The sequence below is a fragment of the Streptomyces sp. NPDC028305 genome (assembly GCF_055569495.1).
Map to the genome: position 1 here is coordinate 1 of NZ_JBVHTN010000016.1, position 112,597 is coordinate 112,597.

Annotated in this window: 102 protein-coding genes, 1 tRNA gene and 1 riboswitch (1 of these 104 cut by a window edge); of the genes, 55 read left to right on the plus strand and 48 right to left on the minus strand. The window is 71.6% G+C overall.

Going from position 1 to position 112,597, the window contains the following annotated elements:
- The coding region (locus ACZ4WQ_RS46035) for a biotin carboxylase N-terminal domain-containing protein (RefSeq protein WP_158786612.1) at positions 1–101 on the minus strand (101 nt) is incomplete at its 3' end.
- 426 nt (positions 102–527) lie between these two features.
- On the opposite strand from ACZ4WQ_RS46035, the gene ACZ4WQ_RS46040 reads away from it, so the two are divergent.
- The gene (locus ACZ4WQ_RS46040; protein ID WP_398374878.1) at positions 528–941 is read left to right on the plus strand and encodes a hypothetical protein; all 414 of its coding nucleotides are present in this window, start codon (positions 528–530) and stop codon (positions 939–941) included.
- Between the two features lie 69 nt (positions 942–1,010).
- Here ACZ4WQ_RS46040 and ACZ4WQ_RS46045 read toward each other — a convergent pair whose 3' ends face one another.
- The 4 genes from ACZ4WQ_RS46045 to ACZ4WQ_RS46060 all read right to left on the minus strand — a co-directional run bounded on the left by ACZ4WQ_RS46045 (position 1,011) and on the right by ACZ4WQ_RS46060 (position 3,795).
- A complete protein-coding gene (locus tag ACZ4WQ_RS46045; RefSeq protein WP_311724187.1) occupies positions 1,011–1,628 on the minus strand; it encodes a Maf family protein in 618 nt (205 codons plus the stop codon).
- A 51-nt stretch (positions 1,629–1,679) separates the two neighbouring features.
- A complete protein-coding gene (gene mmpB, locus ACZ4WQ_RS46050; RefSeq protein WP_311724186.1) occupies positions 1,680–1,811 on the minus strand; it encodes a morphogenic membrane protein MmpB in 132 nt (43 codons plus the stop codon).
- A gap of 125 nt (positions 1,812–1,936) precedes the next feature.
- On the minus strand, positions 1,937–2,143 hold the full coding sequence (locus ACZ4WQ_RS46055) for an acyl-CoA carboxylase epsilon subunit (RefSeq protein ID WP_398374533.1): 207 nt from the start codon (positions 2,141–2,143) through the stop codon (positions 1,937–1,939).
- A gap of 56 nt (positions 2,144–2,199) precedes the next feature.
- Positions 2,200–3,795, minus strand: coding sequence for an acyl-CoA carboxylase subunit beta (locus ACZ4WQ_RS46060; protein ID WP_385349636.1), 1,596 nt, complete (start codon positions 3,793–3,795; stop codon positions 2,200–2,202).
- 175 nt (positions 3,796–3,970) lie between these two features.
- Between ACZ4WQ_RS46060 and ACZ4WQ_RS46065 the strand changes: the two genes are divergently transcribed.
- From ACZ4WQ_RS46065 to hutH, 6 genes are all read left to right on the plus strand, one after another.
- Positions 3,971–4,840, plus strand: a complete 870-nt coding sequence (locus ACZ4WQ_RS46065) for a biotin--[acetyl-CoA-carboxylase] ligase (RefSeq protein ID WP_311729342.1) — start codon at positions 3,971–3,973, stop codon at positions 4,838–4,840.
- A 224-nt stretch (positions 4,841–5,064) separates the two neighbouring features.
- Positions 5,065–6,234 carry an adenylate/guanylate cyclase domain-containing protein gene (locus ACZ4WQ_RS46070; protein WP_385349640.1) on the plus strand — a complete coding sequence of 390 codons (1,170 nt, stop codon included), beginning with the start codon at positions 5,065–5,067 and terminating at the stop codon, positions 6,232–6,234.
- A gap of 233 nt (positions 6,235–6,467) precedes the next feature.
- Positions 6,468–7,985: a cytochrome P450 gene (locus tag ACZ4WQ_RS46075; protein ID WP_398374532.1), complete on the plus strand. Its 1,518-nt coding sequence runs from the start codon at positions 6,468–6,470 to the stop codon at positions 7,983–7,985.
- Positions 7,986–8,082: 97 nt separating this feature from the next.
- A complete protein-coding gene (locus tag ACZ4WQ_RS46080) occupies positions 8,083–8,877 on the plus strand; it encodes an enoyl-CoA hydratase/isomerase family protein (protein WP_311729345.1) in 795 nt (264 codons plus the stop codon).
- A gap of 136 nt (positions 8,878–9,013) precedes the next feature.
- A complete protein-coding gene (locus tag ACZ4WQ_RS46085; protein ID WP_358847594.1) occupies positions 9,014–10,165 on the plus strand; it encodes a GGDEF domain-containing protein in 1,152 nt (383 codons plus the stop codon).
- A 96-nt stretch (positions 10,166–10,261) separates the two neighbouring features.
- A complete protein-coding gene (hutH, locus tag ACZ4WQ_RS46090) occupies positions 10,262–11,800 on the plus strand; it encodes a histidine ammonia-lyase (RefSeq protein WP_398374531.1) in 1,539 nt (512 codons plus the stop codon).
- A gap of 18 nt (positions 11,801–11,818) precedes the next feature.
- Here hutH and ACZ4WQ_RS46095 read toward each other — a convergent pair whose 3' ends face one another.
- Complete coding sequence (locus tag ACZ4WQ_RS46095) at positions 11,819–12,097, minus strand: hypothetical protein (protein WP_311729347.1); 279 nt, start codon at positions 12,095–12,097, stop codon at positions 11,819–11,821.
- 423 nt (positions 12,098–12,520) lie between these two features.
- Between ACZ4WQ_RS46095 and ACZ4WQ_RS46100 the strand changes: the two genes are divergently transcribed.
- The 3 genes from ACZ4WQ_RS46100 to ACZ4WQ_RS46110 all read left to right on the plus strand — a co-directional run bounded on the left by ACZ4WQ_RS46100 (position 12,521) and on the right by ACZ4WQ_RS46110 (position 16,161).
- On the plus strand, positions 12,521–13,792 hold the full coding sequence (locus ACZ4WQ_RS46100; RefSeq protein WP_385349651.1) for a L,D-transpeptidase: 1,272 nt from the start codon (positions 12,521–12,523) through the stop codon (positions 13,790–13,792).
- Between the two features lie 129 nt (positions 13,793–13,921).
- Positions 13,922–15,418: an ABC transporter permease gene (locus ACZ4WQ_RS46105; protein WP_398374529.1), complete on the plus strand. Its 1,497-nt coding sequence runs from the start codon at positions 13,922–13,924 to the stop codon at positions 15,416–15,418.
- 62 nt (positions 15,419–15,480) lie between these two features.
- Positions 15,481–16,161 (plus strand): ABC transporter ATP-binding protein, encoded by a 681-nt coding sequence (locus ACZ4WQ_RS46110; RefSeq protein ID WP_311729350.1) that lies wholly within the window; start codon positions 15,481–15,483, stop codon positions 16,159–16,161.
- A 28-nt stretch (positions 16,162–16,189) separates the two neighbouring features.
- On the opposite strand, the gene ACZ4WQ_RS46115 is transcribed toward ACZ4WQ_RS46110, so the two are convergent.
- A complete protein-coding gene (locus tag ACZ4WQ_RS46115) occupies positions 16,190–16,684 on the minus strand; it encodes an RDD family protein (RefSeq protein ID WP_398374527.1) in 495 nt (164 codons plus the stop codon).
- Positions 16,685–16,864: 180 nt separating this feature from the next.
- Here ACZ4WQ_RS46115 and ACZ4WQ_RS46120 point away from each other — a divergent pair, with 180 nt between their 5' ends.
- Entirely contained in the window at positions 16,865–17,653 is a 789-nt protein-coding gene (locus tag ACZ4WQ_RS46120) for a VOC family protein (RefSeq protein WP_398374526.1), read from the plus strand.
- A 13-nt stretch (positions 17,654–17,666) separates the two neighbouring features.
- Here the strand turns inward: ACZ4WQ_RS46120 and ACZ4WQ_RS46125 are convergent, their stop codons facing one another.
- The gene (locus ACZ4WQ_RS46125) at positions 17,667–19,130 is read right to left on the minus strand and encodes a DUF2079 domain-containing protein (RefSeq protein WP_358847583.1); all 1,464 of its coding nucleotides are present in this window, start codon (positions 19,128–19,130) and stop codon (positions 17,667–17,669) included.
- Positions 19,131–19,188: 58 nt separating this feature from the next.
- On the opposite strand from ACZ4WQ_RS46125, the gene ACZ4WQ_RS46130 reads away from it, so the two are divergent.
- On the plus strand, positions 19,189–19,992 hold the full coding sequence (locus ACZ4WQ_RS46130; protein WP_398374525.1) for an HNH endonuclease family protein: 804 nt from the start codon (positions 19,189–19,191) through the stop codon (positions 19,990–19,992).
- A 107-nt stretch (positions 19,993–20,099) separates the two neighbouring features.
- Here the strand turns inward: ACZ4WQ_RS46130 and ACZ4WQ_RS46135 are convergent, their stop codons facing one another.
- Together ACZ4WQ_RS46135 and ACZ4WQ_RS46140 are read right to left on the minus strand one after the other, a co-directional pair.
- The gene (locus ACZ4WQ_RS46135) at positions 20,100–20,879 is read right to left on the minus strand and encodes a hypothetical protein (protein WP_398374524.1); all 780 of its coding nucleotides are present in this window, start codon (positions 20,877–20,879) and stop codon (positions 20,100–20,102) included.
- Positions 20,879–21,610: a hypothetical protein gene (locus tag ACZ4WQ_RS46140; protein WP_398374523.1), complete on the minus strand. Its 732-nt coding sequence runs from the start codon at positions 21,608–21,610 to the stop codon at positions 20,879–20,881. Before ACZ4WQ_RS46140 ends, ACZ4WQ_RS46135 begins: the two co-directional genes overlap by 1 nt.
- 157 nt (positions 21,611–21,767) lie before the next feature.
- Between ACZ4WQ_RS46140 and ACZ4WQ_RS46145 the strand changes: the two genes are divergently transcribed.
- The 5 genes from ACZ4WQ_RS46145 to ACZ4WQ_RS46165 all read left to right on the plus strand — a co-directional run bounded on the left by ACZ4WQ_RS46145 (position 21,768) and on the right by ACZ4WQ_RS46165 (position 28,101).
- Positions 21,768–24,074 carry a class I SAM-dependent DNA methyltransferase gene (locus ACZ4WQ_RS46145; protein ID WP_398374876.1) on the plus strand — a complete coding sequence of 769 codons (2,307 nt, stop codon included), beginning with the start codon at positions 21,768–21,770 and terminating at the stop codon, positions 24,072–24,074.
- 133 nt (positions 24,075–24,207) lie between these two features.
- Positions 24,208–24,798 carry a hypothetical protein gene (locus tag ACZ4WQ_RS46150; protein WP_398374521.1) on the plus strand — a complete coding sequence of 197 codons (591 nt, stop codon included), beginning with the start codon at positions 24,208–24,210 and terminating at the stop codon, positions 24,796–24,798.
- 35 nt (positions 24,799–24,833) lie between these two features.
- Positions 24,834–26,333, plus strand: coding sequence for a serine/threonine-protein kinase (locus ACZ4WQ_RS46155; protein ID WP_352135323.1), 1,500 nt, complete (start codon positions 24,834–24,836; stop codon positions 26,331–26,333).
- Positions 26,334–26,437: 104 nt separating this feature from the next.
- A complete protein-coding gene (locus tag ACZ4WQ_RS46160; protein WP_361187757.1) occupies positions 26,438–27,088 on the plus strand; it encodes a SurA N-terminal domain-containing protein in 651 nt (216 codons plus the stop codon).
- Positions 27,089–27,102: 14 nt separating this feature from the next.
- Positions 27,103–28,101 carry a nucleoside triphosphate pyrophosphohydrolase gene (locus ACZ4WQ_RS46165; protein ID WP_358847576.1) on the plus strand — a complete coding sequence of 333 codons (999 nt, stop codon included), beginning with the start codon at positions 27,103–27,105 and terminating at the stop codon, positions 28,099–28,101.
- A 53-nt stretch (positions 28,102–28,154) separates the two neighbouring features.
- On the opposite strand, the gene ACZ4WQ_RS46170 is transcribed toward ACZ4WQ_RS46165, so the two are convergent.
- The 7 genes from ACZ4WQ_RS46170 to ACZ4WQ_RS46200 all read right to left on the minus strand — a co-directional run bounded on the left by ACZ4WQ_RS46170 (position 28,155) and on the right by ACZ4WQ_RS46200 (position 34,182).
- Positions 28,155–28,949, minus strand: coding sequence for an enoyl-CoA hydratase/isomerase family protein (locus tag ACZ4WQ_RS46170; RefSeq protein WP_385349677.1), 795 nt, complete (start codon positions 28,947–28,949; stop codon positions 28,155–28,157).
- Entirely contained in the window at positions 28,933–30,189 is a 1,257-nt protein-coding gene (locus ACZ4WQ_RS46175; protein WP_311729362.1) for a cytochrome P450, read from the minus strand. Before ACZ4WQ_RS46175 ends, ACZ4WQ_RS46170 begins: the two co-directional genes overlap by 17 nt.
- Positions 30,190–30,341: 152 nt before the next feature.
- Positions 30,342–31,721 carry a cytochrome P450 gene (locus tag ACZ4WQ_RS46180; RefSeq protein ID WP_311729363.1) on the minus strand — a complete coding sequence of 460 codons (1,380 nt, stop codon included), beginning with the start codon at positions 31,719–31,721 and terminating at the stop codon, positions 30,342–30,344.
- Between the two features lie 8 nt (positions 31,722–31,729).
- Positions 31,730–32,320, minus strand: a complete 591-nt coding sequence (locus ACZ4WQ_RS46185; RefSeq protein ID WP_311729364.1) for a GTP-binding protein — start codon at positions 32,318–32,320, stop codon at positions 31,730–31,732.
- Positions 32,295–32,666 (minus strand): DUF742 domain-containing protein, encoded by a 372-nt coding sequence (locus tag ACZ4WQ_RS46190; protein WP_311729365.1) that lies wholly within the window; start codon positions 32,664–32,666, stop codon positions 32,295–32,297. Before ACZ4WQ_RS46190 ends, ACZ4WQ_RS46185 begins: the two co-directional genes overlap by 26 nt.
- Complete coding sequence (locus ACZ4WQ_RS46195) at positions 32,663–33,064, minus strand: roadblock/LC7 domain-containing protein (RefSeq protein ID WP_311729366.1); 402 nt, start codon at positions 33,062–33,064, stop codon at positions 32,663–32,665. Before ACZ4WQ_RS46195 ends, ACZ4WQ_RS46190 begins: the two co-directional genes overlap by 4 nt.
- Entirely contained in the window at positions 33,061–34,182 is a 1,122-nt protein-coding gene (locus ACZ4WQ_RS46200; RefSeq protein ID WP_311729367.1) for a sensor histidine kinase, read from the minus strand. Before ACZ4WQ_RS46200 ends, ACZ4WQ_RS46195 begins: the two co-directional genes overlap by 4 nt.
- A 745-nt stretch (positions 34,183–34,927) precedes the next feature.
- Here ACZ4WQ_RS46200 and ACZ4WQ_RS46205 point away from each other — a divergent pair.
- The 9 genes from ACZ4WQ_RS46205 to ACZ4WQ_RS46245 all read left to right on the plus strand — a co-directional run bounded on the left by ACZ4WQ_RS46205 (position 34,928) and on the right by ACZ4WQ_RS46245 (position 45,521).
- Positions 34,928–36,253, plus strand: coding sequence for a cytochrome P450 family protein (locus tag ACZ4WQ_RS46205; protein WP_311729368.1), 1,326 nt, complete (start codon positions 34,928–34,930; stop codon positions 36,251–36,253).
- A 165-nt stretch (positions 36,254–36,418) separates the two neighbouring features.
- Positions 36,419–37,414 carry a transglycosylase family protein gene (locus ACZ4WQ_RS46210; protein ID WP_398374519.1) on the plus strand — a complete coding sequence of 332 codons (996 nt, stop codon included), beginning with the start codon at positions 36,419–36,421 and terminating at the stop codon, positions 37,412–37,414.
- Between the two features lie 261 nt (positions 37,415–37,675).
- Positions 37,676–37,844, plus strand: a riboswitch (cyclic di-AMP (ydaO/yuaA leader).
- Between the two features lies 1 nt (position 37,845).
- Positions 37,846–38,556, plus strand: coding sequence for a transglycosylase family protein (locus ACZ4WQ_RS46215; protein ID WP_311729370.1), 711 nt, complete (start codon positions 37,846–37,848; stop codon positions 38,554–38,556).
- 182 nt (positions 38,557–38,738) lie between these two features.
- Positions 38,739–40,034: a phosphopyruvate hydratase gene (eno, locus tag ACZ4WQ_RS46220; RefSeq protein ID WP_311729371.1), complete on the plus strand. Its 1,296-nt coding sequence runs from the start codon at positions 38,739–38,741 to the stop codon at positions 40,032–40,034.
- A 91-nt stretch (positions 40,035–40,125) separates the two neighbouring features.
- Positions 40,126–40,638, plus strand: coding sequence for an FtsB family cell division protein (locus tag ACZ4WQ_RS46225; RefSeq protein WP_358847569.1), 513 nt, complete (start codon positions 40,126–40,128; stop codon positions 40,636–40,638).
- A 60-nt stretch (positions 40,639–40,698) separates the two neighbouring features.
- Positions 40,699–41,256, plus strand: coding sequence for a DUF501 domain-containing protein (locus ACZ4WQ_RS46230; protein WP_311729373.1), 558 nt, complete (start codon positions 40,699–40,701; stop codon positions 41,254–41,256).
- Positions 41,253–42,194 (plus strand): Ppx/GppA phosphatase family protein, encoded by a 942-nt coding sequence (locus ACZ4WQ_RS46235; RefSeq protein WP_358847568.1) that lies wholly within the window; start codon positions 41,253–41,255, stop codon positions 42,192–42,194. The genes ACZ4WQ_RS46230 and ACZ4WQ_RS46235 overlap by 4 nt, the downstream gene beginning before the upstream one ends.
- Positions 42,195–42,603: 409 nt before the next feature.
- Positions 42,604–43,974: an NAD(P)/FAD-dependent oxidoreductase gene (locus ACZ4WQ_RS46240; protein WP_311729375.1), complete on the plus strand. Its 1,371-nt coding sequence runs from the start codon at positions 42,604–42,606 to the stop codon at positions 43,972–43,974.
- A gap of 221 nt (positions 43,975–44,195) precedes the next feature.
- Positions 44,196–45,521, plus strand: coding sequence for a class I SAM-dependent methyltransferase (locus ACZ4WQ_RS46245; protein ID WP_398374516.1), 1,326 nt, complete (start codon positions 44,196–44,198; stop codon positions 45,519–45,521).
- Positions 45,522–45,775: 254 nt separating this feature from the next.
- Here ACZ4WQ_RS46245 and ACZ4WQ_RS46250 read toward each other — a convergent pair whose 3' ends face one another.
- The 3 genes from ACZ4WQ_RS46250 to ACZ4WQ_RS46260 form a co-directional block, all read right to left on the minus strand.
- The gene (locus ACZ4WQ_RS46250; RefSeq protein WP_398374514.1) at positions 45,776–48,319 is read right to left on the minus strand and encodes an ABC transporter permease; all 2,544 of its coding nucleotides are present in this window, start codon (positions 48,317–48,319) and stop codon (positions 45,776–45,778) included.
- A 50-nt stretch (positions 48,320–48,369) separates the two neighbouring features.
- Positions 48,370–49,152 (minus strand): ABC transporter ATP-binding protein, encoded by a 783-nt coding sequence (locus tag ACZ4WQ_RS46255; protein ID WP_398374513.1) that lies wholly within the window; start codon positions 49,150–49,152, stop codon positions 48,370–48,372.
- 160 nt (positions 49,153–49,312) lie between these two features.
- Positions 49,313–50,968 (minus strand): IS200/IS605 family accessory protein TnpB-related protein, encoded by a 1,656-nt coding sequence (locus ACZ4WQ_RS46260; protein WP_398374875.1) that lies wholly within the window; start codon positions 50,966–50,968, stop codon positions 49,313–49,315.
- 436 nt (positions 50,969–51,404) lie between these two features.
- On the opposite strand from ACZ4WQ_RS46260, the gene ACZ4WQ_RS46265 reads away from it, so the two are divergent.
- Both ACZ4WQ_RS46265 and ACZ4WQ_RS46270 read left to right on the plus strand, forming a co-directional pair.
- Positions 51,405–51,487, plus strand: a tRNA-Leu gene (locus ACZ4WQ_RS46265).
- Between the two features lie 186 nt (positions 51,488–51,673).
- The gene (locus ACZ4WQ_RS46270) at positions 51,674–52,552 is read left to right on the plus strand and encodes a Bax inhibitor-1/YccA family protein (protein WP_398374511.1); all 879 of its coding nucleotides are present in this window, start codon (positions 51,674–51,676) and stop codon (positions 52,550–52,552) included.
- Positions 52,553–52,665: 113 nt separating this feature from the next.
- Here the strand turns inward: ACZ4WQ_RS46270 and ACZ4WQ_RS46275 are convergent, their stop codons facing one another.
- Positions 52,666–52,896 carry a DUF4287 domain-containing protein gene (locus ACZ4WQ_RS46275; RefSeq protein ID WP_311729380.1) on the minus strand — a complete coding sequence of 77 codons (231 nt, stop codon included), beginning with the start codon at positions 52,894–52,896 and terminating at the stop codon, positions 52,666–52,668.
- 123 nt (positions 52,897–53,019) lie between these two features.
- Here ACZ4WQ_RS46275 and ACZ4WQ_RS46280 point away from each other — a divergent pair, with 123 nt between their 5' ends.
- Positions 53,020–53,367 carry a hypothetical protein gene (locus tag ACZ4WQ_RS46280; protein ID WP_385350057.1) on the plus strand — a complete coding sequence of 116 codons (348 nt, stop codon included), beginning with the start codon at positions 53,020–53,022 and terminating at the stop codon, positions 53,365–53,367.
- A 27-nt stretch (positions 53,368–53,394) separates the two neighbouring features.
- Here ACZ4WQ_RS46280 and ACZ4WQ_RS46285 read toward each other — a convergent pair whose 3' ends face one another.
- The 3 genes from ACZ4WQ_RS46285 to ACZ4WQ_RS46295 form a co-directional block, all read right to left on the minus strand.
- Entirely contained in the window at positions 53,395–54,333 is a 939-nt protein-coding gene (locus ACZ4WQ_RS46285; RefSeq protein WP_385350075.1) for a hypothetical protein, read from the minus strand.
- Between the two features lie 278 nt (positions 54,334–54,611).
- The gene (locus ACZ4WQ_RS46290; protein WP_385350055.1) at positions 54,612–55,832 is read right to left on the minus strand and encodes an acetyl-CoA C-acetyltransferase; all 1,221 of its coding nucleotides are present in this window, start codon (positions 55,830–55,832) and stop codon (positions 54,612–54,614) included.
- 133 nt (positions 55,833–55,965) lie between these two features.
- Entirely contained in the window at positions 55,966–57,000 is a 1,035-nt protein-coding gene (locus ACZ4WQ_RS46295; protein ID WP_385350052.1) for an SGNH/GDSL hydrolase family protein, read from the minus strand.
- A gap of 232 nt (positions 57,001–57,232) precedes the next feature.
- Between ACZ4WQ_RS46295 and ACZ4WQ_RS46300 the strand changes: the two genes are divergently transcribed.
- Positions 57,233–58,633: a cystathionine beta-synthase gene (locus tag ACZ4WQ_RS46300; RefSeq protein ID WP_352134655.1), complete on the plus strand. Its 1,401-nt coding sequence runs from the start codon at positions 57,233–57,235 to the stop codon at positions 58,631–58,633.
- 331 nt (positions 58,634–58,964) lie between these two features.
- Here ACZ4WQ_RS46300 and ACZ4WQ_RS46305 read toward each other — a convergent pair whose 3' ends face one another.
- Complete coding sequence (locus ACZ4WQ_RS46305) at positions 58,965–59,408, minus strand: hypothetical protein (protein WP_311729385.1); 444 nt, start codon at positions 59,406–59,408, stop codon at positions 58,965–58,967.
- A gap of 109 nt (positions 59,409–59,517) precedes the next feature.
- On the opposite strand from ACZ4WQ_RS46305, the gene ACZ4WQ_RS46310 reads away from it, so the two are divergent.
- A complete protein-coding gene (locus ACZ4WQ_RS46310; RefSeq protein ID WP_398374507.1) occupies positions 59,518–60,921 on the plus strand; it encodes an acyl-CoA synthetase in 1,404 nt (467 codons plus the stop codon).
- A gap of 70 nt (positions 60,922–60,991) precedes the next feature.
- Here ACZ4WQ_RS46310 and ACZ4WQ_RS46315 read toward each other — a convergent pair whose 3' ends face one another.
- Genes ACZ4WQ_RS46315 through ACZ4WQ_RS46330 form a run of 4 tightly spaced genes read right to left on the minus strand, consistent with a single transcriptional unit; the run spans position 60,992 to position 64,444 of the window.
- Positions 60,992–61,957: an ABC transporter substrate-binding protein gene (locus tag ACZ4WQ_RS46315; protein WP_398374505.1), complete on the minus strand. Its 966-nt coding sequence runs from the start codon at positions 61,955–61,957 to the stop codon at positions 60,992–60,994.
- 21 nt (positions 61,958–61,978) lie between these two features.
- Entirely contained in the window at positions 61,979–62,662 is a 684-nt protein-coding gene (locus ACZ4WQ_RS46320) for an ABC transporter permease (RefSeq protein WP_398374873.1), read from the minus strand.
- A 1-nt stretch (position 62,663) separates the two neighbouring features.
- Positions 62,664–63,305, minus strand: a complete 642-nt coding sequence (locus tag ACZ4WQ_RS46325; protein WP_311729388.1) for an ABC transporter permease — start codon at positions 63,303–63,305, stop codon at positions 62,664–62,666.
- Positions 63,302–64,444 carry an ABC transporter ATP-binding protein gene (locus tag ACZ4WQ_RS46330; RefSeq protein ID WP_398374504.1) on the minus strand — a complete coding sequence of 381 codons (1,143 nt, stop codon included), beginning with the start codon at positions 64,442–64,444 and terminating at the stop codon, positions 63,302–63,304. Before ACZ4WQ_RS46330 ends, ACZ4WQ_RS46325 begins: the two co-directional genes overlap by 4 nt.
- A 183-nt stretch (positions 64,445–64,627) precedes the next feature.
- On the opposite strand from ACZ4WQ_RS46330, the gene ACZ4WQ_RS46335 reads away from it, so the two are divergent.
- The 3 genes from ACZ4WQ_RS46335 to ACZ4WQ_RS46345 all read left to right on the plus strand — a co-directional run bounded on the left by ACZ4WQ_RS46335 (position 64,628) and on the right by ACZ4WQ_RS46345 (position 67,870).
- Positions 64,628–66,196, plus strand: coding sequence for an aromatic amino acid ammonia-lyase (locus ACZ4WQ_RS46335; RefSeq protein WP_398374503.1), 1,569 nt, complete (start codon positions 64,628–64,630; stop codon positions 66,194–66,196).
- Between the two features lie 47 nt (positions 66,197–66,243).
- A complete protein-coding gene (locus tag ACZ4WQ_RS46340; RefSeq protein ID WP_311729391.1) occupies positions 66,244–67,179 on the plus strand; it encodes a MurR/RpiR family transcriptional regulator in 936 nt (311 codons plus the stop codon).
- A gap of 103 nt (positions 67,180–67,282) precedes the next feature.
- Positions 67,283–67,870 (plus strand): hypothetical protein, encoded by a 588-nt coding sequence (locus ACZ4WQ_RS46345; RefSeq protein ID WP_398374502.1) that lies wholly within the window; start codon positions 67,283–67,285, stop codon positions 67,868–67,870.
- Between the two features lie 104 nt (positions 67,871–67,974).
- On the opposite strand, the gene ACZ4WQ_RS46350 is transcribed toward ACZ4WQ_RS46345, so the two are convergent.
- The 4 genes from ACZ4WQ_RS46350 to ACZ4WQ_RS46365 all read right to left on the minus strand — a co-directional run bounded on the left by ACZ4WQ_RS46350 (position 67,975) and on the right by ACZ4WQ_RS46365 (position 72,731).
- Positions 67,975–69,228 carry a cytochrome P450 gene (locus ACZ4WQ_RS46350; protein ID WP_311729393.1) on the minus strand — a complete coding sequence of 418 codons (1,254 nt, stop codon included), beginning with the start codon at positions 69,226–69,228 and terminating at the stop codon, positions 67,975–67,977.
- 277 nt (positions 69,229–69,505) lie between these two features.
- The gene (locus ACZ4WQ_RS46355) at positions 69,506–70,912 is read right to left on the minus strand and encodes a type III PLP-dependent enzyme domain-containing protein (protein ID WP_311729394.1); all 1,407 of its coding nucleotides are present in this window, start codon (positions 70,910–70,912) and stop codon (positions 69,506–69,508) included.
- A 287-nt stretch (positions 70,913–71,199) separates the two neighbouring features.
- Positions 71,200–71,625: a MerR family transcriptional regulator gene (locus ACZ4WQ_RS46360; RefSeq protein ID WP_398374501.1), complete on the minus strand. Its 426-nt coding sequence runs from the start codon at positions 71,623–71,625 to the stop codon at positions 71,200–71,202.
- A gap of 65 nt (positions 71,626–71,690) precedes the next feature.
- On the minus strand, positions 71,691–72,731 hold the full coding sequence (locus ACZ4WQ_RS46365; protein WP_398374499.1) for an MDR family NADP-dependent oxidoreductase: 1,041 nt from the start codon (positions 72,729–72,731) through the stop codon (positions 71,691–71,693).
- A gap of 183 nt (positions 72,732–72,914) precedes the next feature.
- On the opposite strand from ACZ4WQ_RS46365, the gene hutU reads away from it, so the two are divergent.
- The 4 genes from hutU to hutI all read left to right on the plus strand — a co-directional run bounded on the left by hutU (position 72,915) and on the right by hutI (position 78,560).
- Entirely contained in the window at positions 72,915–74,597 is a 1,683-nt protein-coding gene (gene hutU / locus ACZ4WQ_RS46370; protein WP_311729397.1) for a urocanate hydratase, read from the plus strand.
- A 146-nt stretch (positions 74,598–74,743) separates the two neighbouring features.
- Positions 74,744–75,931 carry an allantoate amidohydrolase gene (locus ACZ4WQ_RS46375; RefSeq protein WP_385350025.1) on the plus strand — a complete coding sequence of 396 codons (1,188 nt, stop codon included), beginning with the start codon at positions 74,744–74,746 and terminating at the stop codon, positions 75,929–75,931.
- On the plus strand, positions 75,922–77,271 hold the full coding sequence (locus ACZ4WQ_RS46380; protein ID WP_398374497.1) for a formimidoylglutamate deiminase: 1,350 nt from the start codon (positions 75,922–75,924) through the stop codon (positions 77,269–77,271). Before ACZ4WQ_RS46375 ends, ACZ4WQ_RS46380 begins: the two co-directional genes overlap by 10 nt.
- A 119-nt stretch (positions 77,272–77,390) precedes the next feature.
- Positions 77,391–78,560, plus strand: a complete 1,170-nt coding sequence (hutI, locus tag ACZ4WQ_RS46385; RefSeq protein ID WP_311729400.1) for an imidazolonepropionase — start codon at positions 77,391–77,393, stop codon at positions 78,558–78,560.
- A gap of 10 nt (positions 78,561–78,570) precedes the next feature.
- On the opposite strand, the gene ACZ4WQ_RS46390 is transcribed toward hutI, so the two are convergent.
- Positions 78,571–79,515: a zinc-binding dehydrogenase gene (locus ACZ4WQ_RS46390; protein WP_398374496.1), complete on the minus strand. Its 945-nt coding sequence runs from the start codon at positions 79,513–79,515 to the stop codon at positions 78,571–78,573.
- A gap of 117 nt (positions 79,516–79,632) precedes the next feature.
- Here ACZ4WQ_RS46390 and ACZ4WQ_RS46395 point away from each other — a divergent pair, with 117 nt between their 5' ends.
- Positions 79,633–80,262: a TetR/AcrR family transcriptional regulator gene (locus ACZ4WQ_RS46395; protein ID WP_398374495.1), complete on the plus strand. Its 630-nt coding sequence runs from the start codon at positions 79,633–79,635 to the stop codon at positions 80,260–80,262.
- A gap of 165 nt (positions 80,263–80,427) precedes the next feature.
- On the opposite strand, the gene ACZ4WQ_RS46400 is transcribed toward ACZ4WQ_RS46395, so the two are convergent.
- Positions 80,428–81,393 (minus strand): RNA polymerase sigma factor SigF, encoded by a 966-nt coding sequence (locus ACZ4WQ_RS46400; RefSeq protein ID WP_311729403.1) that lies wholly within the window; start codon positions 81,391–81,393, stop codon positions 80,428–80,430.
- A gap of 249 nt (positions 81,394–81,642) precedes the next feature.
- Here ACZ4WQ_RS46400 and ACZ4WQ_RS46405 point away from each other — a divergent pair, with 249 nt between their 5' ends.
- From ACZ4WQ_RS46405 to ACZ4WQ_RS46430, 6 genes are all read left to right on the plus strand, one after another.
- The gene (locus tag ACZ4WQ_RS46405; RefSeq protein WP_311729404.1) at positions 81,643–82,011 is read left to right on the plus strand and encodes an STAS domain-containing protein; all 369 of its coding nucleotides are present in this window, start codon (positions 81,643–81,645) and stop codon (positions 82,009–82,011) included.
- 194 nt (positions 82,012–82,205) lie between these two features.
- Positions 82,206–82,715 (plus strand): ATP-binding protein, encoded by a 510-nt coding sequence (locus ACZ4WQ_RS46410; RefSeq protein WP_311729405.1) that lies wholly within the window; start codon positions 82,206–82,208, stop codon positions 82,713–82,715.
- A 196-nt stretch (positions 82,716–82,911) separates the two neighbouring features.
- The gene (locus ACZ4WQ_RS46415; protein ID WP_398374493.1) at positions 82,912–83,682 is read left to right on the plus strand and encodes an LPXTG cell wall anchor domain-containing protein; all 771 of its coding nucleotides are present in this window, start codon (positions 82,912–82,914) and stop codon (positions 83,680–83,682) included.
- A gap of 95 nt (positions 83,683–83,777) precedes the next feature.
- Positions 83,778–84,776 (plus strand): hypothetical protein, encoded by a 999-nt coding sequence (locus ACZ4WQ_RS46420; protein ID WP_398374492.1) that lies wholly within the window; start codon positions 83,778–83,780, stop codon positions 84,774–84,776.
- A complete protein-coding gene (locus ACZ4WQ_RS46425) occupies positions 84,773–85,963 on the plus strand; it encodes a neocarzinostatin apoprotein domain-containing protein (protein ID WP_398374491.1) in 1,191 nt (396 codons plus the stop codon). Before ACZ4WQ_RS46420 ends, ACZ4WQ_RS46425 begins: the two co-directional genes overlap by 4 nt.
- A 14-nt stretch (positions 85,964–85,977) precedes the next feature.
- On the plus strand, positions 85,978–87,351 hold the full coding sequence (locus tag ACZ4WQ_RS46430) for a hypothetical protein (protein WP_398374872.1): 1,374 nt from the start codon (positions 85,978–85,980) through the stop codon (positions 87,349–87,351).
- A 68-nt stretch (positions 87,352–87,419) separates the two neighbouring features.
- On the opposite strand, the gene ACZ4WQ_RS46435 is transcribed toward ACZ4WQ_RS46430, so the two are convergent.
- Positions 87,420–88,949: a peptide MFS transporter gene (locus ACZ4WQ_RS46435; RefSeq protein ID WP_311729409.1), complete on the minus strand. Its 1,530-nt coding sequence runs from the start codon at positions 88,947–88,949 to the stop codon at positions 87,420–87,422.
- A gap of 311 nt (positions 88,950–89,260) precedes the next feature.
- On the opposite strand from ACZ4WQ_RS46435, the gene ACZ4WQ_RS46440 reads away from it, so the two are divergent.
- Positions 89,261–89,941, plus strand: a complete 681-nt coding sequence (locus tag ACZ4WQ_RS46440) for a response regulator transcription factor (RefSeq protein ID WP_014177112.1) — start codon at positions 89,261–89,263, stop codon at positions 89,939–89,941.
- Positions 89,942–89,981: 40 nt separating this feature from the next.
- Positions 89,982–91,241, plus strand: coding sequence for an ATP-binding protein (locus ACZ4WQ_RS46445; protein WP_311729410.1), 1,260 nt, complete (start codon positions 89,982–89,984; stop codon positions 91,239–91,241).
- On the opposite strand, the gene ACZ4WQ_RS46450 is transcribed toward ACZ4WQ_RS46445, so the two are convergent.
- From ACZ4WQ_RS46450 to ACZ4WQ_RS46475, 6 genes are all read right to left on the minus strand, one after another.
- Complete coding sequence (locus tag ACZ4WQ_RS46450; protein ID WP_311729411.1) at positions 91,242–91,751, minus strand: GtrA family protein; 510 nt, start codon at positions 91,749–91,751, stop codon at positions 91,242–91,244. It lies immediately after the preceding gene.
- A 99-nt stretch (positions 91,752–91,850) separates the two neighbouring features.
- Entirely contained in the window at positions 91,851–92,249 is a 399-nt protein-coding gene (locus ACZ4WQ_RS46455) for a hypothetical protein (RefSeq protein ID WP_311729412.1), read from the minus strand.
- Positions 92,246–93,847: a peptidoglycan-binding protein gene (locus ACZ4WQ_RS46460; RefSeq protein ID WP_311729413.1), complete on the minus strand. Its 1,602-nt coding sequence runs from the start codon at positions 93,845–93,847 to the stop codon at positions 92,246–92,248. Before ACZ4WQ_RS46460 ends, ACZ4WQ_RS46455 begins: the two co-directional genes overlap by 4 nt.
- Positions 93,848–93,861: 14 nt before the next feature.
- The gene (locus tag ACZ4WQ_RS46465; RefSeq protein ID WP_311729414.1) at positions 93,862–94,227 is read right to left on the minus strand and encodes a hypothetical protein; all 366 of its coding nucleotides are present in this window, start codon (positions 94,225–94,227) and stop codon (positions 93,862–93,864) included.
- A gap of 117 nt (positions 94,228–94,344) precedes the next feature.
- Positions 94,345–94,881, minus strand: a complete 537-nt coding sequence (locus tag ACZ4WQ_RS46470; RefSeq protein WP_398374490.1) for a protease inhibitor I42 family protein — start codon at positions 94,879–94,881, stop codon at positions 94,345–94,347.
- A 2-nt stretch (positions 94,882–94,883) separates the two neighbouring features.
- A complete protein-coding gene (locus ACZ4WQ_RS46475) occupies positions 94,884–96,440 on the minus strand; it encodes a peptidoglycan-binding protein (protein WP_398374489.1) in 1,557 nt (518 codons plus the stop codon).
- A gap of 179 nt (positions 96,441–96,619) precedes the next feature.
- Between ACZ4WQ_RS46475 and ACZ4WQ_RS46480 the strand changes: the two genes are divergently transcribed.
- The 3 genes from ACZ4WQ_RS46480 to ACZ4WQ_RS46490 all read left to right on the plus strand — a co-directional run bounded on the left by ACZ4WQ_RS46480 (position 96,620) and on the right by ACZ4WQ_RS46490 (position 99,526).
- Positions 96,620–97,738, plus strand: a complete 1,119-nt coding sequence (locus tag ACZ4WQ_RS46480; protein WP_385348559.1) for a 5-(carboxyamino)imidazole ribonucleotide synthase — start codon at positions 96,620–96,622, stop codon at positions 97,736–97,738.
- On the plus strand, positions 97,735–98,268 hold the full coding sequence (gene purE / locus ACZ4WQ_RS46485) for a 5-(carboxyamino)imidazole ribonucleotide mutase (RefSeq protein ID WP_311729418.1): 534 nt from the start codon (positions 97,735–97,737) through the stop codon (positions 98,266–98,268). The genes ACZ4WQ_RS46480 and purE overlap by 4 nt, the downstream gene beginning before the upstream one ends.
- Positions 98,269–98,329: 61 nt before the next feature.
- On the plus strand, positions 98,330–99,526 hold the full coding sequence (locus tag ACZ4WQ_RS46490) for a dipeptidase (protein ID WP_311729419.1): 1,197 nt from the start codon (positions 98,330–98,332) through the stop codon (positions 99,524–99,526).
- 70 nt (positions 99,527–99,596) lie between these two features.
- On the opposite strand, the gene ACZ4WQ_RS46495 is transcribed toward ACZ4WQ_RS46490, so the two are convergent.
- The gene (locus ACZ4WQ_RS46495; RefSeq protein WP_398374487.1) at positions 99,597–100,937 is read right to left on the minus strand and encodes a UDP-glucose dehydrogenase family protein; all 1,341 of its coding nucleotides are present in this window, start codon (positions 100,935–100,937) and stop codon (positions 99,597–99,599) included.
- Between the two features lie 196 nt (positions 100,938–101,133).
- Between ACZ4WQ_RS46495 and ACZ4WQ_RS46500 the strand changes: the two genes are divergently transcribed.
- Positions 101,134–102,306 (plus strand): acyl-CoA dehydrogenase family protein, encoded by a 1,173-nt coding sequence (locus ACZ4WQ_RS46500; RefSeq protein WP_385348490.1) that lies wholly within the window; start codon positions 101,134–101,136, stop codon positions 102,304–102,306.
- Positions 102,307–102,393: 87 nt separating this feature from the next.
- Complete coding sequence (locus ACZ4WQ_RS46505; protein ID WP_398374486.1) at positions 102,394–102,810, plus strand: hypothetical protein; 417 nt, start codon at positions 102,394–102,396, stop codon at positions 102,808–102,810.
- A gap of 104 nt (positions 102,811–102,914) precedes the next feature.
- Here ACZ4WQ_RS46505 and ACZ4WQ_RS46510 read toward each other — a convergent pair whose 3' ends face one another.
- The gene (locus ACZ4WQ_RS46510; RefSeq protein WP_385348495.1) at positions 102,915–104,252 is read right to left on the minus strand and encodes an LCP family protein; all 1,338 of its coding nucleotides are present in this window, start codon (positions 104,250–104,252) and stop codon (positions 102,915–102,917) included.
- A 107-nt stretch (positions 104,253–104,359) separates the two neighbouring features.
- Between ACZ4WQ_RS46510 and ACZ4WQ_RS46515 the strand changes: the two genes are divergently transcribed.
- On the plus strand, positions 104,360–104,908 hold the full coding sequence (locus ACZ4WQ_RS46515) for an acyl-CoA thioesterase (protein ID WP_311729424.1): 549 nt from the start codon (positions 104,360–104,362) through the stop codon (positions 104,906–104,908).
- A 77-nt stretch (positions 104,909–104,985) separates the two neighbouring features.
- Positions 104,986–105,714: a hypothetical protein gene (locus tag ACZ4WQ_RS46520; protein WP_385348498.1), complete on the plus strand. Its 729-nt coding sequence runs from the start codon at positions 104,986–104,988 to the stop codon at positions 105,712–105,714.
- Here ACZ4WQ_RS46520 and ACZ4WQ_RS46525 read toward each other — a convergent pair.
- Positions 105,686–107,113: an LCP family protein gene (locus tag ACZ4WQ_RS46525; RefSeq protein ID WP_398374485.1), complete on the minus strand. Its 1,428-nt coding sequence runs from the start codon at positions 107,111–107,113 to the stop codon at positions 105,686–105,688. The two genes, ACZ4WQ_RS46520 and ACZ4WQ_RS46525, sit on opposite strands and share 29 nt — an antisense overlap.
- A gap of 257 nt (positions 107,114–107,370) precedes the next feature.
- On the opposite strand from ACZ4WQ_RS46525, the gene ACZ4WQ_RS46530 reads away from it, so the two are divergent.
- Positions 107,371–108,387, plus strand: a complete 1,017-nt coding sequence (locus ACZ4WQ_RS46530; protein ID WP_361187682.1) for a glycosyltransferase family 2 protein — start codon at positions 107,371–107,373, stop codon at positions 108,385–108,387.
- 87 nt (positions 108,388–108,474) lie between these two features.
- Here ACZ4WQ_RS46530 and ACZ4WQ_RS46535 read toward each other — a convergent pair whose 3' ends face one another.
- The 3 genes from ACZ4WQ_RS46535 to ACZ4WQ_RS46545 form a co-directional block, all read right to left on the minus strand.
- Positions 108,475–110,217, minus strand: coding sequence for an LCP family protein (locus tag ACZ4WQ_RS46535; RefSeq protein ID WP_398374484.1), 1,743 nt, complete (start codon positions 110,215–110,217; stop codon positions 108,475–108,477).
- Positions 110,218–110,287: 70 nt separating this feature from the next.
- Entirely contained in the window at positions 110,288–111,997 is a 1,710-nt protein-coding gene (locus ACZ4WQ_RS46540; protein WP_311729429.1) for an LCP family protein, read from the minus strand.
- Positions 111,998–112,227: 230 nt separating this feature from the next.
- On the minus strand, positions 112,228–112,597 hold the final stretch of the coding sequence (locus ACZ4WQ_RS46545) for an LCP family protein (protein WP_361187676.1). 770 nt of this gene lie beyond the right edge of the window; the window shows 370 of its 1,140 coding nt (coding positions 771–1,140); its start codon lies off the right edge, out of view — the gene reads right to left on this strand; its stop codon occupies positions 112,228–112,230.

The following is a 112,597-nucleotide window of genomic DNA, read 5'->3' on the forward strand; positions in this document are numbered from 1 at the left end:
GGATCGGCGTAGACCGCAACACTCGCGATCCCCGCGTCCCGACAGGCACGGGCAACCCGGACCGCGATTTCGCCACGATTGGCGATGAGCACCTTGCGCACGATGGCTCCCTCCTTGAAACAAGCCGAGTTTAGGTACAGGTGACACCACACGCCGAGAAGAACTCGGGCGTGAGCTTGACCACACGGAGCGTGAAACTTGCTGTGAAGAGGCAGCCGTCTCCCCCGTCGTTCCACGGTACGCCCGGTTTTTCGGGCCGGACGACGGTTCGCGCGGCGGCCGGGTTCTCCGGTGGTCGGAGCGGTGGTCCGCCGTGTTTCTTTGTGGAATCCCTACGAACGCGGGACGGAAACTTTGCCGCGGCGTTCCGGTCTGACGAGTGCCTCCGCGACCCCTTGTCGCGGGGCTTACCCGTTAGTAGCGTTCGTGATGTCGAACCTCCTCGGGGGGACGGCCCCGAGCCGGTGCAGCGGAAGAGGTGGGGCGGGGTGGCGCGACGCAGACCTGTGGCCGTGGTGACGGCCGTGATGCTGATCGTGGAGGCGGCCGGAATAGCGCTGCTCAACTGGGTCCTGGGCCTGGTGGTCGACCGGCAGCAGATGTCCCTGGGCGGCCTCGACCCGGACGCGATGTCGGTCGGCACATGGGTGGCGGGCGGGGTCTTCGGCCTCTATCTGCTGCTGTGCGGCCTGGTGCTGCTCCGGATGGCCGTACGGGACCGCGCCCCGGGGCGCTTTGCCCGCATCCTGCTCATCACCTGTGCCGTGGTGCACGCGCTGGTGGGCGCCTTCGCGGTCGGCCTCGTCGGCTGGCTCGCCTTCGCGCTCATGATGGTGATGCTCGGCCTGATCGTGCTGAACCTGCTGGCGTACGACGAGACGGAGCGCCCGGCCGAGCCCGCCGGCGCGACCGTGGCCCCGGACGCCCCGCGTCCCGCTTGAGGGGTGCCGCGCGGCCGAGTTGCCGCCCGGCGCCGTAGCCGGGCGACGGGCGGCGACCGCCCGGCCGGTTCACTGCCCGGCGTCGGCCCACAGGTCGGTGATGCTCACGCCCAGCTCGGCCAGGAGCCGGCGCAGCAGCGGCAGGGACAGCCCGATGACGTTGCCCGAGTCGCCCTCGATGCCGTCGACGAAGGGCGCGGAGCGGCCGTCGAGCGTGAACGCGCCCGCCACATGCAGGGGTTCGCCGCTGGCGACGTACGCCGCGATCTCGGCGTCGGTCGGCTCGCCGAAGTGGACCGTGGTGGAGGCGGTGGCGGAGGTGCGGCGGCCGGTCGCCGTGTCGATCAGGCAGTGCCCGGTCCGTAGCACGCCTGAGCGGCCGCGCATGGACTTCCAGCGGGCGGTGGCCTCCTCGGCGTCCGCGGGTTTGCCGAGCGCCTGGCCGTCCAGTTCCAGGACCGAGTCGCAGCCGATGACCAGGGTCCCGGCCGCCTCCGGGAGCGCGGCCACGGCGCCCGCCTTGGCCTCGGCGAGTATCCGCGCCAGCTCGGCGGGGGTGTCGGCGCTCAGCGCGTCCTCGTCCACACCGCTGACGATCACCTCGAAGGCCAGCCCGGCCTGGCGCAGCAGGGCGCGGCGGGCGGGGGAGGCGGAGGCGAGGATGAGTGGGCGCGGCGTGTCAGTCATGCGCCCTAGCGTAGGTGGCCCGCCGGTCGTGGACACCGGCCCGGGCGCAGGTCACGGGTGCATGCTCAGCAGCAGCATCAGGGTCAGGGTCGCGACCGCGAGCACCGTGCTCGCGCGGCGGAGCATGTCCTGGGCCCGCCGCAGTTCGTCGGGCGGCTCGTCGGGCGGATCGGACCACAGCATGCGTTCGATCCTGCGCCGTGGCACGGCGGTGGCGCCTGAGTACGCGTACTCAGGCGCCACGGCGTAAAGGACTATTTTCGCGACAAACGGTGACGGTGCGAGGGCCGGAGGGCCGGGACGCCGCCTCAGCTCGGCCAGTACGTCGTACGCCACGCCCTCGGCCCCGGGTGCGGCATCCGGCGGGCGGGGATGGTGCGGGCCGGGTCGGACCACTCCGGCGGCGCGCCCTCGCCCTGCGCGGCGGCCGCGGCGGCCGCCGCGCGCGCCTGGACCACCGCGAGCGCGGCGGCGAGCTCCTCCGGGGTGGGATTGCCCCGTACTATCTTGATCATGGAAACAGCCCTTCCTGGAGGGGGATGGGGGATGTTGCCTACGGCGGGATCTTCGCCTACAGCGGGATGTTGCCGTGCTTCTTCGGGGGCAGGCTCTCGCGCTTGTTGCGCAGTGAGCGCAGGCCCTTGACGATGTGGCGGCGGGTGTCGGACGGCATGATCACCGCGTCGACGTAGCCGCGCTCGGCGGCGGCGTACGGGTTGAGGAGCGCCTCCTCGTAGTCGGCGATCAGCTCGGCGCGGGTCGCCTCGGGGTCCTCGGCGGCGGCGATCGTCCGCCGGTGGAGGATGTTGACGGCGCCCTGGGCGCCCATGACCGCGATCTGCGCGGTCGGCCAGGCCAGGTTGAGGTCCGCGCCCAGGTGCTTGGAGCCCATGACGTCGTACGCGCCGCCGAAGGCCTTGCGGGTGATGACGGTGATCAGCGGCACGGTGGCCTCGGCGTAGGCGAAGATCAGCTTCGCGCCGCGCCGGATGATGCCGTTGTACTCCTGGTCGGTGCCGGGCAGGAAGCCTGGCACGTCCACGAAGGTCAGGACGGGCACGTTGAAGGCGTCGCAGGTGCGCACGAAGCGGGCGGCCTTCTCCGAGGCGTCGATGTCCAGGCAGCCCGCGAACTGGAGCGGCTGGTTGGCCACGATGCCCACCGGGTGGCCCTCGACCCGGCCGAAGCCGGTGAGGATGTTCGGCGCGAAGAGCGGCTGGGTCTCCAGGAACTCGCCGTCGTCCAGCACGTGCTCGATCGCCTTGTGCATGTCGTAGGGCTGGTTCGCCGAGTCCGGGATGAGGACGTCCAGCTCCTGGTCCTCGTCGCTGACCTGGAGGTCGGCCTCGTCGGGGAAGGCCGGGGGCTCGGAGAGGTTGTTGGACGGGAGGTAGGACAGCAGCGCCTTGACGTACTCGAAGGCGTCCTTCTCGTCGGCCGCCATGTAGTGGGCCACGCCGGAGGTGGTGTTGTGGGTACGGGCGCCGCCGAGGGCCTCGAAGCCCACGTCCTCGCCGGTGACCGTCTTGATCACATCCGGTCCCGTGATGAACATGTGCGAGGTCTGGTCGACCATCACCGTGAAGTCGGTGATCGCGGGGGAGTAGACGGCCCCGCCCGCGCACGGTCCGACGATCAGGCTGATCTGCGGGATGACGCCCGACGCATGAACGTTTCGGCGGAAGATCTCGGCGAACAGGCCGAGGGCGACCACGCCCTCCTGGATCCGGGCGCCACCGCCGTCGTTGATGCCGATGATCGGGCAGCCGGTCTTCAGGGCGAAGTCCATCACCTTGACGATCTTCTCGCCGTAGACCTCGCCGAGCGAGCCGCCGAAGATCGTGAAGTCCTGGGAGTAGACGCAGACCGGGCGGCCGTCCACCGTGCCGTAGCCGGTCACCACGCCGTCGCCGTACGGGCGGTTCTTCTCGATGCCGAAGCTGGTCGAGCGGTGCCGCGCGAACTCGTCGAGTTCGGTGAACGAGCCCTCGTCGAGGAGCAGATTGATGCGCTCTCGCGCGGTCAGCTTGCCCTTGGCGTGCTGCTTCTCCACCGCTCGCGCCGAGCCCGCGTGGGTGGCCTCGTCGATGCGGCGCTGGAGATCCGCGAGCTTGCCCGCGGTGGTGTGACGATGGGGAATCTCGGAGGAGATCTCAGGCTCGGACATCGGGATGCGGCTCCTGCTCGTCCTCGGGGCCTTGCGGAATCAGGCCGTGAAACGGGGGTCGGCGGGCGGGAAAAGGGTGCTTGCGCCGGCTGGGCTACCGGCACGTAGCGTATCGGCGGGACTGTATGCGGGCACTGCGTCGTTGGCCACACCTCCTCACCCTAGGCTGGCGCGTATGACGCCATCTGACACCCCGGGCGGCCGGGGCGGCCGCTGGTCCGACCTGGAACGTCCCCCGCTGGTCGAGGCCGCGCTGCGGCGCGCGCTGGTGCGGCCCGGCGGGCTGTGGACCGAGCTCGACGTGGTGCAGGCGACCGGCTCCACCAACACCGATCTGGTCACCCGGGCGGCCGCGGGCGCCCCGGAGGGCGCGGTGCTCGTGGCCGAGGAGCAGACCGCCGGGCGCGGACGGCTGGACCGCACCTGGACCGCCCCGCCCCGCTCCGGGCTGTTCTTCTCGGTGCTGCTGCGGCCGGGCGCCGCCGGGGTGCCCGGCGAGCGCTGGGGCTGGCTGCCGCTGCTCGCCGGCGTCGCGAGCGCCGGGGCGCTGTCCCGGGCGGCGGGCGTGGACACCGCGCTGAAGTGGCCCAACGACCTGCTGGTGACGGTCGAGGGCCAGGAGCGGAAGTTCGGCGGGATCCTCGCCGAGCGGACCGGTGACGCGGTGGTGATCGGCGTCGGCCTGAACATCTCGCTGCACGCCGACGAGCTGCCGGTGCCGACGGCCGGTTCGCTGGCGCTCGCGGGCGCCGTCTCCACCGACCGGGACCCGCTGCTGCGGGCCGTGCTGCGGTCGATCGAGGAGTGGTACGGGGAGTGGCGCCGGTTCGAGGGCGACCCCGGGGCCTGCGGGCTCCAGGAGACGTACGCGGCGGGGTGCGCGACCCTGGGCCGTAGGGTGCGTGCCGAGCTGCCCGGCGGCGGGGAGCGCGTCGGCGAGGCCGTCGCCATCGACGGCGACGGGCGGCTGGTGCTCGCCACCGAGGGCGGTGTGCAGGAGCCGGTCTCCGCCGGGGACATCGTGCATCTGCGGGCCGTGTCGTAGCTCCGGGTACGGAGTCGGGGCGGTGGTCCGGCAGCGAGCGGGCGGAGATTTTTTGAGCCCTGGGGCAAAGAGTTTTCCCAGCTTCCCCGGGGAGAGTGAGCTAGGGCACACCTGACGTATCGTTGTGGCGGTCCGTCCAGTTCGGGGCGGCCGTGAGCCGGAAACCGAACTACCGGAAGAGGGAACGGAAGGGCAGTGCGCAGGGATCGGACAGGGGGCCGCCGGTGACCGCCGACGACAGGGATTCCGGCGCGGCTCCGGACGCCGGGGCCCGGGGCGCGGCCGCCGATGACGCCGACGCCCCGCCCGTCGACGGGGGTGCGGTCGGCGGCGGTGGCGGCGAGCCCGAAGTGGACCCTCTCTCGCTACGGCTCGAGCAGCTGATCCTCGGGGCGGAGCGGCAGTACACCCCTTTCCAGGCGGCCCGCAGCGCCGGGGTGTCCGTGGAGCTGGCCACCCGCTTCTGGCGGGCGATGGGCTTCGCCGACATCGGCCAGGCCAAGGCGCTCACGGAGGCGGATGTGCTGGCGCTGCGGCGGCTGGCCGGCCTGGTGGAGGCGGGGCTGCTCAGCGAGCCGATGGCCATCCAGGTGGCGCGGTCGACGGGCCAGACCACGGCCCGGCTGGCCGACTGGCAGACCGACTCCTTCCTGGAGGGGCTCACCGAGCCGCACGAGACCGGCATGACGCGGACCGAGATCGCCTACCCGCTGGTGGAGCTGTTGCTTCCGGAGCTGGAGGAGTTCCTGGTCTATGTCTACCGGCGGCAGCTGGCGGCCGCGACGGGCCGGGTGGTGCAGACGGCGGACGACGCGGAGATGGTCGACCGGCGGCTGGCGGTCGGCTTCGCGGACCTGGTGAGCTTCACCCGGCTGACCCGGCGGCTGGAGGAGGAGGAGCTCGGCGAGCTGGTCGAGGCGTTCGAGACCACGGCCGCCGACCTGGTGGCCGCGCACGGCGGCCGGCTGATCAAGACGCTGGGCGACGAGGTGCTGTACGCGGCCGACGACGCGAGCATCGCGGCCGAGATCGGGCTGCGGCTGATCGAGACGCTGACCCATGACGAGACGATGCCCGAGCTGCGGGTCGGGATGGCCTTCGGGACCGTCACGACCAGGATGGGCGATGTCTTCGGCACGACGGTGAACCTGGCCAGCCGGCTGACCTCCATAGCCCCGAAGAACGCGGTCCTGGTGGACGGCGCGTTCGCGGAGGAGCTGGGGCGGCTGAGGGCCGCCCCGGTGTCGGAGGTCCAGGCCGCGGAGGAGGCGGCCGCCGCGGAGAAGGAGGGCGAGGAGCCGCCCTCGTACCGCTTCGCGCTCCAGCCGACGTGGCAGCGGCCGGTGCGTGGGCTGGGGGTCGTGGAGCCGTGGCTGCTGACCCGGCGGGGCTGAGGGGGCAGGGCTGAGGCGCGTACCGCCGAGTGCGCCGTCGAGTTCCCGTACGGGGGTTCTGCGTACTTATGTGCGCAGTTCCTGTGTCTCTTCAGGGAAGCCCGGGGTGCAGGACTGCCGTATCGCGCTAGCCTACCTGCGCGCGAGATGAGTGGATCTTGGCGATCCCGGCGAGCCTCGAGCTCATGCCCTCGCGCTGTCGGCCTGTACCGAAGACAGAAGCCAGGAGCACTGTGAGCCAGCCTTACGAATCGGTCGCCCAGCCGACTGCCGTTCCCCCTCCGGGCTGCCCGGCGCATGCCGGCGGCACCGGAGCCGAGCCGCTTTACACGGCCGAGTTCTTCCAGGACCCGTACGCCGTCTACAAGCGGCTGCGCGAGACCCATGGCCCGCTCGCGCCCGTGGAGCTGGACCCGGGCGTCACGGCCGTGCTGTGCGTCGGTTACGAGACGGCCCTGGAGATCCTTCGGCGCCCCGAGACGTTCTCCAAGGACGCGCGCAACTGGCGGGCGAGAAATGAGGGCCGGGTCCCCGAGGCCACCCACTCCGCCCAGCTCATCAGGCCCCGGGCCCAGGCCGGCTGGGTGGACGGCGAGGCGCACCGGCGGCTGCGCAGCGCCATCGACGACAGCATGAGCCGGATCGACCCGGGGGCGCTGCGCGGCTATGTGGAGCGCATAGCCGACTCGCTGATCGACCAGTTCGCCGCGGCGGGCGAGGCCGATCTGATCCCCGAGTACTGCCAGCTGGTCTCGATGCTGACCGTCGGCGAGCTGTTCGGCTGCCCGAAGGACATCGCGGACCGACTGTTCGGGGCCATGGCGCAGCTGCTGGACGGTCAGGACCCGATGGCCGCGGCCCAGGAGGTCGATGCCACGCTGCTGGCCCTGATCGAGCTCAAGCGGACGGAGCCGGGTCCTGACGTCACCTCCTGGCTGATCGCCCACCCGGCGCGGTTGACCGACGAGGAGCTGATCGAGCAGCTGCTGCTGATGATGGGCATGGGCAGCGAGCCGGTGCCCAGCCTGATCAGCAACGCCCTGCGGGTGCTGCTGACCGACGAGAACTTCGCGGGGGACCTCGCGGGCGGGGGCATGCTCGTCGAGGACGCCCTGGACGAGGTGTTGTGGACCGCACCGCCGCTGGCCAATCTGGCTGTGCACTTCCCGCTGCGGGACGTCACGATCAGCGGGACCCGGCTGCGCGCGGGCGAGCCCGTGGTGATCAGCTTCGCCGGGGGCAACCAGGACGCGCTCGAATCCTCCCAGCACAAGCAGGGAAACCGGGCTCACCTGGCCTTCAGCGCCGGGCAGCACACCTGCTCCGGCCGCAGCCAGGGGCGGCTGATCGCGACCGCGGCCATCGAGAAGCTGCTGGACCGGCTTCCGGACATCGAGCTCGCCGTCGACGCCGAGAAGCTGGAGTGGCGCCCGGGGCTGTACCAACGCGGGCTGACCGCGCTCCCGGTGCGGTTCGCGCGCGTCGGCGAGCCGCCCAAGGCCGCGGAGTGGGACGCCGGGCCCGAGCCGGCGGCCCCCGCTCCTGCTGCTCCGACCTCGGCCCCTGAGGTCACGGTCCAGGGGATCCCCGCCGCCCCGACCGCCCCGCCCGCCCCGTCGGCGCCGCCGGCGGTGCCGGGCGCGGAGGTGGCGGCCGTGGTGGAGCCCGGCGGTGCGCCCGGGGAGGCGGCCAAGCCGAAGCCGACCGGCGTGCTGGCCTTCCTGGCCCGATGGCGACGCTCGCGCAAGTGACCGGTGCCCCGTCGCCCCCGGCGTCCACTGGCCGGGGGCGGCGCGGGCTGCGATGATCCGTCCCGACGTGTTCACGGTCGTTAACCGGGAGGGTCGTGTGAGTGAGCAGCGCTACGGCGAGTGGGTCGCGGTCCGGCGGGAAGACTTCGTGGCCGAGCTGGTACTGGACCGGCCCAAGGCCATGAACGCCGTCTCCACGGGGATGGCGCGGAGTATCGCCGAGGCGTGCGCCGCGCTGGCCCAGGACAGGTCCGTACGGGCCGTGGTGCTGTCCTCCAGCCACGAGCGGGCCTTCTGCGTGGGCGCCGACCTGAAGGAGCGGAACTCCCTGAGCGACGCCGAGCTGGGGCGGCAGCGGCCGCTGGCGCGCGCCGCCTACACGGGGGTGCTGGAGCTGCCGGTGCCGACGGTGGCCGCCGTGCACGGCTACGCGCTGGGCGGCGGCTATGAGCTGGCCCTGGCCTGCGACCTGATCGTCGCGGACGGCACGGCGGTGGTCGGGCTGCCCGAGGTCTCGGTCGGGGTGATCCCTGGCGGCGGCGGCACCCAACTGCTGCCGCGCCGGGTCGGGGCCGCGCGCGCCGCCGAGCTGATCTTCACGGCGCGGCGGGTGGCCGCCGCTGAGGCCCATGAGCTGGGCCTCGTCGACCGGCTGGCCGCGGACGGCGAGGACCGTACCGAGGCGCTGGAGCTGGCCCGGCGGATCGCCGCGAACTCCCCGGTGGGGCTGCGGGCGGCCAAGCGGGCGCTGCGGGTCGGTTACGGACTCGATCTGCGGGCAGGGCTCGAGATCGAGGACGCGGCCTGGCGGTCGGTGGCCTTCTCCGGGGACCGGGCGGAGGGCGTGGCGGCCTTCAACGAAAAGCGCACACCGAACTGGCCCGGCGAATAGCCCGATACGGGACAAGGCAGAATTCGCCGAACATTCCTACGCTGGACTGTGCGGTGTGCGCGGCAGGGGAATGTGAGGCGTGGTGACAGGCGAGGGTGATGCGCGGCTGACGGCCGTGGTGGGACTGGCGCAGGCGATGGCGGCCGCGCACACCCCGCGTGAGGCGGTGCGGTCCGCGGCGGAGGCCGCGCGCCGCGCGCTCGGCGGGAGCTTCGCGGCGGTTTCGGTGTGGGAGCGGGAGCTGGGGCGGCTGCGGGTGCTGGTCAACAGCGGGGAACTGGCCGAGGGGGAGGAGGAGTTCCCCGAGCACGAGTCCTATCCGGTGCACGAGTTCCCCGAGATCACCGAGTTTCTGCATGAGCAGTGGGCGCGGGGCGGGGAGCCGCACGCGTGGGTGGAGGTGGCGGGCGGTCCGGGCGTGGACCCGTACGCGGGCACGGGCGCGGCGGGCGGTCCGCAGGGGGTGCTGCGCGGCGTCAGCCCCGGGCGGGCGGCGGCGCTGCGGCGGCGCGGGCGCGGCAGCTGCGTCGTCGCGCCGATCGTGCTGCACGGCCGGGCGTGGGGCGAGCTGTATGTGGCGCGGCGGGCCGGGGGGCCGGTGTTCGGCCGGGCCGACGCCGACTTCGCGACCGTCCTGGCCGCGGTGACCGCCGCCGGGATCGCGCAGACCGAGCGGCTGGAGGAGGCCCGCAAGCTGGCCTTCACCGACCCGCTGACCGGGCTCGGCAACCGCCGGGCGGTGGACATAAGACTGGACGAGGCGCTGGAGGCGCACCGCCGTGACGACTCGGTGGTGGTGAGCCTGGTGATGTGCGACCTCAACGGGCTCAAGCAGGTGAACGACACGCTGGGGCACGCGCTGGGCGACCGGCTGCTGGAACGGTTCGGCTCGGTGCTCTCGCTGTGCGGCGCGATGCTCCCGGGGGCCCTGGCGGCCCGGCTCGGGGGCGATGAGTTCTGCCTGGTGGAGGTCGGCCCGTCGGCGGACGAGGTGGTGCGGGTGGCCGACGAGCTGTGCCGCCGGGCCGCCGAGCTGGAGCTGGGTGAGGGGGTCGCGTGCGGGGTGGCCTCGACGGGTGACCCGATCGGCCCGGTGCACAGCGCCCGCCGGCTGTTCCGGCTGGCGGACGCGGCCCAGTACCGGGCGAAGGCCGCCCGCTCGGCGAAGCCGGTGGTCGCGGGGCGCGAGGGGGGTCCGGAGGACCCGGTGGTCCGCCTCGCGGACAGCGCCGCCGCGGACAGATCGATCCGCGCCCCCGAACGCCGCCGCTTCCGCGGCCGGCTCTAGCCGCCGCGTGAGCCCGCCGCAGGCGGCGAGAGCGCTGCCGGGTCGGGCGGCGGGTGACAGGCGGGGATTCAGTATCTAGGGTGCCTGAATATGGATATGCATTCTGTAGTGCTGGGTACCTCCGGGACGACCGCGACCGACGTGCTCGCCGTCGCCCGCGGCGGCGCGCGGGTCGAGCTGTCCGAGGACGCCATGGCCGCCGTCGCCGCCTCGCGCCGGATCATCGACGACCTCGCCGCCAAGCCGGAGCCCGTCTACGGCGTCTCCACCGGCTTCGGCGCGCTCGCCGTCCGCCACATCAGCCCGGAGCTGCGCGTTCAGCTACAGCGCAACATCGTGCGCTCGCACGCCGCGGGCATGGGGCCGCGGGTCGAGCGCGAGGTGGTGCGCGCGCTGATGTTCCTGCGGCTGAAGACGCTCGCCTCGGGCCGCACCGGCGTGCGCCCGGTGGTCGTACGGACCATGGCCGCCGTGCTCAACGCGGGGATCACGCCCGTGGTGCACGAGTACGGTTCGCTGGGCTGCTCCGGAGACCTCGCCCCGCTCTCGCACTGCGCGCTGACGCTGATGGGCGAGGGGGAGGCCGAGGGGCCGGACGGGGCGCTGCGCCCGGCCGCCGAGCTGCTGGCCGAGCACGGCATCGAGCCGGTCGAGCTGCGCGAGAAGGAGGGGCTCGCGCTGCTCAACGGCACCGACGGGATGCTGGGCATGCTGCTCATGGCCTGCGAGGACCTGGGGCGGCTGTTCACCGCCGCCGATGTGACGGCCGCGCTGTCGCTGGAGGCGCTGCTGGGCACCGACCGGGTGCTGGCCCCCGAGCTGCACGCCATCCGGCCGCACCCGGGCCAGGCGGCGAGCGCGGACAACATGCTGCGGGTGCTGGCCGGATCCGGTCTCACCGGGCACCACCAGGACGACGCGCCGCGGGTCCAGGACGCCTACTCGGTGCGCTGCGCGCCCCAGGTCGCGGGCGCGGGCCGGGACACGCTCACGCACGCCCGGCTGGTCGCCGACCGCGAGCTGGCCGCCGCCGTGGACAATCCGGTGGTGCTGCCGGACGGCCGGGTGGAGTCCAACGGCAACTTCCACGGGGCGCCCGTCGCCTACGTCCTGGACTTCCTGGCGGTCGCCGCGGCCGACCTCGCCTCGATCGCCGAGCGCCGCACCGACCGGCTGCTCGACAAGAACCGCTCGCACGGCCTGCCGCCGTTCCTGGCGGGGGACGCCGGCGTGGACTCGGGTCTGATGATCGCGCAGTACACCCAGGCGGCGCTGGTGAGCGAGATGAAGCGGCTGGCGGTGCCCGCCTCCGTCGACTCCATCCCCTCCTCGGCGATGCAGGAGGACCATGTCTCGATGGGCTGGTCGGCGGCGCGCAAGCTGCGTACGGCGGTGGACAACCTGACCCGCGTGATCGCGGTGGAGCTGGTCGCGGCCACCCGCGCGATCGAGCTGCGGGAGGGGCTGACGCCGGCCCCCGCGAGCCGGGCGGTGCTGGCGGCGGTGCGCCGGGCGGGCGTCGAGGGCCCGGGGGCGGACCGCTATCTGGCGCCGGACCTGGCGGCCGCGGACGCGTTCGTACGGTCGGGGCAGCTGACCGAGGCGGCGGAACAGGTGACCGGACCCCTGGCCTGAGCGGCCTCCAGCGCCTGGCTAGTACGCCTCGGGGCGCGTGCGGCGTACGGACGCGGTCACCATCGCGACCCCGAGCCCCAGGAAGGCCGTGCCGCCGATCAGGTACGGGGTGACGTCCACGCTGCCCGTGTCGGCGAGGTTCTCACCGGAGGCGGGCTGGGCGGCTCTCGTCTGTGCGGCGGGGGCCTGGCCCTCCCGCTCGACGGTGGCGTTCGCGGAGGGGACGAACCACAGGGCGCACAGCAGCGAACCCGCGGCGGCGGCGGTCATCAGCGGTCGGCGTGCGGACAACTGCATCCTCCTTGAGGCGGCGGTGAATTGGCCTCGTGCGTCCGATCGTAGTGACAACTGCGGGTCGCGCGGAAGCGAGACCCCCCGGAGGCATACCCTCCGTCGTATGGGCAGTCCGAAGACATCATGCTTTGCCCGGCTATGCCGGGTTTGGGTGCGAGTGCCCCCCAGGGATCCTCGAAGATCCGTGTCCCGACGCGCCGGAGTGGAACGGAGTCCTGCGATGTTGCGTCCTGGAGGATAAGAGGGGACGGGACGACTGCGCCGCACGGGTGCCGGTTACCCCGGTCGGGCCACCGGCTTGACCGGCGCCTTTGCTAAGTGGCCTTGCGCACAGTTTTACTGTGCGAGGAACCGGCCAAAAGGTACAGGCGTTCTTGTCAGATAGGTCCGGGGTTTCTGGGGTCCAGATCAATGGAGAAGCGTGTGATGACGGACGGCAAGCGCCGTAGGGGGCTGGTGGCCGCGGCCGCCGTGCTCAGCGGAGTACTGACCCTCGCGGCGTGTGGTGGGGGCGGCGACGGCGGCAGCGACGGCAACAAGAACAACGCCGGCGGCGACAAGTCGCAGTCGCAGGTGGACGAGGCGGCCGCCAAGGACGCGTCGGAAGCCCACATCAAGATCACGCCCAAGGCCGGAGCCACCAACGCGGGCATCAACAGCGACACCAAGGTCACCGTCTCCGGCGGCACACTCAAGGACGTGAGCATGACCGCGGCCGCGACCGGTACCAAGGTCCCCGGCTCCATATCGTCCGACGGGAAGTCCTGGAAGCCGAGCGGGCAGCTGGAGCGGTCCACCCAGTACAAGATCGCCGCGACGGCCGAGGACTCCAAGGGCCGCAAGGCGACCGAGAACTCCTCCTTCACCACCGTCTCGCCGGCGAACAGCTTCATCGGCAACTTCACGCCGGAGAGCGGCGCGACGGTCGGCGTCGGCATGCCCGTGTCGATCAACTTCGACAAGGCGATCAGCGACAAGAAGGCCGTCCAGTCGGGCATCACGGTCAGCTCCAGCAGCGGTCAGCAGGTCGTCGGCCACTGGTTCGGCAGCCAGCGGCTGGACTTCCGGCCGAATGAGTACTGGAAGGCCAACTCGACCGTCACCCTGAAGCTGGACCTCGACGGCGTCGAGGGCTCGCCGGGGGTGAAGGGCGTCCAGGAGAAGACCGTCACCTTCAAGATCGGCCGCTCCCAGGTCTCCACGGTCGACGCCGAGGCCAAGACCATGAAGGTCGTGCGCGACGGCAAGCTGTTCAAGACCATCAAGATCTCGGCCGGCAGCCCGCAGAACACGACCTACAACGGTCAGATGGTGATCTCCGAGAAGTTCAAGGAGACCCGGATGAACGGGGCCACGGTCGGCTTCACGGACAGCGACGGCAAGGGCGAGTACGACATCAAGGACGTGCCGCACGCCATGCGCCTGACCACCTCGGGCACCTTCATCCACGGCAACTACTGGGGCGCCAAGTCCATCTTCGGCGCCGTCAACACCAGCCACGGCTGCGTGGGCCTGTCGGACACCAAGGGCGCGAACGACCCGAACACCGACGGGACCTGGTTCTACAACGAGTCGCAGATCGGTGACGTCGTCATCGTGAAGAACTCGAAGGACCGGACCGTCGCGCCGGACAACGGCCTGAACGGTTGGAACATGAAGTGGAGCGAGTGGGTCGCGGGCAGCGCCACCGGCGCCTGACGCACCCTTAGCACTTCCGCCCCGGGCGGCGGTCGGCCTTCTCGGGCCGGCCGCCGCCCGTCGGCTTTCTCAGCCCGCTCTCATCCTGCCCTTATCCGCTCATCACACGACGCCCCTACCGTCGCGCGCATGTTCTTCACCTACCTCCGGCGCGAGCTGCGCCGCCGTAGAAAGGCGGCGCTCGTCGTCGCCTCGGGTCTGGCACTGGGCATCGCGCTCGTCATCGTCGTCACCTCGGTGTCCTCCGGCATGGAGCGCGCACAGGGCAAGGTGCTGGAGTCGCTGTACGGCCTGGGCACCGACATGACCGTCACCAAGGCCCGCGAGGCGTCCTCGGGCAGCAACCAGAACTCGCGCCCGCGCTTCGAGTTCGACGCCCGCGACAGCGACGACGACAAAGAGCAGAGCAGCGACCGGGTGATGGTGCAGGGCTTCCAGACCCTGTCCGCCGCGACCGTGACCAAGATCGGGAAGCAGGACGGGGTCGCCGACGCGGTCGGCGGGCTGAACCTCCAGGTCCTGAAGGTCAGCGGGCAGTTCAACCGGGGCGAGTTCAAGCAGAACCCGAACGCCGGCGGCAACCGGCAGGGCGGCGGCCCCGGCGGCGAGGGCGGCGGCGCGCCGCAGGGGCAGGTCGAGGGCGGCGGCGCCCAGTTCGACGTCAACTCCTTCTCCGTCTACGGGGTCGACGTCTCCCACCTCGGCCTCGGCCCGCTGACCTCCTCCAGGATCAGCAAGGGCAAGACCTTCACCAGCGCGCAGGGCAACGCCAAGGCGGCGGTCGTCGACAGCGCGTACGCCAAGGAGAAGAAGCTGGCGCTGGGCGACGACGTCACCATCTCCGGCACCAAGTTCGAGATCATCGGGATCGCGACCGCCGACAGCGGCTCGTCCGCCGCGAACGTCTACATCCCGCTCAAGCAGGCGCAGACCCTCTCCGACTCCAAGGACAAGGTCACCACCGTCTACGTCAAGGCGGCCGACTCGCAGCGCATCGACGGCGTCAAGTCGGCCATCCAGAGAAACGTCTCCGGCACCACGGTCACCACCTCCGCCGACCTCGCCAAGACCGTCTCAGGCTCCCTGTCCACCGCCTCCGACCTCGCCTCCAACGTCGGCAAGTGGCTGTCCATCGCCGTCCTGGCCGCCGCCTTCCTGGTCGCCGGGCTGCTCACCTCCTCGGCGGTCAGCCGCCGGGTGCGGGAGTTCGGCACGCTCAAGGCGCTGGGCTGGAAGAGCGGCCGGGTCACCCGCCAGGTGGTGGGCGAGGCCCTGGTCAACGGGCTGCTCGGCGGGGCGCTCGGGATCGCGCTCGGCCTCGCGGGCGCCTACGCGGTGACCGCGATCAGCCCCAGCCTCACCGCCCAGCTGGGCTCCACCGGAGGCGGCGCGGGCGGCGGCATGGGCATGGGCGGCCCGGGCGGCGGCGGGCCCGGCGGCATGGGCGGCGGGCTGCGCCAGGCCGCGACCAAGTCGCTGGACGTGGCGCTCACCGCCCCGGTCAGCGCGGCCACCATCGCGCTCGCGGTCGGCCTCGCCGTCGCGGGCGGGCTCGTGGCGGGCGGCTTCGGCGGCTGGCGCGCCTCGCGGCTGCGCCCGGCGGACGCGCTGCGCCGCGTCGAGTAGCCCGGCGATCCCCACCCTCAGCCCACGCCTGAACGCCTGACCAGGAGTCAAGGAGTCACCCCATGTACCAGCTCAGCGGCGTCACCAAGCGCTACCGGCGCGGCAAGGACACCGTCGACGCCCTCGCCGGCGTGGACCTGACCATCGAGGACGGCGGCCGTCTGGTGATCCAGGGCCCCACCGGCGGCGGCAAGTCCACCCTGCTCCAGATGCTCGGCGGCCTGGACCGCCCCACCTCCGGCGCGGTCGAGCTCGACGGCGTCGATCTGGCCTCGCTCAGCGAGGCCCGGCTCACCAAGGTCAGATCCGAGAACATCGGCTTCGTCTTCCAGAGCTTCAATCTGATCCCCACGCTCACCGCGCAGGAGAACGTGGAGACCGCCCTCGTCCCGCTGGGCGTCAAGGCCGCCGAGCGGCGCGGGCGCGCCGCCGAGGCGCTGGAGTCGGTCGGGCTCGGCGAGCGGCTCGGGCATCTGCCCGGGGAGATGTCCGGCGGCCAGCAGCAGCGCGTGGCGATCGCCCGCGCGCTGGTCAAGCGCCCCAAGGTGCTGCTCGCCGACGAGCCGACCGGCAACCTGGACGAGTCGATGCGCGACGAGATCATGACCCTGCTGGAGGGGCTGTGGGAGGAGCACGGCCTGACCTTCGTCATGGTCACCCACGACAGCGCCATCGCCCGCCGCGCCCCGCGCCTGGCCACGATCGAGAAGGGGAGGGTGAAGGTCACCGAGCGCGCCGCCTGAGCCGCCCGGATCCATCCGGTACGGGGCGTCAGCGTCGGCGCAGGTCCTTGGCGCGTACGTAGCGCAGGCCGCAGGCGTCCTCGTACGGGTCGCCGTCCGCGCCGAACAGGCTCTGAATCGGCTGCATCGGAAGCCAGGTCAGCCCGTATGCCCAGCGCCGGACGGTCTGCCAGAAGCGCGGCCGCCCGCCGTCCGCGTCGCGCACCACCCGGGCGGCGAACAGGAATTTGCCGATCGTCGTCCGGAAGATCCAGGGCCCCAGCACATGGTGGAGGAAGGACAGCCCGAACACCCCGGCCAGGGCGGTGCCCCAGAACGGCTCCGGCCCACCGAGGGCGGGAATGAGCCGCACGGTGATGGCCATGCCGCCGAAGAGGGCGATCAGGCCGTCCGCGGTCGCCGAGAACCACCGCCGGAAATCGCCGATGGCCTCGGGGACGGCGGGCGGCTGTGGCTGGGGCTGAGGATGCGGGGGATGGGCGTACGGGTGCGGGTAGGGCTGCCGGGCCTGGGAGTCGATCATGTGGGGCATCCTGCCGCGCGTCTGTGACGTTCTTTTCTCAAGACGGTGCGCGGCCGGTATCGATGCGGTGAGAGAGGTGTGGCGCGGCGCCGAGTGGCGGCGCCGCCGCACCCCGGGAGAATGGGCCGAGGGGATGATGTCCGGCCGCCGCGACGGCCGGGGCCCGACCCGGAGGCGCCGATGCCCGAAGTCAGCGAGCCCTACCAGCCCGGCACCCCCTGCTGGATCGATGTGGTGGCCCCCGACCAGGCGGCCGCCCTCGGCTTCTACGCCGGGGTCCTCGGCTGGGAGGGCAGCCCCGGCCCGCCCGAGACCGGCGGATACGCGCTGTGCACCCTCAAGGGCAGACCCGTGGCCGGGATCATGTCGGCCGAGTCGATGGGCGACCAGCCCGTGCCGCCGCCCGCCTGGACCACGTACTTCGCCTCCGCCGACGCCGATGCCACCCTTCAGGCGATCACCCGCAACGGGGGGACCGTGTTCACCCCGGCCGTGGAGGTGATGAACCTGGGGCGGATGCTGGTGGCGGCCGATCCGACCGGGGCGGTCTTCGGCGTCTGGGAGCCGCGGGAGTTCCCCGGCGCGGGCATCGTCAACGAACCCGGCGCACTGATCTGGAACGAGCTCAACACCACCGACCACGAGGCGGCCGCCGCCTTTTACGAGGCGGCGCTGGGCATCCGGAGCGCCCCGATGGAGGGCGCCGAGGGCTACTTCGCCCTGTCCGTGGACGGCCGCCCGGTGGGCGGGATGCAGCAGCTGAGCGAGGACGCCGCGGCCGACGTGGGCTCGCAGTGGCTGGTCTACTTCGCGGTCGCGGACACCGACGGGGCCGTGGCGCGGGTGCTCTCGGCCGGCGGAACGGTGGGCCGGGAGCCCTTCGAGATGGTGGCGGGCCGGATGGCCGTGGTCCGCGACTCGCAGGGGGCGGCGTTCGCCCTGATCGCCCCGAAGCCGATGACCACGTGAGGATGACCGCGGTTCAGCCCGCGTCGGCCCGCTTGAGCACGAAGTAGCCCCCGGTGGAGCCGAGATACGCGTAGCGCTGGTTCGGGTGCAGCTGCTTCGCGTACTGCACGAGCTCCCCGGGCGTGCGCTCCGGCTCCTGGAGGGCTATGTAGTCCGGCACGACATCGCGGGTGTTGCCGACCCACAGCACCCGGCAGCGGTTGGTGAGCCGGCTGATCGGCCCCACGTTGGCCTCGACCGACGCCCCGTCCGGGATCCTGGCCAGCAGCCGCTCGACCTCGGTGACTTCCTTGGGCTTTTCGTAGAAGTCCGGGTTGGTGAGGTTCTCCAGGGGCAGCGAGGCGGTCAGCGCCAGCGCCGCGGCCGCGACCATGCCGGGCAGCTGCCGGGCGTACGAGGCCAGCCAGGCGCGGTCGCTGTCGCGGGCGCGGTCTGTGGCGTCGACGAGGGCGAGCGCGACGATCGGCATCAGCACCGCGCTGTAGTGCCAGTCGGTGCCCCAGTAGTGGTCGTCGTGGGAGACCAGGCGCCAGCCGAGGGTGGGCACGGCGGCCAGCAGCAGCGGGGAGCGCAGCGCGAGCAGGCCGCTGGTGGGCAGCAGCACCCACAGCAGGGTGCGCACCGCGGTCTCGAAGGGGATGGTCCCGGTCTGCTCGCCGCCGCTGCCGACCTTGTCCCAGTAGTCGTACGAGCCGCCGCCGTTGAAGCTCGGGATGATCACCCCGAGCGCCAGGGCGGAGGCCAGCACGCCGAAGCCGATGAGGCCGATCGCGAGCGGGACGATCCGCGGCGGGCGCTCCTGCCAGGCGCGGATCACGATCACGGCGCCGATCGCGGCCACCGTGGCCCCCATGTCCTCCTTGACGAAGACGAGCGGGGCGGCCCAGAGCATCGCCGCGTACCAGCGCCGGAGTATCACCGCCTCCAGGGAGAAGGCGAGCAGCGGCATGGCGAAGGCGATCTCGTGGAAGTCGAAGTCGACGGCGCGCTGGACGCCCCAGGACAGCCCGTACGCGACGCCGATCGCCAGCCCCCGGCCCCGCCCCAGCAGGCGCGTCGCCACGCGGGTGACGGGGATGATCGACAGGGCGAAGAGGGCGGCCTGGGCGACCAGCAGGGTGACGGGGGAGGGAAAGACCCGGTAGAACGGGGCGAGCAGGGCGGTGACCGGGCTGAAGTGGTCGCCGAGGATGTTGAAGCCGGGGCCCTTGAGATCGGCGACGGGGGTCCGGAGATGGGCGTAGGAGCGTATCGCCTGCTCGAAGATGCCCAGGTCCCAGGACATGGTCGCCATCCGCCGGTAGCGGGTGATCGACACCGCCGCGAAGGCCACGAAGAAGGCCGAGGCCAGCCAGTACGGGTCGAGGCGCGGGTGCCGTAGCCCGGCGGCCGAGGCACCGCCCGGCCGGGCGCGGTCCAAGGTGGCGGTCGCTCCCTCGGTGGTGGTGCCGGGAGGGAGTGCGGCGGCCGTGTCCATCCAGGGTCCTTATCGTGTGGGCGGTCTGTGCGAAAAGATACCGAAGGAGGCCGGAGGGTTGCAGAAACGGTTTGGGCGGGCGCTGATTCCAGGGCTCGCCGTGCTGCTGGCCGTCGCCGGGTGTTCGTCCGGGTCCGAGAAGGACGACGACGGCCGGAGCGGCGCAAAGCAGAGCAGGGGCGGACAGAGCAGCGGTGGACAGAGCAGCGCTGGACAGGGCGGCGCGGGGCAGGCGGTCATTCCGCTGAAGAACCCGGACGGTACGAAGCCGGGCCTGGCGCCCGTGACGACGAAGACGGACCGGGTCGCGGCCGAACGGCTCATCGACCAGTTGGTCACCAAGGGACGGGGGCCGAGGACGGGCTACGAGCGGGACAAGTTCGGCTACGCGTGGATGGACACGGCCGACGGGGTGCCGCTGGCGCGGAACGGCTGTGACACCCGGAACGACCTGCTGCGCCGCGACGGGCAGGAGCTGCGCTTCCGGTCCGGCTCCGACTGTGTGGTCGTCGCCATGACGCTGCACGACCCGTACACCGGCAAGACCATCGAGTGGCGCAAGGAGAAGGCCGCCGAGGTGCAGATCGACCATGTGGTGCCGCTGTCGTACAGCTGGCAGATGGGCTCCTCGCGCTGGCCGAAGAGCAAGCGCCAACAGCTGGCGAACGACGTGCTCAACCTGATCCCCGTCGACGGCCGGGCCAACTCGTCCAAGGGCGACTCCGGGCCCGCGTCCTGGCTGCCGCCCGACACCTCGATCCGGTGCGCGTACGCGGCCCGCTTCGCCCAGGTCGCGCTCAAGTACGAGATACCGGTGACCGCCGCCGACCAGCGGATGATGCGGCAGCAGTGCGCCGGGTGACCCGCACCACATCGAGCCGCACATGAAGCCGCCCGCGCGCCGGGTCGGCGCGCGGGCAATGTCGGCCTTTTCGACCGGCTTTCGACGGGCTTTCGACCGGCCTTCGATCAGAGGGCGTCGAGGTCGACGATGTCCCCGGTCGGGGCCTTGGCGTCGACCGGCTTGTCGAAGTCGCTGAACGTGACCGTGCCGGGCTCCTTGCCGCCCTTGATGACCATCTTGAGGATGTACGGCTTGCCCTCGGTGGCGACGTAGGTGGTGTACGTCTCGTCGCCGTCGGTCTCGGTGAGGGTGATCGCGGGCTTGCCGTCGACCGTGGTGGTCTCGCCCTTGCGCGCGAGGTTGGGGCCGGCCTCGAAGCCGGCCAGCATCGCGTCGGAGTCGCAGAAGGCGGTGAAGTCCTTGGCATCCGCGCCGCTGGCCTTGGACTTGGTCCAGCGCTCGCCGATCGCCTCGGCCGCCGCCGCGCCGTCCTCGCCGCCCTGTGACTTCCAGAAGGCGCGGTCGAACTTCATGTAGACCAGGCCGCCGGTCTTGATCAGCTCGACACCGCCGTCGGCGCCCATGCTCACCTTGCCCGCGCAATCGCCCTTGTTGTCCGAGGACATGTGGTACTTCATGGAGCCGCCGTCGACGATGCCGTCCAGGTCCGTGGTCAGGGACGTCGCCGACTTCATCGCCTTCATGGCCTTGTTGGCTATCTGCGGACCGGTCAGCTTCTCCAACTCGGAGCCGGGGGCCTTGGTGGACGCCGTGGCCTTCGAACTCGCCGAGACCGACTGCCCGGACTTGCCGGCTTCGCCGCCCTTGTCGCCGTCGGAGCCGCAGGCGGTCAGGGCGAGTGCGGTCACGGCGCACAGCGCCGCCAGGGTCGTGGTGGAGCGCATCAGTTCGTCTTCTTCCAGTTCTTGCAGCCGTTGGTCTTGAAGTATCCGTCGCCGGCGGCGATGGTCACCACGCCGTTTCCGGAGACGTTCTCGTTGGCGATGATCGAGTCGATGCCGTGCAGGGCGTCCTTGTCGCGCTCCCAGTAGCAGGTGTCGTCATCGGCGTTGCCGGTCGACTTGTATGTACCGGGGGCGAGGTCGGCCCCGATCCGGTACATGCCGCCGTTCCCGTCCACCTCGGACTTGGGGGTGCCGGAGGCCTTGGCGGGGACCGCCTCCCAGCCGTGGCAGTCGTTCGACTTGAAGATCTTGTCGGTCGCCTTGATCGTCACATAGGCGGTGCCCATGACGTTGTCGTTGGCGATGAGCGAGTCGGTCTCGCCGCTGGAGTCCTTGGCCCGCTCCCAGTAGCACATGCCGTCGGTGTTGTCCGTGGACATGTAGGTGCCGGGCTTGACGTCGGAGCCGACCTGGAAGGTGCCGTCGCCGCCGATGGCGGCCTCGGCCTTGGGCTTTTCGGCCTTGTCGGCCTTGTCAGCCTTGTCGGCGGAGTTGTCCTTCGAGCCCCCGCCGGACGAGGTCCCCTGGGCCGAGGTGCCCTTGTCCTTGTCCTTGTTGTCGTCTCCGCCTCCCGCCAAGGCGCCGCCGATGGCGATCACCACGACGAGCGCCCCCGCCCCGGTCAGGACCTTGTGCCGGGCGAACCAGTTCTGCTTCGTCTGCTGCGACATGCGGCAGCCCACCCCTATCTGACGCTCTTATCGGGGCCGGAGTGGCCCCGTGAACCGATGGGTCAATCACAGCAGAGTCTGTGAACCGAGTCAACAAGAATCAGTTGAGCGGTAGGATTCACGGCGTGAACGTATCTCTTTGAAGATCGCGATCGATATGCTCGACGCCACAGCCGCACACGGGACGGGAGTCAGCCAGGTGGCCGACAACGCAGCAGAGGTGACCGCCGCCGGGATCGCCCGGCTGGCCGGGGTCGGCCGGGCCGCCGTCAGCAACTGGCGGCGCCGCCACGCGGATTTCCCCAAGCCGGTCGGCGGCACCGAGACCAGCCCGACCTTCGCCCTCGGCGAGGTCGAGCGCTGGCTGCGCGCCCAGGGCAAGCTCGCCGAGGTGCCGCTGCGCGAGCGTCTCTGGCAGCTGCTCGCCGGGCATCCGGCCGGGGCCCCCGCCGCGCTCGGCCACATCGGCGCCGTACTCCTCCTCGTACGGGACCGGCCCGCCCGCTGGCGCCAGTTGAGCGAGGCCGCCGATCCGCAGCTGGCCGAGCTGCTGCCGCCCGCGCTCGCCCCGGTGCTGACCGCCCGGCTCGGCGAGCAGCACCCCGTGCCCGTCGCGGACCCGGACGGGCTGCGGCCCTTCGTACCGCTGCTGCGCCAGGCGGCCGAGCTGGCCGCCGAGGCGGGCCCGCGCGAGGCGTACGAGTTCCTGGTCGGGCGCCATCTGGACGCCAACCCGCGGCAGTACACGGTCACCCCGCCCGACCTCGCCGAGCTGATGGCCGCCCTGGCGGGGGTGGCGGGCGGCCCGGCGGGTCCCGAGGGCGCCGGGGGTCCTGAGGGGGCCGGGCCCATCGTTCTCGACCCCGCCTCCGGCACCGGCGGCCTGCTGCGCGCCGTTCTGCGCACCCACAGCGCGGCCACGCTGTACGCCCAGGAGCTGGACCGCGACCTGGCCGCCCTCACCGCGCTGCGGCTGGCCCTGGCCCACGACGCCCACGACACCCACGGCGCCCAGGTGCGGGTGTACGGCGGCGACAGCCTGCGCGCGGACGCCCTGCCCCAGCACACCGCCGACGCGGTCGTCTCCCACCCGCCGTTCAACGAGCGCAACTGGGGCCACGACGAGCTCGCCTACGACCCCCGCTGGGAGTACGGCTTCCCGGCCCGCACCGAATCCGAGCTCGCCTGGGTCCAGCACGCCCTCGCCCACGTCCGCGACGGCCGCCCCGCCGTGCTGCTGATGCCTCCCGCCGCGGCCTCCCGCCGCTCCGGCCGCCGCATCCGCGCCGATCTGCTGCGGCGCGGCGCGCTGCGGGCGGTGGTCGCGCTGCCCGCCGGGGCCGCCCCGCCGTACGGCATCCCGCTGCATCTGTGGGTGCTGTGCCGCCCCGGGGCCGGGCAGCCGGCCGCGCCCCGGCTGCTGCTGGTCGACGCCGCGGCGGCCGCGGCCTCGGCGGCGGCCCCGGGCGACGGCCCGGTGGCGGGGGTCCCCGGGTATCCGGCGGCCGCGGCCTCGCCCGGCCGGGACAAGCTGCCCTGGCAGCTCGTGCGCGACACCGTCCTGGACGCCTGGCGCGCCTTCGACAGCGGCGGCGGCGCCCCCGAGCGGCCCGGGGTGTGCCGGGTGGTGCCCGTGATCGAACTCCTCGACGACGACGTCGACCTCGCTCCTGCCCGCCATCTGCCGCCGCCCGCCGCGGGCGGCGGCGCCGAGGAGCTGGCCGCCGTCCGCGACCGGCTCACCGCCACCCTGGCCCGTACCGTCGAACTGACCCCCGTGGCGCCCGCGGGCCCGGATGGACCCGAGGACCGGGCGGCGGGCCCGGCGGCCGGGGCGCAGAGCCAGCGCTGGCCCATGACCACCGTCGGCGAACTGGCCCGCGCCGGCGCCCTGGTGCTGCGCACCGGCAGTGCGGCGACGGCGGCCGCGGGGCCGGGGGCGCCCCCTCTGCTCACCGAGTCCGATGTGCTCACCGGGACCGGCCCCAGCGGCACCCTCCCCGCCGCCCAGGCCCCCGCGCCCGGCGCGGCGGCCGGCGAGCGGCCCGAGGCGCCCGCCGAGGAGCCGGTGCTGACCGCGGCGGGCGATGTCGTGGTGCCGCTGATCGGCGGCGGCACCGTCGCCCGCGTGGTGGACGAGGCCGCGGCCGGGGCCGCGCTCGCCCGCAATCTGTGTCTGCTGCGGCCCGACCCGGAGGCGCTGGACCCGTGGTTCCTCGCCGGGTATCTGCGCGGCAGCGCCAACCAGCGGCAGGCCAGCAGCTATGCGTCGACCGCCACCCGGCTCGACGTACGCCGCCTGCGGTTGCCCCGGCTCCCGCTCGCGGACCAGCGGCGCTACGGCCAGCAGTACCGCACCCTCGCCTCCTTCGAGGAGGCGCTGAGGCTCGCGGGGCGGCTGGGGGAGCAGTTGATGCGAGGGCTGTACGACGGACTCGCCGACGGTACCGTCCAGCCCCATTGATCGCGCTTATGTGATCAAAGAGACGCCGGATTCCGTACAACCCGGGTTCCCCTCGCCACGTCGATGTATACGCTCAAGCGCGCGCCCGCACGCGCGCGAGCACACCCTCGGCACCAGGTCCCCAGGAGCAGCAATGCACGGCTACGCACCCGCGCCGCCGCCCCGCCCCGCGTCCACCGCGACGGTGGCCGTCCTGCGGGTGGTCTTCGTCGCCCTGTCGCTGCTGACCTTCGGCCTGCTGTCGTGGGTGACGATGCTGCGCGTGGCCATCCTGCGCCGCCGCGCGCTCGACTGGCTGCTGTTCTGGGGCACCTGTGTGGTGGTGGTGCTCGCGTTCGTGGAGTTCGGGACCGGCCCGGACGAGCCCGACGCGCTGGCGTACACGACCCTGACGGTCATGTTCCTGCTGGCCGTAGGCGTGTCGACGCACTACCTGATCGTGGACATCAGGCACCACCGCCCGGCGCCGGCCGCGGGGCCGTACGTCCCGCCGGGGTACCCGCACCCGCCGGGGCCCTACGGCTACCCGGCCCCGCCGCACCAGCCCGTGCCGCCGCACCAGCCCGTCCAGCCCCACCCGCAGCCATACGCCCAGCCGCAACCCCAGCCGCAACCCCAGCCGCAACCCCAACCCCAGCCTCACCCGCAGCCGGAGCGCATCCAGCGTGTGCGCGCCGAGTTGGATGAGCTCAGCGACTACCTCCGCAGAGAGCAGGGCCGTTGAACGGACGCGTCGTCGCCGACCGCTATGAGCTGGCCATGCTCCTCGGCCAGGGCGGCATGGGCCAGGTGTGGACCGCGTACGACCGGCGGCTCGACCGCCGCGTCGCGGTCAAGCTGCTGCGCCCCGACCGGATGGCGATACCCAACGACGACGTGGACGACCTGCGCCGCCGCTTCGTACGCGAGTGCCGGGTCACCGCGCAGGTCGACCACCGCGGTCTGGTCACCGTGCACGACGCGGGCAGCGACGGCGACGACCTGTACCTGATCATGCAGTACGTCGAGGGCGCCGACCTCGCCGACCACCTCGCCGAGCACGACCCCTACCCCTGGCAGTGGGCGGTGTGCGTCGCGGCCCAGCTGTGCGCCGTGCTCTCCGCCGTCCACGCGGTGCCGATCGTGCACCGCGACCTCAAGCCGCGGAACGTGATGATCCGCCCCGATGGCTCGGTGACCGTCCTCGACCTCGGCGTGGCCGCCGTCCTGGACACCGACACCACCCGCCTCACCCACACCGGATCGCCCATCGGCAGCCCCGCCTACATGGCGCCCGAGCAGGCCATGGGCGGCGCCGTCGGCCCGTACACCGACCTGTACGCGCTGGGCGTGCTGCTGCACGAACTCCTCATCGGCAATGTGCCCTTCGCCGGCTCCACCGCCCTGGGCGTGCTGCACCGCCATCTCTACGAGCCGCCGGTCCCGGTCCGCCAGGCGCGGCCCGAGGTGCCCGAGGCGCTGGAGGCGCTGGTGCTGCGGCTGCTCGCCAAGGACCCCCAGCACCGGCCGGCCGACGCCCAGGAGGTCTACCAGGCGCTGGTTCCACTGCTGCCCTATGCCGCCGTGGCGCCCGGTGTCGCCGCCACCGGCCCCATGGATCCCACGCGCCCCTTCCTGCGCCCGCACGCCCCCTGGCCGGACCGCCCCGCCCCGCCGACCGTAGCCCCTCCACCGCCCGCGCCCACCGCCCCCGCGCGCTCGGATGTGGCGGAGGCCGTGGACGAGGTCAAGCGCCTGCTCGACCAGGGGTGGATCACCCAGGCCGTGGACATCCTCGGCTCGATCCTCCCGGCGGCCGCCGCCGAGCACGGCGAGCTGTCCCCGGTCGTACGGTCGCTGCGCAAGCAGTACGCGGTGACCCTCATGGACGACGGGCAGTACCGCCGCGCCCTGCCCGAGCTGCGGCGCCTCGCCGACGAGTACGCCGCCGAGTCGGGCCCGGAGGCGCTGCGCAAGTCCCTTCAGTTCCGCTACGAGGCGGCCCAGTGCCTCGAGCAGCTCGGCGAGGCCGCACAGGCGCTGGTCGAATACCGCACCCTGCTCCCGTACTTCGAGCAGTACGCGGCCACCGACCCCACCCCGCCGCTGGAGATCCGCCGCCGCATCGGGCTCCTGCTGCTCTCCCTCGGCGACCGCCCGGCCGCCCATGACATGCTGGCCCGCCTTCTGTTCGACGCCGAGCGGCTGCACGGCCCGCATCATCCCTTTCCGGAGGAAATCCGCCGTACCCTGCACTGGCTCGGGCAGGTCCGCGGCTAGCGAGGTGGCCGGAGCCCAGGCGAATCGTTGTCGAAGCAGTGGCTTCGGCCGCGCCGACTCCATACCATCGATCAACGCCAGGTCGATCTATGCCGGGAGACTTGATGCAGCATCCCTCTGGGGGGCGACCCCCATACCGTCGACAGACCCGCGCCACCCTCGCCATCCCCGCCGCGTCCGCCCTGCTGCTCGCCGCACCGCTGCTCACGGCCTGCGGTAATGACGCGCACCCCGGGGCCGCCGCCGTCGTGGACGGCAGCCGGATCACCGTCTCGCAGCTCCAGGCGAGGGTCAACGACGTCCGGGACGCACAGCAGGGCTCTGCGAAGTCCGAGCAGCTCGTGGCCAACAGCGGTCAGCTGAGCCAGAACACCCTGATCCGCATGATCCAGTTCCGGGTGATCGAGCGGGCCGGCAAGGACAACGAGGTGCGGGTGACCCGCCGCGATGTGCAGCAGTACCGCAAGGCCGCCGAAACCCAGTCCGGCGGCGGCGCCGCGCTGCGCGGCCTCTACCTGGAGCAGGGCATCGCCCCGGACGGCATCGACGACGCGATGCGGATGGAGCTGACGCGCAACGCGCTGGTCACCAAGCTCGGCACCGCCAAGGTCAACGAGGTCTTCGCCAGTACCTCCAAGAAGCTGGGCATCGAGGTCAACCCGCGCTACGGGACCTGGGACGACCGGCGGGGCACGGCCGTGCTGACCAAGGAGGCCTGGCTGCGCACCTCCGAGGACGTGAGCCGGCAGGCGTAGGTTACGTTTCAAGGGTGACCGCCTCCCAAGACCTCAACAGCGCTCCCACCGGCCGTATCGTCCTGCTCACCACCAGCCACCGGGTGGCGCCCGGGCTGCTGTCGTGGCCCGCGTGGCAGGCGCTGCGCGGCGCGGACCGGGTGCTGTGCGCGGACCCGGCCCATCCGCAGCTGCCGTATCTGCGGGAGGCGGGCGTCGTCGTGGAGGAGGCGGCGCCCGGCGCTCGGGAGCTGGTCGACTACTGCACCGTCGAGCCGGGCCGCACCGCCGTGGTGATCACCTCGGCGGACGGGGACTCCGGGCTGACCGACGGCCTGGCCCGGCTCGCCGGGTCCGGGCGGGAGCGGATGCCGGATCTGGAGCTGCTGCCCGGCGCGTACGACCTGCCGGGCGCGCGCCTGCTGGACCTGGTCCAGGTGATGGACCGGATCCGGGTGGAGTGCCCGTGGAGCGGCGCCCGCACCAGCGAGGAGCTGGTCAAGTACGGCATCGAGGAGGCGTACGAGCTCGTCGAGGCCATCGAGCAGGGCGACCGCGAGGCGCTGCGCGAGGAGCTGGGCGACGTTCTGCTCCAGGTCGTCTTCCACGCCCGGATCGCGCAGGAGGACCCGGACGAGCCGTTCTCGATCGACGAGGTGGCGGGCGGGATCGTGGACAAGCTGGTCCACCGCCATCCGCATATCTTCGGCGAGGAGGCGGCCGAGACCGCCGAGGACGTCAAGGCGCACTGGCTGCGTACGAAGGCGATCGAGAAGCAGCGCGACTCGGTCACCGACGGGGTGCCGCTCGGTCAGCCCGCCCTCGCGCTGGCCGCCAAGCTGGCCTCCCGCGCCCGTACGGAGGGCCTGGCGGTGCCGGTCCCCGAGGGCGAGGGCGTCGGCTACGAACTGCTGGCCCTGGCCGTGCGGGCGGCCGAGCGGGGCATCGAGCCCGAGACCGCGCTGCGCGCCGCGGCCCGTACGTACCGCGACGCGATACGGGCGGCCGAGGCCGCCCGGCGCAAGGCCGGATAACGCCTGCGGACCCCGCTACCGCCGGGGCCCGTGGCCGTTCCGCCGGGCACCCGCTATGCGTTCCCTGTCCGTCCGGCGGCGATGACCGATGCCATGAGCTCGGCGTCCAGCAGGCTGGCGTCGGCGAGCCGACTGCTGGAGGCATAGGAGTTCAGCAGGGCCTTGGTGATCCGCAGCGCCGAGGCGGAGCGGCGGACGACGGGCCGGGTCCACTCGTCGACCACGCGGTCCAACTCCGCCTCCGGGACGACCCGGTGGAGCACGGACAGCCGCTCGGCCTGAGCCGCGTCGAACCCGGCGCCGGTCAGGATCAGTTCGCGGATCCTGGCGGTCCCCGCCTCCTGCAACAGGCGGGGCAGCGAGCCTCCCCAGGCGGCCGGGAGGCCCAGAGCGAGCTCCGGCAGTCTGAAGCGGCAGTCGTCCGCCCCGACGCGCAGATCGCAGAAGAGGGCCAGGGCCAGCCCGGCGCCGATGACCTGGCCGTGCAGCCGGGCGATGGTGACGGCGCTCGTGGTGGCCAGGGCGTCGCACACCCGGCGGGCCTTGCCGCCGGTGGTCCGCAACCCCGCACCGGTGGGGTCCGTGTCGAGTTGGTCGCCGAATTCCCGTCGGTCGCCGCCCGTGCAGAAATTCTCGCCCGCTCCGGAGAACACGACCACTCGGATATCGGGGCGGTCGTGCACGGCACCGAGCACTGCCAGCAGATCGTCCAGCACGCGTTCCGTGATGGCGTTTCCGTTTTCCGGGGTGTTGAACCTCACCTGCACCACGGGGCCGTCGTGGGTGACATACAGCGACTTGAGTGACACGCCGTTACCTTCTTCCCGCGGATCAGCGCTCGGCCACATGGAGTGCGGTGAGCCGGCGGAAAGCCATGCGGGGTTCCCAGAGGGGCGGTGTGGTGACGCGCAGGGTCGGAAAACGGCGGATGAGACCCTGGAGCAGTTCGGTGGCCTCCACCCGGGCGAGTGCGGCTCCGATGCAGTAATGAATTCCGCCGCCGAAACCGAGATGGGCGGCCGTGCGCCCGATATCGAAGGTGTCCGGGTCGACGAATTGGTCCGGGTCATGATTGGCCGCGGCTATCATGACGTGCACTACTTCGTCCCTCGCTATTCGAACCCCGGAGAGAACGGTGTCCTCCGTGGCGACCCGGGTGGTCAGATGAATGGGGGGATCGTAACGCAGGACCTCTTCGACGGCGTTGGGCGCGGCCTCGGGGTGGTCCAGCAGCCAGGCTCGCTGCCGCGGGTGCTGGTCGAGCAGCCAGACCATGTTCGACAGCAGGGTCGAGGTGGTCTCCAACGAGGCGATGACGATGAACATCACCAGGTGGTAAAGCGTTTCGTCAGCGACCTCCCGGTCCGGTTCGAGCTCGTCCCAGGTGCGGATCCAGTTCGAGAGGGCGTCGTCGCCGAGGGACCGCCTGCGCTCCGCGACCACCGCGGTGAAATACTCGCGTAGACCTTCGGCGGCGGCATTGGCCTGAGCCAGCTGGCTGGCGGAGGGGAGTAGTTCCTGGGCATATGCCTGGCCGTGCGTGAGCTCCCTGAGCAGGGCGTGGTCGGCCTGGGGGAGTTTCAGCCAGTGGCCGATGGTGGCCACCGGCAGGTCCTCGCCGACCAGGGCGGAGAAGTCGGCCTCGCCGTTCGTGCGCAGTTGACCGGAAAGCCGGTCGAGAAGGTCTTCGACGGCCTGGGCGACAAATGGCTGAAGCCCGGTCAGCGTATTGCGGTCAAATACATTTCCGAGGGAACGCCGCTGCCGGGTGTGGTGCGGCGGATTGAGTCCCTGGAGTGTCTTACTCAATTGACGTGAAGCGGGCGCGCTCCAGCGATTTCCCTCGCCTTGGCGTGCCCGCCACTCGGCATCAAAGGTGGCCCAGGTCCTACTGCGCAGGACCTGGTCGCACAGTTCATGGGACAGCAAAAGGTGTCCGCCCCAGGGAGCGGGCAGCACATCGCCCATCGACCTGAGTTCGGCGTAGATGGGGTAGGGGTCGGCCTGCCCTCGGGAAGCGCGTAGGCGGGACATGAGTGAAACCATTGAACGGCGGTCGACGATCGTGCCGGCGGCGGTAGGTTCCACAACCACTCCTTCTGGTCCACAAAACCCCGGTCGGGGTCACACTAAGTCGCGTAAATGGCTGGAACACAGCGGTCCGCTTGAATTCCCGATACGTCCTACCCGCACGATTGAACATCCATTCATACGGAAATTGGTTCGAAATGTGGGCAAGATCACGACCGCCACCAGGCGAGGAATGAGCTCCACGCGCTGCTCTTCGACGCCTTGCCCTGGGAGCGCGGCTGGGGTGCGGCCGCGGGGGTGGTCGCCGGACCCGCCGACGGGGTTGCGGACATGACCGAGGACTGCTGCATGCGAACCGGGGCGAAGCGGGCCGGAAGCGAGTTGAGGGCCCGGTGGAACGGACCGGGACGCCAGGTCAGGCTCTCCACGGGCACGGCCAGTTCGATATCCGGCAGGTGGTTGAGCAGGTTCTCGATGGCCGCCACCGCGATGAGCTGGCCGGAGTCCTTCGCGGGGCACGCGTGCGGCCCGGCGCTCCAGGCCAGGTGGGCGCGCTTGCTGAGGACCTGCCGCGACGAGGACAGCGCGGGGTCGGTGTTGGCGGCCGCGAAGCTGATCAGCACGAGATCGCCCGCGTTCAGCAGGCTGCCGCCGAGGTCGACGTCGCACACCGGGTAATGCGGGGCGTAGTTGGCCATCGGCGGGGTGTTCCACAGCACGTCGTCGATGACGTCCTCGACCAGGAGCCCGCCGGCCTGCGTACCGCCGGCGTGCTTCTCGTCGCACAGCAGCAGGTACAGACCGTTGGCGATGAGGTTCCGCTGCGGTTCCGTACCGGCGCTGATGAGCATGACCAGCTGATGGATCATCTCCTCGTCCGACAGCTTGGCCGGGTGGGCCATCAGCCGCGAGGTGACGTCGTCGCCCGGCTGCCGCCGCTTGAGGGCGACCAGCTCGATCAGGGCCTGGGTGAGCTCCTCGTTCGCCTTCTCGGCATCCATGCTGGCGTCGAAGATGCCGGAGGTGCCGAAGACCAGCCGGTCACCGATGGACGGCGAGCAGCCGAAGAGCTCATTGAACACCAGCAGCGGCAGCATCTTGGCGTAGTCGCTGAGCAGATCGGCTTCGCCGAGCGCGCTGAACTGGCTGATCAGGTACGAGGAGACGCGCTCGACCTGGCGGCTGAGCCAGTGCGCGTCCACGCCGGCGAGGCTGTCCGTCACCGCCTGGCGCAGTCGCAGATGCTCCGCGCCGTCGGTGAACAGCGCGTTCGGCCGGTAGGCGAGCATGGGCAGCACCGGGTTGTTCGGCGCCACCTTGCCCTCGTTCAGATCACGCCAGCGGCGCGAGTCCTTCCGGAAGGTGTCGGGGTTCTGCAGCAGTTGGAGTGCCGCCGCGTAGTCCGTGACGAGGGTGGCGTCCACACCGGGGGCCAGCTCGACCGGCGCGGCCGGCCCGTAGTGGCGCATGTGGTCGTAGAACGCCTGCGGATCGGCCGCGAACTCCGGGCCGTACATCGGCACGCGCCTGCCGCTGTTGTGCGCGGGGCAGCCGGGTGGTGGCTCGGGGAAGGCCGATTGGTTGTTCATTCTTGCTCCTAGCGGGCACGTTCCTGGAGATAGCGCACGAGGGTGATCAGTGCGTTGGCCGATGACTTCGTGTCGCGTGCGTCACAGGTGACGACCGGCGTCTCCGGCAGCAGGTCGAGAGCCTCACGAAGCTCGTCGTCGGAGCGGACCGGCGTGCCGTCGAAGTGGTTGACGGATATCGCGTAGGGGAGCCCGTACTGCTCGACCAGGTCGATGACGTCGAAGGACTCCTTGAGACGGTCGGGGTCGACCAGCACCAGCGCCCCGAGGGCGCCGCGGGTCATGTCCTCCCAGACCTGCACGAAGCGCTGCTGTCCGGGGGTGCCGAACAGATACAGGACGAGTCGGTCACTGAGGGTGAGCCGGCCGAAGTCCATGGCCACGGTGGTCGTGGTCTTGCCGTGGACCCCGCGCAGATCGTCGATGTGGGCCGCCGCCTGCGTCATGGTTTCCTCGGTGCGCAGCGGGGGAATCTCGGACATGGTGCCGATGAATGTCGTCTTGCCCACGGCGAAATGCCCCACCACCAGGATCTTGGCGGCTATCTGCACATCGTTGCGCAGATAGACGTCCTCATCCGAAGCGGGCCTGGAGACCATCGAGCACCTCCTGGAGCACCGATACGTCAACGAGTTGAGCGGGAGGCGCCGGGGCGCGCGTGATGAGATATCCGTCCGAGGAGAGGTCGGACAGCAGCACCTTCACGATGCCGATCGGAAGTCCCAGGTGTCCCGCGATTTCGGCGACCGAGAGGTAACCTCCGCCACACAGGTCCAGAAGGCGGCGCTTCTCCGGGTCGTAATGGCTTGGTGGTCGCTGTTCGGAGGCGGTGACCAGCGTGATCAGATTGAACTGGTCGTTCTCCGGCAAACCGCGACCGTTGGTGATGACGTACGGTCGCACTAAGGGCGCGGCCTCTGGCTCTTGCTCACCCGGTGTAATCATGCCTGAATACTTGTGCTCTCTCGAGGCGGAGTGCTGAGGGCCTTGCCGAGCTGGCCGACGAGCTGCTGCATCCGGAAGGTGATGTCCGCCATGTCGACGTCGGGAGCGGACGACACGGCCAAGTAGGCGCCTTCTCCGGCGGAGATGAGGAAGACCCAGCCGCCGTCGAACTCCACCAGCGTCTGGCGCCAGGTCATCCGGGGGTCGCCACAGAAGCTGGACATCGTGCGGCTCAACGACTGGATGCCGCTCATCGCCGCGGCGATCGAGTCTGCCTCGTCCTTCTGGACGTCCTTGGAGCGGGCCATCAGCAGACCGTCCGCGGAGACCAGGAGCGCGTGACGGGCGCCTGGTACCTCCAGGGCGCTCTCAAGCATCCATGACAGATCGTTGTTCACGAAAGATCGTGCCCTTCCCTGCTCGGGTTTGCGGAGCGGCCGGACTGAGTGCCGCGCTGGAAAGCGCCCATGATCGAGGCTGCCTCCTCGCTCGTCCGGGCCGCGGCGGAGGTGGAGTCCGCCCTGGGCACGATGGAGATCGAGCCCTTGCGCCGACGTTTGGGCAGGCCCCCGGGCGTGGAGGGTTCGCCGGAAGCCTCCTCGGCACGCGGCCTGGCGGCGGCCGGGGTGACCGCCGACGGCTCCTCCGGCTCGGGCATGTTGGTGAGAAGGTCCTCGGGCAGAAGTACCACCGCGCGCACACCACCGTAGGGAGAGGCCGAATCCACGGAGACAGTGAAGCCGTAGCGGGCAGCGAGCACGCCGATGACCGCGAAACCGAACTGCGGGGGATTTCCCAGGCCCGTGACGCCCGACGCTCGCTTGGAGGCGAGGAGCTCGTCGGCCCTGTTCTTCTCTTCCTCGTTCATACCGACACCGGCGTCGTCGATGATGATGCAGACGCCCTTGGGCACGGTGCGGATGGTGATGTCGATCGGCGAGTCCGGTGCCGAATAGCTGGTCGCGTTGTCCAGCAGCTCGGCCAGCGCCAGCGCGACCGGCTCGACGGCGCGGCTGACCAGGGCGAAGTTCGACTGGGAACGGATCTCGACGCGCGTGTAGTGGCGGATACGGCCCTTCGCGCTGCGGACCACGTCGTACACCGAGGCGACCGAGCGCTGGCGGCCGAGCCAGCCGTCACAGAGCACGGCGATGGACTGGGCACGCCGACCGAACTGCGAGTTCATGTGGTCGATCTCGAGGAGGTCCTGGAGCATGTAGTGCTCCCCGTACTTCTCCTGGGTCTTGGAGATCGCCAACTGCTGCTCGTTGGCGAGACCCTGGAGCGTACGCATCGCGGACTTCAGCGCGCTCTTCGTGGCTTCTTCCGCGCGGTCATGGGCTTCCTGGACCGCTGCCGAATAATTGCTTTCGAGCTCGGTATGGCGATTCTGGAGCTCGGCCTTCTCGTTGACGAGCTTTGTACGTGCCTTTCGCCCGCGGAATATGGCGGTTGCGGCGAGAGGAGTACCAACGATCAGAGCCCAGAGCGCTGGGTCCTGTATGTATTGCGTCATGAGACTCTCTTTAAGCGACTAGACCGCCAGGGACTGAAAGGGTTTCGCACGGTGCGTTCCGGATTGTCGTCGGGGCGGCGGCGAGTCAGTGGCCGGACGGGGCCCGCTCGATTCGAGGACGGCACTCCCGTCTCCACGGCGCCAGCGCGGGGGCGTCGGCCTGCCGGATCGGCTCCAGATGCCCGACTGGCGGCATAATGCTCCTCAGAGTGATGACCCTTTTCGGCTTTTTGCCGGATGCCGCGTGTCTACGCGCCCATGGCTCGCCTGGCAAGCGCGGTGATCGTATCACCAGGGTCAGGGGCCGATGTGCATGTGCCTCCGTCCCATTCGCGGCGCTGACACTGATTCAGCCACGCGGACTTCGCCCTGTGTTCACCGACTCCGCCGGGTATGGCAGGGCGTCGCGGGGCGCGCCCGTGGGCACCCCCCTGCCGGGCCTTCGGTGGCGGTCCGGTATCGGCCAATCACGCTGTGCTTGAGTGCCCGATCGGGCATTCGCACACGCATCGGATATGGCCCGGTGTTTATGCCCCTGTTTCCATGGGATCGCGAATTCGGGACCTGTCTTAGACCGTCCGGCAGTAGGGCCCGCGGCGTCGCGTGCCGATGGCTTTCGCCTGAACGCACCGCGCTCGTCGCACGCAGCGCCGCTGCGCTCTCCTCACGCGGCACGCCCAGACTCGGCCCTCGACCCGCTCCTTCTCCCGCGCTCCCTACTCCCGGACGGTCTTATCGTCGGGGGATGCCAGACCAGCCCCGCCCCGACTGCCCCTCGACCCTTTTCAGCTGGGAGTTCGCCGACGACCCGTATCCGGCGTACGCCTGGCTGCGCGAACACGAGCCTGTTCACCGGACCACCCTGCCCAGCGGTGTCGAGGCATGGCTGGTGACCCGCTATGCCGACGCGCGGGCCACGCTCGCCGATCCCCGGTTGTCGAAGAATCCGATTCACCACAGTGAAGTCGCCCACGCCAAGGGAAAGGTGGGCATTCCGGGTGAGCGCGGCGCGGACCTCATGACGCATCTGCTCAATATCGACCCGCCCGACCACACCCGGCTGCGGCGGCTGGTGTCCAAGGCGTTCACGCCGCGCCGTGTGGCGGCCTTCGCTCCGCGCGTCCAGGAGCTGACCGACCGCCTCATCGACGACTTCCAGGCGAGAGGGGAGGCGGACCTGATCCATGAGTTCGCCTTCCCGCTGCCCATCTACGCCATCTGCGATCTGCTGGGCGTGCCCCGCGAGGACCAGGACGACTTCCGGGACTGGGCCGGGATGATGATCCGTCACGGGGGCGGGCCGCGCGGCGGGGTGGCCCGGGCGGTGAAGCGGATCCGCGCCTATCTCGCCGATCTCATCCACCGCAAGCGGGAGTCGCTGCGCGAGGGTGAGGCGGATGACTTGATCTCCGGGCTGATCCGGGCCAGTGACCACGGCGAGCACCTCACCGAGAACGAGGCCGCGGCCATGGCCTTCATCCTTTTGTTCGCCGGCTTCGAGACCACCGTCAATCTCATCGGCAACGGCGTCTACGCGCTGCTGCGCGACCCCGCCCAGTGCGACCGGCTGCGCCGGGCCCTCAATGAAGGGGACGAGGGGCTGCTGGCGACCGGTGTCGAGGAACTGCTCCGCTATGACGGGCCGGTGGAGATCGCCACCTGGCGGTTCGCCACCGAACCCGTGGTGATCGGCGGCGAGCGGATCGCCGCGGGCGAGCCGGTGCTGGTGGTGCTCGCCGCCGCCGACCGGGACCCCGAGCGCTTCGACGCACCCGATGTGCTCGATCTCTCGCGCACCGACAACCAGCACCTCGGGTACGGCCATGGCATCCACTACTGCCTGGGCGCTCCGCTGGCCCGGCTGGAGGCCCAGACCGCCATTGGCACCCTGCTGCGGCGCCTGCCGGATCTGCGGCTCGCGGTGGAGCCGGAGGATGTGCGCCGGCGCGGCGGCCTGATCATGCGGGGGCTGCGCGAACTGCCCGTGACCTGGGGCCCGGTCGCCGGGGTCGGGCCGGAAGCAGGGCCGGCGGCAGGGCCCGGCAACGCCTCGGGAGCGGGGCATAGGTGACATAACGTCAGTCACGTGATCGCTGCGTGACCTGGGATACATCTGCTTGTGATGATCGTATGGCGTCGCTATGTTTCGACCGACGACTCAGCCGCCACACGAGAGGCAGAACGCATGCGCTCCGGGAACGGTCGACACCGCCGCCCCCGTCAGGCTCCGGCAATCGTGCTCGCAGCGGGGGTGACCGGCGCGGGCATCGCCATGCCGCTCTTCGGCGCCGTCAGCGCCCAGGCCGCGGAAGCCCAGACCTGGGACCGCGTCGCCGAGTGCGAGAGCGGCGGGATGTGGAGCGCCAACGGAGGCAATGGCTTCTACGGCGGTCTCCAGATCACCTTGGACATGTGGAAGAAGTACGGCGGCCAGCAGTACGCCCCGCGCCCCGACCTCGCCAGCCGCTCCCAGCAGATAGCCATCGCCCAGGCGATCCTCGGCGACCGCGGGCCGGACGCCTGGCCGAGCTGTGCGCTGGGTGCCGGGCTCGCCGACCTCGGCGACGCGCTGGACGGGAACTCCGGCGGCAAGGGCGGGCCGGAGGCCAAGGATTCGGAGGAGCCCACGGGGATCGACGACTCCAAGACGGGGGAATCGTCCGGTAATTCCGGTCAGTCCGATAACTCCCGTGAATCCGATAACTCGGAGGAGTCCGGTAAGTCCGACAAGACCGGGACGCCGGATCCCTCCGCGACCGGCGACGGCGCGGACGGCAGCGCGGTCGATGGCGCTTCCGACGGGAAGGGCCACGGCAAGTCCGGCGACTCCGACCGCGCCGCCGACGAGACGTCCCGCGGGGAGGGCGGCGCGCCCTCCGGCGCCGACAAGGGCGCCAAGGGCGACAAGGTCGACGAGGACTCCTCCGCGCCCACCGGCCGCCACCGCGGCGCACCCGACGCCCAGGAGGGCGAGTCCGGGGACGCGTCGGACGAGGCGCGGCCCTCCGGGCGGCACGCCTCGCGCGGCGGCGAGGGCCGCACCGAGATCACGCTTCCGCCCCTCGGCCGCGAGGACTCCAGCGTGCGCACCGATGACGCCTCGTCAGACACCGTGGACGGGCAGGAGGCCAACGGAGACTGGGCCCGGCTGTACCAGAGCGACAAATCGCTCATCGGGGGCAACCCCGGCCTCATCCACCCTGGTCAGCGTCTCGATCTCAGCGCGAGGTAGCGGCAGTTCGGGGTGAAATGCCCGATCTGGCGGCAGTGAGACATACATCTCGTCACATCGCCCGGCCTGTGCCTCCTGTCCGATCTTTCCGTACCCGGCCTCACCTGCGTAGATGTGGGACGGCTGGGTGCGGATCGGGCCGCCTTCGCTGAGATATGGGGGTTTGAACCTCATCGGAAGGTGTGTTTAACGTCTTCCCGCTCGCTACCGCGGGCACCGTCGATCGTCACGCCGAGTCCTGCCGGCGGTCGGGGGGAACCAGACGCGTCAGCGCCGAAGGCAGGAGCGGGGGACCCAAGGTAGGTGCCGCGGCGGCCCGGAGACGGGCTCGGTCGGCTAGGGGTGAAGACGGACGCGGTCAGCCGCGTCCGGCCGGGCAACTCACGTCCGAACCCGACAGCTCACCTCGTAGGCGTCGGTGAGGAACGAACATGCGTAACGACAAGGGTAAGCACCGCCGTCCCTCGAAGGTCACCCGCATCGCCGCACTCGCCGGCGTCGCCGGTGCGGCCATCGCCGCACCGATCCTGGGGGCCACCTCCGCCTCGGCCGCGACCACCGCCCAGTGGGACAAGGTCGCGCAGTGCGAGTCCGGCGGCAACTGGTCCATCAACACGGGCAACGGCTTCTACGGCGGCCTCCAGTTCACCAACTCCACCTGGGCCGCGTACGGCGGTACGTCCTTCGCCTCCCGCGCCGACCTGGCCACCAAGGACCAGCAGATCCAGATAGCCGAGAAGGTCCTGGCCGGGCAGGGCAAGGGCGCCTGGCCGGTGTGCGGCACGGGGCTGACCACCAGCGGCACCCCGACCCCCTCCAGCTCCACCACGCAGTCCTCGAAGCCGGCCCAGCCTGCCAAGCCGGCCCAGCCCGCGAAGCCGGCCCAGCCTGCCAAGCCCGCCCAGCCCGCCAAGCCGAAGGCGCAGCCCCGCGGCGAGGGTCAGCACGCCGCGCGCGGTGAGGCCCGCCACACGTTCAAGAAGGGCGACGGCGAGTACAAGGTCAAGTCCGGCGACACCCTCTCCAAGATCGCCGAGGCGCACCACGTCAAGGGCGGCTGGAAGAAGCTCTTCGAGCTGAACAAGGACATCGTCGAGGACGCCAACCTCATCTACCCGGGCCAGCAGCTCCACCTCGGCTGACCCCCCGCCGGGACCGTTCCCCCCAGCCCGGCGACCGCGACCCCGACATCCCCGAGGACCGCCCCGGCCGGGCGCGCCGCCCCCCCACCTGAGGCGCGCCCCGCCGGGGCTTCGTCGGGCCCGGCCCCCGGGCCCGTTAGGCTCATGCCGGAGAACGACAGACCCATACGAAGGAGAACCTCGTGCCGTCCATCGACGTCGTCGTAGCTCGCGAGATCCTCGACTCGCGAGGCAACCCCACGGTCGAGGTCGAGGTCGGCCTCGACGACGGCAGCACCGGCCGTGCCGCCGTGCCCTCCGGTGCGTCCACCGGTGCCTTCGAGGCCCTCGAACTCCGCGACGGTGACAAGAACCGTTACGGCGGCAAGGGTGTCGAGAAGGCCGTCCTCGCCGTCATCGAGCAGATCGGTCCGGAGCTCGTCGGCTACGACGCCACCGAGCAGCGCCTGATCGACCAGGCGATGTTCGACCTGGACGCCACCCCGGACAAGTCCTCGCTCGGCGCCAACGCCATCCTCGGCGTCTCGCTCGCCGTGGCGCACGCCGCGTCCGAGGCCTCCGACCTCCCGCTCTTCCGGTACCTCGGCGGGCCGAACGCCCACCTGCTGCCGGTCCCGATGATGAACATCCTCAACGGCGGCTCGCACGCCGACTCCAACGTGGACATCCAGGAGTTCATGATCGCGCCGATCGGCGCGGAGTCCTTCTCCGAGGCGCTGCGCTGGGGCACCGAGGTGTACCACACCCTGAAGTCCGTGCTGAAGGAGCGGGGCCTGTCCACCGGCCTCGGCGACGAGGGCGGCTTCGCCCCGAACCTGAGCTCCAACCGCGACGCCCTCGACCTGATCGTCGAGGCGATCAAGAAGGCCGGCTACCAGCCGGGCCAGGACATCGCGCTGGCGCTCGACGTGGCCGCCTCCGAGTTCTACAAGGACGGCACCTACACGTTCGAGGGCAAGGCGCGCAGCGCCGCCGAGATGACCGCGTACTACGCCGAGCTGGTCGACGCGTACCCGCTGGTCTCCATCGAGGACCCGCTGAACGAGGAGGACTGGGACGGCTGGAAGACGATCACCGACCAGCTCGGTGACAAGGTCCAGCTGGTCGGCGACGACCTGTTCGTCACCAACCCGGAGCGGCTGGCCCGCGGTATCGAGAGCGGCACCGCGAACTCGCTGCTGGTCAAGGTCAACCAGATCGGCTCGCTGACCGAGACCCTGGACGCGGTCGAGCTGGCCCAGCGCAACGGCTTCAAGTGCATGATGTCGCACCGCTCCGGCGAGACCGAGGACGTCACCATCGCCGACCTGGCCGTCGCCACCAACTGCGGCCAGATCAAGACCGGTGCCCCCGCCCGCTCCGAGCGCGTGGCCAAGTACAACCAGCTGCTGCGCATCGAGGAGATCCTCGACGACGCGGCGGTGTACGCGGGCCGCTCCGCCTTCCCGCGCTTCAAGGGCGCGGTCGTCAAGGGCTGAGCCCCGCCGAGTCTGACCGCCGTCCCCGGCCCCGGTCCCGTACCGTGGCCGGGGACGGCGTACACAGCGAAGTCATGACCGGGGAGGCGACGTGCCGGCGGATCGGGATCGGTTCTCCACCGCGACCAGGCTGAGGGCGTTCGGCGAGCACGCCGCCGCCCGCGTCTACCGCGCCCGTATCCGGCGCCGCCGCAGCCGTCTCACCGGCCGGGCCGCGCTCCTCGCGCTGGTCGTCTGCTCGCTCGTGGTGGCCCTCGCCTATCCGATGCGGCAGTACATCTCGCAGCGCTCGGACATCTCCGAACAGCGGCGCCAGGCCGAGAAGGAGCGCGCGGACGTCAAGAAGCTGCTGGAGCAGAAGGCCAGGCTCCAGGACCCGGCGTACGTCGAGCAGCAGGCCCGCGAGCGGCTGCACTTCACGCGGCCGGGGGAGACCGGCTACAGCGTGGTCGACGGCGGCGGCGAGACCGAGCGCTCGTCCGACCAGGGCGCGGCCGACCGCCCCTGGTACAGCAACATGTGGGACAGCGTCGATAAAGCTGACAAGGCGGATAAAGCCGACCAGGCGGACGCGACGGACCACGCGGGCCGCGCCGGGCGCTGACCGAAGAAACCGGCCGCCCCGGGCGGCCGGTCCGAACCGATCGAAGAGAACATCCCACCCATGGACACGCCTCCTCCGCAGACGGAGCCCACCGCGCCCACCGACGCGGACATCGCCGCCGTCAAGGAGCAGCTGAACCGCCTGCCGCGCGGGCTGCGCGCCGTCGCGCACCGCTGCCCCTGCGGCAACCCGGACGTCGTCGAGACCGCGCCGCGGCTCGAGGACGGCTCGCCCTTCCCGACCCTTTACTACCTGACGTGCCCGCGCGCCGCCTCGGCGATCGGCACGCTGGAGGCCGAGGGCGTGATGAAGGACATGTCGGCACGGCTGGCCGCCGACCCCGGGCTGGCCGACGCCTACCGGGCGGCCCATGAGGACTATCTCGCGCGCCGCGACGCGATCGAGGTGCTGGAGGGGTTCCCGAGCGCCGGCGGCATGCCGGACCGGGTGAAGTGTCTGCATGTCCTCGTGGCCCACTCCCTCGCCGCGGGCCCCGGCGTCAACCCGCTCGGGGACGAGGCCATCGCCCTGCTGCCGAAGTGGTGGGCGAAGGGGCCGTGCGTGACGCCGTGCGGCGGGGCGACGGACGCCGAAGAGGACGCGGGGGACAGAGCATGACCCGCGTCGCGGCCGTGGACTGCGGCACCAACTCGATCCGGCTGCTGGTGGCCGACGCCGATCCGGCCACCGGGCGGATCACCGAGCTGGACCGCCGGATGCGGATCGTCCGGCTCGGCCAGGGCGTGGACCGCACCGGGCGGCTGGCCCCCGAGGCCCTGGAGCGCACCTTCGCGGCCTGCCGTGAGTACGCGGAGGTGATCGGCGGGCTCGGCGTCGAGCGGGTCCGCTTCGTCGCCACCTCCGCCTCCCGCGACGCCGAGAACCGCGAGGAGTTCGTGCGCGGGGTCGTGGCGTTCCTGGGCGTGGAGCCCGAGGTGATCAGCGGCGACCAGGAGGCGGAGTTCTCCTTCACGGGCGCCACCAAGGAGCTGACCGACCGCGAGGGCTTCGCCCGGCCGTATCTGGTCGTGGACATCGGCGGCGGCTCGACGGAGTTCGTGGTCGGCGACGAACGGGTACGGGCCGCGCGCAGCGTGGACATCGGCTGTGTGCGGATGACGGAGCGTCATCTGGTCGTGGACGGCCGGATCACCGATCCGCCGGCGGTCGGTCAGATCGCCGCCATAAGGGCCGACATCGAGCGGGCCCTGGATCTCGTCGAGGAGACGGTGCCGATCCGGGGGGCGGGTAGTCTGGTCGGGCTGGCGGGCTCGGTCACCACCGTCGCCGGCATCGCGCTGGGGCTCTCGGAGTACGACTCCTCCGCCATCCACCACTCGCGCGTCTCCCTCGACCAGGTCCGCGAGATCACGGACAAGCTGATCGGCTCGACGCACGCCGAGCGGGCGGCGATCCCGGTGATGCACGAGGGCCGGGTGGATGTGATCGCCTCAGGGGCGCTCGTGCTGCTTACGATCATGGAGCGATGCGGGGCCCGGGAGGTCGTGGTGAGCGAGCACGACATCCTCGACGGCATCGCCTGGAGCATCGCCTGACGGGGCTCTGAGGGCCGCCCGGAGGGTGTGTGGACCCCGTGTGAGGGGCCCGTGGAGACGGGCCCGGCAAAAAGTTCGTGAAAAGCTTCACATGAAAAAATTGCCTGGTGGCCGCCGGGTGTGACGGCTGAGACTCCTTCGTGGGTGGTTTCGGCGGACGCTCCCGCCGGACGGCCCTCCCGGAGGTTGTTTCAGGCGTGTGACGGCGAGGCCGCGGACCCCGGTGGTCTACTCCCGCGTTCACTCGCAAGCGCAGATCAGCGGGGCTGTCAACGCGTCGGCGACCCTGGTGGTTCCCCTCGGCGGGTATGGCGTGTGTCACGGGGGCGGCGGAGTGTAGCAGACCCCCTCAACAAGCTTGTGAAGGGGCTCACGAGGCACCCCCCGGAGGGTGCTGGATACTCGAATCATGAGCACCACGGAGCGTCCCAGGATCCTCGTTGTAGGCGGTGGGTACGTAGGCCTGTACGCGGCGCGCCGCATTCTGAAGAAGATGCGGTACGGCGAGGCGACCGTCACGGTCGTCGACCCCCGCTCGTACATGACGTACCAGCCCTTCCTTCCAGAAGCTGCGGCCGGCAGCATCTCCCCGCGCCACGTCGTGGTCCCGCTGCGGCGTGTGCTCCCCAAGGCGGAGGTCCTCACCGGCCGAGTGACGACCATCGACCAGGACCGCAAGGTCGCCAACGTCCAGCCGCTCGTCGGCGAGGCGTACGAGCTGCCCTTCGACTACCTGGTCATCGCTCTCGGCGCGGTCTCCCGCACCTTCCCGATCCCCGGCCTCGCCGAGAACGGCATCGGCATGAAGGGCATCGAGGAGGCCATCGGCCTGCGCAACCACGTCCTCGAGCAGCTCGACAAGGCCGACTCCACGACCGACGAGGAGGTCCGCCGCAAGGCGCTGACCTTCGTCTTCGTCGGCGGTGGCTTCGCGGGTGCGGAGACCATCGGCGAGGTCGAGGACATGGCGCGCGACGCCGCCAAGTACTACACCAGCGTGAAGCGCGAGGACATGCGCTTCGTCCTGGTCGACGCCGCCGACAAGATCCTCCCCGAGGTCGGCCCGAAGCTCGGCCAGTGGGGTCTGGAGCACCTCCAGAAGCGCGGCGTCGAGGTCTACCTCGGCACCTCGATGGACTCCTGCATCGACGGCCACGTGGTGCTGAAGAACGGCCTCGAGGTCGACTCCAACACGATCGTGTGGACGGCCGGCGTCAAGCCGAACCCGGCGCTCGCCCGCTTCGGCCTCCCGCTCGGCCCCCGTGGCCACGTGGACACCGCGGCGACGCTTCAGGTCCAGGGCAGCGAGTACATCTGGGCCGCGGGCGACAACGCCCAGGTGCCGGACCTCGCCGTCGGCGAGGGCGCCTGGTGCCCGCCGAACGCCCAGCACGCGCTGCGCCAGGCCAAGGTGCTCGGCGACAACGTGATCTCGGGCATGCGGGGCTTCCCGCAGCGCGAGTACAAGCACGCCAACAAGGGTGCGGTCGCGGGGCTCGGTCTGCACAAGGGCGTCGCGATGATCGTCGTCGGCAAGACCAAGATCAAGCTCAAGGGCCGGCTGGCCTGGTACATGCACCGTGGCTACCACGGCATGGCCATGCCGACCTTCAACCGCAAGATCCGGGTCGTCGCCGACTGGACGCTGGGCATGTTCCTCAAGCGCGAGGTCGTCTCCCTCGGCGCCATGGAGAACCCCCGCGAGGAGTTCTACGAGGCGGCCGCCCCGGTCTCCGCGGCAGCCGCGGCCAAGCAGGCCGAGAAGGCCAAGGCGTCCTGACGCCGGGCCGCGCCGAGCACAGCTGAACGCCGAAGGGCGTCCGCCATCCGTGGGGCGGGCGCCCTTCGGCGTTTCCCGTTTCCGGTGCCCTGGTGTCCCGGTGCGCCTGCGAGCGGATGGTCTTTGCCGATTCCACACGTGTCGGCGGGACTGTGCGGGGGACCCGTGGTGTTTACGTGGTGAGTGAATCTTCCTGACTCGCCATCACGGAGGTGTGTGACATGGCCGACGCCGCCCGGCGGCTCACCGCACTGGCCGAGGAGGTACTGGGAGCCCCGCTCCCCGTCCGGATCCGCGCCTGGGACCACAGCGAGGCGGGCCCACCGCACACCCCCGTCCTCGTCCTGAGGCACCGCAGGGCGCTGCACCGGCTCCTGTGGAAACCCGGCGAGCTGGGCCTGGCCCGCGCCTGGGTGGCCGGCGACCTCGACATCGAGGGCGATCTGTACGAGGCCCTGGACCTGATGGCCGGGCTGCTGTGGGAGCGCGGCCCCGCGGCTCAGCGGCAGTCGAAGGCGGCTGCGGCCCTCAAGGCGCTGCGCGATCCCGCGGTGCGCTCCGCCGCCCGCACCCTGATCGGCCTCGCCAGGCCCGCACTGCCCCCGGCCCCGCCCCGCGAGGAGGCGCGCCGTGTGTGGCGCGGGCCGCTGCACACACTGCGCCGCGACAAGGAGGCCATCAGCCACCACTACGACGTCGGCAACGACTTCTACGAGCTGGTGCTCGGCCCGTCCATGGTCTACTCCTGCGCCTACTGGGAGCGGCCCCCCGCCGAGGGCGGCACGCTGGAGGACGCCCAGCGCGCCAAGCTCGACCTCGTCTGCCGCAAGCTGGCGCTCCGGCCCGGCCAGCGGCTGCTGGACGTCGGCTGCGGCTGGGGCTCGATGGTGCTGCACGCGGCGCGCGAGTACGGTGTGCGCGCCGTCGGCATCACGCTCTCGCAGGAGCAGGCGGCGTACGCCCGCAAGCGCGTGGCCGACGCCGGGCTCACCGACCAGGTCGAGATCCGGGTCCAGGACTACCGCGAGATCGCCGACGGTCCGTACGACGCGATCTCCTCGATCGGCATGGCCGAGCACGTCGGCTCCGCGCGCTACGCCGAGTACGCCGCCGACCTCCACGCCCTGCTGAAGCCCGGCGGCCGGCTGCTCAACCACCAGATCGCGCGGCGCCCGGAGCCCGACGAGGAGGCGTACCACGTCGACGAGTTCATCGACCGCTACGTCTTTCCCGACGGCGAGCTGGCCCCGGTCGGGCGGACCGTCGCCCAACTGGAGGAGGCGGGCTTCGAGGTGCGCGACGTGGAGGCGATCCGCGAGCACTACGCCCTCACGCTGCGCGGCTGGGTCGCCAACCTGGAGGCCCACTGGAAGCAGGCCGTCCGGCTCACCTCGCCGGGGCGGGCCCGGGTGTGGCGGCTCTACATGGCGGCGTCGGCGCTGTCCTTCGAGCGCAACCGCATCGGGGTGAACCAGGTCCTGGCGGTCCGCACCCCGGAGGACGGCACGTCCGGCATGCGGTTGCGCTCCCGCGACTGGCTGGGGTGAGAGCGGGGCTTCCCCTACCCGCCCCTTCCCGGCCCCTGTCGATGTGCGGCTCCGCCGCGTGAGGGGCTCCGCCCCGGACCCCGGTCCTCAAACGCCGGACGGGCTTGATTCGCCCTGGCGGGCGAATCAAGCCCGTCCAGGCGGAAAGTCAGCCCGTCCGGCGCTTGAGGACACGCCCGAAGGGCGTCCGGGGGTCTGGGGGCTTGCCCCCCAGTTTCGGGAAGGGGCGGGTAGGGGAAAGGGCCCCCCGCCCCCTACTCCGCCTTGATCGCCGCCAGCATGTTGAGCTTTGCCGCGCGGCGGGCCGGCCACAGTGCGGCCAGGACGCCGACGACCGCGGCCAGCACCAGGAAGACGGTCATCCGCCCCCACGGCAGCACCAGCTCATACGTGGGCAGGCCGCTCGCGATCAGCTCGCCCGCCGCCCAGCCGAAGAAGACGCCGAGGCCGATCCCGAGCACCCCGCCGAACAGCGAGATCACCAGCGACTCCAGGCGCACCATGCGCTTGATGCCGCGCCGGTCGAGACCGATGGCCCGCAGCATGCCGATCTCCTGGGACCGCTCGAAGACCGACATCGCGAGGGTGTTGATGACCCCGAGCACCGCGACGATGACGGCCATGGCCAGCAGCCCGTAGAGCATATTCAGCATCAGGGTGAAGAACTGGGCGATGCCGTTGGAGATGTCCTTCTTGTCCTGGACCTGGATCGCGGGGTTGTTGCCGAGCGCCTTCTCGATGGCGTTCTTGGTGGCCTCGGAGGCCCCGTCCTTGGTCTTCAGCATGACCTGCATATCGGTCACGGTGCGCATGTGCGGGGTGAGGGTGGCGTTGTCCAGCATGATGCCGCGGATCATCTGGTTGCCCTCGTAGACGCCCGCGACCGACAGCCGACCCTTGCGGCCGTCCTCGTAGGTGACGGTGAAGGCCGAGCCGCGCTTCCACCCGTAGCGGTCGGCGGTCTTGTCGTCGACCACGGCCTTGTCGCCGCCGAGCCCGGCGAAGGAGCCTTCCTTGAAGTCGACTCCGACCAGGTCCTGGATGGCCTTGCCGTTGACGCCCGTCAGGTATTCGGTGTCGCCGTCGACCCGGGACGCGGAGTTGCGCAGCGGGCTGAGGGTGGTGACCTGGTCGAGCTTGCCGAGGGTCCGCTCCACGTCGGGCGACAGCGGGCGGACGCCGTCGAAGCCGCCCAGGCTGACCACGTAGTCCGACTTCAGGGCGCCGGTGGCCATGTTGTCGATGCCCTTCTGGACGCTGCCCGCGATCACGGTCATGCCCGTGATCAGCGTCAGACCCACCATCAGGGCGGAGGCCGTGGCGGCGGTACGGCGCGGGTTGCGCACCGCGTTCTGCCGGGCGAGCTTGCCGGAGATCCCGAAGGCGCGCAGCACGGGGGCGGCGGCCGCGATCAGCGGGCGGGACAGCAGCGGGGTGAGCACGAACACACCGATCACCAGGACCGCCGCGCCCAGGCCCATGGGGAGCTTGCCGTCGCTGCCCATGCGGCTTCCGGCCAGCACGCCCGCCGCGCCCGCCGCGGACAGGACGGCGCCGATGGTGTTGCGCACCACCAGGCCGCGGGTGGTGGGCGCGGCGTGCACGCTGTTCATCGCGGCGACCGGCGGGATCTTCGCGGCGCGGCGGCCCGGCAGCCAGGCGGCGAGCACGGTCACCACGACGCCGACCACGAGCGAGACCGCGATGGCGGTCGGGGAGACGACCAGCGGGCCGTCCGGGACGGTGGCCCCGGTGGAGTTCAGCAGCGAGCGCAGCCCGGCGCCGATGCCGATGCCGGCGACCAGGCCGGTGACGGCGGCGACCGCGCCGACGGCGGTGGCCTCGATCAGCACCGAGCGCGTCACCTGGCGGCGGGACGCGCCGACCGCGCGCATCAGGGCCAGCTCGCGGGTGCGCTGGGCGACCAGCATGGTGAAGGTGTTGGCGATGATGAAGATGCCGACGAAGAGCGAGATCCCGGCGAAGACCAGCATGCCGGTCTGCATGCCGCTCATCTGCTGCTTGATCAGGGCGGCCTGGTCGTCGGCGAGCTGCTGACCGGTGGTGGCCTCGGCGTCCTTGGGGAGGATCTTGTCGACGCCCGACTTCAGGGCGGCCTGCGAGGTGCCCGGGGCGGCCTTCAGGTCGATCTCGTCGAACTCACCCGGCTTGGCGAACAGCCGCTGAGCGTTGGCGGTGTCGAACAGCACCAGGCTGCCGCCCGCGGCGACATTGCCGTCGTCGGTGGTGAAGACGCCGACGACCTTCTCCTGGCGCACCGGGCCGTCCACCGACAGCCGGACCGTGTCGCCCACCTTGTAGTGGCCGCGGTCGGCGGTCTTGGAGTCGAGCGCGACCTCGCCCGCGGCCTTGGGGGCGCGGCCGTCGGTCAGCGTGTAGCGGGGGTCCTTGCCGTCGGCGCCGGGGTAGTAGTTGGCGCCGGTGTTGGCGAAGCCGTTGCCCAGCAGGTCGCCGTTCTTGTCGGCGACCGCGGTGTAGCCGGAGACGGCGCCGATGGCCGAGGCGGTGCCGGGCACCTGACCGGCCTGGTCGAGCAGGCGCTGGGTCAGCCGGGGCGCGGCGCCGGGGTTTCCGGAGTCGTCGTCGGACTTGTCCGGCTGGATGGCGACGTCGACGCCCGAGAAGCCCTTCTCGGAGCTCTTCTGATAGGCGCTGGAGATGGTGTCGGTGAACACCAGGGTGCCCGAGACGAAGGCCACGCCGAGCAGGACGGCGAGTACGGTCATCATCAGCCGGGCCTTGTGCGCGAGCACGTTGCGCAAGGCGGTACGGAGCATGGTCAGTCCAAGTAAGAGGGTGGCGTGGGGCGTGGGGCGCCGGGCCCGGATCAGCTGGTGCGGCCCTTGGCGTCGAAGCGCTTCATCCGGTCCAGGACCGTCTCGGCGGTCGGGTCGCGCAGCTCGTCGACGATCCGGCCGTCGGCGAGGAAGACCACCCGATCGGCGTACGAGGCGGCGACGGGGTCGTGGGTGACCATGACCACGGTCTGGCCCAGTTCGCGTACCGAGTTGCGCAGGAAGCCGAGGACCTCGGCGCCGGAGCGCGAGTCCAGGTTGCCGGTCGGCTCGTCGGCGAAGATGATCTCGGGCTTGCCGGCCAGCGCGCGGGCCACCGCGACGCGCTGCTGCTGGCCGCCGGAAAGCTGGGCGGGGCGGTGCTTGAGCCGGTCGGACAGGCCCACGGTGGTCACCACCTGGTCCAGCCACGCCTTGTCCGCCTTGCGGCCGGCGATGTCCATCGGCAGGGTGATGTTCTCCAGCGCGTTGAGCGTGGGCAGCAGGTTGAACGCCTGGAAGATGAACCCGATCTTGTCCCGGCGCAGTTGGGTGAGCTTCTTGTCCTTGAGCGAGGTCAGCTCCACGTCACCGATGCGGGCCGAGCCGCCGGAGACCGTGTCCAGGCCCGCCATGCAGTGCATCAGGGTCGACTTGCCCGAGCCCGACGGGCCCATGATGGCGGTGAACTCGGCCTGCCGGAATTCGACGGAGACACCGTCGAGGGCGACGACCTGAGTATCGCCCTGCCCGTAGACCTTGGTGAGGTCCGTGGCGCGCGCCGCGGCGGTGGCGCGGGCGGCGGCGGCCTGGACGCCGGAGGGGGTCGTGGTCACGGTGGGGGCTCCTGTCGGGTGGTGTGGGGACATCAGGGCGTTCCTCCCATGGTCACAGCACAAGGGGGACGGGGTATCAGCCCGCGCTCCGGTTTCCGTACGGGACCAGGGACGTATGCCGCGGTGCCGGGTCCTCCTTGGGTATGAGAAGAGACCGTTCCTAGGGGCTGAGCGGGAGTGAGTCCTGGTGCCAGGACTCGTGCTCAGCCGTGTGCCCCGAACGGTTGTGGGCACTCCCCCAGCTACCGCTGGGAGGTACCCCCTGGTCCCCCGCTTTCGCTCCGCGTCCGGCGCCGGCGGATCGTGTCCGTGGTCCGGGAATGCGGGGGCGGGTTTCCTCACGCCCCAGGACGCCCGATGCGGCCTGGACGCTCCGATGCCCCGCAGCATCGCTCCGGTGCTGTGGGGGCGGTTGTGTCCGTCGCCGGATCGGGCATCCCAGGGCGCGCCGTCCGATGGCCACGGCGGCGGCGTCGTGGCGGGTGGTCTTGCGGGTCCTGGTGGTCAGGGGCCGCCGCCAGTGCTGGGCGCCCCAGCGGGAGGTGTAGGCGGGATCGACCGCGACGACGGTGATGCCGAGCTCGGCGGCCATCGACACCAGCCGGCTGCGCAGCCTGCTCACGGGCATGCCGGAGATCAGTTTGCGGAAGCGCTTGCGCCTGCCGTGCTTCTCCCGGGTCTTCTCGGCCTGGAAGTCCAGGTCTTCGATCGCGATGGCCACACCGTGGCGCTGGGCCCGGTGCAGCAGCCGGATCAGAGCGTGCCGCAGCTGTGCGTCCCGGTGCGGTGCGCTGCCCGACAGGTCATAGCCGAACGTCTTCGGCTCGCCTACCGGATTGCCATGGGCGTCCAGGCGCCAGGCGGCCAGATGGTCGGCGTTCATGTCCACACCCACCAGCCCGCCAGCCCGGGCCGCCTCCAGCGGCACCGCCTTCACCGGCGGGATCTGCCAGGAAGCCGTCAGGTACCAGCGGCCACGCCCCACGTCGAAGTGGATGCGGTACGCCACGGCACGGTTCGCCACGATACGGTCCGCCCACTGCTCGCCCCGATACCGGAAGCGGACCCGGCAGGCCAGTACATACCGGCCGTGGGGCCTGTTCGCCAGAGCGGCCAGCGGCGCCGGAAGCCTGATGCTCACCTCACCGTCCGGCGTGACGCGGATCGTCTCGTTCCCGCAACCCTTCCCGGACTCGCCATCGGCCTGGAGGAACCAGCGCTCGGCCTCCCACCGCTCCCGCCACTGCGCCTCGGTCAGCTGGGCGGCTTGGAGGTTGTGCCGGTTGCGCAGCAGCTTCCTTCCACCGCGTACCACCCGCACCCGCCCGGCCTCACGGGCCGCCTGTTCCCGCTCCAGCCGGTCCTCGAGCAGGTGCAGGCGCCGGGACTTGGCGAACCACTCCTGCCGGGAGCGGTAACCACCGGGCGAGCCCTTGGACCCCTTCGACCCGACCGGCAGCGACAGCCGACAACCGATCGTATCGATGCCCGCCTGGAGGTTCTGGATGTGCGTGAGCTGACCGCGCCGGGCCAGCGCCCACTGATCATGCGTGGCCTTGGTGACACTGCCCGCCCAGCGCGAGGAGGACTGACCGGTCAAAGCCCGCTTGCGCCGCGCCCACTGGTCACTGTCGTGATCCAGCCCGGCCGCGCAGCGGGCCTTCAGGTCCCGGGAGGCCAGGGAGCCCAGCAGCCCACCGACCAGGCGCAGGACCTTCTCATCCTGCCCGGTCAGCCCCTTGAGACTGCTGCGGATCGCCACTCCGGTCGGGCCGGGCACCACGAACGGCGCCGCCACCTCGCGCAGCCCGCCCACCTCTCCCACCCCCGCCCGGTACCGAAGAACCCGTCACCACACCCAACGAGCACCACCCGCATCAGTCACGCATTCGATGCGAGAACCCTCATTCCCTTCCAGCCCAGGCCCGCCGCATGGTCGCCGGTGCTCACTCATGCACACCAAAACGCGCCCAAGCGCTGTCAATCGGCAGCAGCTCACAACCCCCCGTACGGGGGCGTCGAGATTGCGTCAATCCCCTGCCGGGGGCGTGGTGCGGCATATGAGCAGGTCCGATGGGCGCCGGTGTGTGCGGTTGCCCCGACCCGATGCTGATGGGCCCTCAGTTGCCAATAAAATAAGACAACCTCGGTTCGTCGATCCGCTGTTCGGGGGCGTGCCCCCGGATAGGCTCGTGGCTGCTCTCCTACGGGGAGGGACGTACGTGCGTGCTCGTACGACCCGAGGGAGCCGCGCCCGGATGGTGGAATGCAGACACGGCGAGCTTAAACCTCGCTGCCCCTCGCGGGCGTACCGGTTCAAGTCCGGTTCCGGGCACACCCAGTCCCAGCGACCGTACGCTGAGTGCGCGTCCGGTCGCCCAACGTCCACCGCGCGGGGCCCGCATGGGCCTCGCGCCGCTCGCGCGCGCGTGAAAATATCCTCCCTGGGCACTAGAGTGCTTTCTTTGCTTACCCATTACTCTGTAGTCAAGGTCGCGCAGGGCGGCCATGGAGGAGTGAGATGAGGAGCAGCAACCCGGTCTTCTCGCGACGGGGGTTCAGCCGCGACGGCGGCTACGCGGGCTTCGGCGCGGCACCGCAGGCCGGGGGCCCCGCCGCAGCCCAGGGCAACCCGTACGCGCAGACCCAGGCACCGACCAACCCGTACGCGGCCGGTGACCAGCAGAATCTGACACCCGACCAGCTTCAGCAGATGTACGGCGCCCCGCCGGCCGGTCCGCTTCAGACCGGCCGTATGACGATGGACGACGTCGTCATGCGCACCAGCATGACGCTCGGCACCGTCATCGTCGCCGCCGCGGCCGCCTGGATCATGGAGCTGCCCGTCGCCGTCGGCTTCGGCGCCGCGCTCGTGGCGATGGTGCTGGGCCTGATCCAGTCGTTCAAGCGCAAGGCCTCGCCCGCGCTGATCATGAGCTACGCCGTCTTCGAGGGCCTCTTCCTCGGCGTCATCAGCCAGGTGTACAACGAGCGCTGGTCCGGCATCCCGATGCAGGCCGTGCTCGGCACGATGGCCGTGTTCGTCGGTGTGCTCGCCGCGTACAAGACCCGGCTCATTCGGGTGAACGCGCGATTCCAGCGCTTTGTGGCCGCCGCCGCCATCGGCTTCCTGCTGCTGATGTCGGTCAACCTGCTCTTCGCCGCCTTCGGCGGCGGTGACGGCCTCGGCTTCCGCAGCGGTGGCATGGGCATCCTGTTCGGCATCATCGGCGTGGTGCTCGGCGCCGCGTTCCTGGCGCTCGACTTCAAGCAGATCGAGGACGGCATCAGCTACGGCGCTCCGCGCGAGGAGTCCTGGCTGGCCGCGTTCGGTCTGACCCTGTCGCTGGTGTGGATCTACCTGGAGCTGCTCCGGCTGATCTCCCTCTTCCGGGACTAGCCGTCCCCCCGGACATCGTCCGGGACCGGATCACCAGCTGATCACGAAGGGCCCGCGAGGCATACGCCCCGCGGGCCTTTCGTCCTGTTCGATGGTGTGGGGAGGGGAGGGGGCTAGAGCAGCTTGCGCGCGGCCCGCCTCAGATCGTGCTCATGAATGATCGCCTTGGCGTGGCCGTACGCGAGCTGGTGTTCACCGCGCAGCCAGCTGACCTTCTCCTCGAAGCGGAAGAGAGCGGGCCCTTCGTCTACGGTGCGCAGCCAGTCGACGACTTCACGGCCGGTGCATTGGGGGATTCGGGAGAGCAGGTTCCGGTGGGTTTCTTCGGAGAAGGATTGGGACATCGGCGCCTCCGACGCGTCCGTTTTCCAGGCCTTTCTTCACGGCCCGGGTCTGGTCCTTCAGCTCACCGTGCCTGAGAGTTCGGCTGTTGGCAACAGTCCGCGGGTGGCGCATAGGCTCGCGGCGTGGATGATGCGACCTCTTTGCTGACCGCCGTGGACCGGCTCGCCGACCGTCTGCGCTCCCTTCCGCAGTCCCGTCTGAGCCGGGGTGTGGCGGCCGAGGGGCTCGCGCTGGCAAGGGAATTGTCGGTGCGGGCCCAGCGGATCGACGAGCCCGGGAGCAGCCCGAGGATCATGCCGGACGCGGGGATGTTCGCGGTTGCCGACCAGGTGGCGGTGGCCGGTCACGATTTGGCGCATGCGCTGGAGCGCGCGCCTCGTGGTGCCGGGGCGGGCGGAGCCGAGGGCGATGGGGCGCTCGCCTCCGCGGTGGCCCTGGTGGAGGCCACGGCCCGGCGCTGCGACCTCTGAGCCGGGGCCGGGGGCCGGGGGCCGGGGCTACAGGGAGGCGATGACGCGGTCGGCGAGGATGTACACCTGCTCGTCACCGCAGCCGAAGGTCAGCGCGTAGGCGCCGAGGACCCCGGAGCTGCCCAGCAGTACCGGGCCGCGCCCCTCGCGCAGCGCGTCCGCGAGCCGCTCCGCGGTCTCGCGGTGGCCGGGGGTCATACAGACCGTGGTGCCGTCGGCGAAGACATACACATCCAGGGTGCCCAGCGGGCCTGGGCGCACATCGGCGAGCGGGGTGTGGGCGTCGGCCAGCGCGGTGAGCCGGGCCACGGTGCGGTCGTGGTCGGCGACGGTGGGGTGCGGCGAGAAGTCCGGGTGCGAGGGGTGGCGCCGGCGCGCGGCCGCCAGCTCGGACGACTCCACGGCCTCGGCCGCCGGCTCCGCGTCCAGGCCGGGATCCGGCTCCAGGTCCACCTCGGCCTCCGCGCCCGTCTCCGGGCACTGGTCCGGTTCGCTCACGAGGTCGAGCGCGTCCAGGTCGATCAGCGGCTCCACCCCGGCCGGGTCGGCCTGCCGGGGCACATACGGGATGACGTCCGGCTGGGGCTCCTCGCCGAGCCCGGCCAGCCTGCCCAGCAGCGGGTGCGCGTCGGCCGCCGCGGCGGTGTCCCGGGCCTCCTGTGCCGCCCAGAACGCCCGCGCCTCGGCCAGCTCGCGCTCCCGCTCCTCGGCGAGCGCGTCGGCGACGGCGGCGCGTATCTCGGCGACGGGGGTGGCGGCGGAGCGGGGCGCGGGGACCGCGACGGGGCCCGGCTCGGCGGCTGTGTCAGGGCTCGTCCCGCCGTCCCGGCCGGCGGTGGGAGCGGCCGCCGCCGCGAGCTCGGCGCGCAGCTCGGCGATCTGGCGCCGGGTGCCGCGGGCGGTGAGCAGGGCGGAGGCGCCCACGGCCGTGGCGGTGGCCGCGGCCAGGAGGGCGGCGATAGTCATGGCGCTCACTGACTTGACTCCCGGTTCCTGTTGATCCCCCGAATTCCTACCTCAGCTTGGCCCGCGCCGCCGCCCCGTGTCAGTGCATAACATCACCAAGTGGACGGAAATCGGGGTCGGCGGATGCGGTGAGGGCCCGGAACACCCCCGCTGAGCTGGGCTTACACCACTCCCCCAGGACCTTGGTCACATCCTGGGGGAGATTCGGTCACAACTCATGTGCTCGCCTCATGTGCTGGGCGCATGTGCCCAGAGAGACTCGGTGTCCTCGGCCCGGCTCAGCTCAGCCGCTCCAGCACCATGGCCATGCCCTGGCCGCCGCCCACGCACATGGTCTCCAGGCCGAACTGCTTGTCGTGGAACTGGAGCGAGTTGATCAGCGTGCCGGTGATCCGGGCGCCGGTCATTCCGAAGGGGTGGCCGACGGCGATCGCGCCGCCGTTCACATTGAGCCGGTCCAGGTCGATGCCCAGGTCGCGGTAGGACGGGATGACCTGCGCGGCGAACGCCTCGTTGATCTCCACCAGGTCGATGTCGCCGATCGCCATCCCGGCGCGGGCGAGCGCCTGCTTGGACGCCTCCACCGGCCCGTAGCCCATGATCTCCGGCGAGAGCGCCGAGACGCCGGTGGACACGATCCGCGCCAGCGGCGTCACGCCCAGCTCGCGCGCCTTGGTGTCCGACATGATCACCAGCGCCGCGGCGCCGTCGTTGAGCGGGCAGCAGTTGCCCGCGGTGATCAGCCCGTCGGGGCGGAAGACCGGCTTGAGCCCGCGTACGCCCTCCAGGGTGGTCCCCGCGCGCGGGCCGTCGTCCTTGGCGACGACCGTGCCGTCCGGGGTCGTCACAGGGGTGATCTCGCGCTCCCAGAAGCCGTTCTTGATGGCCTCCTCGGCGAGGTTCTGCGACCGCACGCCGAACTCGTCCATGTCCTCGCGGGTGATGCCCTTCAGCCGGGCCAGGTTCTCGGCGGTCTGGCCCATCGCGATGTACGCGTCGGGGATCAGACCGTCCTCGCGCGGGTCGTGCCAGTCGGTGCCCTTCTGCTCGGCGCGCGCGGCGGTGCGGGCCTCGGCGTCGGCGAAGAGCGGGTTGTGGGTGTCCGGCAGCCCGTCCGAGGTGCCCTTCACCGAACGGGAGACCATCTCGACGCCCGCCGAGATGAAGACGTCGCCCTCGCCCGCCCTGATCGCGTGCAGCGCCATCCGGGAGGTCTGGAGCGAGGAGGAGCAGTAGCGGGTGATGGTGCAGCCGGGGAGGTGGTCCATGCCCATCTGCACGGCCACGATCCGGCCCAGGTTGTGGCCCTGCTCGCCGCCCGGCAGCCCGCAGCCGAGCATGAGGTCGTCGATGTCGCGCGGGTCCAGCTCGGGGACCTTGGCGAGCGCCGCCTGGATGATCTCGGCGGTCAGGTCGTCCGGCCGCAGCTCCTTGAGCGAACCCTTGAAGGCCCGGCCGATGGGGGAACGGGCGGCAGAGACGATCACGGCTTCGGGCATCACGGCTCCAGATGGCGCGAGGGGCGGGCTGGGTGGACTCTGAGGGAAGTTACCCGCACGTATCGCATGGGTCACGGCATCAGGGCTGTGATGCGGGCCTCTTTTCCAAGCGTACGCTCAGCGCCTCGGGGGCTCAGCGGGCCGCCGGGGGCGGGCCCGTGGAGGAGGGGGCTCCGGCCGGTTTCGGGGCGGCGGGCGTCCGCTCGCCCGAGGCGTGGCCGTCGCGGCGCAGCAGCCGGGCCCAGGGGCCGCGGGCCGCGGTGACCTCGGTGCCGCCCTCGGCCGCCGCCTCCGCCGCGGCCTTGGCCACCGGCAGGATGCCCACGTCGCGGGCCTCCTCGGGCACCTCGGGCCACAGGCCGAGCGCCCCGCACAGCGTCGGCAGAATGGCCATGGCGGCCGTCGCGTAGCCCTCCGCCGAGGGGTGGTAGTTGTCCGGCCCGAACAGCTCGCGCGGGTTGGCCGCGAACTCGGGCCCGAGGAGATCGCCGAGCGAGACCGTACGGCCGCCCTGCTCGACCACCCCGATGGTCTGCGCGGCGGCCAGCTGGCGGCTGAGGCGGCGGGCGATCCAGCGCAGCGGCTGGTAGACGGGCTCGATGGTGCCGAGATCAGGGCAGGTGCCCACCACCACCTCGCAGCCGCCGTCGCGCAGCCTGCGCACCGCCTCCGACAGCAGCCGTACGGACTGGGCGGGCGGCATGCGGTGGGTGACGTCATTGGCGCCGATCATGATCACGCAGACGTCGGGGAGGGTCGTCGGGTCCTCGAGGGCCAGAGTCACCTGGCGCTCCAGGTCATCGGACTGGGCGCCGGGCTGGGCCACGTTGTGCAGGTCGACGGGGAGCTCGGCGACCGCGGCGAGCCCGGAGGCGAGCAGCGCGCCCGGGGTCTGGCTGGGCCGGTGCACGCCCTGCCCGGCGGCGGTGGAGTCGCCGAGAAAGGCCAGCCGCAGCGCGGGCCGGCCGGCGCGGGGGGCGAAGTCGAGACCGTAGCGGCCGTCGGCGCGCGGGGGCGGGTCCTCGGATCCCCCGACCACCCGCTTCGCGTGCGAGACCTCGGTGAGCAGCAGAACGGCGGCCACGCCGCCCAGCAGCCCGATCCCGCCGCCTCCGTACGCCGCCGCGGCGGCGATCCGCCGCGCGACCCTCGCTCTCGACATGGACATGGGTCCAGGTCACCTCCGTCCACACGTCCGTTGCTCCTTTGTACCCTTTTTTGTACGACTTGCTAACCGCTTTTCGCCTGGCTTGTCGCCCGGCTTGTTGCCGCGTTCGCGCTCGGGCGCCACGCACCCGTTAAGCGGTCACAGCGCGCAATAAGCTGGGCAGCACGGGCCCGCGACGGCGGCCGCCCGCCCTGACCGCGGAGAACCCGCTGACTTCGGACCTGGAGCAGGTGTGCAGTACTACGATTCGATGATTGAGCTGGTCGGCAACACCCCGCTGGTAAAGCTCAACAGCGTCACCGAGGGCATCCGGGCGACCGTCCTGGCCAAGGTCGAATACTTCAACCCCGGCGGCTCGGTGAAGGACCGCATCGCGGTGCGGATGATCGAGGCCGCCGAGCGCTCCGGGGCGCTGCGGCCGGGCGGCACGATTGTCGAGCCTACCTCCGGCAACACGGGCGTGGGGCTGGCGATGGTCGCCCAGCGCAAGGGCTACAAGTGCATCTTCGTCTGCCCCGACAAGGTGTCCACCGACAAGATCAATGTGCTGCGGGCGTACGGCGCCGAGGTCGTGGTCTGCCCGACGGCCGTGGACCCCGAGCACCCCGACTCGTACTACAACGTCTCGGACCGCCTGGTGCGCGAGACCCCGGGCGCCTGGAAGCCGGACCAGTACAGCAACCCCGACAACCCGCGCTCGCACTACGAGACGACCGGTCCCGAGCTGTGGGAGCAGACGGAGGGGAAGATCACCCACTTTGTGGCGGGCGTCGGCACCGGCGGCACGATCAGCGGCACCGGCCGCTACCTCAAGGAGGCCAGCGAGGGCCGGGTCCAGGTCGTCGGCGCGGACCCCGAGGGCTCGGTGTACTCCGGCGGCAGCGGCCGCCCGTATCTGATCGAGGGCGTCGGCGAGGACTTCTGGCCGACGGCCTACGACCGGACCGTCGCCGACCGGATCGTCGCGGTCTCCGACAAGGACGCCTTCCAGATGACCCGGCGGCTCGCCCGCGAGGAGGGGCTGCTGGTCGGCGGCTCGTGCGGGATGGCCGTGGTGGCGGCGCTGCGGGTCGCCGAGGAGCTGGGCCCCGACGATGTGGTGGTCGTGCTGCTCCCCGACAGCGGCCGCGGCTACCTTTCTAAAATTTTCAACGACGAGTGGATGGCGGACTACGGCTTCCTGGAGGAGGAGGGCCCGGCGGTGCGCGTCGGCGACGTCCTCCAGGGCAAGGAGGGCGGGCTGCCCTCGCTGGTCCATATGCACCCGGACGAAACGGTCGGTCAGGCCATCGAGGTGCTGCGGGAGTACGGCGTCTCGCAGATGCCCATCGTCAAGCCGGGCGCCGGGCACCCGGACGTGATGGCCGCCGAGGTCATCGGGTCGGTGGTGGAACGCGAGCTGCTGGACGCGCTGTTCGCGCAGCGCGCCGCGCTGACCGACCCGCTGGAGAAGCACATGAGCGCGCCGCTGCCGCACGTCGGCTCGGGCGAGCCGGTCGAGGACCTGATGGCGGTGCTGGGCGGGGCGGACGCGGCCATCGTGCTGGTGGAGGGGAAGCCGAGCGGCGTGGTGAGCCGGCAGGACCTGCTGGCGTACCTGGCCAAGGGCGCTCAGGGCGCTCCCCAGCGGTAGCCGCGGCGGCAGCCGTTCCGGTGGTCAACTGCCGTCTCGGAAAAGGTCGCTCGTCCTTCCGGTAAGTGGTACGTGGGTGTCACGCGCCCGCAGCACGCGCTTAACACAGCTCCGGCACATTAGTGGGTGTCGGAACGGACGACACCGACACCCGAAGAGCGGCGACAAGGACCTCCGGAGCGGCTCCCGGACCTCCATGGTCGCCCGGACGCGACGGCTCGGCTTGCCCCGGCCCGCGTCCCTGGCGGGGACCGCCGTCGTCCCGCCCTCGGTGCTCACGCCGGGGTGCGGCGGTCCCCCCCTATACATCCCCCCGTACATCCCGCTCTCTCTACGTGTCCCAGTCGCCGCGCGTCTCGCGGCGGCGGCGGAGCACGGAGAACCATCCGGACGCGTGCACCGCGTTGACCGCGACGATGCCGCCCCAGGTGACCAGCAGCCCGGACAGCCCCGCGTTGGCCGCGGCGATCGCGGAGAGCGGGATGGCCAGCACGAGCGTGACCACCACGAAGGCGAAGCGCTCGCCGAGCCCGAGCCCGAGGCCGGGACCCTGGCCGGGGAGGCCCGCCGGGTCGGGGCGCGCGCCGCGCGCGGCGGCCATCTGCTCCTCGGCCATCTGCCGCCGCACCTGGCGGTCAGCGGTGTCGTTGAACCGCTGCTCGACCTTCTCCATGAAGGAGTCGACCAGCTCCGTCTCGTACTCCGCCCCCAGCTCCTTGCGCGTCTGGAGGGTGGCGTCGAGTTCGCGCTTCAGTTCGGCGTCACGACTGTCCATGCTCCAACGGTACGGTCTCAGGGACGCGTTGTCGGTGGGGCTAGCCCCCCGAATCGCGTGGGGGGACAGGTAGCCGTACCTCCCGGCCCGCTGTGGAAGGAGCCAGTCCGTGTCCGCACCTCTGCTTACGTCCCTCGCCGGATCGGGAGGCGCGTCGGGAGGCGACCGCCCCGACGCGCTCACCGTGGGCCCCCGCGCCTGCTCGCGCGAGGAGCTGCTCGGCGCCGCGGGCGCGGTCGCGGCCCGTATCGCCGGAGCGCCCGTCGTCGCCGTCCGGGCGACCCCCACGGCGGAGACGGTGGCGGCCGTGGTGGGCGCGCTGCTCGCGGGGGTGCCCGTGGTGCCCGTGCCGCCGGACTCCGGCCCCGCGGAACGGGACCACATCCTCCGGGACTCCAAGGCCGCGCTGCTGCTGACGGGGGAGCCGTCGGAGGACGAGCACGCCGCGCCCGTGGAGACCGTCCCCGTGGACCTGGCGGAGCGCGCGGCGTGGAGCGGGGCCGAACCGGCCCCGGAGTCGACGGCGTTCATCCTCTACACCTCCGGCACCACCGGCGCGCCCAAGGGCGCCCTGATCTCGCGGCGCGCGGTGGCCGCCGACCTGGACGCGCTGGCCGGGGCCTGGGCCTGGACGCCGGAGGACACGCTCGTCCACGGCCTGCCGCTGTTCCATGTGCACGGGCTGGTGCTCGGCGTGCTGGGCGCGCTGCGCGTGGGCAGCCGGCTGGTGCACACTGGCCGGCCGACCCCGGCGGCGTACGCGGCGGCGGGCGGCAGCCTGTACTTCGGCGTGCCGACGGTCTGGCACCGGGTCGTCCAGGACCCGGCCGCCGCCCGCGCGCTCTCCGCCGCCCGGCTCCTGGTGTCCGGCAGCGCCCCGCTCCCCGCGCCCGTCTTCCGCGACCTGGAGCAGCTGACCGGCCACCGCCCGGTCGAGCGCTACGGCATGACGGAGACGCTGATCACCATCAGCACCCGGGCGGACGGCGAGCGCCGCCCCGGCTATGTCGGCACCCCGCTGTCCGGCATCCGCACCCGGATCGCCGCCGAGGAGGGCGCCGAGATCGGCGAGCTCCAGCTCACCGGCCCGACCCTCTTCGACGGCTACCTCAACCGCCCGGAGGCGACCGCCGGCTCGTACACCGAGGACGGCTGGTTCCGCACCGGCGACATCGCCGCCGTCGAGCCCGACGGCTTCCACCGCATCGTCGGCCGGGCCTCCACCGACCTGATCAAGTCCGGCGGCTACCGCATCGGCGCCGGCGAGGTCGAGAACGCGCTGCTGGACCACCCGGCGGTGCGTGAGGCGGCCGTCGTCGGCGCCCCGCACGAGGACCTGGGCCAGCAGATCGTGGCGTATGTCGTCGCCGACGGGGTGAGCGAGGCGGAGCTGATCGACTTCGTCGCCGGGCAGCTCTCCGTCCACAAGCGCCCCCGCAAGGTCCGCTTCCTGGACGCGCTGCCGCGCAACGCCATGGGGAAGCCCCAGAAGAAGCTGCTGCCCCCGGCCTGAGGGCTTCCGGCCTGAGGGACTTCGGCCGGGCGGCGCGGCCCGGGCTGGGCCGCGCCGCCCTTCGGCGGTGCTATCGCTTGGCGAGGCCGTTCCGCTTCACCCAGTCGGCCGCCACCTCGTCCGGGTCCTTCTTCTCGACGTCGACCAGCTTGTTCAGCTTGGCCAGCTCGTCCGTGGTGAGCGCGCCGCCCAGCCGGGCCAGGGCCCTGCGGACCTTGGCGTCGGCCTTGGCGCCGCGCACGACGGGGACGATGTGCTGGGCGGGGATGAGCTGCTTGGGGTCGGCGAGGATGATCCAGCCGTTGGCCTGGATGTCGGGGTCGGTGCTGAAGAGGTTGGCGACGTCGACGTCGCCCTTCTTCAGGGCGCCCTTGACCAGGGGGCCGGAGGCGTCCAGGGACTTGAACTCCTTGAACGTGGTCCCGTAGACGTTCTTCAGACCGACCAGGCCGACGACCCGCTTCTTGTCCTCCGCCGGTCCGCCGAAGACCAGCTTGCCGTCGAGCCGGTGGAGGTCGGCGAGGCTGCGCAGCCCGTACCGGTCGGCCGTCTCCTTGGTGACGGCGAAGACGTCCTTGTCCTCGGCGGCGGCGTACGGGAGGGCTTCCAGGCTGCCGGGGAGGGCGACGGTCAGCGCGTTCTGGAGGTCGCCGGCCTCCGTCTCCTTGGCGGTGTCGTCGAAGTGCAGGAGCAGATTGCCCTGGTACTCGGGGAGCAGGTCGATATCGCCCTGCTGGAGGGCGGGGATGACGATCTCGCGGGAGCCGAGGTTGGGGCGGACGCTCGCCTTGACGCCGGCGCCGCGCAGCGCCTCGGCGTAGAGGTAGCCGAGAATCTGGTTCTCGGTGAAGTTGGCGGTGCCGACGACCAGGCCGCCCGCGCTGCTGCCGCCGCCGGAGCCGCCGTCGTCCGAGCCGCCCTTGAGCGAGGTCACGCCGCCGCAGGCGGCGAGGGCGGGGAGGGAGGCGGCGCCGAGGAGGCCGCCGAGCAGGGCCCTGCGAGTGGGGCGGGGGGCCCGGGGGTTCAGGGAGGTCATGCGGGACTTCTCCTCAGTTCCTCAAGTCGAGTGGGCGTGCGAGGGCGCGGGGCGGTTGCGGAACAGCAGGCGCTGCACTCCGGCCAGCGCCAGGTCCAGGGCGATGGCGAGCGCGGCGACCAGCACCGCCCCGCCCAGCACCTGCACCAGGTCGCGCTGGGCGAGCCCGTCGAAGACGTACCGGCCGAGCCCGCCGAAGCTGACGTACGCGGCGATGGTGGCGGTGGCCACGACCTGCACGGTGGCCAGCCGCAGCCCGGTCATGACCAGGGGGAGCGCGAGGGGCAGCTCGATCCGCAGCAGGACCTGGTGGGCGCGCATGCCCTGGCCGCGCGCGGCGTCCTTGACCTCGGGGTCGACGGCGGCCATGCCGGCGTAGGTGTTGGTGACGATCACCGGGACCGCGAGGGCGACCAGCGAGACGTACACCGGCCACATGCTCAGCCCGCTGGCCAGGAAGACCAGCGTGACCAGGCCGACCGTCGGCAGCGCGCGCCCGAACCCGGCGAGGTTGATGGCCAGGAAGGCGCCGCGGCCGGTGTGGCCGATGAGCAGGCCGACGGGGAGGGCGATCAGGGTGGCGACGACGGTGGCCAGGAGCGAGTACTGGAGGTGTTCGAACAGGCGGGTGGCGATGCCGTCGGGCCCGGACCACTGGGCGCCGCTGGTCAGCCAGACGCCGAGGTTCTTCAGCAGTTCGATCATGTCAGGCACGCCTCCTCAGCCACGGGGTGCACAGCCACTGGACGGTCACCAGCACGGCGTCCGCGGCCAGCGCGAGCAGCAGGGACAGGGCGACTCCGGCGACGACGGGGGTCGGGTAGTTGCGCTGGAAGCCGTCGGTGAACAGCTGGCCCAGGCCGCCGTATCCGATGTAGCTGGCCACGCTGACCAGCGAGATCGCCATCACGGTGGCGACCCGCACGCCCGCCATGATCACGGGGAAGGCGAGCGGCAGCTCGACGGTGAGCAGGGTACGCAGCGGGCGGGCGCCCATCGCCTTGGACGCCTCGCGGGCCTTGGCGGGGACGCTGTCCAGGCCCTCGACGGTGTTCCGCAACAGCACGACCAGGGTGTAGATGGTCAGGCCGGTGATCGCGGTGGTGCGGGTGAGGCCGGTGACCGGCAGCAGCAGCACGAAGATCGCGATGGACGGGATGGTGAACAGGACGTTCGACAGGCCCAGCAGCAGCCCGCGCAGCGGCCGGACGCGGTGGGCGAGCACGGCCAGCGGCACCGCGATCAGGATCCCGAAGAGCACGGAGGGGATGGCGGTGGACAGGTGGTCGAGGGTGAGCCGGACGAGGTCGTCGCGGTGATCGGGGAACCAGCCCCAGTCGATGGTCATGCGGTCACGCCCGCGTCCTGAGGTGTGGCCGTGCCGTCCGTGGCTGTGCCGTTCGCTGCCGCGGCCGTCCGCGCCGCCTCCGCGTGGCGCCGCCCGGCGTGCTCATGGATCAGCTCGCGGTCGGTCACTCCGGTGAGGACGCCGTCGGCGTCCACGCGGGCCACCAGGCCGGCGGGGGAGGCGATCGACTCGTCGAGTGCGGTCAGCAGGGAGTCGCCGTCCCGCAGCGGGCGCACGGGCAGCAGCGGGGCGCGGTCGCCCTGCGGGCCCTCGGTGTCGCGCCAGCCGAGCGGCTCGCCGCGCTCGGAGGTGACCAGCCGCCAGCGCCCGCCCGCTCCCTTCGGGCCCGCCTCCCCGGTGGGCGCGGGGCGCTGCGGCACGTCGGCGAGCGTGGAGAGCGAGAGCAGCTTCAGGCCGCGCTCGGCGCCGAGGAAGCCCGCGACGAAGTCGTCGGCCGGGTCGGCCAGCAGCTCGGCGGGCGGTGCGCACTGCACGAGGTGGCCGCCGGTGCGGAAGACGGCTATGCGGTCGCCGAGCCGCACCGCCTCGTCGATGTCGTGGGTGACGAAGACCACGGTCTTGCGCAGCTCGCTCTGGAGGCGCAGCAGCTCGTTCTGGAGCTGGGTCCGCACGACCGGGTCGACGGCGCCGAAGGGCTCGTCCATCAGCAGCACCGGCGGGTCGGCCGCCAGGGCGCGGGCGACCCCCACGCGCTGCTGCTGGCCGCCGGAGAGCTGGTGCGGGTAGCGCTTGCCGGCGTCGGCGGGCAGGCCGACCAGCTCCAGCAGCTCGGCGGCGCGCGCCCGCGCCTTGCGGCGGCCCCAGCCGAGCAGCAGTGGCACCGTGGCGATGTTGTCGAGCACCGTGCGGTGTGGGAACAGCCCGGCCTGCTGGATGACGTAGCCGATGCCGCGCCGCAGCTCGGCGGCGTCGGCCCGCTGTACGTCACGGCCGCCGACGCTGATGGTGCCGCTGCTGGGCTCGACCATCCGGTTGACCATCCGGAGGGTGGTGGTCTTGCCGCAGCCCGAGGAGCCCACGAGGACCGTGATGCCGCCCTCGGGCAGTTCGAGATCGAGGTCGTCGACGGCGGTGGTGCCGTTCGGGTAGTGCTTGCTGACGCGATTGAAGCTGATCATCCGCTTCCCCTTGCCCTGTCTGCATATAGTCATGCACAGTCGTAGGCGAGTGAATAGAAGTCAAGAGTCCGGTGTTAATCAACGGTTACTTCTGCTCACAATGTGGGACGGAATGTCGATCTCCGTCCGAATAGGGTCCGAACAGGGTGCGGGTGAAAGGGGATCCGCTGGATGTTGTCTCAGATGTTGGGCTCTACGGGCACTGCGGGTACGGCGGGCGGCGCACGCGGTAGCGGCGCCGGGGACAGTGCGGGCGACGCCGCGCCCCAGGTCGTACTGGACGGCCGGACCCTGCGCGTGGCCGATGTGGTGCGGCTCGCCGACCGGACCGCCCGCCCCGCCGCGCCCGACCCGGACGCCTTCGCCCGCGCCGAGCGCTCCTGGGAGACCGCGCTCCGGCTGGCCGCCACCGGGCGCGTCTACGGCCGCAGCACCGGCGTCGGCGCCAACCGCACCGAGGACGTCGGGACCGCCGACCAGGAGCACGGCCTGCGCCTGCTGCGCAGCCACGCCGGCGCCATCGGCGCCCCGCTGCCGGGCCGCGAGGTCCGCGCCATGCTCGCCGTACGCGCCAACCAGCTCCTCGCGGGCGGCGCCGGGCTGCGCCCCGCCGTCGTCACCGCCCTCGCCCAGGCCCTGGAGAGCGGCGCCCACCCGGTCGTCAACGAACACGGCGCGGTCGGCACCGGTGACCTCGCCGCGCTCGCCCAGACCGGCCTCGCCCTCGTCGGCGAACACCCCTGGGACCTCACCGACGCCGCCCCGGAAGGCCGCGCCCCCGCGCCCGTCGAGCTCGACGGCAACGACGCGCTCGCCCTCATCAGCAGCAACGCCCTCACCCTCGGCCAGTCGGCGCTCGCCCTGGACGAGCTGCGCCGGCTGCTGTCCGCCTCGCTCACCGTCGCCGCGCTCTCGCTGATCGCGGTCGGCGGCTCGCTGGAGGCGTACGCCGAGCCCGTGCACGAGGCGCGCCCGCTCCCCGGCTCCGTCGAGGCGGCCGCCCGCATGCGCGCCCTGCTCGGCGCCCCGGCCCGCCCGACGCCGCCGCTGGGCCGGATCCAGGACCCGTACGGCTTCCGCTGCCTGCCGCAGATCCACGGACCGGCGCTGGACGCCGCCGACGCGCTGGAGCGGGTGCTGACCGTCGAGTTCAACGCCGCCGCCGAGAACCCGCTGATATGCGCCGAGGACGAGGCCGCCTACCACCACGGCAACTTCTACGCCGCGCACCTCGCGCTCGGCCTCGACCACTTCCGGCTCGCCACGCTTCAGACCGCCCGGCTGTCCACCGCCCGGCTCGCCGCCCTGTCCGAGCCGGACTTCACCCGGCTGCGGCCCTTCCTCGGCGACGCCGCGTCCGCCAGCTCGGGCGTGATGATCCTGGAGTACGCGGCGGGGGCGGCCCTCGGCGAGCTGCGGGCCGTCTCCCACCCGGCCTCGCTCGGCCACGCCGTGCTCTCGCGCGGCGTCGAGGAGCAGGCCAGCTTCGCCTCGCTCGGCGCCCGGCAGACGCTGCGGGTGATCGACAACTACCGTCAGGTGCTGGGCTGTGAACTGGTCGCGGCCGTACGGGCGCTGCGCCAGCGCGGGCTGGAGCCGGAACCGGAGCTGCCGGTCGGCGCGGCGTTCGCCTTGGCGGCGGACCAGCTCGATCCGAGGATGGAGGACCGTCCGCTGACGCAGGATGTGGCGGTGGCCGCGGGCCTGCTCGACGGGCTGGCGGACATCGGCGTCGCGGGCGCGGAGAGTTGAGCATCGGGGAGTGGGCCCGGGAGGGCCGAGAGGGGCAGGAGAGAGCGATGAGTACGAACACGGGGGCGTCGGCGGAGGCGGAGGCCCTGGCTGCGGCCGGGGCGCGGGACGACGCGGCCGCGGTGCAGGGTGACGCGGCCGGGGCGGGGGCGGGGGCCGGCGCCGCCCGGCTTCAGAAGCTCTTCGAGGGCCACCGGCTGACGCCCACCCAGCGGCGCATCGCCCACTGCATGGTGCGGCGGGCGGCCGACGCGCCGTTCCTGTCGAGCGTCGAGCTCGCCGAGCTGGCCGGCGTCAGCCAGCCGTCGGTGACCCGCTTCGCGGTCGCGCTCGGCTTCGACGGCTACCCGGCGCTGCGCAGGCATCTGCGCGAGGTCGCCCCCGCCGAGCGGGGCGAGGGCGGGGACGCCTACAACGAGTACCAGCAGGCGGTCCAGTCGGAGATCGACAACCTGCGCCATCTGGCGTCCCTGCTCGCCGACCCGGCCCCGGTCGTACGGGCCGGGCGGCTGCTCGCCGAATCCCGGCCGCTGCCGGTGCTCGGCCTGCGCGCGGCCTCCGCCCAGGCGGGCGGCTTCGCGTACTTCGCGCGCAAGGTCCACCCGGACGTACGCCTGCTCGACGAGGGCGGCACCATGCTCGCCGACCGCGTCGACGCGGCGGTGCGCGCGGGCGCGACCGCCCTGCTGTGCTTCGCCCTGCCGCGCCATCCGCGCGAGGTCGTCGAGGGCCTGGAGTACGCCAGGTCCGCCGGGCTGACCGTGGTGACGGTCGCCGACAGCGCCTTCGCGCCGGTCGCCCGCCACAGCGACCTGCTGCTGCCCGCGGCGGTCGGCACCGGGCTCGCCTTCGACACGGCGTGCGCGCCGATGCTGCTGGGGCGGGTGCTGCTGGAGGCGATGTGCGACGCGCTGCCGGACGCGCAGGCGCGGCTGGAGGAGTTCGACGCCAAGGCCGCGGCGCGGAGCCTGTTCGTGGAGTGACCGCCTCTCAGAGAATTCTCAGGCCCGGTGACTGGAGTCCGTCCCTCGAACGCTGTATGCACGGCTTGTACAGGTGACCGGATTCGAGACGAGGAGGTCTGTCGTGGGGCGCGGGGCGTATGCGCTGGCGCGGGTGGCCGTGGTTCTGCGGGCGCCGGCGGGATGGCTGTGGTGGCTGGGCCTGCTGGCCGCCGGCGTCGGGGTGCTGGTGCCGGGGCTGACGGGGCGCCGGATCGGAGTGCTGGCGGGAGCGGCGCTGTTCCTGATCGCGGCGGTCGTGACCTTCCTGGCCCGCCGCGGGCGGTATCTGGAGCTGGCGCGCGCCGCCTCTCGGGCGGGCAGGTCGGTGTTCCTCCAGGACCGTGCGGTGACCGTACGGGCCCGGCGGCGCGCGCTGCGCTGGTGGCTGCTGCTGGCGTTCCTGGCCGCGGTGGGGTCGTCGTTCGCCGTGCCCGCGGCCGTCGGGATGCTGATGGCGGGGGTCGGCGCCGGGCTGTGGGCCAAGGCGCTGTGGCTGGGCCACTGGGAGCGGGCGAACGACGTGCTGCTGTGGGTGCGCGCGGAGTGGGTGGCCCGCGGCGGTCCGGCGGGCAAGGGCGTGAGCGCCTACCGGACGACCGGGATCGTGGCCGGGGACGCCCGGCCGGGCGGGGCCAGGCGGGGCCGCGCGGAGGCCGCGGCGGCGCGCTGACGCGTCACCCGGACCGGGGCGGGGTGCCTTGACCGTTCGCCGGACGGCCCGGAAACCGGGCCGTCCGGCGAACGGGGAAGGCCCCCCGGACGATCACCCGACGGTCAGCGGGAGACGTGGGCCGGAGTGAACTCGACCGGCAGGGCGGCCACGCCCCGCATCCAGATGGACGGCCGCCACTCGATCTCATCGGCGGGAAGCGACAGCACCACATCGGGGATCCGGTCGAGGAGCACCTCGATGGCCGCCTTGGTGATGATCTCGGCCAGCTCCGGCGCCGGCTCCGGGCAGCGGTGCTCACCGTGGCTGAAGGACAGATGGGCCTGGTTGCCGGCGGAGCCGGCGGTGAAGTCGGGCCGCACCTGCGGGTCGGTGTTCGCGGCGGCCAGGCCCAGGATGACGCAGTCGCCCTTCTTGATCTGCTGCCCGCCGAGCCTGGTGTCCTGGGATGCCCAGCGCCCGATGAAGTTCTGGGTCGGGGTGTCCTCCCACAGCACCTCGGTGAGCGCCTGGCTGACGCTGCGGCGCCCGCCGGAGATCGTGACGGCGAACCGGTCGTCGGTCAGCATCAGCCGCAGGGTGTTGCCGATCCAGTTGGACGTGGGCTGCTGACCGGCGGCCATGATCGAGATCATGTCCTGGATGATCTCTTCGTCGCTGAGCCCGGCCGGGTGAGCCGCCATCCGCGAGGGCACGTCCGCCTTGGGCTCACGGCGGCTGCGCTGCACCAACTCCGCCATCTTGGCGGCTATTCGGCCGTACGCCGCGACAGCTCCCTCGCCGTCGTCCAGTGAGGCGGTCATGTCCCGCTCCAGGTCGGCCGTCTCGGAGGGCTCGAGGCCGCAGATCCGGGCCACCACACGCAGCGGGACCTGGCTCGCGTACTCGGTCATCAGCTCGGCCCGGCCGCTGCCCGCGAAGGCGTCGATCAGCTCGTCGGCGACCCGTTCACTGTGCGCGCGCACCTCGAACTGGTCCGCTGCCGACAGGGCGTCGCTGATCGCCCCCGAGCGCCGCTGGTGCTCCGCGCCCTCGGTGAACAGCACGGACGGCTGATAGCCGACGAACGGCAGCAGCGGCCAGTCGTCCGGGATCCGGTCCCAGGCGTGCCAGCGGCGGGAATCGCGGGCGAACAGCTCGGGGTTGGTGGTGACGCGGTGCACCTCGCGGTAGCCGAGGACCAGCCAGGCGGGGATGTCGCCGTCGAGCAGGACCGGGGCGACCGGCCCGTGTTCCCGCCGCAACTGCCCGTAGAGGTCGGCCGGATCCTCCTGGAACCGCAGGGCATGCATGCGTACGCCGCCGGGGTTGTGGGCGGGGCAGCCTACGGGGGGCGAGGGGACCTGGGGATGATTCATGCGGTGTGCTCCTGGGCGGGCGGCACGTTCGCCGGCACGCCGAAGGAGTCCCGCATTGCTCGAACGATTGAACGGCTCAACGTGCTGGGGGCTGGCGTAGGGCCGCCCGACCATACGGAGCCTTGGGTTCCATACGGTGGACGACCTGGGCAAAGGCTAACAGCCACCCGCCGTGTGAAGGGAAGTTGGTGGCTGTACTGAACGCTTGCCGCCGCTGGACTGAACGCGTGCCGGTGCTGGCCGGCGCCGATGGCAGAAGACCTCCAAAGGGGAGGCATCAAAGCCCCGACAGCGCGCCCGTGTGCTCGCCGCCGCTCTCGGCGACGATCTCGTCGACGGACTGCGGCGAGCGTACGGGCGCGAAGCGCACGCGGCCGTTCCTGCCGCCGTTGCCGCCGTTGCCGCCGCTGACCGAGAAGCCGTAGATCCCGGGGCGGGGCAGGCTGTTGTACGCGAAGTGGTTGGAGAAGTAGTACGCGCCCGTGTCCAGCAGCGCGACCAGGTCGCCCGCCTCCAGCGCGGGCAGCGGCCGGTTCACGGCGACCAGGTCGCCCGCGAAGCAGCACGGCCCGGCCACGTCCTGCGGCACCGGGCCGCCCGGCCCGGTCGGCTTGGCCACGCCCTCGCCGTCGTACGCCGCGAGCCGCAACGGCCATGACTCCGGGGCGAAGACGGTGCGCGTGGCCAGCTGGGCGCCCGCGTGGGTGACGGCGATCGGGCGGCCGCCCGCCGACTTGGTGTACTCCACGCGCGCCAGGACCGTGCCGGACTTGGCGACCAGCGACCGCCCGAACTCCGTGACCAGCCCGTACCGGCCGTCGAACAGCCCGGGGACGGTAGCGAGCAGCAGACGGGCGTAGTCGCGGTAGCCGGGGGTGATCTCGTCGGAGCCGAAGTTGACCGGCAGCCCGCCACCGATGTCGAGCGTGTCGATCTGCTGTCGGCCGACCTTCCGGTTGATCTCCTCGGCGAGCTCGTACGCCGCCCGTACGCCCGCCGCCATCAGGTCCAGCGGGCAGCCCTGGGAGCCCACGTGCGCGTGCAGCCGGGTCAGCCAGGGCCGCTTCGTGAACGCGTTCACGACCCACTCGCGCGCCCCCACGTCCAGCAGCGCCACCCCGAACTTCGAGGTCGCGGTGGCGGTGCTGAGCGCCCCGATGCTGCCCCCGCCCACCTGCGGATTGACCCGCAGCCCCAGCGGGCCGGGCGGCAGCGCGGGCCCGGGGCCGCTCCGCGGCGACACCAGCGCGTTCAGGCGGGCCAGCTCCTGCGGGTTGTCGGCGTTGACGGCGATGCCGAGCTCGACGGCCTCGCGCAGCTCGGCGTGGGTCTTGGCGGGCGAGTCGAGCACGATGCGCTCGGGGGCGACCCCCGCGGCCCGGGCCAGGGCCAGCTCGCCGGGGCTGGCCACCTCGCAGCCGATCCCGTCGTCGGCCAGCAGCCGCAGCACGGGGACGAGCGCGGCGGCCTTGACGGCGAAGGCGTGCAGCACGGGGGTGCCCGGCGCGACGACCTCGTCGAAGGCGGCCCGCAGCTCGGCCGCGGCGGCGCGGATGCCCGCCACGTCCAGCAGCCCGACGACGGGCTGGTCGGGGCCGATCAGCCCCTGCTCCACGGCGGCCCGCACCGCCCGCTCCCGCCGGGCGGCCGCGCCCGCCCCCGTTGCCACCGCATTCGATGTCATGTCACCAGCCAACCACCACGCGCCCCCGCCGCCCAGCCCGCTCCGCGGCCCGTCCCACGTGGTGGGCCAGGTGGGTTTCCCCTGCCCCGCCCCTTCCCGGCCCCAGTCGATGTGCGGTCTCCGCCCCGGCCCCCGGGGGCGGGAGCCGGATGCAGGGCTCACCGCGCGGCGGGGGCTCGTCTGGCCGAAAGCCGGGAAGCGGCGGGGCCGCCCCTGGGCCCGGGGGCGTGGGCGGAGCCCCCGGTTCGGGAAGGGGCGGGGTGGGGAAAAGTGACCGTCGGCCGGGCTTAGCCGGTGGAGCCCAGGTCGCGGCCGAGGTCGCGCAGCGGGCCGCCGACGCGCTGCGCGAGCCCGTCGCGCAGCTCCGTCAGCCGTTCGATGCGCTCGTCGAGATACGTCAGCCGGCGCCGGACGATCATATTGGGGAGCGTGCACAGACCGGGCTCCCCGTCCGTCCGGGGCTCGGTGGCCGCGGGGCGGTCGCGGCGGTTCGCGGGGAGCGCCTCGATGGCCGCCACGAGGGCCCGTACGTCCTCGATGGTCAGGCCGGCGGTCAGTAGTTCGCGCACGGCGCGCAGATGGCGCACGTCCTCGGCCGTGTAGTCGCGGTGCCCGGAGGGCGTGCGGCGCGCGGTGAGCAGCCCGCGCTGCTCGTAGTAGCGCAGCGCCCGTGGCGTCAGCCCGGCGGCCGCCGCCGCGTCCCCGATGCGCATGGGTCCCCCCGTTCCTTTGCGCCTTGACGCCTTGGCGCCTTGGCGCCATTGTCGCGCCGCGCCGTCTACAACTCCACCAGCACCGCGCCGACATGGCGCCCCTCGACCAGCTCGCACAGCGCGCGCGGCGCCTGCTCGACGCCCCGCAGCCGGATGTGCGGATAGGCCATCGTGCCCTCGCGCAGCGCGCGGCCGAATTCGCGCACGTACTCGGGATACGCGTCCATGTGGTCGTAGGCCGCGATGCCGCGCAGCGTGATCCCCCGCGCGATGAGGGCGAAGGTGCTGATCGCGGTGGTGGCCATGGCGTCGCCGGTCAGCTGGGCGGACAGCGCGCCGACGAGGGCGAAGCGGGCGCCCCGGCGGGCCACGGCCAGCGCCGCCAGCAGCTGCTCGCCGCCGACGTTGTCGAAGAGCACGTCGATGCCGTCCGGGGCCGCCTCGCGCAGCTGGGCCTCGATCGGCCCGGCGCCCCGGACCACGGCCGCGTCGTAGCCGAGCTCCTCGACCAGGTAGTCGGCCTTGCGCCGGGAGCCGGTGGAACCGATGACCCGGGCGGCGCCGTGCAGCCGGGCGAACTGCCCCGCCAGCGTGCCGACCCCGCCGGCCGCGCCGGTGACGAACACGGTGTCCCCGGCCCGCACCTCCGCCCCGCGCACCACGCCCAGCCAGGAGGCGAAGCCCTGCGAGAGATACGCGGCGGGGTCGGGCAGCCCCTCCGGGCCCAGCCGCTCCGCCTCCGCGGCCTCCACGAGCGCGTACTCGCGCCAGCCCAGCCGGTGCCGGACCAGCTCGCCGGGGGCGAGATCGGTGCCGGGTGCGGCGACCACCTCGCCGACGGCCGGGCCGTGCATGGGGTCGCCGGGCCGCTGGAGCAACTGGGACAGTTCGAAGCTGTCGGGGTCGGCGAGGGTCAGGGGCCGCATCACGGCGGCGACGTTCATGAGCCGGTTGCGGACCAGCACCTGCCCCGGGCCGGGCTCGGGCACGGGGGCGGTGACGACCTCGAAGTGGTCGGTGGTGAGCGTGGTCCGGGGGCGGTCGGCCAGGAGTACCTGGCGGTGGGTGGCGGGCACGGATCCGGGCACGGGCGCAGGCTGTGACATGGAGCGCTCCTCGGTGTGGAGGTGTCGCGGTGGAGCGGAACGCCGAGACGGTAAGACCTGACGTATACGTCAACCGCAAGTCCGCCTCCCGGAACACTCCGTGAGCCCGGTGTTGACTAACCTTATTCATCGACGCAAAGATGTGAATATATTGATCCAGTCAACGGCAGGGAGGCACGGCCCATGTCAGGACCGCGACCCGTACGCGCACCGCGTGGCACCGAACTCAGTGCCCTGGGATGGCAGCAGGAAGCCGCTCTGCGGATGCTCCAGAACAACCTCGACCCGGAGGTCGCCGAGCACCCGGACAAGCTCGTCGTCTACGGCGGCACGGGCAAGGCGGCGCGCGACTGGCGCTCGTTCGACGCCATGGTCCGCACGCTCACCACGCTGAAGCAGGACGAGACGATGCTGGTCCAGTCGGGCCGGCCGGTCGGCGTCATGCAGACCCACGAGTGGGCGCCGCGCGTGCTGATCGCCAACTCCAACCTGGTCGGCGACTGGGCCAACTGGGAGGAGTTCCGCCGTCTGGAGGCGCTCGGCCTGACCATGTACGGCCAGATGACCGCCGGCTCGTGGATCTACATCGGCACCCAGGGCATCCTCCAGGGCACGTACGAGACCTTCGCCGCGGTCGCCGCGAAGCTGCATTCAATGGGTAAAGGGGTCAACGGCACCCTGGCCGGGACCATCACCCTCACCGCCGGCCTCGGTGGCATGGGCGGCGCGCAGCCGCTCGCGGTCACCATGAACGACGGCGTCGCCATCTGCATCGACTGCGACCCGCGCGCCATCGAGCGCCGCATCGCCCACCGCTACCTGGACGTACGGGCCGACAGCCTGGACCACGCCCTCCAGCTGGCCGTCGAGGCGCGTGACGCCAGGCGGCCGCTGTCCATCGGCGTCCTGGGCAACGCGGCCGAGCTGGTCCCCCAGCTGCTCGCGATGAACGCCCCCATCGACATCGTCACCGACCAGACCAGTGCCCACGACCCGCTGGCGTATCTGCCGCTGGGCGTGGACTTCGACGAGATGGCCTCGTACGCCGCCGAGAAGCCCGCCGACTTCACCCAGCGGGCCCGCGAGGCCATGGCGCGGCACGTCGAGGCCATGGTCGGCTTCATGGACGCGGGCGCCGAGGTCTTCGACTACGGCAACTCGATCCGCGGCGAGGCCCAGCTGGCCGGATACGACCGCGCCTTCGCCTTCCCCGGCTTCGTGCCCGCCTACATCCGCCCGCTCTTCTGCGAGGGCAAGGGCCCCTTCCGCTGGGCGGCCCTGTCCGGCGACCCCAAGGACATCGCGGCCACCGACAAGGCCATCCTCGACCTCTTCCCGGAGAACGAGTCGCTGGCCCGCTGGATCAAGATGGCGGGGGAGCGGGTCCACTTCCAGGGCCTGCCCGCCCGGATCTGCTGGCTCGGCTACGGCGAGCGCGACAAGGCGGGTGAGCGCTTCAACGACATGGTGGCCGACGGCACGCTCGCCGCGCCGCTCGCCATCGGCCGCGACCACCTGGACTGCGGCTCGGTGGCCTCCCCGTACCGCGAGACGGAGGCGATGCTCGACGGCTCGGACGCGATCGCGGACTGGCCGCTGCTCAACGCCATGGTCAACGTCGCCTCGGGCGCGTCCTGGGTCTCCATCCACCACGGCGGCGGCGTCGGCATGGGCCGCTCCATCCACGCGGGCCAGGTCACGGTCGCCGACGGCACGGCGCTGGCGGGCGAGAAGATCCGCCGCGTGCTGACGAACGACCCGGGCATGGGCGTGATCCGCCACGTGGACGCGGGCTACGACCGCGCGGACGAGGTAGCGACGGAACGAGGCGTTCGCATCCCCATGCGCGAGGAGGACACCGCATGAGTGTGGGCAATCGTCCCGCAGAGGGGGCACCTCCCAGCGGTAGCTGGGGGAGGGACGGGTGGGCACACCCCGACCACCGGCCCGCACCCGCGCACGAAACGGAACCTCAGGCGGCGACCGGCGCACCCGGGGCCACGTTCCACGAGATGTGGCGCGACCTCCTCCCCATCGGCCGCAACCAGGCAACCACCGGCTACCGCCGCTACGCCTGGACCCCCGCCGACGCCGACTGCCGCGCCTGGTTCCGCGCCCAAGCGGAGACCCGCGGCCTCGCCTACGAGGAGGACCGCAACGGCAACCAGTGGGCCTGGCTCGGCGACCCGACCGCCGGGGACGCTGTCGTCACGGGCTCGCACCTGGACTCCGTGCCGGACGGCGGCGCCTTCGACGGCCCGCTCGGCGTCGTCTCCTCCTTCGCCGCGCTGGACGAGCTGCGCTCGCGCGGGGCGCGCCCCGCCAAGCCGCTCGCCGTCGTCAACTTCGGCGACGAGGAGGGCGCCCGCTTCGGCCTGGCCTGCGTGGGCTCGCGGCTGGCCGCCGGGCAGCTGAGCGCCGAGCAGGCGCACGCGCTGCGCGACGGCGACGGGGTGAGCCTGGCGCAGGCCATGGAGCGCGCCGGGTACGACCCGGAGGCGATCGGCCCGGACCCGGAGCGGCTGGCCCGCATCGGCGCGTTCGTGGAGCTGCACATCGAGCAGGGCCGCGCCCTGGCGGATGGCCCGCACCCCGTCGGCGTCGCCTCCGCCATCTGGCCGCACGGCCGCTGGCGGTTCGACTTCCACGGCGAGGCCAACCACGCCGGGACGACCCGGCTGGAGGACCGCCGCGACCCGATGCTGACCTACGCGAACACCGTCCTGGCCGCGCGCAAGAAGGCGCGGCTCGCCGGGGCGCTGGCGACCTTCGGCAAGGTCGGCGTGGAGCCGAACGGCGTCAACGCCATCGCCTCGCTGGTGCGGGGCTGGCTGGATTCCCGGGCCCCCGACGAGGAGACGCTGGCGGCCGTCGTCGGCGAGATCGAGCGCGCGGCCGTGGAGCGCGGGCTGCGGGACGGCGTGGAGGTCAAGGTCACGCGGGAGTCGTTCACGCCGGTGGTGGAGTTCGCCCATGGCCTCCGCGACGAGCTGGCGGGGCTCCTCGGCGGGGCCCCGGTCCTGCCCACCGGCGCGGGACACGACGCGGGCATTTTGTCCGCGTCCGTACCGACCGCCATGCTGTTTGTAAGGAACCCCACCGGCGTCTCGCACTCACCCGCCGAGACGGCGGCCGAGGATGACTGCCTCGCCGGGGTGACGGCACTCGCCGACGTACTGGAGGGCCTGGCGTGTCGCTGACGGCGCAGACCTACTGGGCGGAGCATGCCTGGCTGGGCGAGAGCGTGCAGCCGAACGTGCTCATCGTGACGGCGGTCGACGGCCGGATCAAGGAGGTGCGGGCGGATACGCCCGTGCCGCCCGCCGGGGCCGTCTGGCTGCGTGGGCTGACCCTCCCGGGCCTGGCCAACGCCCACAGCCACGCCTTTCACCGCGCCCTGCGCGGCGTGGTCCAGGCGGGCAGTGGCACCTTCTGGACCTGGCGGGAGGTGATGTACGGCGTCGCGGACAAGCTCACCCCCGAGCGCTACTTCGATCTCGCCCGCGCCGTCTACGCCGAGATGACCATGGCGGGCATCACCTGCGTCGGCGAGTTCCACTACCTCCATCACGCGCCCGGAGGCACCCGCTACGACCACCCCAACGCGATGGGGGAGGCCCTGATCGCGGCCGCCGCCGAGGCCGGGATCCGGATCACCCTCCTCGACACCTGCTATCTCTCCTCCGGTTTCGGGGCCGAGCCCGACGCCCACCAGCTGCGCTTCTCCGACGGCACGGCGGAGGCCTGGGCGGAGCGGGTGTCCGCGCTCAAGGGGGACGGCAACACCCGTATCGGCGCGGCCGTCCACTCGGTGCGGGCGGTGCCCGTGGACCAGCTGGGGACCGTCTCCGGCTGGGCCGACCACCATGCCGCCCCGCTCCATGTCCACCTCTCGGAGCAGACCGCCGAGAACGACGCCTGCGTCGAGGCGCACGGCTTCACCCCCACCCGGGTGCTCGCCGACCACGGGGTGCTCGGCCCGCGCACCACGGCCGTGCACGCCACCCATCTCACCCCCGGGGACATCCGGCTGCTGGGCCACTCGGCCACCGGTGTCTGCATGTGCCCGACCACCGAGCGCGATCTCGCCGACGGCATCGGCCCGGCCGCCCAGCTGGAGCAGGCGGGCTCCACCCTCTCGCTGGGCAGCGACAGCCATGCCGTGATCGACATCCTGGAGGAGGCACGCGCCATGGAGATGGACGAGCGGCTGCACACCCGCACCCGGGGCCACTGGAGCGCGCCCCGGCTACTGCGCGCCGCCACCGCCGACGGCCACGCCGCCCTCGGCTGGGGCGACGACGCGGGCCGGATCGAGCCCGGTGCGCTCGCCGACCTCACGACGATCGCACTGGATTCCGTCCGCACGGCGGGACCGCCGCCCGCCCTCGGCGCCGAGACGGCCGTATTCGCGGCGACCAACGCGGATGTCCGGCACACCGTGGTCGGCGGGCGCCATGTCGTACGGGACGGGGCGCACCAGCTCGTCCCCCGAGTCCCCGAGGCCCTGGCCGAGGCCATCGCGGCCCTGCGGGACTGAGCCACAGCACCATGCCCGGCCCGGTGACCGGCCCCATGACCGGCCGCTTCACGACCGGCCATTTCACCACCGGCCCCATGAGGGCCCGGTGACCGGCCAGATGAAGGAGAACGCCCGCGATGACGACCGCGACCGCCATCATCGACATCTCCACCCTCGTCACCAACGACCCCTCCCTCGGCGAAGGCCCCCTCGGTCTGATCCGGGACGCGGCCGTCGTGATGGAGGACGACCGCATCGCCTGGATCGGTGACTCGAGCAAAGCACCCGCCACCGACAATCAGGTCGACGCCGGCGGCCGGGCGCTGCTCCCCGGCTTCGTGGACTCCCACTCCCACCTCGTCTTCGCGGGCGACCGGACGGAGGAGTTCAACGCCCGGATGTCCGGCCGCCCGTACAGCGCGGGCGGCATCCGCACCACGGTGGCCGCCACCCGCGCCGCCTCCGACCAGGACCTGGACGCGAATGTGGCGCACTACGTCCGCGAGGCGCGCCGCCAGGGCACCACGACCCTGGAGATCAAGTCCGGCTACGGCCTGACCTCCCAGGACGAGGCCCGCTCGCTGGAGGTCGCCTCCGCCTACACCGACGAGGTCACCTATCTGGGCGCCCATGTCGTGCCGCCCGAGTTCGCCGACGACGCCGCCGCGTACGTGGATCTGGTCACCGGCCCGATGCTGGACCTCTGCGCCCCGCGCGCCCGCTGGATCGACGTGTTCTGCGAGCGGGGCGCCTTCGACGGCGACCAGGCGCGTACGATCCTCACCGCCGGAGCGCGGCGGGGGCTGACCCCGCGTGTGCACGCCAACCAGCTGACCCAGGGCCCCGGCGTCCAGCTGGCCGTCGAGCTGGGTGCCGCCTCCGCCGACCACTGCACCCACCTCTCCGACGCCGATGTCGACGCCCTGGCCCAGGGCGACACGGTCGCCACGCTGCTGCCGGGCGCGGAGTTCTCCACCCGCTCGCCGTACCCCGACGCGCGCCGGCTGCTGGACGCGGGCGTGACCGTGGCGCTCTCGCCCGACTGCAACCCGGGCTCGTCCTTCACCAGCTCCATGTCCTTCTGCGTCGCGCTGGCCGTCCGTGAGATGCGGATGACCCCGGACGAGGCGGTCTGGGCGGCCACGGCCGGCGGGGCGCGGGCCCTGCGCCGTACCGACGTCGGCCGGGTCGCCGTCGGCCTCCGCGCCGATCTGGTCCTGCTGGACGCCCCCTCGCACGTCCACCTCGCCTACCGCCCCGGCGTCCCTCTCGTCGCGGCGGCCTGGCACGGCGGCACGCTGGTCTGACGGACGTTCCCTACGCCGGCACCTCCAGGACCGCCTTACCGCGCACCCGGCGGCCGAGCAGCGCCTCGGCCGCCTCGGTGGCTCGCGACCAGTCGCCCCGCCAGGCGATCTGCGGGTCAAGCTCGCCGCTCGCCACGAGCCCGGCCAGCCACGACAGGTCCTCGGCCAGCCCGTCCACGTCGTCCAGCAGGAAGTACGTGGTGATGGACCGGTTGTGTCCTTCGTTGCCGAAGAAGGCCCCGTACGGGAAGCTCTCGCCGTCGCCGCCGTTGTGCCCCAGGGCGATCAGCGTCCCGTGCGGGGCCAGGGTCGCGTACGCGGCGACCAGCGCCGCGCCGCCGACCAGGTCGATCACGCCGTGCACCGGCTCGGCCGGCTTCACCGCGGCCGGTTCTCCGGCGCTCACGATGACCTCGTGCGCCCCCAGCGCGCGCAGCTCGGCCTCCTTCGACGGATCCGAGGTGGCCGCGACGACGTGCGCGCCGCCCCGGGCCGCCAGCTGTACGGCGAAGCGCCCGACCCCGCCGCCCGCGCCCGTCACCAGCACCCGCCGGCCCAGGATCGGCCCGAGGCGGCGCAGCGCGCGCAGCGCGGAGCCCGCGGCCACCGGCAGCGTGCTGACCGCCCCGGGGTCGGTGCCGGGCGGGACGGCGGCGAGCAGGCCGGTGTCCACCGCGCGCAGCTCGGCCCAGGCTCCGTCGGCGCCGAGGGAGACCACGGGCGTGCCGGCGGTCGGCCCGGAGCCGTCCGCCGCCGCCCGGACCACCACGCCCGCCGCGTCCCAGCCGGGCACGGCCCCGTCCTCGCCGCCGGGCAGGACGTGGGAGACCTCGCCGTAGTTGAGCGAGAACGCCTCGACCCGCACCAGCGCCTGGTGGGGCGCGGGCTCGGGGTCCGGGACTTCGGCCAGGGACAGATGCCCGGGGGCCGCATGGTCGATCGTCAGTGCGCGCACGTCCGCCTCCGCGGTTCACAGATGCTGCTGATCAAGGAATCCCATAGTGCCACTCAGTGGCATAAGCCTACAAGTGGCAAAAGACCCGGGGAGGCGCCGGGCGGTAGGCTGCCGGGCGTGGTGAACGAACTGCCGCTGCGCGAGCGCAAGAAGCTGCGCACCCGCGAGGCCCTGGTCGAGACCGCCCTGGCGCTCTTCTCGGAGAAGGGGTTCTGCGCGGTCACGCTCGATGAGCTGGTGGGCGCGGTGGAGGTGTCCAAGCGCACGTTCTTCCGTACGTTCGCCTCCAAAGAGGACGTCGCGCTCGCGCCCGAGAAGGAGCTGTGGGCCGCGTACGGCGCGCGCATCGAGGCGCAGCCGCTGACCGGCCCGCTGCTGACGGCGCTCGAGGACACGCTCTTCGCCGCCGTGGCGGACATGGCGGACGGCTGGGAGCGCCGCTTCCGCGTCAGCCGCGCACTCGCCGACCGCACCCCGGCGCTGACCGCGCACAGCCTCGGACACTGCGCGGACGTCACCGACGCCCTCGTGCGCTCCGTCGCACGCCGCCGGCCCGACTCGGCGACCGACGAGTTGCGGGTGCGGCTGCTGCTCGAGCTGATGCTGGCGGCGTGGCGCAGCGCGCTCAAGGAGTGGGCGCGGGCCCCGGGCGAGCCGGGCCGCGACGAGCTGCGGGCGCGGACGCGCGAGGCGCTGAACGCGCTTCCGGGAGTCGCCGGCCTGATCACCGACTCCACCCGGGGCTGACGCGCGGCGGACGGGGAGTCATGTCCCGGAAATGCCAGGTTTTTCGGCCGATGTATTCGATGTGGGGAATGCGTGCGGGGAATGGCCGCGGGGGAGGGACACGCGGGCGCGGATAAGGGCCCGTCCCAGGCCTGGGGGCGGGCCCTTATCCGTCTGCGGTGAGCGCTACTCCTCGATCATCAGGCCTCTGCGGAGCCGGACGAGTGTGCGCGACAGCAGCCGGGAGACATGCATCTGGGAGATGCCCAGCTCATCACCGATCTCCGATTGCGTCATATTCGCCACGAAGCGCAGGGAGAGAATCTTCCGGTCGCGCGGCGAGAGATCCGCGATGAGGGGTTTGAGGGATTCGACGTATTCGATGCCCTCAAGGCCGTGATCCTCATAGCCGATGCGGTCCGCGAGCGCGCCCTCGGTGTCGTCCTCTTCCGGCTGGGCGTCCAGCGAACTCGCGGTGTACGCGTTGCTCGCGGCCATGCCCTCGATGACCTCGGCGGTGGTGATGTCCAGCCGCTCGGCCAACTCGGCGGCGGTCGGGGCGCGGTCCAGTCGCTGGGCCAGTTCGTCGCCGGCCTTGGCCAGGTCGAGCCGCAGCTCCTGAAGCCGCCTGGGGACCCGCACCGACCAACTGGTGTCCCGGAAGAAGCGCTTGATCTCGCCGATGATGGTCGGCATGGCGAAGGTGGGGAACTCGACGCCGCGGCTGAGCTGGAAGCGGTCGATGGCCTTGATGAGGCCGATGGTCCCGACCTGGACGATGTCCTCCATGGGCTCGCTGCGCGAGCGGAAGCGGGAGGCGGCGAACTTGACCAGGGCCAGGTTGAGCTCGACCAGGGTGTTGCGGACGTACGCGTATTCGTGCGTGCCTTCTTCGAGGATTTCGAGCCGCTCGAAGAGGGTCTTGGACAGCGCCCGCGCGTCTACCGGCCCTACCGTTTCATACGGCGGGATCTCGGGTAGATCGGCCAGTTCGGGCAGATCCTCGAAAGAAAGACCGGTGACCGTAGGGCCATCCGGGCCGGAAGTGAACTGTTGCGGCGGGGGTGTCGACGAGGCGGTGAGCCGAGTGTCCTGAGTGGTCCGAGTGGTCACAGAGGAATCGGTGCGCGATTCGTCGAGCCGGGGTGACATAAGTCTCCTCCCTCATTCTCGGCATATGGCTGCCGATGCCATTACGACTGCTGCGGTTTGCGGCGCCTCCAAAGCCGGCCGTGGCGGGTGTGTCTCTCTACGCCTACCCGGATTCACCTGCAAGTGGCAAGTCCAACTTGTCCGTGTTTGGCGAAGTATGTGGATTGTTCGGGTACCGGAGGCCGTGGAGAAGGCGTAATGTTCGACACGCGCAATCGAAAGCAACGAGACGCCAGAAGAGGTGCGCACATGGACCGCCAGATGGTCGGCAGCGCAAGCAAGGGCCGACTACGGGTCGAGGTTCGGCACCACGGGGCGAGCGCGGTCGTGACACCGGCGGGTGAGCTGGATCACCACACCGCCGAGGCGTTGCGAGAACCGCTCGAGGCCTGCGTGGAGGAGGGGCATGCGCGGCTGGTCGTGGACTGTTCCAGGCTGGAGTTCTGCGATTCCACCGGGCTCAATGTCCTCCTCGGCGCCCGCCTGAAGGCCGAGGCGGAGGGCGGCGCGGTCCATCTGGTGGCCATGCGGCCGGTCGTGGCGCGCGTGTTCGAGATCACGGGGGCGGAGGCCGTCTTCACGGTGCACGACTCCCTGGACGCGGCGCTCGTCGAGTAGCGCGGGCTCTTCCTGTTTCCGTGTTTCCCGGGGGCATCTCCGACACGTCATGGATGCGTAGTCCGCGTCACACGAGACGTTCGGAGGAAGTGGGTGTTCTCACGCTTTCGTCGGGCAGGAGACAGGCTGAAACTGTTGAAAAGATCAGGTATTCCTTGTCCCTGAATCGGTGAATCGGTGAGGTGAAGCCGCTGATGAGCACCACCCGGCCGTACCCGCCGGGCGACCGTGGCCCGGAGCCGGACGGCCCCGCTGCTTCGGCCACCCCGACGGCGACCCCACCCGTCGGGCCCATCCGCCAGACCCGCAGGCTCCACCTGATCGGGGCCAGCGGCGCGGTGCCGCGCGCTCGCGACTTCACTCGCGAGGCGCTGCGCGACTGGGGCTGGCTCCCGGCGGTGACGGCCGATCAGCGGGCCGCCGCCGAGGACGTCCTGCTCGTCGTCTCCGAACTCGTCACCAACGCCTGTTTGCACGCCGACGGGCCCGAGGAGCTGCGCGTCAGCTGCTCGGCGAAGGTGCTGCGGCTCGAAGTGGTGGACCTCGGCTCGGGCACCCCCGCCCCCCGCACCCCGCACCGCGCGGGCCGCCCCGGCGGACACGGCATGTTTATCGTGCAGCGGCTCTGCCTCGACTGGGGGGTCGTACGGAACCCCGACGGCGCCGGCAAGACGGTCTGGGCCGAACTCGCCGCTCCCTCCTGACGACTGGGGTCCCCTCCCTGCCCGGCGGCCTGCGCGGGCCCGCGCAGGCCCTGGTTTCCACATCTTCACCCGCTTCGCGTCGAACCGGCGCGTACTTTGTCTTCCCTCCATAAGGTCCCCGGCGTACTGTCAGCGCCCGATCTGATGTGTCGTCAGTAACATTCGGCTGCGGCACTTGACGAGAGGGGATCTCGAGGTGTCCCACACACAACGCCACCCCGCCGGCCGTGGCGCAGCCCTCGCACTCACCGCGGCCGTGGCCGGCTCGGCGGTACTCCTCACCGCCCCGGCCGCGCGGGCCGTCACCGTGGACGTCAACTACAAGTGCCAGACGCCGATCGGTGACAAGAGCGCCGTGTCGCCCATCGACATCAAGGCCGTGAAGAGCGGCAGCGCGTACAAGCTCACCATGTCCTTCCAGAAGGGCGTCTCCTCCAGCCCCGTCGAGCTGGGCAAGGGGGCCATGCACCCGAGCGCGCTCATCAAGCTCGGCGGCGCGGAGAGTGGGACGCTCAAGGTCGCCGGGCCCCCCAACGCCGAGGCCATCCCCGCCAACACCCCGATCAAAATCACCGACTTGACGGGCGACTACACCCCGAAGAAGAACGGGAAGGTCACCTTCACCGCCTCCACCCTCACCATCAAGGCGCTGGGCACCACCACGACCTGCACGCCGGGCAACAGCCCGGGGCCCTCGCTGACCCTGGACGTCACGGGCGCGGGCGGCTCGGGCGGCACGAGCGGCAGTACGGACGGCGGCACGGGCGGCACAGGCGGTACGGGCGGATCCGGAACCAGCGGCACCGGCGGCACCAGCGGTGCGCAGAGCTCCTCCGGCGGCAGCCTTCCGCAGACCGGACCGGCGGACTCCGCGCTCGCCCTCGGCACGCTCGGCGCCACGGTGGTTCTCGCCGGAGCGGCCGGAACGCTCTGGCTGACCCGACGCGGGCGCACGCGCCGCGCGTAGGGGCGCCGGCCGGACACCGGGCCGGGCCGGGCCCGCCGCCGCCCCGCGGTCAGGCACGAGCACGAGCACCAGCACCAGCACTCAAGGAGCCGCCGATGCCGTCTCGTATCCGCGCAGCGTGGACGGTCGCCGCCGTGCCCGCCCTCGCCACCGCCCTGCTCGCCGCCGCGCCGCTCACCGCGCCCGCCACGGCCGCCGGGCCGGACTGGTCCGCGCGCCCCGCGGCCGGCGGCGCGGGCGGGCCGGGCGCCGACGACCGGCCGTACTTCTATCTGGAGGGCGGGCCGGGCAGCGCGCTCCGGGACCGGCTCTCGGTCGTCAACCACGGCAAGCGGCCCCGTACCGTCCAACTCCGCGCCGCGGACGCCGCTTCCGACGGCGCGTGGATCGCGCTCGCCGCCAAGCGGGTCACGGTCCCGGCCCGCACCCGCGCCGACGTCCCCTTCACCCTCACCGTCCCGCCCGAGACGCCGCCCGGCGACCACCCCGGCGCCATCGTCGTCTCCGGCGGCGGCCACGAGGTGCGGGTACCGGTGTATCTGCGGGTCGGCGGGCGGACGCTGGCGGCGCTCTCCGTCGAGGACATGAAGGTGGTCAAGGCGGACGGCGGCGCCGCCATCCACTACGCGCTCGTCAACCGCGGCAACACCGTGCTGACGCCCCGGCTGGCGGTCCGCGCCGACGGGCTGTTGGGCGAGGTGCTGCGCCGGGACGCCCGCACGCTGCCCGTCCGACTGGCGCCGGGCCGCCGGGTGCGGCTCACCGAGAAGTGGCCGGGCGCGCCCGCCCTCGACTCGGTGGACGTCACCCTCACCGTCACCGCGGCGGGCGGCGCCCACGCCTCCGCCTCCGCCGACTACACCGCCGTGCCCCGGGGCGTCGTGGCCGGGGCGGCGGCCGTGGGTCTCGGCGCGGCCGGGGGCGGGAGCGCGTGGCTGCTGCTGCGGCGGCGTGGCCGTCACCGCCCGCCCGGCGTCCCCGGGACAGGCCCCACGGACGGCGGCGCGGACGGCGGCGCGGAGGGCGGCGCGCCCGTGGAACCCGCGCGGGAGACACGGGAACCGACAGGCACGGCGTCAGGAGCGAGGACGTGACAGGCCGTACGGACATCCAGCCGACCCCGCGCCCGGCGCCGAGGCCCCCCGGCGCGGCCCCCCGCGGACACCGCCCGCTCGCCGCGCTGTTGGCCGTGCTCGCGCTCGTCGTGCTGGCGCTCGGCGCGCCGCCGCAGGTCCGGGCCTTCGCGGCCGACGGACCGACCGCGACGGTGTCGAAGGAGGAGGCGGGCGCGGGGGGTTCGGTCACCGTGAGCGGCCGGGGGTGGCGGCCCCGCGCACTGCTCATGATGCTCATCTGCGGACAGAACATGATCGGCGGCACCAACTCCTGCGCCAATTCCGACGGCAGAGCGGTCACCACCGATGCTCAGGGCGCCTTCAGCAAGAAGCTGCCGGTCGCCGAGCCGCCCGAGCCGTGCCCCTGCGTCATCCATGTGGCGACCGTCACCGGCGAAGCCGCCACCGTGGATGTGACGTTCCGCGTCGCGGGGCATCCGGTCGAGCCGCTGCCGGAGCGGGAGGGGACCGGGGGCGAGCGGCTGCGGGCGCTGTCCGCGCGGCTCGACGGTTCGAGCGGGCTGCTCACCTGGTTCGGCGCGCCACCGCAGCGGCGTCTGGTGGTCACCGTCGCCAACCTCGGCTCCACCCCGGCCCGCGACCCGGTCTTCCAGGTGGGCACCTCGCACGGCGTGTTCGCTCCCTCCTGGGAGGAGCAGCAGTGGCGGGGGACCCTAGCGGCCGGGAAGAAGGCACAGGTCGAGCTCCCCGTCGAGCTGTCGGCGGGCGCGCACGGCGACTATCAGGTGTCGCTCAGGTACGGCGGGAAGGTGCTGGTCGAGCAGGAGTGGACGGTGGGGCGGCCGTGGGGCGTCACGCTCTTCTGGATCCTGCTGTGCGTGGTGGTCCCGGCGGCGGTCTTCCGCATCGGCATGGCCGTCGTGGACAAGGTGCGCCCGCGTACGGCGGTGGTCAGCGGGCGCGGTGGCCGCCGCCGCCCGGTACGGCGGTGGCCGCTGCGTAACCGGCGCACCCGCCGGCCGCCGTCCAGGTCCCCGGCCCCGGCGGAGAGCGAGGGTGGCGGCGCGCTGCCCTGGTTCACCCCGGACACCCTGCCGGGCAGCTCACTGCCTCAGCCGAAAGGCACAGAGCGAACAGAGCGAACAGAGCGACAACTTTCCGCACCGTCCCAGGAGAACCGACCGACCCCGAAAGGAACGACGTGAGTACGCAACGAAGAGTGGGCGCGGCAGCGGTCGCGCTGCTGCTCGGCGGTGCGGGCGTGCTGATGGGCGCGGGCACCGCACGGGCGGCCGAGGTCTCGTACGCGACCGAGTGTCTGCCGCCGCCGATCTCCGGCCTGCCTCCGGTGGAGGGCACCACGACGGTGGAGGTGCAGGCCCCGGCGACGGCGAAGGTCGGCGACGAGGTCGAGGTGGTCTGGAAGACGGTGCAGGCCGCCTCCAAGAACCTGCCGATCCTCGACATCGAGGAGAACACCGTCAAGCCGACCGGCACCCTCACGGTGGGTGGCGCGCAGACGGGCGCGCTGGCCATGGAGGGGCCGCGGGAGAACCCGGTGATCCCCAAGGACAGCGTGATGAAGCTGTCCGACATGAAGGGCACGCTCAAACTGACGAAGGCGGGGGAGGTGACACTGACCCCGGGCGCGTACAACATCAACATCAGCAAGCCGCTGTCCACGGACACCGCGTGTTCGGCGAAGGAGGCGGTCAAGGCCGCGGCCACCATCAAGGTGACGGACGGCGGCTCCACCACGACGGGCGGCTCGACCACCGGCGGTAACACAACAGGCGGCACCACGACCGGCGGCACCACCACGGGCGGCACCACGACGGGTGGGAACACCACCGGGGGCACCACAACAGGTGGTAACACCACGGGCGGTAACACCACCGGCGGCACCACCACGGGCGGCGGCGGTGGCGGCGACTCGTACACCGGCAAGGAGGTCCAGGTCGCCTACGCCTGCAAGACCCCCATCGGCGACAAGAACGCCACCTCCCCGGTCCGCATCGACGCCGTCAAGAAGAGCGGCAGCTTCGACCTGACCGTCAAGTTCGGCAAGTCCGTCATGGACAGCCCGGTCGACATCCCCGCGGACTCGGTCAAGCCGTCGATGGCCGTCAAGGTCGGCGGCGCGGACAAGGGCACGGTCGCGGTGGAGGGCCCGACCAACAAGGAGGCCATCAAAGCAGGCGCCCCGATCGAGATCCCCGACCTCACCGGCAGCTACAAGCCCGGCGGGAGCGGCAAGTCGACGCTCACCCCCGGGGTGCTCACGGTCAACGCGCTCGGTACGAAGACCGTCTGCACCCCCGCCAGTGGCACCCAGGCCTCGCTCGAGCTGGACACCACGGCCCAGCCGGGCGGCACCTCGGGCGGCGACAGCGGTTCCAGCGGCAGCGGCACCAGCGGTACCAGCGGCTCCACGTCCGGCGGTGGCACCTCCACCAGCGGCGGGCTTGCCGAGACCGGGGCGAGCGACCACGGCGGCCTCAAGGCCCTCGGGCTGGTGGCCGGCACGGCCATCCTGCTCGGCGCCGCCGTCTTCACCCTGACCCCCTGGCGCAGACTGCGCGGCACACGCTGACGCACGGCGCGTACGCGAGGGGCCCGGCGCGATCACCCGCGCCGGGCCCCTCACTCATCCACGGCGTCTCAGTGGACGTCGGCCATCAGTCGCACGACCTTCTTGCGCGAGAGATAGATCGCGACACCGGCCGCCGCGGCCGCCGCCGCCTCCAGCGCGATGATCCCCACGCCGCTCAGGTCGACCCCAGCGATGGACAGCAGGCCCGTGACGCAGTCGCCGGCGGTGACGGCCAGGAACCACACGCCCATCATCTGGCTCGCGTACTTCGCGGGCGCCATCTTGGTGGTCACCGAGAGCCCCACGGGCGACAGGCACAGCTCGCCCATGGTCTGGATCAGATAGATCGACACCAGCCACATCGGGCTGACCTTCGCACCGTCCGAGGCCATCCCCATCGGGACCATGAAGACGAAGAAGGACGCGCCGATCAGCAGCAGGGCCAGGGCGAACTTCGCCATGGTGCCCGGCTCCCGGCTGCGCCGCGCCAGGGCCAGCCAGGCCCAGGCGAAGACCGGCGCCAGCGCCATCACCATCAGCGGGTTCACCGACTGGAACCAGGACGACGGGAAGTGCAGGCCGAAGATCGTGTCGGCGGTCTTGGTCTCGCCGAAGGCGGACATCGTCGAGCCGCCCTGGTCGTAGATCATCCAGAAGACGGCCGCGGCCACGAAGAACCAGATGTAGCCGCTGACCTTGGTCTGCTCGACCGGTGTGAGCTCCTTGTCGCGCTTGATGCGGACCAGCACCCCGGTGGGGATGATCAGACCCAGGATGGTGATCGGCACCAGCGCCCAGTTGAGCGTCCAGTGGCCGGTGGCCACCACCACGGTGTAGAAGACCGCCGCGACGGCCAGCCAGATCAGGCCCTTGCGCAGCCAGGCGTTGCGCTCGGCGACCGCCAGCGGGGTCGGCACCACGCTGCTGCGCGGGCTCAGATGGCGGGTGCCGACCAGGAACTGGATCAGGCCGAGCCCCATGCCCACCGCGGCGAGCGCGAAGCCCAGGTGCCAGCTGTACTGCTGGCCGATGGTGCCGATCACCAGCGGGGCGGCGAAGGCACCGAGGTTGATGCCCATGTAGAAGATCGTGAAGCCGCCGTCCCGGCGCGGGTCGGACGGGCCGTCGTAGAGGTGGCCGACCATCGTGGAGATGTTGGCCTTCAGCAGCCCCGAGCCCAGGGCGACCAGCGCCAGACCGGCGAAGAACGTCGCCTGGCCGGGCACGGCGAGCGCCAGGTGGCCGGCCATGATGATGCCCGCCGCGACGGCGACCGTCTTGCGCGGGCCCCAGACGCGGTCGCCGAACCAGCCGCCCGGCATCGCGAGCAGATAGACCATGGCCAGGTACACCGAGTAGATGGCCACCGCGTTGCCCTGCGTCAGCTCCAGGCCGCCGCCCTGGCTGCCGGCCTTGGCGTCCGGGCCCCCGGCGATCAGGTAGAGGACCAGCAGGGCCCGCATGCCGTAGAAGCTGAAGCGCTCCCACATCTCGGTCATGAAGAGAGTGGCCAGGCCGCGGGGGTGGCCGAAGAAGGTCTTGCCGCCGTCGGCAGGGGTTCCCTGCCTGGCCGCGCCCTTCGTCTGGCTGGACGCCATGGTGGTTCCTTGATGTGCTCATGCCCGGGCGGGGTGCCGCACGAGGGCGTGCCCGGTGGGGGGTGGCGGCCGTGTGTCGGACCGGCAGAGCAGATGGCTGCGGCCCCGTACACGACGAGGACCTTCGGCGCTGCGTTTACGGCCAAAGGTCCCGAAAAGTTGCTACGGACTCCGTGTCACCATACGACACGCCATGCACGACAATGACCGTATTGAGAGATAGCTCACGCGTGCCGTGTGCAACCTTTTGTGCTTCGGCCGTAGTCCCGTGCGCGCCCCGTGCGCGAACCTGGTCGGACTACCATCACCCCATGACCCGAGTACTGCTCGCCGAGGATGACGCGTCCATCTCGGAGCCGCTCGCCCGCGCCCTGCGCCGCGAAGGATACGAGGTCGAGGTGCGGGAGGACGGACCGACCGCGCTCGACGCCGGGCTGCAAGGAGGCGTCGACCTGCTCGTCCTCGACCTGGGCCTGCCGGGCATGGACGGCCTGGAGGTCTGCCGCCGTCTGCGTACGGAGGGCCACGGCTTCCCCGTCCTGGTGCTCACCGCGCGCGCGGACGAGGTGGACACGGTGGTCGGCCTCGACGCCGGCGCCGACGACTATGTCACCAAGCCGTTCCGCCTCGCCGAGCTGCTGGCCCGGGTGCGGGCCCTGCTGCGGCGCGGTGCCGTGGAGACGCAGGCGCAGCAGCCGGCCACCCACGGGGTGCGCATCGACGTCGAGTCGCACCGCGCCTGGATGGGTGACGAGGAGCTCCAGCTGACCGCCAAGGAATTCGATCTGCTGCGGGTCCTGGTCCGGGACGCGGGGCGGGTCGTCACCCGCGACCAGCTGATGCGCGAGGTGTGGGACACCACCTGGTGGTCGTCCACCAAGACCCTCGACATGCACATCTCCTGGCTGCGCAAGAAGCTCGGCGACGACGCGGCCAACCCCCGGTACATCGCCACCGTGCGCGGGGTCGGGTTCCGATTCGAGAAAAGCTGAGCAAAGCCGAGAGACATCCCCAGCGTGACACGGTAGGGCTATGCGCCGTCGTTTGATCAATTCCACGCTCGCCGTGGTGCTCGTCGTCATCGCCGTCTTCGGTCTTTCCCTGGTCATCGTGGAGACCCGGACCATCGAGGACAGCGCCCAGGAGAGCGTCGAATCGGACGCGGTGCGTCTGGTCAGCATCGTCGACAGCAGACTGCTGGGCGGCGAGGGGGTGACCCCCACGGTGCTGCGGGAGCAGATCGAGCCGGGCCGCTACGCCCTGATCAGGATCCCGGGCCACGATGTGGTGGAGATCGGCCGGCGCCCGACCGGCAGCGTCATCTCCGCCAAGGAGAAGGGCGAACAGGGCGAGACGGTGCTGGTCGAGGCGTCGCGCTCGACCGTCAGCCAGGAGATCGGCCGCACCATGCTGATCATCCTGGCGGTGGCGTTGCTCGCCGTGCTCGCCGCCGTCTTCCTCGCCGTACGGCAGGCCCACCGGCTCTCCGCCCCGCTCACCGACCTCGCCGAGACCGCCGAGCGGCTGGGCTCGGGGGACCCGCGCCCCCGCCACCGGCGCTATGGGGTGCCGGAGCTGGACCGGGTCGCCGATGTGCTCGACTCGAGCGCCGAGCGGATCGCCCGGATGCTCACCGCCGAGCGCCGGCTGGCCGCCGACGCCTCGCACCAGCTGCGTACGCCGCTGACCGCGCTGTCCATGCGGCTGGAGGAGATCACGCTCACCGACGACCCGGAGACGGTCAAGGAGGAGGCCCAGATCGCGCTGGCCCAGGTGGAGCGGCTCACTGACGTCGTCCAGCGGCTGCTGACCAATTCGCGGGACCCGCGGACCGGCTCCGCGGTCGCCTTCGACCTGGACGAGGTGGTCAAGCAGCAGATCGAGGAGTGGCGCCCGGCCTCGCGCAGCGAGGGCCGCGCCATCGTGCGCTCCGGGAAGAAGGGGCTGCGGGCGGTAGGCACCCCGGGGGCCGTCGCCCAGGTGCTGGCCACGCTGATCGAGAACTCGCTGATGCACGGTGACGGCACGGTCGCGCTCCGCACCCGCGTGACCGGCAACCAGGCGGTGGTCGAGGTGTCCGACGAGGGGCCCGGCGTGCCGCCCGACCTGGGCGCGCGGGTCTTCGAGCGCACGGTCAGCGGGCGCAACTCCACGGGTCTTGGGCTCGCCGTCGCCCGCGACCTCGCGGAGGCGGACGGCGGCCGTCTGGAGCTGCTCCAGCAGCACCCGCCGGTCTTCGCGCTCTTCCTGAGCCGCGAGGGCGACGCCGGGCGCGAGGGCGCCGCTTCCTGACTACTTCCTGACCGTCCGGTCGGGCGCCTCGGAGAGGAAGGACTCGGCCGTCTCCACCGCCTCCTTGGCGGGCAGCGCGCGGAACACCCAGGTGCGGTAGGACCAGAACCGGAAGAGCGTGGCGATGCCGATGCCGAGGAACTTGAACACGTTGTTCTGGAGCTGGCTGTCCCAGCCGAACCCGTACGTGGCCGTGTAGAGCACGCCGTTCTCGATGATCAGGCCGACCGCGCTGAACAGCAGAAAGAGGGTGAGTTCCTTGGTGCGCCCCTGCTTGTCGCGGTCCCGGTAGGTGAAGTACCGGAACCCGACGTAGTTGAAGACGATGGCGACGATGGTCGCCGCGATGCTGGCCCGCACCGTGGGCAGCTCGGTGACATGGCTGATCAGGTTGAAGACGCCGAGGTTGACGAGGACGCCGGCCCCGCCGACGGCTCCGAACTTGAGGATCTCATGGGTGAGTTGATCCACTCGTGCGCGCAGCCTGCCGAACATGCGCTGTTCACTCATGGCGACTTCTCAGCCCCGTCCGATCGCATCGACAACATCGCCCCATGCTAACCAGCGGGCGGGGCGCCCGCCTGCCGGTGCCCCCGAACCGGCCCTTTCTCATCGGTCGCCGCGGGTCCGTACCCGCAGCTCCAGCACCGCGGCCACCGCTTCCAGCCACCGCGCCACCGTCTCGTCCTCCGCCACGCCCTTCGCCAGCGGCACGGCCGCCCCCAGCCAGTCGCGCGCCAAGGCGCCCGCCTCGCCCCCGGGGAGCGGCTCGGGCAGTTCGGAGGCCATCCGGGTGCCCCCGCGCCGCACCACCTCCCCGAGGTAGGCGACCGACCGCGGCAGCACCCCCAGCCGCTCCGCCCCGAGCGCGGCGGCGATCGCCCCGTCCCCGAAGAGCGCGGTGCGGTGGGCGCCGCCGAACATCAGCCCGTAGCGGATCATCAGGGGGACGTCGAGGGCGAGCAGCTCCTCGTCGGACATGTTCTGGTGTGTCATGGTGCTGGTCACTTCGGCAGACTGTATTCGTAGGCGTCCGGCAGGCGTTTGTCCGAGGCCTTGTCCATGTGGTTGTTGATGAAGTCGTCCTCGCTGATCCAGGTGGTGAACCCCCAGGGGTTGTAGACCTCCAGCTTGTCGCCCTCATGGCCCACGATCATCATCGCGTGCCCCACCGGGACCCGCTCCCCGTCGACGGTGTCGAACCCCTGGACGCCGATCGGGACGGGCTTGCCCTCGTCCACCGCCTGCTCGATCAGCGGCAGGGCCGCGCGCCGGGAGTCCGCGGTGCGCACTTCGCGCTGCTCGTAGGAGGAGCCAGTGTGCGGCGCGATCTCGTCGTTGATGACCTTGTTCTTGCCGATGAGGTCCATGCCCCCGTCGGGGAGGGGACCGCCGTCGCCCTCCTTGTGGACCCGGGTCTGCTCGTCGAGCAGCCGCTTCTTGAACGCGGCGGGGCTGTCGTACGCCGGGTCGCCGGGGTGCCCGCCGGTGGTCAGCCGCAGCGTGTAGACGGGGTCGACCAGGGCGCGGGCGGTGACGGTGGACGAGGCCACGCAGGTCCCGCTCTTGTCGGGCTGCATCCACACCGCCCCCTTCGAACCGGGGACGTCGAACTCGGACGCCGAGTCGACGCCGACCCTGGTGTCCCCGCTGGTGTGGAACGGCGCGAGGTGTTCGCGCAGCCAGGTCGCGTCCCGGCCCTGGATGTCCTCGCCGAAGGACCGCAGCGTCTTGATGTCGTACCCGGCGGCCAGGGCCTTCATCAGATACGCGCTCTCCTGCGGGGACTTGGCGCGGGAGATCAGCCGGTCGAACTCGGCCTGGTCCTGCGCGCTCATCTTGTCCCTGAACTGCGCGGAGCGCTTGAGTTCGTTGGCGCTGAGGATCTCGTTGAGGTCCGCGGGGCCGCCCGGATCGGCCGCGTCGGCGATGACCAGCCGGTCCGCGTCGGTGAGGCCGCCGGCGGTGACCTTCCGGGTCCGGGCCTGTGCGGCCAGCTTGTTGAGCTTGTCCGCCGCCTTCTTTCCGCCCTCCTTGGCCCGGTCGTCCGCCTCCATCAGGTACGTGATGCCGTCGAGGGTGGCCTTCTTGGCTTCCAGGAGCTGTTCGCGATCGCTGAACATGCCGCACAGCGACTTCCCGTAGTCCAGCGCGACGCGCGCGTACTCGTCCGTCGCCTGCGCCGCCCCGATGTCGATGGCCAGCTGCCGCAGCACCGGCACGGCCTCCCGGAGCTTTTCGGCCGTCTCGTCGGTGGTGCGCGAGGCGGCGCCCACGACCTCGCTCGCCTTCTCCCCGGCCGTGCCCACCCACACCGCGGGCAGTCCGGCCTTCGCCACCTTTCCCAGGTCGCCCTGCGCTGACTCCAAGAGCTCCGCGGCCCGTGTGTAGCTCGCCGCGACGCCGTCGATGTGGTCCGGGTCACCGAAGGGCACGGGAGTGTCCCGTGCCTTGCCGATCGCGTCGGACAGATCCGAGCAGAACCCGATCGCCGCGAAGCCCGTGTCCTCGAACTTCAGGGACTTCACGTGCTTGTGCAGCGCGTCCAGCTTCTGCTGCTTGGTCTGATCCTGCGACTTGTGCTGCGTTTTGTCGTGCCCGGCCATGTGCGCTGCGCCTCTCAGGGGTTCTGCGAGAAGCGGTCGATGGCGCTGAACTCGCTCTTTCTGGCGAGGTCGGTTCCGCGATACGCCCTCGAACTGACGCCGATCTTCTTCTGGAGCTCGCGCACCGCGCCCTCAAGGGTCTTGCACTCGGCGATCCAGGCGTCGGAGAAGTCGTTGAAGGCGGGCGCGGCCCCGTACTCGCCGAAGTGCATCAGGGAGGAGGGCAGTTCGAGCAATCCGCCGAATCCGGGGAGCCCGCCCTCGTCACCCTTCTCCAGCAGCTCCTTGGCCGCCTTGATGTCATCGGCGGCGAGCCCCAGGCGCTCCCCCTGGCTGAGCGCGCCGCCGTGTTGGATGCCGAGGTCCTTGTCCTGCCCCATCAATGCCTCCCCCGAGGAAATGGACGCGGCGGGTCCGCGTCAAATACGGCCGAATCCTAACCATCGTGCCTGAGACCTGGACGGGCAGGTCACATGCGTCGCTCCCGGGGCGCCGGATCAGCGCACGGTCACCTGGTAGGTGACGGTGCGGGGAAGGGTGGGGGAGTAGCCACCTGCGGACTTGTCCGTGCCGAAGGAGTTGGCGAGGACGATCCGGGTCTGTCCGGCCTTCACTGCCTCGAAGGTGAAGTACTTGGTGGAGCCCCCGCCGACCAGTTCCTTCTCGCGGGCGGTCTGGTACGAACTCTCGCCGGCCTTGCGCAGCACCGCCGCGGACGGGCCGGGCTCGGCCAGGCTCCAGTCGGCGCGCGCGGAGATGTTCTGCCGCATGGCGATCGAGAACCGCTCGCCGCTCTTGACGGTGATCGGGCCCTCGGTGCGGTCCAGGTCCTTGGAGTAGGCCGGGTCCTGGTGGACGGTGCCGAGACCGGTGGGCTCGGGGTCGGCGGATGGCGAGGGGGAGGAGGTGGGGGAGGACGAGGCCGAGGTCGGCTTGGCGTGCTCGCTGGGCGTGGCCGTGTCCTGGCAGCCCGCGGCGCAGAGCGCGATGCCGGTCAGGAGCAGGGCGGAGGTGCGACGGGCGAAGGGGCTCATGATCACTTCGGTAGGTAGACGGAGTAGGCGGTCGGGTAATGACCGTTGGTCGTGTAGCCCATCCTGTTGTTGACGAAGTCGTCCTCGCTGATCCAGGTGGTGGTGCCCCATGGGTTGTAGACCTGGAGTCGGTCGCCCTCGTGCCCGACGATCATCATCGCGTGTTTGCCGGAGTAGCCCTTGACGTCGACCGGGACGGGCACGCCGTCGTCGACGTTCCGTTCGATCTCGGCCAGGGACGCCTGGCGCTCCGCGGTGTTGTCCAGCTTCCGCTCGGCGTAGTTGGCGCCGGTGTGGCCGCCCACCTCGACGTCGTTGACGTGCTGCTGGCCGTAGGGGTTCATGCCGCCGTCGGGCAGGGGATCGCCGCCGCCCTCCGCGTGGACGCGGTTCTGCTCCTGCTTGAGGCGGTCGGCGAACGCGGTGGGGTTGTCGTACGCGGGGTCGTCGGGGTGGCCGCCGGTCGTGAGGCGGAGGGCGTACAGGGGGTCGATCATCGCCCGTGCGTTGACGGTGGACGAGGCGACACAGGTCCCGTCCGGACCCTGGTCCCACTTGGCGCCCTGGTAGTTCACATAGTTGGTGCCGGATTCGGTGCTCTGGATGACGACAGGGGTGAGACGGTCGCTCAGCCACTGCGGGGACCGGCCGTGGATCTGCTGGGCGAAGCGGTCGATCTCCCGCACATCGTGCCCCGCGGCCAGGGCCTTCATCAGATACGCCCGCTCCTGCGGGGACTTGGCGGCGGACAGCAGCCGGTCGAACTCCGCCTTGTCGTGTGCGTTCATCTTGTCCATGAACTCGGAGGACCGCTTCAGCTCGTTGGCGGTGAGGATCTCGTTGAGATCGGCGGGCCCGCCGGGGGCCGCGGCGTCGGCGAGGACGAGCCGGTCGGCGTCGGTGAGCCCGTCGGCGGTGACCTTGCGGGCGCGGGCCTCGGACGCCAGCTTGGTGAGCGCCTTCTGGGCCTCGACGCCGGCCGCCTTGGCACGGCCGGCGGCCTCGCTCATATACGAGACGCCGTCGAGGACGGCCGTCTTCGCCCGGCGCAGCTCGTCGGCCGGCATGAGGAGGCCGCCGTTGTTCAGGATCGACGCCGCCGCGTTGAGCGCACTGACCCCGAAGTCGTGCTTCGACTGGGCCTCGCGGATGCCCTCGGACAGGGCCCGCAGCACGGGGACGGCCTCCTCGAACTTCTGGGCCATCTGATCGGCGGAGTACGAGGCGGCGCCCACGACCTCGCTCGCCTTCGCCCCCGCGGTGCCCACCCACACGGCGGGCAGCCCCTCCTTGGCGACCTTCTTCACATCGCCCTGAGCCCTGTCCACGATGGCGGCGGCCTGCCGGTAGCGCCCCGCGACGCCGTCGATGTGGTCCGGGCTGCCGTAGGGGGCCGAGAATTCCCGCGCCTCGGTGATCGCGTCGGCCAGGTCGTTGCGCGCCCTCATCGGGTCGTCGAAGGAATCGGGGTCCACCTGGATGGCCTGGACGCGCTTGTGCAGCTTGTTGAGGCCGTCCTGGTTGTCGGTGAACTTCTCTCGCAGTCTGCCCGTCGTCATTCGGCTTCCCCCCGTAGGACCTGCTCGGCAGGTCCATGTCGAATGCACGGAGATCATAACGTCGTGGAGGAACATCCAATAGATCCGCCGAGGCAGCCCCCCGGGGCCCCGGATACGCGCCCCGGGGCCCGCCTGGCCGGGAAGCTACCCTTGGGGGCGTGACATTCCCGGTAGTCGGCATGGTCGGCGGCGGCCAGCTCGCCCGTATGACCCACGAGGCGGGCATCCCCCTCGGTATCAGGTTCAAGCTGCTCAGTGACACCCGCCAGGACTCGGCGGCCCAGGTGGTCAGCGACGTCGTGGTGGGCGACTACCGCGACCTGGAGACCCTTCGTGCGTTCGCACAAGGCTGTGATGTGGTCACCTTCGATCACGAACATGTCCCGGCCGAGCATCTGCGCGCACTGGAGGCGGACGGCGTCGTCATCCGCCCCGGCGTCGAGGCGCTGCTGCACGCCCAGGACAAGGGCGTCATGCGGGAGCGGCTGCGCGCCGCCGGGGTGCCCTGCCCCCGCCATCGCATCGTGGCCGACCCCGCCGACGTCGAGCGGTTCGCCGAGGAGGGTGACGGCTTCCCGGTCGTCCTCAAGACGGTGCGCGGCGGTTACGACGGCAAGGGCGTGTGGGTCGTCCGGGACGCGGCCGAGGCGGCAGAGCCCTTTCGCGCCGGGGTGCCGGTCCTCGCCGAGGAGAAGGTCGACTTCGCCCGCGAGCTGGCCGCCAATGTCGTACGGTCCCCGCACGGCCAGGCCGTCGCCTACCCCGTCGTCGAGTCGATCCAGGTCAACGGGGTCTGCGACACCGTGATCGCCCCGGCCCCCGGGCTCTCCGACGAGCTGTCCGGGCAGGCCCAGGAGATGGCGCTGAAGATCGCGGCAGAGCTCGGGGTCGTCGGCCATCTCGCGGTCGAGCTCTTCGAGACCCGGGACGGGCGGCTGCTGGTCAACGAGCTGGCGATGCGCCCGCACAACTCCGGCCACTGGACCCAGGACGGCGCCGTCACCTCCCAGTTCGCCAACCATGTGCGCGCCGTGCTCGACCTGCCGCTCGGCGATCCGCGCCCGCGCGCCACCTGGACCGTCATGACCAATGTGCTCGGCGGCGACTTCCCCGACATGTACACCGCGTATCTGCACTGCATGGCCCGCGACCCCGCCCTGAAGATCCATATGTACGGCAAGGATGTGAAGCCCGGCCGCAAGGTCGGCCACGTCAACACCTACGGCGACGACCTGGCCGACGTGCGCGAGCGCGGCCGCCACGCCGCCGACTACCTCCGAGGGACCATTACCGAATGAGCAGCCCCAGCGCCCCCGTCGTCGGCATCGTCATGGGCTCCGACTCCGACTGGCCCGTGATGGAGGAGGCGGCGAAGGCCCTCGACGAGTTCGAGATCCCGTACGAGGTGGACGTGGTCTCCGCCCACCGCATGCCGCGCGAGATGGTCACCTACGGCGAGAACGCGGCGCCCCGCGGCCTCAAGTCGATCATCGCGGGCGCCGGCGGCGCCGCCCACCTCCCGGGCATGCTGGCCTCCGTCACCCCGCTGCCGGTGATCGGCGTGCCGGTCCCGCTGAAGTACCTGGACGGGATGGACTCGCTGCTGTCGATCGTCCAGATGCCCGCGGGCGTGCCCGTGGCCACCGTCTCCGTCGGCGGCGCCCGCAACGCCGGGCTGCTGGCCGCCCGGATGCTGGCCGCCCACGACCCCGAACTGCTCGCCCGGATGCGCGACTTCCAGGAGGAGCTGAACGAGCAGGCGACGCAGAAGGGCAAGCGGCTGCGGGCCAAGGTGGACGGCGCGAAGTCCTTCGGCTTCGGCAAGTAGCGGGGCGCGTGTCCGACGTGGCCCCCGTGACTTGGACCGGGCCGCGTAAGAGGATGGAGGGATGACCGAGCGACTCGCGCAAGCCCGTGCACTGCTGGCCGCCCACCCCGTCGTCGACGGCCACAACGACCTCCCCTGGGCCCTGCGCGAGCAGGTCCGCTACGACCTCGACCAGCGCGATATCGCCCTCGACCAGCGCGCCCACCTGCACACCGACATCCCGCGGCTGCGGGCGGGCGGCGTGGGCGCGCAGTTCTGGTCCGTCTACGTCCCCTCGCGGCTGAGCGGCGACGCGGCGGTCAGCGCCACCCTCGAACAGATCGACGTGGTGCGGCGGCTGGCCGACCGCTACGCCTCCGATCTGCGGCTCGCCCACACCGCCGACGACGTGGAGGCGGCGCGGGCCGAAGGCCGGATCGCCTCGCTCATGGGCGCGGAGGGCGGCCACAGCATCAACTGCTCGCTCGCCACGCTGCGCGCGCTGTACGAACTCGGCGTGCGCTATATGACGCTCACGCACAACGACAACATCCCCTGGGCGGACTCCGCGACCGACGAGCCGAGCGCCCACGGCCTCACCCGCTTCGGCGAGGAGGTCGTCCGGGAGATGAACCGGATCGGCATGCTCGTCGACCTCTCGCATGTCTCGGCGGACACCATGCGGGACGCGCTGCGGGTGACCGACGCCCCCGTCGTCTTCTCGCACTCCTCGTCGCGCGCCGTGTGCGACCACCCGCGCAACATCCCCGACGACGTCCTCGCGCTGCTGCCCGCCAACGGGGGTGTGGCGATGGTCACCTTCGTCCCGAAGTTCGTGCTGCCCGAGGCCGTGGCATGGACGCGGGCGGCGGAGGAGAACATGCGCGCCCACGGCCTGGACCCGGTGGCGACCACGCCCGAGGCCATGAAGATCCACCAGGCGTACGAGGAGGCCAACCCCCGCCCGGTGGCCACCGCGGCCACCGTCGCCGACCACCTCGACCACATGCGCGAGGTGGCGGGCATCGACCACCTCGGCATCGGCGGCGACTACGACGGCACGCCCTTCGTCCCCTCGGACCTCGCCGATGTCGCGGGCTATCCGAACCTGATCGCCGAGCTGCTGGAGCGCCGCTGGTCCGAGGCGGACCTGGCCAAGCTGACCTGGCGCAACGCGGTGCGGGTGCTACGGGACGCGGAGGCGGTGGCCCGGGACCTCGGCACCCACCGAGGCCCTTCGCTGGCGACGATCGACGAGCTGGACGCGGCGGGCGCCTGACGGCGCCCGGCCGGGCCGTGGAGGTTCAGGCCGTGAGGGATCAGGCCGTGGGGGATCAGGCCGTGGGGGATCAGGCCGTGGGGCGGCCCAGCGCCCGGTAGGACCAGCCCGCCTCGCGCCACCGCTCCGGGTCCAGCGCGTTGCGCCCGTCGAGGATCCGGCGCTCCGCGACGGCCTTGCCCAGCGCCGCCGGGTCCAGCTCGCGGAACTCGGCCCACTCGGTCAGGTGCAGCACCGCGTGCGCGCCCCGCGCGGCCTCCAGCGCGCTGGGCGCGTAGGCGAGGGTGGGGAAGTGGGCGCGCGCGTTGTCCATGCCCTTGGGGTCGAAGACGGTGACCTGGGCGCCCTGGAGGTGGATCTGGCCCGCGACATTGAGCGCGGGGGAGTCCCGTACGTCGTCCGAGTCCGGCTTGAAGGTCGCCCCCAGCACCGCGACGCGCTTCCCGAGGAAGCTGCCGCCGACGGCGTCGCGGGCCAGCTCGACCATGTGACCGCGCCGCCGCATGTTGATCGAGTCGACCTCGCGCAGGAAGGTCAGCGCCTGGTCGGCGCCGAGTTCACCGGCGCGCGCCATGAAGGCCCGGATGTCCTTGGGCAGACAGCCGCCGCCGAAGCCGATCCCGGCCCGCAGGAACTTCTTCCCGATGCGGTCGTCATGGCCGATGGCCTCGGCCAGCTGGACCACATCGCCGTCCGAGGCCTCGCAGACCTCGGCCATGGCGTTGATGAACGAGATCTTGGTCGCGAGGAAGGAGTTGGCCGCGGTCTTGACCAGCTCGGCGGTCGGGAAGTCGGTGACGACGAACGGCGAGCCTTCTGCGAGCGGCGTCTCGTAAACCTCGCGCAGCAGCTTCTCCGCGCGGTCGCTCGTCACGCCGACCACGATGCGGTCCGGGTGCAGGGTGTCCTGTACGGCGAAGCCCTCCCGCAGGAACTCCGGGTTCCAGGCCAGCTCGGCGTCCGCCCCCACCGGGGCCAGCTCCGCCAGCCGGGCCGCGAGCCGGACCGCGCTGCCGACCGGGACGGTGGACTTGCCGACGACCAGAGCGGGGCGGCGCAGATGCGGGGCGAGGGACTCGACGGCGGCGTCCACGTAACTCATGTCACACGCGTACTCGCCGTGTTTCTGCGGAGTGTTCACACAGATGAAGTGGATGTCGCCGAACTCGCCGGCCTCCTCGTAGGAGGTGGAGAAGCGCAGCCGCCCGGTCGTCCCCTCGAACCCCGCGACATGCCGCCGCAGCAGCTCCTCCAGGCCCGGCTCGTACATCGGGGCCTTGCCGGCCGCGAGCTTCTCGATCTTCTCCGGGACCACGTCCAGGCCCAGCACCTCGAAGCCGAGCTCAGCCATGGCCGCGGCGTGTGTGGCGCCCAGGTAGCCGGTGCCGATCACGGTGATCTTGAGGGCCATGCGTGCTCCAGAAGGCGTGTGGGCGGGGTGCGCTGCATGAGCATAGTCGCGCCCGCGCGCGAGCTCCGATCCGCTGCCCCTCTCCCTGCCGCCTCCCTGCCGTCCGCTGTCGGCAAAGTCACCTGTACCTGATCAGGACGGCGCTCTAGAATTCGGTTACTTAACGGTAGTTAGCACTCAGGGGAGTGAGAAGATCTTGGCGAGTTCCACGGACTTCGACCTGTACCGGCCGTTGGAGGAGCACGACCTGCTCCGCGAATCGGTGCGCGCGCTCGCCGAGGCGAAGATCGCTCCCCATGCCGCGGAGGTCGACGAGGAGGGGCGGTTCCCCCAGGAGGCGCTGGACGCCCTGGTCGCCAATGACCTGCACGCGGTGCACGTACCCGAGTCGTACGGCGGCGCGGGCGCGGACGCCCTGGCGACCGTGATCGTCATAGAGGAGGTCGCCCGCGTCTGCGCGTCCTCCTCCCTGATCCCCGCCGTCAACAAGCTGGGCTCCCTCCCGGTGATCCTCTCCGGCTCCGAGGAGCTGAAGAAGAAGTACCTGGCGCCGCTGGCCAAGGGCGACGCGATGTTCTCGTACTGTCTGAGCGAGCCGGACGCGGGCTCCGACGCGGCCGGCATGAAGACCAAGGCCGTGCGCGACGGCGACCACTACGTCCTCGACGGCGTCAAGCGCTGGATCACCAACGCCGGGGTCTCCGAGTACTACACGGTCATGGCCGTGACCGCCCCCGAGAAGCGCTCCAAGGGGATATCCGCCTTCGTCGTCGAGAAGTCCGACCCCGGAGTGTCCTTCGGCGCCCCCGAGAAGAAGCTGGGCATCAAGGGCTCCCCGACCCGCGAGGTCTACCTCGACAACGTCCGCATCCCCGCCGACCGCATGATCGGCGCCGAGGGCACCGGCTTCGCCACCGCCATGAGGACCCTCGACCACACCCGCATCACCATCGCCGCCCAGGCCCTCGGCATCGCCCAGGGCGCCCTCGACTACGCCAAGGGCTATGTCCAGGAGCGCAAGCAGTTCGGCAAGCGCATCGCCGACTTCCAGGGCATCCAGTTCATGCTCGCCGACATGGCCATGAAGCTCGAGGCCGCCCGCCAGCTGACGTACGCGGCGGCCGCCAGGTCCGAGCGCGCCGCGGCCGGAGGCAAAAAGGAGGACCTCACCTTCTTCGGCGCCGCCGCCAAGTGCTACGCCTCCGACGCCGCCATGGAGATCACCACCGACGCGGTCCAGCTCCTCGGCGGCTACGGCTACACCCGCGACTACCCGGTCGAGCGGATGATGCGCGACGCCAAGATCACGCAAATTTATGAAGGCACGAATCAGGTCCAGCGCATCGTGATGGCGCGCAACCTGCCGTAAGGCTCGTAAGGCCCACCGCGGAACCGGCTGTCGCCTCTGGTCGTCGAAGCGCCACACAGTGGTGGAGCCACGGGCAGGGGGGCAACGGTGGGCAGAGTTCGCGTGGGGGCGCTGGTGTTGACGCTGGCGCTGGGCGGGGCCGCGTGTGGCGGGGGTGGCGGGCCGAAGGAGGATCCGCCCACCGAGGAGCGGCTGAAGGCGCGGGAGATGGCGGGGGAGCGCTGGGAGAAGGGGCCGAAGCGGCCGAAGGTGCAGGTGGCGTACCCGTACGACATGCCCGGCCACTGCGGCATCGCATGGGCGACCTTCGGCGGCAGGACCTGGAAGATCTCCGGAGTCGGCTCCGGCGTCGGCAAGCGGGTCGAGGGCAATGCACCGGAAGCGGGCAACGCCATGGCGGGCTATATGACGCTGCTGTCCAAGGACGAGGCGGTGTTCGAGGCGGCGGACTTTCCGCCGGTGTACTTCACGGTGACGAAGGAGACCCTGCCCATGTGCGACTGACGCCCTGAAGGGCCCGGCCCGCCCGGGCCCCTCAGACGTCTGGTGAAACGCGAACGGCTGCCGCACCCGGTTCGGTGCGGCAGCCGTTCGCGTCAGCGGAAGGATCAGTTGCTGGAGACGGTCACCTTCTCGTCGTTCTTCAGCTCCTGCATCAGCTGCTTGACCTTCGGCATGTCCCACTGGACCGCGCTGCCCTTGGAGGTGGCCAGGCCCGGGTTGGAGACGGGCATGTTCATCTGCTTGCCGTCACCGCCGGAGACGCCCTTCATCGCGAAGAACATGTCCTTCACGTCCCACAGGCCCATGTCCTTGTCCACGATCAGCGAGTCCAGGCCGGAGCCCAGGGTCGGGTAGAGCTTGAAGGGGTTGAGGATGGTGCTCGGCGTGGCGGCCTTGTTGGCCAGCGCGGACAGGAACTTCTGCTGGTTCTTGGTGCGGTCCAGGTCGCCGCCGGCGAGGCCGTAGCGCTGGCGCACGAAGGCGAGCGCCTGCTGGCCGTCCAGCGTCTGCTTGCCCTTCTTGAAGTCCGTGCCGGAGTTCTTTTCCTTCATGTCCTGCGGGATGTCGATCTCGACGCCGCCGACCGAGTCGACGATCTTGGCGAAGCCGTCGAAGCCGATCTCCGCGTAGTGGTCGATGCGCAGGCCGGTGTTGTACTCGACCGTGCGGACCAAAAGCTCGGGGCCCGCCATGGAGAAGGACGCGTTCAGTTTGTTCTGCGAGGGCTGGTAGCGCTTGCCGGTGTCCGGGCCGGTGAAGGCCGGGATGGTGACCCAGGAGTCACGGGGCAGGCTGACCATGGTGTTCCCGTTGTCACCGACGTGCAGGAGGATCATCGAGTCGGTGCGGCGGCCGTCGGCGGAGCCGGTGTGCAGCTTCTTCTTCTCCTCGGCGGACAGGCCCTCGCGGCTGTCCGAGCCGACGATCAGATAGTTGGTGCCCTTGCCGCCCTCCGGCCGGTCCTCGACCTTGCCGAGGTCCACCTCGCGCCGGAGCTTGGAGTCGGCCCAGAAGTACGTGCCGACGCCGACCGCGAGCAGCAGCACGAGGAAGGTGACCAGGCCGATGGTTATCCGGCGCTTCCAGTTCTTGGGCCGGGCCGCGCGCGGGGCGCCGCCGTGGCCACCGGGCCCGCCCGGGCCGCTCGGGCCACCGTGGCCGCCCGCGCCGTTGCCGTAGACCTGGCCGGTGTTGTAGCCGTCGTCGCCGCCGTAGCCGTCGAAGTCCTGGGACGCCTGCTGGCGCTGCTGGTGCGGGACGGGGCCGCGCGGCGACATCTCAGGGGGCAGCGGCGGCTCGGCCTGCCGCGGCGCACCGCCGGCACCCTGGCCCGCACGCCGCACATGCGGCATGGCGCGGGCGCCTTCCGGTTCGGCGCTGCCGCTGCCGCTGCCGTACCGGTCCCTGCGGTCGCTCGTCCATCCGTCGGGCCAATCATTCATGCAGGGAAGTGTGCCTTCCCGGGTCGTCACCCTTACAGGGCGGGTGCCGGATCGGGGCACGGCTGTTGCAGACCTGATAAGAATCTGCCCGGCATATGGTTGAGCGCATGACCATTCAGGCCTCGAATCCGGAGTCAGACATTCCGGGTAAGCCCACCTCCGCCTCGCGCACCACGCTCTCCCACATCATGACCGGCAGTGACACCAATCTCCTCGGTACCGTGCACGGCGGCGTGATCATGAAACTGGTCGATGACGCGGCCGGGGCGGTCGCCGGGCGGCACTCCGAGGGTCCCGCCGTCACGGCCTCGATGGACGAGATGGCCTTTCTGGAGCCGGTCCGGGTCGGGGACCTCGTCCATGTGAAGGCCCAGGTGAACTGGACCGGGCGGTCCTCGATGGAGGTCGGGGTGCGAGTGATGGCCGAGCGGTGGAACGAGTCCACGCCCGCCACCCAGGTCGGCAGCGCCTATCTGGTCTTCGCGGCCGTCGACGCCGACGGCAGGCCGCGGGCCGTGCCGCCGGTCATACCGGAGACCGAGCGGGACAAGCGGCGGTACGAGGAGGCCCAGATCCGGCGTACGCACCGGCTGGCCCGGCGGCGCGCCATCAAGGAGCTGCGCGCCCAGCGGGCCGCCGACGGCATCGAGGACTGAGCGCCCCGGCGGGGTTGCCCCCGACAGGCGCAACGGTGCGCGATCGCGCCGTCACTGTTGGTTCGTACAGTGGGCGCATGCCGCGCCTTCCCCGAGCAGGGTCCCTGGCCGTTCTGTACTTCCCCGCCACCCTGCTGCTCGTCGCCTTCGGGCTGCTGGCCGGCGGGACGATCATCAACGCGGGCGGTCTCGTCACGCTGACGGTCAGGCCCGTCCGCACGGTCTCCCCCCAGCCCAACCCCGTCCATTCCACGGCCTCGGGCACCTCGACGCCGACCACGCCGACGCGGACCGCGACGGTCAGCGGGCACCCGACGCCACCCCCGACATCACCGCCGACGTCACCACCGACGTCGCCCCCCGCCAGCGGACGCTCGCCGCATCAGCCACAGCAACCCCAGCCGCAACAACCCAAGCCCCAGCAGCCCCAGCAGCAACCCCAGCAACAGCCGCCGGGCGGGCAGCAGGGGCCGACCGGGCGGGTCATGACCCCCGCGGCCCTGCACGGCACGCCAGGCCTCCCCTCCGGCATTCCCACCGGCCTCCCTTCCGGCCTCCCCGGGCCGCGGTCGGCCCAGGGGACGACGCTCCAGGCCAACTCGCCGGCGATCCTGACCGCCTGGGTGGGCCTGTGCAGCCAGACCATCGGCCTGACGACCGCCCTGATCGGGCTGTCGGTGGGCCTGCGGCGCGCCGCGGGCTCGGGCCGCGGGGAACCACAGCCCGCCGGGAGCCGCCCCACCCGCCCCGTGCGCGGTACCGGCAACCCCCGCACCCCTAAGGGCAGGCGACCTCGGCGCCAGTGACGGCCTTGGCAGCGCCCCGCTCCGCCGTGGGGTCCTCGGCCCGCACCGGGTGCACCGCCCGGAAGTCCGTGCCCAGCGTCACCCGCATCACCGACCCCTGCCGGGCCACGGGCTTGAGCCGGGCGCCCGGCAGCGCGGCCGCCAGGGAGCGCACCGAGCGGTTCCAGATCGGGTCGTACTCGATCAGCGTGTGCCGCACGCCCTGGGACGCCGCGTCCGCCGGGGTCCCGACGGTGGCGAAGCCGCCCGCGCGCAGCGCCCGCTGGGTGCGCCGGGCCAGCCCCGTGGTGTGGGTGCCGTTGAACACCTGGACCCGGACCTGGGAGGGGGGCACGTCGACCAGGGTGGCCCGGAGCCGCTCGGGGCGGCGGACGGCGAGCGGGCGGTCCTGGCGGAGGGCCCGGAACAGGCGCGCGGCCCGCACCCGGTCCCAGCGGAGCGTCGAACCGAGGCCCTTGACCGGGGTGCCGGGCAGCCGGACCGGGACGGAGACGAACTCCGAGGACTCGACGGTGAAGCCGCGCATGGCCTGGCCGAGCGCGACCATGTCGGCCGCGCCGAAGCCGCGGTCGGCGCGGACCGAGCCGAGCAGGGTGGCCGCGACCCGGCCGAACTTCACCGGGTTCAGCAGGGTGCCGCTCCCGGTGACCTGGTGGATCACGGCGGCCAGGAAGCGCTGCTGGCGGCGGATCCGGCCCAGGTCGGCGGCGCCGTCGAGGTGCCGGGAGCGTACGTACTGGAGCGCCTGGCCGCCGTCCAGGGCGTGGGTGCCGGCCGGCAGGTTCAGCCCGGTGTAGCGGTCCTCGAGCGGCCGGGTCGTGCACACGGTCACCCCGCCCACCACGTCCACGGTCTTCATGAAGCTGGTGAAGTCCACTTCCAGGTAGTGGTCGATGTGCACCCGGGTCATGTGCTCGACGGTGCGTACGGTCAGGCTGGGGCCGCCCTCGGCGTAGGCGGCGTTGAGCTTCTGCGGATGCGCGGGGCGCACCCGCCCCGACGGGGTGGTGTACGCGGGGATCCGGGCGTACGAGTCGCGGGGGAGGCTGACCACGCTGGCGCGGTCCCGGTCGGCCGACAGATGCACCAGCATCATGGTGTCGGTGCAGTGGCAGGGGGCGCCGCCCAGCCGGTAGCGCCGCTTCTGCGCGCGGGTGATCTTGTCCCGGCCGTCCGTGCCGACCACCAGGAAGTTGACGCCGCGGTCGCTGTCGACCGGCCGGTCGTCGAGGCCGCCGAAGGCGTCGACCCGGTGGATGCCGGACTCCAGCTCGGCGACCAGCAGATGCCCGACACCCGCGGCGAGCAGCACCAGGGCGGCGACGCCCGTGGCGATCCGCAGGCCCCAGCGGGGCCGGGAGGACTGCCGGGGACGCGGCGGGCGGGCCGGTGCGCTCACTGTGGGTGACCTCCGTGACGGGCGGGGCTGACGGGCCTGGCGGGGCTGACGGGCCTGCGGGGGGGGGCTTACGGGGCACAACCGCCGACACCGTAGGTCCATACGATGAGCGGCGCGGTGGCCCCACGCCGCCCGCCCCGCCCGCTGCCACCCGGGCGGCGCGCTCCGGTGTCCCCCATTCGCGGTAACGTGACCTTTCGAAAATCGACAACCGTAGTCTTTTGGGGGATCACCCACCCCCCGAGCTCCGAGGTGCCATGCCCCCGCATCAGCTCCCGGCGGTCTCCGTGATCATGCCGGTGCTCAATGAGGAACGCCATCTGCGCAACTCCGTCCGGCACATCCTGGAGCAGGAGTACGCCGGAGAGATGGAGGTGGTGATCGCCCTCGGCCCGTCCACGGACCGCACCGACGAGATCGCCGCCGAGCTGGTGCGCGAGGACCCGCGGGTGCACACGGTCCCCAACCCCACGGGCCGCACCCCCGCCGCGCTGAACGCGGCGATCAAGGCATCCCGCCACCCGGTGGTGGTGCGGGTCGACGGCCACGGGATGCTCTCGCCCCACTACATCGCGACCGCCGTGCGGCTCATGGAGGAGACCGGCGCGCAGAACGTCGGCGGCATCATGCACGCCGAGGGCGAGAACGACTGGGAGCGCGCCGTCGCCGCCGCCATGACCTCCAAGATCGGCGTGGGCAACGCCGCCTTCCACACCGGCGGCGAGGCGGCCCCGGCCGAGACCGTGTACCTCGGAGTCTTCCGGCGTGAGGTGCTGGAGCGGCAGGGCGGCTACAACGAGGAGTTCATCCGCGCCCAGGACTGGGAGCTGAACTTCCGGATCCGCGAGGCGGGCGGGCTGATCTGGTTCTCGCCCGAGCTCAAGGTCTCGTACCGGCCGCGCCCCAATGTGCGGGAGCTGGCCAAGCAGTACAGGAACTACGGCCGCTGGCGCCATGTGGTGGCCCGCTTCCACCAGGGTTCGATCAATCTGCGCTATCTGGCGCCGCCGACCGCCGTCGTGGCCATCGCGGCGGGCGTCGTGGTGGGCGCCGCGCTGACCCCGTGGGGGCTGCTGGTGCCGGGCGGCTATCTGGCGGCCATCGCGGCGGGCTCCGTCCCGGCCGGCAAGGGGCTCCCGGTGAAGGCCCGGCTCCAGATCCCGGTGGCGCTGGCGACCATGCACATGTCGTGGGGCTGGGGCTTCCTCACCAGCCCCCGCGCGCTCGCCAAGAAGGTCATCGCCAGCCGCCGCCCGGCGGTCATGAGCAGCTAGCAGCCGGCAGCCGGCGGCTGTGTACGGCGAAGGGGCCGGATCCCGGGATCCGGCCCCTTCGCGCTGCTCAGATGCGCTCGGGGAGGCTCAGAACGTGTAGCCCGGGTTGACGTTCATGCACTTCTTCTCCTCGCCGTTGATCTTGTCGTCGATCTTGGGCGCCTTGTCCTCGTCGGTGGCGTCCGACTTCGGGTAGGCCGCGCCCTCGCGCCAGTCGTTGCCGACCACCAGCGTCACCTCGGCGACCGACTGGGACTCCTTCACCGCGCTCTTCGGCAGCCCCAGCGCCTTGGCCACGGCCAGCGCGTCGCCCTGCTTGGCCTCGGCCGGGTAGTTGATGGTGGTGTCGGCCTGCGAGGTCAGCTCCGTGTTGGCCTTGGCCGCGGCGTAGCCGAGCCGGATCAGCTCATCGGTGATGGCGGTGGCCCGACCGGAGGCCGGCCCCAGGACGGTGGACGCGGTGCCGTTCTGGACGACCACCGGGAGCTCGCCCTTGGGCTCGCTGGGGGCCGGGACCTTGTCGGGCTTCTTCTTGTCCTTGCCGTCCAGCGCGGTGTCGTTGCGGATGAGCGAGAAGGTCTTCTCGGCGTCGCCGGGCTTGGGCACCACGTACTCGCCGTCGTTGCGGTACTCCCAGGGCATGGTGACCATGGTGGTCCGCTTGGTCGGCACCCGCTTGAGGTCGTTGCCGAGGTCGTAGAGCTTCTTGACGGTGCCGAGGCTGCGGTCGACGGTCAGCGCGCTGGTCGCGGCCTCCGCCAGGTCCATCAGCTGGCCCGGGTCGGAGAGCTTGGTGCCGGACTTGAGCTGCCGGATCATGGACGTCATGTACATGTGCTGGGCCTTGGCGCGGCCGATGTCGGTGTTGTCCTCGAAGCCGTAGCGCGTCCGCAGCCACGCGAGGGCCTGCTCGCCCTTGACCGGGGTGGTGCCCTTCTCCAGCCGCAGACCGGAGCCGTGGCCCCTGCTGTCGTGGGAGTAGATGTTCTTGTCCACGCACACCGGGACGCCGCCGATGGCGTCCGCCATGGACACCACGCCCTTGAAGTCGACCATCATGAAGTGGTCGATGTAGATGCCGGTGAGCTCCTTCCAGGTGGCCACCGTGCAGCCGGGGCCGCCGTGCGTGAGCGACTCGTTGATCGGCGCGAACGTCTTCTCGTAGACCTGGTCGTCCTTCGGGTCGGTGCACTTGGGGATGGTGACCCGGGTGTCGCGCGGGATGCTGATCACCGACATGTTGCTGCGGTCGGCCGAGACGTGGATCAGCATCTGCACATCGGCGAGCCCCTTGCGGCCGACGTCCTGCTTGGCGCCGCCGAGCTTGAGGTTCTCCTTGTCGTTCCGGCTGTCCTGGCCGATCAGGAGGATGTTGAGGGGACTCTGGCCCGCGGCGTTCGGCTCCGGCTTGGTGAGGTTGCTGTCGCCGAGGTCCAGGTCCTCCTTCTTGATGTTGCCGTTCAGGTGCTGGTAGTAGAGGTAGCCCGCGCCGGCGGCGCCGACTATCAGCACGGCCAGGGTCAGCGCGGTCCAGCGCAGTATTCGCACGCCTCGGCTCCTCTTGCGGCGCGGCCCCTTGCCCTTCCGGCGGCGTCCGCCGCCCTGCGCCTCGGTACGCGAGGCGCGCCGGGACTCCGCGCGGCCCCCGCCGGCCCCCGCACCGGCGGCGCCCGCGGCGTCCTTGGCTCCGGCGTCCCCGCCGCCCTCGGCCCCGGCGTCCTGCGGTGCCCTGGTCCCGTCTTCCTCGCGTGGTTTGCGGTCCCCGCCCCCGTCGCGGGGGCCGGGCGCCCGCCGACGGGCGCCCTCCCCGCGCACACTGCTCTGCCGCACCGGGCCTCCCCTGTTCATCAATGGTGGTTCCGGCCCGATGGGTGCAGCATGCTCCGATGGCCGGGTGTGATCACTTGGCGCAGACGCTCTTGTCGTCCGCCTCGACCCGCTGGATGTCCTTCGGCGCCTTTGCCGGAGCGCTGATCGGTGTGCCGGCGCCCTTGAAGTCCGCGCCGAGGGTCAAGGTCATCTCCGCCATGGGGGCAGCGTCCTCGGTGCCCTCCTTCAGAGCGGAGGCCGGCAGGCCCATGCTGTCGGCCAGGCGGCGCGCCTGGTCGGCCTGGTTCGGCGCGTACTCCAGCGTGGTCTTCTTCAGCTCCGCCGAAGCGTTTCCGCCGTTGCTGGAGCGGATCATCCCCTCGGTGTTCTGCATCCAGTCGACGGTCTCCTGAGCCGCGCCCATCTGCCCGCTGCCGTTGAGGACCTTCACCCGGACGTTCGCCGGGTCGGCCTTGGGGCCCTTGAGCTTGGCGGCCTGCTTCGCCTTGTCGGCCTTCTCCTTCTTCTTCACCTCGGTCAGCGAGACATCCTGCCTGACCATGGCGAACAGCGGTTCCGCCTTGGCCTTGTCGAGCAGCACCGTCGCGCCGTCGGTGTTGTCGTACACGGGGACCGTGACGAAGGTGACGTTCTTCAGATCGACCTTGCTGAGGTTCAGCGCCAGGTCCTTCAGCTTGTTCACGGTGCCGATGCCGGTGTCCACCGTGAGCGCCTTGGTGGCGGCGTTGGCCAGGTCCCACATCTTTGAGGGGCTGGTCAGCGTGCCCTTGGACTTCATACTGCGCATCATCGAGCTGAGGAACTGCTGCTGGAGCTTGATCCGGTCCAGGTCGCTCTCGTAGCCGACGCTGTGCCGGGTCCGGACGAACGCCAGGGCGTCCTCGCCCTCGATGGTGTGCCGCCCTTTGGGCAGTTTCAGATGCGACTTGGGGTCGTTGATGTCCTTGCCCAGGCAGACCTCGACCCCGCCGACCGCGGTGGAGAGCGTCTTGACGGCGTTGAAGTCCGCCATCATGAAGTGGTCGATCTCCAGCCCGGTGAGCTTCTCGACCGTCGCCCAGGTGCAGCCGGGGTCGCGCCCCTTCTGCCCGAGGCTGGTGTTGAAGCGGACCCCCTGGTCGCCGGAGATCTTCTTGCGCGAGCCGTCCTCCTGCTTGGTGGAGCACTCCGGGACGTCCGTGATCATGTCGCGCGGAATGCTCAGCGCGGTGGCGTTCGTCCGGTCCTCGGAGACATGGAAGAGGAGGGTGGTGTCGGCGTGTCCGACGCTACCCGCGTCGCCGTAGCCCTCGTTGCCCTTGCCGTCGCGCTTGTCGGTGCCGATGACCAGGATGTTCATCGGGCCGTCGCTGACCGCGGCGTTGTTCTCGCCGACGTCGACCTTTTTGATGTTGCCGTTGAGGTGCTGGTAGACGAGGTACGCCGCGACGGACCCGCCGACCAGGATGAAGGCGAGGGTTCCGCTGGTCCAGTACAGGACCTTCTTCCCCTTGGACTTCTTCGGTTTCGGCTTGCGGCGGCTGGTGGGCCCGGCCGGCTTCTCCGCCTTCTCCGCTTTACCCGCCGCCCGGCGCCGCCCGCGGGACGGCGGCGGCTCGGGGTCGGGTTCGGGGGCGCGGCGACGGCTCCGGGGTCTCGGGGCCGGCCGGTCCTGGGGAGAGATATCTGCCGGTTCCCCGGCAGGATTCAGCCGCAACTCATAGCTGCCGGTGTTCGGGTCGAACACCCACTGATCGGCGGGATCGAAGTCGTCCGCCTGCCCATGGCCTTGCGCGTCCACGGTCCCCTGAGTCCTCCGTTGGTGCCACGCGGCGCCTCCCCCTCAAGGCGCTCGGTCGATCGTCAAAAAATAGTGCGCGGCCACCTGGTAAGCGCACCGGATCGCTCACACTATCCGCCCAGTTCAGCGTCAAGCGACGCTGGTGACAAATTCCACTTCCCTACAACTGGGCAATCTGCCCAATCCTTTCGAGAACTCTGGGGAACTGTTGAGCGTACCTTTTGGCAGCTTTACTCGCACATGTCATGAGCTGCGGTGGTTCCCTCGTATGGCGTCGACCTCTCGCTCTTCTCGCTCTTCGGATCGTCGCCGGACGCGTGGGTGACCGTCTTCGCCACCGATACCGGATGATCGAGCCTCAGTTGCCGAAACAGCCGGTCGGCGTCGGGCTGGACCAGCTCATCGCGGTTCCGGTCGTACGTGTAGGGCTGCCGCGGAATCGTGAGGAAGCGGATCTTCTCACGGGGGATGTGCCGTATTCCGCGGGCCAGATCGTACAGGTCCTTCAGCGAGTTCAGACCCGGATCCGTGGTCAGTGACGAGGTCGCCGCGTCGAGCACCGGGTACAGCCGGCGGGGATTGAGCAGCACACCATTGCTC

Coding starts and splice junctions, on each gene's coding strand:
- ACZ4WQ_RS46365 (WP_398374499.1), bottom strand. CDS start 72,731: ATGTCACAGCCTGCGCCCGTGCCCGGATCCGTGCCCGCCACCCACCGC.
- ACZ4WQ_RS46400 (WP_311729403.1), bottom strand. CDS start 81,393: ATGTCACCCCGGCTCGACGAATCGCGCACCGATTCCTCTGTGACCACT.
- ACZ4WQ_RS46315 (WP_398374505.1), bottom strand. CDS start 61,957: ATGACCTCCCTGAACCCCCGGGCCCCCCGCCCCACTCGCAGGGCCCTG.
- ACZ4WQ_RS46185 (WP_311729364.1), bottom strand. CDS start 32,320: ATGGTCTCCAGGCCCGCTTCGGATGAGGACGTCTATCTGCGCAACGAT.
- ACZ4WQ_RS46520 (WP_385348498.1), top strand. CDS start 104,986: ATGCCGCGCCTTCCCCGAGCAGGGTCCCTGGCCGTTCTGTACTTCCCC.
- ACZ4WQ_RS46510 (WP_385348495.1), bottom strand. CDS start 104,252: ATGAATGATTGGCCCGACGGATGGACGAGCGACCGCAGGGACCGGTAC.
- ACZ4WQ_RS46440 (WP_014177112.1), top strand. CDS start 89,261: ATGACCCGAGTACTGCTCGCCGAGGATGACGCGTCCATCTCGGAGCCG.
- ACZ4WQ_RS46065 (WP_311729342.1), top strand. CDS start 3,971: ATGACGCCATCTGACACCCCGGGCGGCCGGGGCGGCCGCTGGTCCGAC.
- ACZ4WQ_RS46450 (WP_311729411.1), bottom strand. CDS start 91,751: ATGAGTGAACAGCGCATGTTCGGCAGGCTGCGCGCACGAGTGGATCAA.
- ACZ4WQ_RS46240 (WP_311729375.1), top strand. CDS start 42,604: ATGAGCACCACGGAGCGTCCCAGGATCCTCGTTGTAGGCGGTGGGTAC.
- ACZ4WQ_RS46355 (WP_311729394.1), bottom strand. CDS start 70,912: ATGACATCGAATGCGGTGGCAACGGGGGCGGGCGCGGCCGCCCGGCGG.
- ACZ4WQ_RS46435 (WP_311729409.1), bottom strand. CDS start 88,949: ATGGCGTCCAGCCAGACGAAGGGCGCGGCCAGGCAGGGAACCCCTGCC.
- ACZ4WQ_RS46145 (WP_398374876.1), top strand. CDS start 21,768: ATGCTCGACGCCACAGCCGCACACGGGACGGGAGTCAGCCAGGTGGCC.
- ACZ4WQ_RS46530 (WP_361187682.1), top strand. CDS start 107,371: ATGCCCCCGCATCAGCTCCCGGCGGTCTCCGTGATCATGCCGGTGCTC.
- ACZ4WQ_RS46460 (WP_311729413.1), bottom strand. CDS start 93,847: ATGGCCGGGCACGACAAAACGCAGCACAAGTCGCAGGATCAGACCAAG.
- ACZ4WQ_RS46330 (WP_398374504.1), bottom strand. CDS start 64,444: ATGATCAGCTTCAATCGCGTCAGCAAGCACTACCCGAACGGCACCACC.
- ACZ4WQ_RS46340 (WP_311729391.1), top strand. CDS start 66,244: ATGAGTACGAACACGGGGGCGTCGGCGGAGGCGGAGGCCCTGGCTGCG.
- ACZ4WQ_RS46495 (WP_398374487.1), bottom strand. CDS start 100,937: ATGGCCCTCAAGATCACCGTGATCGGCACCGGCTACCTGGGCGCCACA.
- ACZ4WQ_RS46350 (WP_311729393.1), bottom strand. CDS start 69,228: ATGAATCATCCCCAGGTCCCCTCGCCCCCCGTAGGCTGCCCCGCCCAC.
- ACZ4WQ_RS46515 (WP_311729424.1), top strand. CDS start 104,360: ATGACCATTCAGGCCTCGAATCCGGAGTCAGACATTCCGGGTAAGCCC.
- ACZ4WQ_RS46100 (WP_385349651.1), top strand. CDS start 12,521: ATGACGGACGGCAAGCGCCGTAGGGGGCTGGTGGCCGCGGCCGCCGTG.
- ACZ4WQ_RS46105 (WP_398374529.1), top strand. CDS start 13,922: ATGTTCTTCACCTACCTCCGGCGCGAGCTGCGCCGCCGTAGAAAGGCG.
- ACZ4WQ_RS46095 (WP_311729347.1), bottom strand. CDS start 12,097: ATGCAGTTGTCCGCACGCCGACCGCTGATGACCGCCGCCGCCGCGGGT.
- ACZ4WQ_RS46490 (WP_311729419.1), top strand. CDS start 98,330: ATGACCGAGCGACTCGCGCAAGCCCGTGCACTGCTGGCCGCCCACCCC.
- hutI (WP_311729400.1), top strand. CDS start 77,391: ATGACGACCGCGACCGCCATCATCGACATCTCCACCCTCGTCACCAAC.
- ACZ4WQ_RS46085 (WP_358847594.1), top strand. CDS start 9,014: ATGGCGGCCGCGCACACCCCGCGTGAGGCGGTGCGGTCCGCGGCGGAG.
- ACZ4WQ_RS46125 (WP_358847583.1), bottom strand. CDS start 19,130: ATGGACACGGCCGCCGCACTCCCTCCCGGCACCACCACCGAGGGAGCG.
- ACZ4WQ_RS46305 (WP_311729385.1), bottom strand. CDS start 59,408: ATGGACAGTCGTGACGCCGAACTGAAGCGCGAACTCGACGCCACCCTC.
- mmpB (WP_311724186.1), bottom strand. CDS start 1,811: ATGCTGTGGTCCGATCCGCCCGACGAGCCGCCCGACGAACTGCGGCGG.
- purE (WP_311729418.1), top strand. CDS start 97,735: ATGAGCAGCCCCAGCGCCCCCGTCGTCGGCATCGTCATGGGCTCCGAC.
- ACZ4WQ_RS46045 (WP_311724187.1), bottom strand. CDS start 1,628: ATGACTGACACGCCGCGCCCACTCATCCTCGCCTCCGCCTCCCCCGCC.
- ACZ4WQ_RS46060 (WP_385349636.1), bottom strand. CDS start 3,795: ATGTCCGAGCCTGAGATCTCCTCCGAGATTCCCCATCGTCACACCACC.
- ACZ4WQ_RS46155 (WP_352135323.1), top strand. CDS start 24,834: ATGCTCCTCGGCCAGGGCGGCATGGGCCAGGTGTGGACCGCGTACGAC.
- ACZ4WQ_RS46140 (WP_398374523.1), bottom strand. CDS start 21,610: ATGTCGCAGCAGACGAAGCAGAACTGGTTCGCCCGGCACAAGGTCCTG.
- hutU (WP_311729397.1), top strand. CDS start 72,915: ATGTCAGGACCGCGACCCGTACGCGCACCGCGTGGCACCGAACTCAGT.
- ACZ4WQ_RS46470 (WP_398374490.1), bottom strand. CDS start 94,881: ATGAGCCCCTTCGCCCGTCGCACCTCCGCCCTGCTCCTGACCGGCATC.
- ACZ4WQ_RS46135 (WP_398374524.1), bottom strand. CDS start 20,879: ATGCGCTCCACCACGACCCTGGCGGCGCTGTGCGCCGTGACCGCACTC.
- ACZ4WQ_RS46445 (WP_311729410.1), top strand. CDS start 89,982: ATGCGCCGTCGTTTGATCAATTCCACGCTCGCCGTGGTGCTCGTCGTC.
- ACZ4WQ_RS46405 (WP_311729404.1), top strand. CDS start 81,643: ATGGACCGCCAGATGGTCGGCAGCGCAAGCAAGGGCCGACTACGGGTC.
- ACZ4WQ_RS46205 (WP_311729368.1), top strand. CDS start 34,928: ATGCCAGACCAGCCCCGCCCCGACTGCCCCTCGACCCTTTTCAGCTGG.
- ACZ4WQ_RS46290 (WP_385350055.1), bottom strand. CDS start 55,832: ATGCCCGAAGCCGTGATCGTCTCTGCCGCCCGTTCCCCCATCGGCCGG.
- ACZ4WQ_RS46115 (WP_398374527.1), bottom strand. CDS start 16,684: ATGATCGACTCCCAGGCCCGGCAGCCCTACCCGCACCCGTACGCCCAT.
- hutH (WP_398374531.1), top strand. CDS start 10,262: ATGCATTCTGTAGTGCTGGGTACCTCCGGGACGACCGCGACCGACGTG.
- ACZ4WQ_RS46235 (WP_358847568.1), top strand. CDS start 41,253: ATGACCCGCGTCGCGGCCGTGGACTGCGGCACCAACTCGATCCGGCTG.
- ACZ4WQ_RS46335 (WP_398374503.1), top strand. CDS start 64,628: ATGTTGGGCTCTACGGGCACTGCGGGTACGGCGGGCGGCGCACGCGGT.
- ACZ4WQ_RS46360 (WP_398374501.1), bottom strand. CDS start 71,625: ATGCGCATCGGGGACGCGGCGGCGGCCGCCGGGCTGACGCCACGGGCG.
- ACZ4WQ_RS46040 (WP_398374878.1), top strand. CDS start 528: ATGCTGATCGTGGAGGCGGCCGGAATAGCGCTGCTCAACTGGGTCCTG.
- ACZ4WQ_RS46110 (WP_311729350.1), top strand. CDS start 15,481: ATGTACCAGCTCAGCGGCGTCACCAAGCGCTACCGGCGCGGCAAGGAC.
- ACZ4WQ_RS46180 (WP_311729363.1), bottom strand. CDS start 31,721: ATGAACAACCAATCGGCCTTCCCCGAGCCACCACCCGGCTGCCCCGCG.
- ACZ4WQ_RS46250 (WP_398374514.1), bottom strand. CDS start 48,319: ATGCTCCGTACCGCCTTGCGCAACGTGCTCGCGCACAAGGCCCGGCTG.
- ACZ4WQ_RS46055 (WP_398374533.1), bottom strand. CDS start 2,143: ATGATCAAGATAGTACGGGGCAATCCCACCCCGGAGGAGCTCGCCGCC.
- ACZ4WQ_RS46420 (WP_398374492.1), top strand. CDS start 83,778: ATGCCGTCTCGTATCCGCGCAGCGTGGACGGTCGCCGCCGTGCCCGCC.
- ACZ4WQ_RS46215 (WP_311729370.1), top strand. CDS start 37,846: ATGCGTAACGACAAGGGTAAGCACCGCCGTCCCTCGAAGGTCACCCGC.
- ACZ4WQ_RS46150 (WP_398374521.1), top strand. CDS start 24,208: ATGCACGGCTACGCACCCGCGCCGCCGCCCCGCCCCGCGTCCACCGCG.
- ACZ4WQ_RS46375 (WP_385350025.1), top strand. CDS start 74,744: ATGTGGCGCGACCTCCTCCCCATCGGCCGCAACCAGGCAACCACCGGC.
- ACZ4WQ_RS46320 (WP_398374873.1), bottom strand. CDS start 62,662: ATGATCGAACTGCTGAAGAACCTCGGCGTCTGGCTGACCAGCGGCGCC.
- ACZ4WQ_RS46170 (WP_385349677.1), bottom strand. CDS start 28,949: ATGTGGCCGAGCGCTGATCCGCGGGAAGAAGGTAACGGCGTGTCACTC.
- ACZ4WQ_RS46120 (WP_398374526.1), top strand. CDS start 16,865: ATGCCCGAAGTCAGCGAGCCCTACCAGCCCGGCACCCCCTGCTGGATC.
- ACZ4WQ_RS46245 (WP_398374516.1), top strand. CDS start 44,196: ATGGCCGACGCCGCCCGGCGGCTCACCGCACTGGCCGAGGAGGTACTG.
- ACZ4WQ_RS46230 (WP_311729373.1), top strand. CDS start 40,699: ATGGACACGCCTCCTCCGCAGACGGAGCCCACCGCGCCCACCGACGCG.
- ACZ4WQ_RS46465 (WP_311729414.1), bottom strand. CDS start 94,227: ATGGGGCAGGACAAGGACCTCGGCATCCAACACGGCGGCGCGCTCAGC.
- ACZ4WQ_RS46285 (WP_385350075.1), bottom strand. CDS start 54,333: ATGACTATCGCCGCCCTCCTGGCCGCGGCCACCGCCACGGCCGTGGGC.
- ACZ4WQ_RS46410 (WP_311729405.1), top strand. CDS start 82,206: ATGAGCACCACCCGGCCGTACCCGCCGGGCGACCGTGGCCCGGAGCCG.
- ACZ4WQ_RS46295 (WP_385350052.1), bottom strand. CDS start 57,000: ATGTCCATGTCGAGAGCGAGGGTCGCGCGGCGGATCGCCGCCGCGGCG.
- ACZ4WQ_RS46200 (WP_311729367.1), bottom strand. CDS start 34,182: ATGACGCAATACATACAGGACCCAGCGCTCTGGGCTCTGATCGTTGGT.
- ACZ4WQ_RS46475 (WP_398374489.1), bottom strand. CDS start 96,440: ATGACGACGGGCAGACTGCGAGAGAAGTTCACCGACAACCAGGACGGC.
- ACZ4WQ_RS46190 (WP_311729365.1), bottom strand. CDS start 32,666: ATGATTACACCGGGTGAGCAAGAGCCAGAGGCCGCGCCCTTAGTGCGA.
- ACZ4WQ_RS46480 (WP_385348559.1), top strand. CDS start 96,620: ATGGTCGGCGGCGGCCAGCTCGCCCGTATGACCCACGAGGCGGGCATC.
- ACZ4WQ_RS46275 (WP_311729380.1), bottom strand. CDS start 52,896: ATGTCCCAATCCTTCTCCGAAGAAACCCACCGGAACCTGCTCTCCCGA.
- ACZ4WQ_RS46325 (WP_311729388.1), bottom strand. CDS start 63,305: ATGACCATCGACTGGGGCTGGTTCCCCGATCACCGCGACGACCTCGTC.
- ACZ4WQ_RS46270 (WP_398374511.1), top strand. CDS start 51,674: ATGAGGAGCAGCAACCCGGTCTTCTCGCGACGGGGGTTCAGCCGCGAC.
- ACZ4WQ_RS46160 (WP_361187757.1), top strand. CDS start 26,438: ATGCAGCATCCCTCTGGGGGGCGACCCCCATACCGTCGACAGACCCGC.